Source organism: Pseudomonas fluorescens (assembly GCF_005938625.1).
Lineage (GTDB): Bacteria > Pseudomonadota > Gammaproteobacteria > Pseudomonadales > Pseudomonadaceae > Aquipseudomonas > Aquipseudomonas fluorescens_BD.
Genome location: NZ_VCNJ01000001.1, coordinates 115,343 through 230,685, shown reverse-complemented (window position 1 = coordinate 230,685; position 115,343 = coordinate 115,343). Strand labels below are relative to the sequence as shown.

Sequence of the window (115,343 nt, the reverse complement as noted above, 5' to 3'; positions counted from 1 at the left end):
ACGATATCGGCAAGATTGGCATTCCTGATCGCATCCTGCTCAAACCGGGACGACTCACCCCCGAAGAGTTCGAGATCATGAAGACCCACACCACATTGGGGCGCGACGCCATCCAGCACGCCGAGGATCAGTTGGGAATAAATGTCGACTTCCTTCATCTGGCCAAAGAAATTGCCTACGGCCATCAAGAAAAATGGGATGGCAGTGGCTATCCGCAAGGCGTGGCCACCGATGACATCCCGATCAGCGCCCGATTGATGGCCGTGGCGGATGTCTACGATGCGCTGATCAGTCGTCGCGTGTACAAGCCCGGCATGCCCCACGAGCAGGCGGTGAAAATCATCCGCGAAGGCCGGGGCTCGCATTTTGATCCGGACATCTGTGACGCGTTTCTGGCCAATGCCGAGCAGTTCCGCGAAATTGCCGAGCGCTTCGCCGACAGCGACCAGGACATGGCCAGGCAGTTAGCTCTGCTTGAGCAGATTGCCGACCGTCCCTGAGCCCCGCGCATCCGTTTGCACATCCAGTTGAAAGAGGCTGTTTATGAACAGACTGTTCGAGATGCTCGAGCGCCTGTCTCTGCGCAATAAATTGATCATCGGCTTCGCTGCGCTACTGATATTGATCCTGATACTGGGCGCGCAAAGCCTGCGCACCCAGTATTCGCTCAGAAATGAAATGCAGCAGTTGTACCAACAGGATCTGGTGGGCATCCAGCATGTGCAGGAGGTTCGGGTGCAGTTGCCGCATCTGTTGCTCGCCATGCAACGTGCAATCGCTACCAACAACGCGGACATCCGTATCAGCGCCAGAGCCCAGATGGATGTCGCCCAGGCGCGACTCCATGAAGCGCTGGAGCAGGTACGTCCAACACTGCGCCGACAGAGCAGCATCAGCAGCCTGCTGGAATTCGAACGGGTATTGCAGCGTCTGCAAAAAGATGGCGATGAAGCGTTGGAGTTCGCCGGCAAGGGTTCCTTGGGGCAGGCCTTGATGTTGCTCAACAGTAAGGACTTTCTTGCGCTGGAGCAGGGCGGCGATGGGCTGCTTACGCAGATCGAGAAAAACAAGGAAACCGACATCCACGATACAGCGAAGAACCTGGCTGAGTACGCAGAGCGTAGTACTACGATCACGTACATCTTGCTGCTGGGCGGTTCGACGCTGGCTTTGCTGTTGACCTGGCTGGTCAGTTATTCCATTCGCGTGCCGTTGAATCGAGTACGCGTGGCCGTGGATGAATTGGCGTCGGGCAAGCTGGACGGTCAGATCCCGCACACCGACCTGCGCAATGAAACCGGCGATCTGGCGCGCGCCATTGCCACGCTGCAGGTGGAGGCTTGTCAACTTGAACGCCAGCGTTGGGTGAAAGCTCACGCCTCGCTCCTGCAAGTCGATCTGCAACAGGCCGAGACACCGCAACAATTGGCCCAGGCTTTTTTCAGCCGCATCGCACCCCGTTTGGGCATGTGCCAAGGGGCGCTTTACGTGCTCTATGAAGGCGCATCACGCCTGCGACTGGTCGGCGGTTATGCGGTGGACAGTGAGCACCCGTTGCCCGCCGAGCTTGAGCTCGGTGAGGGATTGCTTGGCCAGTGCGCACTGGATCGCCAACCCCGTCAGCTTGAGGATCTGCCCGAATCGTTCTGGCATGTGCGCGCGCAGTTGGGCGCAGTTGCCGCCAGCCACCTGATGGTGCAGCCGGTGCTGCGTGGCGAGCGCCTGCTCGGGGTTGTGGAAATGGCTGGCTTTCGCTCGCTGGAGGAGAACGAGGTATTGCTCTTGCAAGAAGTTCTGCCCAGGCTGGCCGGTGCGATGGCCATTATGGAACGCAGCGAGGCAGCCCAGGCGCTGCTGCAGGAAACTCGACGCCAGGCTGACGAAATGGGCGCGCAAACCTTGCAGCTGGAACACCAGGCCAGAGAGCTGGAGGCCCAGCAGTCAGCACTGCGCGCCACCGAGGCCTGGTATCGCGGCATCATCGAGGCAGCACCGGACGGCATGCTGGTGCTGGGGGCCGACGGCCGCATCCTGATGACCAACCCGCAAATGGACACCTTGTTTGGCTACGCCCCCGGCGAGCTGATTGGCGCCAGCATCGAGCGTCTGGTACCGCAGGCTGCCCGTGAGCGCCATGTCAAGTTACGCGACGGCTTCATTGCCAGCGGCGGAACCCGGCAGATGGGTGGCGATCTTGACGATCTGAGCGGGGTACGCAAAGACGGCAGTCTGTTCTCCGTGGAAATCGGCCTTTCTCATCTACCGCGTCTGGAGGGTCGTGGTGTCTGCGTGTGCGCCTCGGTGCGCGACGTGAGTGAACGCCGCGCGATGGAAGCCCGGCTGCGAACCGCCAGCGATCGCCTGAACCTGGCACAAGAGGCAGGTGACATCGGGTTGTTCGACGTCGATCTGGTCAGCGGCACAAATTATTGGACGCCCCAGCTCGAAACCCTGTTCGGACTTGAGCCTGGCGGATTCGGTGGCACGTTGGCGCACTGGAAGGCGCTGATGCATCCCGAGGACGTGGCACGCGTCAGCAGCGCGTTCGAGAGCGCCATCCAGAGTGGCAATGACCGCGTCGAGTTCGACTTCCGGATCGTACGCAAAAACGATGGACGGGTGCGCACGCTGAGGTCGCTGAACCGCTTCTCACGCACGCCTGACGGCAAACCATTGCGCGCCACCGGTATCAACATCGACGTCACCGCACTGGCAGAGGCAAGGGCCGCGGCCGAAGAAGCCACGCAGGCCAAGAGCGAGTTCCTCGCCAACATGAGCCATGAAATCCGTACGCCGATGAACGCCATCATCGGTATGAGCCACTTGGCACTGCGTACCGAACTGGACAAACGCCAGCGCAACTACATTGAAAAGGTCCACCGCTCGGCGGAGAACCTGCTGGGGATCATCAACGACATCCTCGACTTCTCCAAGATCGAGGCCGGCCGGATGAGCCTCGAACAGGTGCCGTTCCGCCTGGAAGACGTACTCGACAGCTTCGCTGCCATGATTGGCCTGAAGACCGAGGACAAGGGCCTCGAGTTGTTGTTCCAGATCTCGCCCGACTTGCCCACGGCACTGCTGGGCGATCCCTTGCGGCTGGGGCAGGTGCTGATCAACCTCGGCAACAACGCGGCCAAGTTCACCGAGCACGGCGAGATCGTGGTCGGTCTGGAACAAGTGGCCGCGCACACGGACAGCGTGGAGCTGCATTTCTGGGTGCGCGATACCGGCATCGGCATGACCGTCGAGCAGTGTTCACGCCTGTTCCAGTCGTTCAGTCAGGCGGACACTTCGATCACCCGCAAGTATGGCGGCACCGGTTTGGGATTATCTATTTCCAAGAAACTGGTTGAGCTGATGGCCGGCCGAATCTGGGTTGAGAGCGAGCCGGGAGTCGGCTCCACGTTCCACTTCCAAGTACAACTCGGCGTACAGCAAAATGTTCTGCCGCGTCGCATGTTCAAGGCTGGCGAGCTGTTGGGCATGCGCGTGCTTGTCGTGGATGACAACAACAGTGCCCGTGAAATTCTCTCGGGGATGGCACGCAGCTTTGGCCTGGAAGTGGATGTCGCGCAGAGCGGTAGTCTGGCGCTGCGTATGTTGGCCGACGCCGAGCACAAGGTCCTGCCTTACGATCTGGTCTTGATGGACTGGCGAATGCCCGGCATGGATGGCATGGAAACCGTGAACAGAATGCATTCCGCCAGTCTGCTGCGCACGCCATCGGTCATCATGGTGACGGCTTTTGGCCGCGAAGAAGCCCGCGAAGAAGCCGAACGCCAGGGCATCCAGCTGCCGGTGGTACTGACCAAACCCGTCACGCCGTCATCGTTGCTCGAAGCCATCGGTGTCGTGCTGGGCAGAGACACGCACAGCGACACTCGGGCTGGCGAACGCTCCCAACACAATGCCAGTACCGTCGCCAGTCTCAATGGTGCGCGGCTGCTCCTGGTCGAAGATAACGAACTGAATCAGGAACTGGCCAGCGAACTGCTGGAGAGCGTCGGAATACGCTTGCGACTTGCCACTCACGGCCAAGAGGCCTTGGATATCCTCGGCGAGGATGGCGACTTCGATGGCGTGCTGATGGATTGCCAGATGCCGGTGATGGATGGCTACACGGCCACCCGGCACATTCGCCAGCAACCGCGCTTCAGCAGTCTTCCGGTGATCGCCATGACCGCCAACGCCATGGACGGTGACCGCGAGCGCGCGCTCGAATGCGGCATGAACGACCATATTTCCAAGCCACTGAATGTCGAAACCATGTTCGCCACAATGGCAAAGTGGATCAAACCAAGAGCCGCTCAAGCACCGCTGAACTCAGGTTTTGCCGATGGCTTGCCAGATCATCTTGAGGGCATTGACCTGGCGGCGGGTCTCGCCACTTGCATGGGGCGGCGGGATCTCTACTTACGTCTGCTCTGCAAGTTTCGCGATACTCAGACAAACTTTACCGAGCAATTCCAGGCCGCACGAATCGATCCGGATCCCGCTGCCGCCGGGCGGCTGGCGCACAGTTTGCGCGGTACCGCCGGCAACCTCGGCGCCAAAGCCGTGGCGCAGGCTTGCGCTTTGTTGGAACAGGCCTGCCAGAACGGCGAGCCGGCGACGGTAGTGCAAGCGCTAGCGACGCAGGTCGAACATTGCTTGCGCCCGACCCTGGCGTCTCTGGCCGACCTTAAGGCGGACAAAACGGCCTCCACGGATGGTGACCGGCTGGACGACTCGGCCATCAGCGAGCAACTGAACAGGCTAATTGTTCTTTTGGACGAAGGTGATACGGCGGCTTTGGACGTGCTGGCGGCACTGCGCAACAGGCCTCTCGATCGAGGGTTGGCAGAGCGTCTGACACTCGTCGCGGCGCAGGTGGAACTGTTCGACTTTGATCGCGCCTTGCAGCTTGTGAAAGCCTGCGATGAAAAAAAAGGGGACTGATTTATTTCCAGAAAATAAATCAGTCCCTTTGTTTGCCTTTATTTGCCCACATTCTTTGCAAGAATTCGTCGCCGGCGGCGGACTCAGAAAGCAAGTGATACCCTAACCAGATGTCCCAACCTGCAGCGAGCTTCAGATCCTGGCGCTCGAAGTCGGGACAGATTGTACCGTCCAAGTCGACGACGACTTCGCCCACGCGTTGAAAGCCCCAGACATTAACCAGTTTGCTTTCCAGCGCCTGCCAGTCGGCATCCGACAACTCACCGAATTCGATGAGTAAATGACCATTTGCAGCTTGCAGGAGATTCATAGGTTTGCGCCGGCGAGGGGTATAGGGTCGATTGGGAGCTTGCATTCAAGTAACCGGGCAACGTTAACAAGGAGCATTCATGTGGGCCATTAGCATTGATCGCGATAGCGTGCATGCAGGGGATGATCTGGAAAGTCATAGAACATCAATCGAGCTTGATCCAACGTTAACACTGCGCACATTGTTCGAAGCGATCCGAGGTATGGGTTACTTGCCTGCCATCAGTGGAGGCAAGGCGACGTGGATTATATGTACGTCTGGCAAACACATTGGTGTTTTAGCTCAGCAATGGCTAGAACCCAAATTGACGATCCCCGCCGAGAGCACTCTGAGCCAGTATTTTGCAGATTCCGAACCTCGCCTGCTGTTCAAATATTGGTGCCAGATAGACCCTGACCATGTCTTTTCACAGATCAATGCTGGACTTGAACCACCGTCCCGATTTTAGGATGGGCAGGAGGTTTCCTATTCATCAAGGAGCTGAATTGTCTGCTTGGGGTCAAAAGCGGTCGTCGGCGATATTTCTCGAGCGACTGCTTTCGGCCAAGAACGGACATCCATATGGGTAGATTTCAGCTCGCAGCAGCCTCCAGAACGGTAGTTACACCAGCTTTTCGATAGAAATCGAGGTGGCTTGAATCGTGATATCTCCAAAATCACCTTCAAGGAATAAAACATTATCAACGATGCTTATCCCTTCAAGCTCTCCGAGCCCGCTGTGGTTTTGAACGTAAAGAGCGCCGAGTCTGATAGCCAGCTCCGTGCCGTCCGCGTTCCATGCCATCAGTTTTTTTTTGGTCCCGTCATCCAGTCTCACAACTATCTCAAAATAGCGATGGGCTTGGTCCACTGTGATCGACAAGACACTGCTTTCTTCAAGTGCACGAACATCCATCATGAAGCTTCTTTCGATTAAATCCGCATCCTACTACAGACCAGTTTCGGCGAATGAATGCGCCCGAAACGAATTTCCACTTTTGGTCAATTACAGCCCCTCAACCCTTCAACGACATCGGCCTGTCCCCTCCCGGAGGCAAGCCAAACAACCTGCGCACCCGATTAAGAAACGCCCCATAGGGTCGCCCCAGCACCAGCATCATCACGGCCGCGCCAAGTGTGCCGCGCACCAGGCCTTCTCCCGATGCGCCACTGAAGGCAATGATCGCTGCATAGATCGGCACTTGAAAACTGACCAGGGCGATGCTGTCCCAGAGCAACCTCGACAACCGACCCTGACCGGCGCGCGTCATTACCCAATCGCGCCAGACACCGTAAGGTCGCGCGACTGGAATCATCAGCGCCGCGCCCAGCAGGCGCGCGTGCAGAACCTGATCCCAGGTCATGCCAGCAATGAAGCGTTCATTGATGATGCCGGTGGCAGTGAAAAACAGGATCAGCGCCGTGGTGTCTGCGGTAAATGCAGTCCGACGCATTGGCCGTTGCAGGCGTTGCGGCACCTCAACTCTCCTTTCATGGCTTGAGCATTGATCTTTCCTCAGCTAAACGCCGGCGCTTCTTCGTGCTGTGACAGCGGCTGCACCGCGAGGTGCGGCGATTCGCCGAAGTACTCGATCAGCAGTTCGGTGAGCACGCGGATCTTGCGCGCGGGATGCGGGCCTGGCGCGCGAAGGAGGTATGCACCGGCGGGGGGCGGTGGATGGTTGGTCATGATCGGCACGAGTGCGCCCGAGGCGATGTGTTCGTGGGTGAGGCAATCGGGCAAGTAGGCGACGCCGAGGCCGGCAGTCGCGGCCGCGGCGAGCGCGGTGCCGTTGTCTGCTTTGAAGCGCCCTTGCGGGCGAACCGTGATGACCTTGTCAGCCTCCATGAATTGCCAGGCTTCGGTACCTTGCATGAGCGCCTGATGGGCGTGCAGTTCGTCCGGGGTTTCGGGTGCGCCGTGCGCTTTGATGTAGTCGGGGCTTGCGACGAGCTTGGTGTAGACCGGGCCGATACGCCTTGCGATCAAATTGGAGTCCTGCAGATAACCCACGCGAATGGCGCAATCGTAGCCCTCGGTGATGAGGTCAACGAAGCGATCGCTGTAGCAGGTCTGCATATGCAATTGAGGGTGACGGCGAGCCATTTCCGCCAGCACCGGGGCGAAGTGCGTCGGCCCGAACGACAACGGCACTGCTACGCGCAAGCGACCGCGCAGGGCGCCGGCGGGCAGGATGGTTTCCTTGGCGATGTCGATTTCGCTGCAAACCCGGGCGGCGTAATCGCGGAACGTCGCGCCGGCCTCGGTGAGGGACGCCCCGCGAGTGGAGCGTGCGAGCAGTTGCACGCCGAGTTCCGCCTCAAGCCGGACCAGCCGTCGGCTGACGATTGATTTCGAGACCCCGAGCCGCAGCGCCGCCTGTGAAATGCCCCCGGCATCCGCCACTTCGACGAAGGTTTGCAGTTCTTCGATATCCATTCTCGTGTTCCCCTTGGCGCGACACAGTTCGCCTCGGGATGCTACTACTGCCGCGAACAGGGGAACAGCACAATGGGTTTTCCAGGCACGGCGTCACTCGCGTGTGCTCTGGAATCACAAACCGCACGGGCTCCGGCCGTTTCACCGACGTGCGTTACCCATACAAAAGGACCTGCAAATGGCAAGCGAAGCAATCCGCAACCCTCACACCGATCAACTGCTGACGCCCGAGAACTCAGCATTGATTGTCATCGACTATCAACCGGTTCAGGTGTCCTCGATCCGCTCGATGCCACGGGATGAACTGGTCTTCAACATCACCAGCGTTGCGAAAGCGGCGGTCAATTACAACCTGCCGATCATCCACTCGACCGTGAATGTCGCGACGGGCCGCAACAAACCGCCGATTCAAGAGTTGCAAGCGGTACTCGGCCATCTGCCAACCTATGACCGCACGTCGATCAACAGTTGGGAGGACACCGAGTTCAAACAGGCGGTCAAAGCGCTCGGGCGCAAGAAACTGATCATGACCGCGCTGTGGACCGAAGCCTGCCTGGCCTTTCCGGTACTCGACGCGATTCAGGAAGGCTATGAGGTTTATGTGCCGATTGATGCCGTGGGCGGCACGTCGCTCGCCGCGCATGAGGCGGCGTTGCGCCGAATGGAGCAGGCGGGCGCGAAGCTCATCAGCCGCGTGCAAATGTACTGCGAACTGCAGCGCGACTGGGCGCGAGAGGTGACCGTGCCGGGGTTTATGGGCGTGTTCGAAAACTTCGACGGCATCAACGCTGAAAAGGCGCTCCAGGAGGCTGGCAAAAAGGCCTGATTAGCGGGCCATTGTTAAACGGTGGCGCTGGCAATCGCCCGCGCTGCCTTTATTTGGCTTTTTTCAACGCCTGAAAATAATCTGAACGGCCTCGGAACCTGCTCGCCTAATGATTAGCTTGTGGTCAATCGCACAGGCGCTGTGTCAATCACGGCACACTCCGAGAGGTGGTCAACGTGGCTAAAGACGAAAAGAAAAGCAAAGACAAAGGTGACGCTTCGAAAGCCAGCAAGGATTTGAAAGACAAAAAGTCATCACCTGCGAAGAAATCAGCAGCGGCTTCGGCGCTTTCGAAGTCCTCCGACAAGGACAAGAAAGACAAGAAAAAAGACGCCGAGCCCAAGAAGTCTGCTAAGAAAGCCGATAGCAAGCCTGAGAAGGCCAAGGATTCAAAGAAGGCTGATAAGCCGGCTAAAAAGAAAAAGTGATCTTGAAGGCAATAAAAAACCCGGCATTCGAACCGGGTTTTTTATCGCCTGTAATCAGGACGTTCAGAGCGCCGCTTTTACCTGCAAACCAAACACCAACGCATTATCGATGTCCTGCCCGGAAAACGCGCCGGGCTCGATGATGTACTGCACATTCGGGCGCAGGGTCAGCCAAGGCGTGGCCTGATAACCGTAGCCGAGTTCGATCAATTGCTCGGCGCTGTCCAGGTTCGGGAACGCTGTGCCGTTATTCAATGCGGCGTCCTGCTGCACGTCGCGGCTGCGCGGGTTCGGCACGGCGCGGCCATAACCCAGGGCGACGGTGTCACGCGGGCGACCCTCGAACGGTTTGTACAAAACCACGCCGGTGCCATACCACTTGCTGAACGGCGAGGCCGCTTCGCTGGCCGCCGAGTATTGGCCGAAGGCATGCAGGCTGCGGCCCTCGGACGTCGGCGAGCTCCAGACGGCCTGATCGATCAGCAGGTAATGACCGCCGCGACCGGAGACTTCTTTGTCACTGCCGATGCGTTTTACATCAGAGCTGTCGTAGTAGTAGCCGAGCTTGTATTCGCCGGGCAGGGTGCCTGCGTGTTTGTACACCAGCTCGATCGGCACCACGGTGCCGGTGGTGTGTTTAGGGTCAAGGTGCCAGGCACGGCTGGAGTTGCCGTTGCTTTCCGGGTCGACGTTGAACGCGGCCACGCGCAGTTGCCAGGAGGACGACAGGTCGTATTTCACCCGCACGCCGAGGCGCGCGTTGGGGTAGTTGGTCCAACCGCTGCCGCCGGACATGTTCAGCGGATGGCCGCAGAAACCTGCGTTCATGAAGTTGCACAGAATGCCGCTGTCGAGGCCGCCGAGGTCGTTGCCCATGGCCATGTAACCGAGTTTCACGTTGAGCGCCGGGGTAAACAGGCTGCGCTCGTAACTCAGTTCGGTCAGGCGCGTGTACAGGCCACCGTAGTTTTCCTGGATCGGCAGACGGTTGCCGACGAGGTCTTCCGAGGCGCTGTTGCCGCGGCGGTCGTTGATGGTCAACTGGACCTTGCCGGCATTGTCGACGCCGTACAGTTTGCTCAGGTCGAACTGCACGCCGAGTTTGATGTTCTGCGAGTAGCGCGCCGAGCGGTGCAGGCCGCCGTCGGCGTTGTAGGCCATTTCACCGCTGTAATCGCCGGTGAACTTGATGCCTTGTTCATCCATCTGGTGACGCAAGCCACCCCAGTCACCGGTGAGGGTGCTGCGGGTCAACAGATCGGAATCGTTGTCGGCCAGCGCGGGGAGGGCGGTGGTGCAAGCGAAGCCCAGCAACAGGCCTTTGAACAGGTCGGAACGGGAAAAACCAACAGCCGATAGCATGTAAATCTTCCTGCAGAAAACATGAGCAATAGGGGGAAAGCAACGCGGCACCCGAAGGTGCCGCGCTTTACGTGGACACCGTGATTTACGGCAGGGCGTAAGCCATCACGTAGTCGCCACGATCGGTCGACTGACGCGCACCACCGGCGGTGATGACGATGTATTGCTTGCCGGTTTTCGGCGAAACATAGGTCATCGGGCCGCCCTGACTGCCGACTGGCAGACGTGCTTTCCAGACTTCTTCACCGTTGCCGCTGTTGAATGCGCGCAGGTAGAAGTCCTGGGTGCCGGCGATGAAGATCAAACCACCTTGGGTCGACAGGGTGCCGCCGAGGGTTGGCAGACCGATCTTGATCGGCAGGTGCATGCGGATGCCCAGTGGACCGGTGTCTTCAACGGTGCCGACCGGAACCTGCCAGGCGATTTTCTGGGTCTTCATGTCGATGGCGGTCAGCGTGCCGAACGGCGGCGCCTGGCAAGGAATGCCGGCTACCGACAGGAAGCGGTTTTTGTTCACGGCGTAAGGCGTGCCTTTCAGCGGTACGGCGCCCATGCCGGTGTTCAGCGCTTCACCACCGCCAGCCGCCTGGCCTTTGTTCTGCGACGGAATCATCTGAATCCACAGACCCAGACGCATGTCGTTGACGAAGATAAAGCCGTGCACCGGGTCAGTGGAAATGCTGCCCCAGTTCATGCCGCCCAGCGAACCCGGGAAGCTCAGCGATTTGTCCATGCCCGGCGCGGTGTACAGGCCGTCGTAGCGCATGCCTTTGAAGTCGATGCGGCAGAGCAACTGATCGTACGGAGTAGCGCCCCACATGTCCGATTCGGTCAGGTGCTGAGCACCGATTTCTGGCATGCCCACCGATTTCGGCTGGGTAGGGGAGTACGGTTCGTTGGGGATGTTCGCCGCTTTCACCGGTACTTCTTTAACGTCGGTCAGCGGTTTGCCGGTGGCACGGTCGAGCACGTAGATCTGCCCGGCCTTGGTGCCGATGACCAGCGCCGGAACGGTTTTGCCGTCCTTGGTGAAGTCGATCAGGCTCGGCTGCATCGGCAGGTCGAAGTCCCAGAGATCGTTGTGTACGGTCTGGAACACCCAGCGCTCGTCACCGCTGGTGGCGTCCAGCGCGAGGATCGAAGCACCGTAGGTGTGATCGAGTTTGCTGCGCTCGACACCATAGATGTCGGTCGACGAACTGCCCATCGGCAGGAACACGGTGTTGGTGGCCGGGTCGTAGGACATCGGCGCCCAGCTGTTCGGCGTGCTGCGCACATAAGTGCTGCCGTCGGCCGGTGCGTTTTTATCCTGCGGGTTGCCCGGGTCGAAGGCCCAACGCATGGCGCCGGTGATCACGTCGAAACCACGGATCACGCCGCCGGGCATGTCGGTTTGCACGTTGTCAGCTACGCGACCGCCAACCACCACGGTGGTACCGGCCATCAGTGGCGCGGAGGACAACTGGTAGTAGCTGTCCGGCACGTTACCCAGACCGGACTTCAGATCCACCTGGCCGTTGTTGCCGAAACCCTGGCAGAACTCGCCGGTGTCAGCATCGACCGCGATCAGGCGCGCATCAATGGTGTTGGTCAGCAGACGACGCTGGCAATTGCCGGCCGGCGCAGGCTTGGCTTCGATGATTTTCGAATTGGCCGGCTGAGCGATGGCGGCGGTGGCGTCGAAATAAGCCATGCCACGGCAACGCTGCCAGACTTTCGACTGAGCGTTGATCGCGTTTTTCCACAGTTCTTTACCGGTGTCGGCATCCAGCGCAATCAGGTTGTTGTGCGGGGTGCAGATGAACACCTTGTTGCCGACCTGCAGCGGAGTGAGCTGATCTTCAGCACCATTGCCATCGCTCTCGGCGACGTCACCGGTGTGGTAGGTCCACGCCACTTTCAGCTTGTCGACGTTGCTGCGGTTGATCTGGTCCAGCGCAGCGAAGCGGCTGCCACCTTCGGTATTCCCGTAGTGCGCCCAGTCTTTCTGCGCCTTGTCCGGCTCGACCGGAGTCAGGCCCGGGCCGGTGCCAGTAGCGGCAACGGTAGGGTGAGCGACGAACATGTTGCCGGCCGCCACAACCACGCCGACCGCCAGCACCGCAGCCACGGCGTAAGCGCCGCGACCCGCAACGCCACCGCTGGCACGCTTGAGCAGCGGATAAACCAGCGCCACGACCAGGCCGATCACACTGAACATGAACAGGCGCGAGAACACCGGCCAGAACACCAGCCCGGCATCGCTCACTGCCCAGATCGCAGTCCCGACCAGGAACGCGGCGAACAGCCACGCACCGGCCAGCTTGAAGCGCGCGATCAACAGACCGGAAACGGTCATGACCAAGCCACCCACCAGGAAGTACCACGAGCCTCCCAAGCTGACCAACTTCACGCCGCCCGCAGCCAGCGCCAAGCCGAGCAGGGCGATGACGACGCCCAGCCCGACCAGAATGAATTTTGATATGCCCGAGAGGCGTTGACTCTGCTTCACGTTGAGTGTCCCGTTGAAATGAGGCGCGCATTATATAATTAGGTAACTATCTAGTTAAATCACTAATTCAGTAATAAAGCGTTGCTCGTTGTTGAATAACGCGCCGGAGCCGGAACTGGCGTGCTCAGTGGGTCGAACAGGTTTGCGGAGTGTCGGCGAAAGACGCGGTTATGTCAGGAAAGATGTGGGTTATGACAGCTCTCCCACAGCGCCATGTTCAGTCAACGCTCAGCGGTCAGCCGACGCACGGCATTAAAAGGCAGCTTAGACCACGAAATCTTGCAGCGTCGGTGATCAGTCACGCCCCCTGACGGCTTCTGATCAACTCATAAGCCCGGCGCACCAGCGGGTTCACGGTGTTGGGGCGGATCCACAGGTGATAGGTCACGTCCGGCAACCGTGGCAACCCGTCGGTTTCACCCAGTACGCGCATGTCCGGCCCGAGCATTTCCATACTCCGCGCCGTGACGCCGAGACCCGCGCGTGTCGCCGCTTTGATCCCGATCAGATTGGAAGCCAGATACGCCTGACGCCATGGGATGTTCGCGCGTTCCAGCGCTTCCAGTGCGTAGCGTCGATAGATGCTCGGCTCGTCCACCAGAATCAACGGCAAGGGTTCGCCGGGGTTATGGATGTACTGCGCCGAGCAAATCCACCACACCGGCGAAGTGCGCAGGGCGAAGCCTTCGAGGCTGGCGTCCTGGCGGGTGGAAATGACCATGTCGATCTTGCCGCGGTGCAAGTCTTCCATCAGAAACGGACTGCGACCGACGTCGATCTCAAGCCGCAGGCGCGGGGCCGAGCGGGCGATGTGGCTGAGCATCGGCGGCAGGATGGTATCGGCGATGTCGTGGGGCGAGCCGATGCGCAACACGCCGCTCAGAGTGCTTTCGCGCAGACCATTGAGTGCCTCGTCGTTGAGCAGAAGCATTTGCCGCGCATTGCGCAACAACTGCAATCCAGCCTCGGTGAGTTGTTTTTGCCGCCCGCGCTTCTCGAACAGACTCACGCCGACCAGTTGCTCCAGGCGCTGCATGTGCTGGGTGACCGACGACTGCGTGCGCGCCAGTTGTGCGCCGGCCTCGGCAAAACTGTGGTGATCCACAACAGCAATAAAGGTGCGCAGCAATTCGAGGTCGAGGGTGGATGATGTCGACATGGCCATTCCTGTTGGCTGTTTTATATCAATACGGCAACGCTAAACATTACAGATGTTGATGTGTTTCTGTCGATGGCTTGAATTGACCAATCCAGACTCCCAGTAAACACAGGGCTCAAAGGCTTATACCAAAAGTCGCAATACGCCGAGTTATAACGATATTAGATATTTGAATTTCCGTTACACCTGCGCGGTACATAGGATGCCCTCACACAGATCGGGGTACGCCGATCAACCATCTGGGGGAAGTTCATGTTGCTCAAGCGCACGCCTGTTAAACAATGGTTGCCCGTGGTAATGGGCGCTCTGATCGCGCTGGCCGGCAGTGCGAGTGCCCATGCCGATGCGACGCTGGAGAAGATCGAGCAGCGTCATCAGTTGATGGTCGGCGTGTTGCTGTCCGGTGGCCCGTTCGGCGGGATTGATCCTGCCACGCAGAAGCCGCGAGGCCTGAACGTTGAACTCGCGCAGGAGTTGGGCCGTCGCCTCGGCGCTGAAGTGCAACTGGTGCCGGTCCTGCCCGCCAACCGCGTGCAGTTTCTCCAGCAAGGCAAAGTCGATTTGTTGATTGCCAACATGGAGTGGACCGCCGAGCGCGGCGAGATCCTCGGCTTCGTACCGACGCCGTTCTATCGCGTCGGTGGCACCGCCGCTGTACTCAAGGACAGCAAGATCACCCGCTGGGAAGATCTGAAAAACCAAGCAGTCTGCACCTCGCAGGGCAGCAGTTACGTCAAGCCGCTGACCGATTTGGGCGTGGAGATCAAAGCCTTCAAGAGCTCGTCGGAATCGTTGCTCGCCTTGCGTGGCAACAACTGCGTCGCGGCGGTGCATGACGCCACGCTGATCAATCCGCTGCTCGCCGACTCCGCCGAATGGCAGGGCTATCGAGCAATCAGTCCCGAACTCAACCCCGCACCGTCGGTGATCTGGACCCGTCGCGGCGAAAGCGACACCCAGGCCAGGCTCGATCCGATCATCCAAGACCTGCATCGCAGCGGCTGGCTGATTGAAGCCCAGACCCGCAACCACATCACCCCCGCATCACCTGCGCTGGTGGAACTGCAAAAGCAGTTTCAAGCCAACGGCGCCTGATCGCCCACGTTTTCCACGGTCCATCGTGCTGCGCGATGGCCTTGCAAGGTAGTCGTGCATGAACCGTCATTTCTCCGCAAGAAATCTGCTAACCCTGTGCCTGGCGGGGTGTGCCGGTATGGTCGCCAGCCTCGCCCAGGCCGATGCGACGCTGGACAAGATCGAGCAACGCCACGCCATCAGCGTCGGGGTGATTCTCAGCGGCCCGCCGTTCGGTACGATCGAGCCGAAGACCGGCGAGCACCTGGGCTACAACGTCGAACTGGCCAAGGGCATTGCCAAGGCACTGGGCGTCGAAGCCAAAACCGTCTCCGTGCTGGCACCCAATCGCGTGCAGTTCTTGCAGCAGGGCAAGGTCGATATCCTGATTGCCAACATGCAGTTCACCGATGAGCGCGCCGAGATTCTCGATTACGTGCCCACGCCTTACGAGGAGGTCGGTGGCGCGGCGTTGATTCGAAAGGGTGTGGGCATTACCCAATGGACCGATCTCAAGGGCAAACCGGTGTGCGTGTCGCAGGGCAGCAATTTCATCAAGCCTTTGCAGGAAACCTACGGTGCCGAGATCAAGGCGTTCCGCAGTCAGTCGGAATCGCTGCTGTCGCTGCGCGGCAATGGTTGTGTGGCAGCAGTGCATGTCAGCCCGACCATGCATGCATTATCAAGCGATGCCGAGTGGTCCGGTTATGAAACGCCGCTGCCGAACGATCTGATTCCGTCCAACTCAGTGATCTGGCTACGCAAGGGCGAGCACGATACCCAGGCGAAACTCGATGCCATCGTCCGTGACTGGCACCGCAGTGGCTGGCTGATCGAACTCGGCGAGCGCACCGGCATGGCACCGTCGCAGGCCTTGCGTGACTTGCACGAGCAGTACCGCAATGCAGCGCCGTTGGCGGCGCAACCATGAGCCGGGCATTGTTCGAAGCGTTGCAGCAACTGCTCGGCGCCAACCATGTACAGAGCAGCGAAGACGCGGCGGCGTACCTGACTGACAAACAGGGCCGGTATGTCGGGCAAGTCATTGCCGCTGTACACCCGGCAAGTACCGAGGAAGTCGCGGCGGTAGTGCGTGCCTGCGTGGCACGGGACACCCCCATCGTGGTGCAGGGCGGTAACACCGGTCTGATGGGCGGCGCCACGCCGGACGCCAGCGGTTACGCCGTTCTGTTGCTGCTTGATCGCCTGAATCGGGTGCGCTCGGTGGACACCGATAACGACACCCTGACCGTCGAGAGCGGCTGCATTCTGCAAAACGTTCAGGACGTTGCCCGTCAGGCCGGACGCTTGTTCCCACTGAGTCTGGGCGCCGAAGGCAGTTGCACGATTGGCGGCAATCTGGGCACCAATGCCGGCGGCACTGCCGTGTTGCGCTACGGCAATACCCGCGAACTGACCCTGGGCCTGGAAGTGGTGACCGCTGAGGGCGAAATCTGGAACGGTCTGCGCGGTTTGCGCAAGGACAATACCGGTTACGACCTGCGCGATCTGTTTATTGGCAGCGAAGGCACACTCGGCATTATCACCGCGGCGACGCTGAAGCTGTTCCCGTTACCCAAGGCGCAAGCCACGGCGTTGCTGGCCTTCGACTCCCTCGCTCAAGCGGTGACATTCCTTTCCCATGCACGCGCTGGTTTCGGCGCCAGCCTCACGGCGTTCGAACTGCTCAGCGCCGAGTGTCTGGCGTTGTTACGCGAGCAGTTTCCCGAAGGGCCGCAACCGTTTCTCGGCGTCAGTCTGCCGTGGTTCGCCTTGCTCGAACTGTCGGATAACCACAGCGAAAGCCATGCGCGCGAAGCGTTTGAAGAGGTGCTCGGCGAAGCGTTCGAAAACAGCTTGCTCGCCAACGCATTGATCGCCGAAAGCCTCGCTCAGAGCGAAGCGCTATGGCTGCTGCGGGAAAACATGAGCGAGGCGCAGAAGCGCGCCGGACGCAACATGAAGCACGACATTTCGGTGCCGATCTCCCAAATCGTGGCGTTCGTCGCGCACACCGATGCGTTGTTGCAAACGCATTTCCCCGGCGTGCGTCATTTCACCTTCGGTCATTTGGGCGACGGCAACCTGCATTACAACGTGGCGCACCCGCTGGACTCGACCGTCGAGGCGCACATGGCCAACTACGCCGCATTGGGCGAGCTGGTCCATGACAGCGCCCATGCCCACGGCGGTTCGATCAGCGCCGAACACGGTATCGGTCAGCGCAAACGGGACATGCTTGAACGCTATAAAAGCCCGGTCGAGCTGAACCTGATGCGGCGGATCAAGCAGGCGCTGGACCCGAAAAACCTGCTTAATCCCGGTAAAGTCGTGGAGGTGATTGCGCCATGAACCTGCGCCTGTCCCGACGTGTGCAACGCGTCTCGCTGTCGGCCAATGCCGCCGCCAAATCCCGCGCGACTGAATTGCGTGAGGCCGGTCGCGACATTCTCGACCTGACCACCGGCGAGCCGGATTTCGACACCCCCGAACACATCAAACAAGCCGTCTATGCCGCCATCGCTGCCGGGGCGACCAAGTACACGCCAACCCCCGGCGTGAAAGCCTTGCGCCTGGCGGTGCAGCGCAAACTGCAACGAGAAAACCGTCTCGACTATCCGCTGGCCGACATCGTGATCGCCAACGGCGCCAAGCAGATCATCTTCAACGCGTTCGCCGCGACCCTGGATGACGGCGATGAGGTACTGGTGCCGACACCGTATTGGCCGTCGTTTCCGGACAGTGTGCGGTTCAATGGCGGCGAGCCGGTGTTTATCGCGTGCGGACTTGAGCAGGGCTGCAAGCTCAGCGCCGAGCAACTGCAACAGCACATCGGCGAACGGACCCGCTGGCTGATCCTCAACGGTCCCGGCAATCCGAGTGGCGCGGTGTACAGCGTGGCTGAGCTGCAAGCGATCGCTGCCGTTCTGCGCCGTCATCCGCAGGTGCTGATCCTGTTGGATGAACTCTACGAACACATTCGCTTTGACGGTCAACCGGCACAGAGCCTGCTCAATGTGGCGCCCGATCTGCAAGCGCGTTGTCTGCTGGTCGGCGGCGTCTCGAAAACCTACGCAATGACCGGTTGGCGCATCGGTTTCGGCGCCGGCCCGCAAGTGCTGACCGAGGCCATGGCGGTCGTACAGTCGCAATCGACTTCCGGTGCGTCCTCGGTGGGGCAAGCCGCCGCACTGGCAGCTTTCGACGGAGGCCTGGATTTCTTGCCGGAACAGGTGGCGGCTTATCACTGGCGTCGGGATTTGCTGGTGAACGCCTTGCGCGACATCGACGGCCTGGAAGTGCTTGAGCCGCAGGGCGGTTTCTTTGTGTTTGTCCGCTGCGCCGGTCTGCTCGGGCGTTATCGCCCGGACGGTGTGCGCCTGAACAATGACGCGGATGTCGTCGCGTATTTACTGGATGAGGGTGTCGCGGCTGTGGCGGGCAGTGCTTATGGCTTGTCGCCGTGGTTTCGCCTGTCAATCGCCACCGGGACCGACAACGTGGCTGAAGCCGGGCGCCGCATCGCTCATGCCTGCCGACAATTGCGGGGCGCCACATGAATCACTGGCTGGAAATGTTCGTCCACTGGACCGCCGGTTTCGGTCTCAATTACAGCTTCCTGCTCGACGCCTATCAGCGCGGCACGTTGGCACAGGGCGCATTGACCACGGTGTGGCTGTGCCTGTTGACCATCGTCGGCAGCTTGCTCGCCGGTGTCGGCCTGGCGGCAATGCTGACCTCAGGCAAACCGTGGCTGGCCAGACCGGCACGGGTATTTGTCGAAGTCACCCGCAACACACCGACGCTGGTGCAGCTGTATTGCGCGTTTCTGGTGCTGAACATGTTGTTGACCCAAGCCGTCGGCGCGGCGAATCCGCTGACGCCGTTCGCCTGGGTGGTGATCGTGATCTCACTGCACAAAGGCGCTTTTCATGCCGAGGCGTTGCGCGCCGGCATTGAGGCCGTGCCCGCGGTGACGCTGGAGGCTGCCAGCTCTCTGGCGTTCAACAGCCGTCAGTTGTTGTGGAACGTGCAACTGCCGTTGGCTCTGCGTTTTGCCTTGCCGTCACTGATCAACAACCTGATTGATCTGGTGAAGATGACCGCCGTGGCCTCGGCGATTGCCGTCGGCGATATCACCTACGCGGCGATCATGATCTGGACCCAGAGCGACAACGTGCTGGAGCTGATGATTTTGATCCTGAGCTTTTTCGGCCTGCTGAGTTTTACCGTCAATTGTGTGGGGCGCTACCTCGAAGCGCGCCTGAGGATGCCCGGCTATGGCCATTGAATCATCCGTTGCCGCGCCGCTGACCTGGCCGCGTCGACACCTCGGCAAGTTGCTGCTGGCGGCCGGTACTGTGCTCTGGCTGGTCTACTTCACCCCACAAAGTCCGGTGCTCAAAGCGCTGCTGCAATGGTCGCCGGCGCTGGCCACAGGCTTTGCGCAGAACATTCTGATCAGTCTGGTCGCCATCGGCCTGGGATCGGTGCTGGGGTTGCTGGTGGGCGCCCTGGCCTTGTCGCCATTGCGCTTGCTGCGCCTGCCGGCGCGAATCTGGGTGCAGATTTTCCGCAATGCACCGTGGCTGGTGTTGATCTACTTCACCACTTACGTGTTTCCGTTTGAGATCCACATCGGCAGCACGTATGTGTCGTTCCCGGACTGGGTCAAGGTGACCATCGGCCTGGCCTTGCCGGCCAGCGCCAACGTTGCGGAAATCTTCCGCGGCGCGATTGCTTCGATCCCCAGCACCCAGTGGGAAGCCGCGCGTTCGCTGGCCTTCAGCCGAGGGCAGATCTTTTGCTCGATCATCCTGCCGCAATGCTTCAAGCGCATGTTGCCGCCGTGGATGAACCTGTATGCCGTCATCACCATGGGCACCGCGCTGGCCTCACTGGTTGGCGTACACGACGTGATTGATACCGCGCAAATCGCCAGCAACACGGTAAACATGACCGGTTTTACCGTGGTGATTTACCTGAGTCTGCTGGCGTTGTTCTTCGCCTATTGCTACCCGATTTCCCGTCTCACCCAACGCCTGGAGCGACGTTATGCCTTCTATTGAAACCGTCGCCGAGCCCCTGATCAGCCTGCGCGATCTGCACCTGTCGTTCGGCAGCAACCCGGTGCTCAAGGGCATCGATCTGGATGTCCATCGTGGTCAGGCGGTGTCGATCATCGGCCCGTCCGGCTCCGGCAAATCGACCATTTTGCGTTGCATCACCGGTCTGCTGCAGCCGCAGCGCGGCACGATCCGCGTGGGCAACACCGAGGTGCACACATTGGCTCAGGAGGCCCAGCGCATCGAATTGCGCAAGCAGGTCGGGTTTGTCTTTCAGCAGTACAACCTGTTCCCGCACTTGTCGGTGCTGGAGAACCTGGTGATCGCGCCGCGCAAAGTCCTGGGCCGCAGCCGGATCGAGGCGGAAAAAGAAGCGCGTGCCTTGCTCGCCAAAGTGCGTATGGAGCACAAGGCCGATGCCTTTCCCGGGCAACTTTCCGGTGGTCAGCAGCAGCGCGTGGCGATCGCCCGGGCGTTGGCAATGCGCCCGGAACTGATTCTGTTCGACGAAGTGACCTCGGCCCTCGACCCGGAAACCGTTGGTGAGGTGTTGACGGTGATTCGTGAGCTGACCGAAGAGGGCATGACTTGCGTGCTGGTGACCCACGAGATGCGTTTCGCCGAAGAAATCAGCGACATCGTCTACTTCACCGAAAACGGCGTGATCGTCGAACACGGCAGCGCCGCGAAGATTTTTCAACACCCGGACAGCGAGCGCACGCAAACCTTTTTGCGCCATGCCTTGGGCGATCCGGGGCGCCGTCCTGTCGTCGCCAATGACCCCTATCTGCTGACCAATCTGGGTCGCTACAGCCTGTCCGTCTGACACCGAGGAGCCTGTTCATGAGTACCGAAAACCGTGCCGCCGTCGTTGAGGATTTTCTGCAGAAAATCCGTGTGATCAATCAACGTGGCGTCGACCGCGCCGCGCTGGCAGAAATTGTTGTCCTGCTCGAAGACCTTGCCGAACGGCGTGATCTGTTCAACTTCGAGGCATTTCCCGCGCCGGTGCCGGGGCAGGGCAGCACGGCGTTTCGCTACCGTCTGAATGATGATGGCGACACACCGACGCTGTATCTGAACTCGTTGTTGCCAGGCAAGAGCACCATCCCCCACAACCACGAAACCTGGGCGATCATCAGCGCGGTCGAAGGCGAGGAAATCAATTACGTTTACCGTCGCGATGACGAAGGCCGCGAACCGGGGTTCACCACGTTGCACTTGCAAGAAGAGGTGATCGTGCAGCCCGGCGTCTCAATCGCATTTCTCGGTGAAGACCTGCATGGCATTCGTGTCGAAGGCGAGCAGGCCACCTTGCATTTTCACCTCTACGGTTTGCCGCTGGAGTCGCTGAACGGCCGTTATGGCGTCGAAGCCGATGGGCGCATTCTCAATTACAACGCCTCGCAAATGGCGCCGTCGATCAAGGCCTACGCATGATCGACATCGCGGCCAATGAGCGCTCGCCGGCGCTTCAATAATTTCTTTTTTCGGAAATCCCATGAGCCAGACCGTAACCCCGGAGCGATTGCAGCAGTGGTTGTTCGATGGACAGGAAATCGCCCTGTTCGATGTGCGGGAGCATGGCCAGTATGGCGAAGCTCACTTGTTTTTCGGGGTCAATCTGCCCTATAGCCGATTGGAACTGGAGGTCGGGCGCCTGGCGCCTAACCCTCAGGTGCGACTGGTGATTTATGACCAGAATGGCGGGGATGTGGCGGCACGTTGCGCTCAGCTTTTGCAAACGCTGGGTTACAGCCGCGTGCACGTGCTCGTCGGGGGTGCCAACGGCTGGCAGGCGGCCGGTTATCAATTGTTCGCCGGGGTGCATGTGCCGTCCAAGGCGTTCGGCGAATTGGTCGAGGAGGCTGCGCATACGCCGCATGTCACCGCCACGCAGTTGGCCGAATGGCAGGCGCGGGGTGAGCCGCTGGTGGTGCTGGACGGACGGCCGTTCGACGAATACCGCAAGATGACCATTCCCGGTTCGGTCTGCTGCCCGAATGGTGAGCTGGGTTATCGCGTACAGGATCTGGTGCCGGACGACAGCACGCCGATCGTGGTCAATTGCGCCGGGCGGACCCGCAGCATCATCGGCGCCCAGACCTTGATCAATCTGGGCGTGAAGAACCCGGTTTACGCGCTGGAGAACGGCACGCAAGGCTGGTACCTCGAAGACTTCCAGCTGGAGCACGGCAGCACTCGGCGCTATGCCGATGCGGTGTCTTCGCAGACCTTGCCAAAACAACGTCTCGCCGCCACGCGAGTGGCCGAGCAGGCAGGCGTGAAAACGGTGGTCGCTGCGCGGGTTCGGCAATGGGCGAAGGAGGGCGCACGCAGTCTGTTTCTCTGTGATGTGCGCACTGCCGAGGAATTTGCCGCTGGCAGCCTGCCGGGTGCGCAACACACCCCGGGTGGGCAGTTGATTCAATCGACGGATCTGTACATCGGCGTGCGTCAGGCGCGGTTGGTGTTGCTTGACAGCGATGGTGTGCGCGCGCCGATTGTCGCGAGTTGGCTGCGACAACTGGGCCATGAGGCTTATGTGCTGGCAGGCGGGGTCAACAGTGATCTGGCGTTGCCGGTGCATGAGGCTCCGGCTCATTCGGCGTTGCCCGTCATCACTGCGCAGTCGCTCAATGATGCGCTGAAGGATGACGCGGTAGCGCTGATAGACCTGCGCCCGAGCATGAGCTACCGCAAGGCCCATATTGCCGGCTCGCGCTGGTCAATCCGCTCGCTGTTCGCCAATGACCTCGCTGGCGAGCAGCGCCCTGTGGTGTTGCTGGCCGACGACCCACGGCTGGCCGCTTTCGCCACACAAGCGCTGACGGCCGATCAGCGTGAGCACGTGCGCCTGTTGGAGGGCGGTCTCGCTGCCTGGCGCGCGGCTGGATTCGCCGTGCAGGAGGACGCTAACGCGCCGCCCGATGAGCAATGCATCGACTTTCTGTTTTTCACCCACGATCGGCACTCCGGCAACAAAGACGCCGCCCGTCAGTATCTGGCTTGGGAAATCGGCTTGTTGGCGCAGATGAGCGCGGATGAGATCGCCAGTCTCAAACCCCTGCGTGTGCAACCCGATTGGCGAGTCCGCACGCACCTTGTGCAAGCCGGGCGAAGCGCAAAGGGCACTGGTGCGCGGGGCGTCAACGTACCGGTCAGTCGCTTGAGCACGGTGTTGTTCGACAATCTGGCGCAAATGCGCGACGCCCGTGCCCGCCGAGACAAAGAACGCGTGCTGAGCTACGGCGCGCGGGGTAATCCGACGGCGTTCGCTCTGGAAGATCTGGTCACCGAACTGGAGGGCGGTTACCGCACCCGGCTGTTCGGCACCGGGCTGGCCGCTGTCGCCCAAACCTTCCTGACCTACCTGCGCCCCGGCGATCACCTGCTGATCACTGACGCGGTGTACGCGCCCGTGCGACGTCTGGCCCGCGAACTGCTCGAGCCGTTCGGCATCCAGGTCAACTACTTCGCCCCCGACGGCAGCGACCTGGCGGCGCAACTGCTGCCCCAGACGAAAATGGTCTACACCGAAGTCCCCGGCTCGTTGCGCTATGAACTCGCCGACCTGCCAGCCATCGCCGCGCTATGCAAACCACGAGGCATCCTGCTGGCCGTCGACAACACCTGGGGTTCGGGCTACCTGTATCGACCGCTGAAACTCGGCGCTGACATCTCGATCATGGCGCTGACCAAGTATCTGTGTGGGCACAGCGATGTGGTCATGGGCAGCGTCTGCACACTGCAGGAGGTCTGGCAGCCGTTGGCGTCGATGAGCGACACCTTTGGCATCACCGTCAGCCCTGACGATGCCTATCTGGTGCTGCGCGGTGCGCGAACCTTGGCGCCAAGGCTGGAAGTGCACGAGCGTCAGGCGCTGGAGATTGCCTATTGGCTGCAGGATCAGCCGCAGGTGAAGCGCGTGTTTCACCCGGCGTTGTCTGAACATCCACGGCATGAACTGTGGAAACGCGATTTCAGCGGCAGCAATGGCTTGTTGTCCTTTGAGTTGCGCGCTGCCGATGTGGACGGCGTTGAGCGCTTTATTGATGCGTTGCAGGTGTTCGGACTGGGGGCATCGTGGGGTGGGTATGAAAGCCTGATTACCGTGGCGGATACCCAAGATCGCGTTGGCGCAGCCGAGCGCTTGCTCAATCCGGTGCTGAGGTTGCATGTCGGGCTGGAGGATGTTGCCGCGCTGATCGAGGATTTACGGCGGGGGTTTGCGGCGTTGGGATAACGCGTCGCGACAAGGCCAACGCGCCGGCGGTGCAGAAACTCGGTGCATTGCTCAATTCACCGCAGGTGAAGCAGTTCATTCTTGAGCGTTATCACGGCGATGTGGTGCCGGCGTTCTGACTCAGTCGGGAGCCGGCAGACATGCTGACGGCTCCCGACATCTTCAAGCGTTCTCTTCAACCCGACGCACATCGCCCAGCGAATCACGCTGCATCGATTGCAGGTTCTTCTCGATGGTTTCGCACAGCGCTTCCATCTGAATCTGATGCTCGCTGTGGCGAAACGGGCTTTGCAGATCGGTGCCGATGCGTTCGATGGCCAGCAGCATAAAACCCACTACGGTCGAGGCCAACGGCGTGAACCAGCCCAGGGATTCAACTAGCCCGACGGGCACGATCAGGCAGAACAGCGAGATAAACAGTCGCGGAAAATACACATAAGGGTAGGGCAGCGGTGTATTCGCGATCCGCTCCATGCCGCCCTGACTGTTGGACAAATCCACCAAGGTCGATTCCAGCCGTGCCAGACGAATGCTGTCCAGGCGCCCGGCCTTGTATTCCCTTGCAAGCAAGGTCGCGGAGCCGGTGAGAATATCGTTGGCAAAATTATTGGTCGTGCCACTGCGGGCGAACTCATCGGCGGGAATAAATGCCCGGACCTCCTCGGGACAAGGCTGGCCCTGCAGATGCGCCGCGAGGCAATTTACATAGGCCACATGCCGGCGCAACAGGGTCGACTTGACCGGGTTCACTTCGCTGCCGGAGTCGTCCAGCAGCGTCAGCACCTGCCGAGCGAAGCTGCGTGAATTGTTGATCATCGAACCCCACAACGTGCGTGCTTCCCACCAGCGGTTGTAAGCGCTGCTATTGCGAAAACTGATCAGAACAATCAAGGCCGAACCTAATAACGTCAGGGGCATCAATGGCAGATTCAGCTTGGCATTGAGGAACAGCATGAAGTCGACGGTGACGGCGATGTCCCAGAGCAGCAGCCAGAACAACGCCCAGCCGACATAGCCCAGAGTCTTGATGATCAAACGGTATTTTCTGACGATGGCAGCTTTCAAACGGAAACCTCGTGGCGAGCGGTAGGCGTTAACGCCTTAGCTCGGACGGTGTTTTGGGGGGAAAGGTTCGGTTTTTGCCGTCACCGCCCGGTCGATGGCATCGACGCGGTGTAGACGTACCACTCACTCCGCGAGCGCTTTGCCCCTGGCAATTGAAAACGCTTGCGGCAGGCGCGCACCATTCTTCGCCGCCAGAATCTCCGCCATCACACTGACGGCGATTTCTGCAGGCGTCTTGCTGCCGATGTAGAGGCCGATCGGCCCATGCAGGCGTTCAAGCGAGGCCTCGATTTCACCAAAATGCTCGATCAGGCGTTCGCGGCTTGCTCGTGACGATTGTCCAACAGGCGATCGCCGGCGGCGCGATCATTGGGGGGCTGGCTTTTGATCTGAGTGGCTACAAAGCCACATTCGAGCTCAGTGCTGCGGTGTTGGTCGTCGCGTCTGTGCTGGCCTGGCTGGCGGGGCGCAATGCCACGGAGGTTCATCTTGTGGCGTCGGCAGTTCATTCGGGCGCTGTTCCCGGCGATCCTGAGACCCGATTTGTCTGATCAAGCAGGAAGCTGCTCAGTGCACCAATGACGGCTGGGTCGAGACCGAGACAGTGAAGACCACGACAAACAGCACGACGATTCCCCAGAACAACACCATGATTGTCAGCATGACGACCTTAAGGCCTTGATAAAGCCCGCGCAGCCAATGGCCTTCGGGTTTCGCTTCAGAGCGGGTTCTGAGTACGCCTTTCAAATAGAAGCCGAGGAGCGCCAATAGCGCGCCATCGATTGCCAGTGCAGGCAGACCGGCTACGGGGAAAGTGCTTTCCCACCGATAGAAAGAAGACCGGCTCAGAAAGACCACATAGCAAATCAGGCTGCCGTAGGGCAGTGCTCTCCACCATTTACCGGCCAGCGCCCCGACCATCAGGCACATGATCACCAGGAAAGGGCTGAGGAGAATATGGAGCATCCACTCCAGTACGTTGGGCAAGTAGTCCGGGGAATGGATGCTGCGCCAGAGGTATTCCAACATTGTTCGGGTTCCTGCCGTCCATGAAGTAAGTGCTGCTGCGGTGCTTCCGTGCTGCAGCACGGTATCGGCGTGTTTTTGGGTTACATGAGGGTGTTATGGGAATTGGGCAGGAACGGACGTTCGCGAAGGACCGGTTCTGCCCCGTAACCAAAATCCGTCCCGTGATCGATCAGGTCTATCCGATCGAGAAAGCACGAGAAGCCTACGAACATCTCGCGAGGGGAGCATTTGGGAAAGTAGTGATCAAAGTCGCTTAATAACGTTAAGGCGCCAAATTGGCGCCTTTTTCTGGCCTATTACAGCAGCTTCAACATAAGAGTCTGAGTTGGAGTTGACTGAGCAATATCTCAACCGCATTTCATGAACTCATGATTGCAGCCAGTTTCGGATGGTTTTTCGCGTAATACAGCTCTGACTCAGCGTCATCCTCCAGGAAGTGCCATATCCTTTTTGATCGCATGGAATACATGACGATAATCAGAAATACCCCGAGATAAAGCCACATCAAACTGGTTGCACCGGATCTGGACATGATGGCGCCCGTCATCATGAATGAGACCGAGCTGCCTAGCTGACTGATCACTAACGTGGATGCCATCAGTCGCACGCGTACGCCGGAGGGGATCGACATGACTCTTTTGTCCATTCCAACCATCGTAATGCAAGCACTTGCCGCCCCGGCGAAAAACAGGCAAGCACTCAACTGCCAGATTTCGTCTGCTTGCGCCGCTGCGCAGAGTGCAAAAGTCAATAATGCCCAACATCCGAGATACTTATTGCGCTGATGTTGCCTTTTGCTAATAAGCGGGCTTAAAAATAACAAACCTGCAACGGCTCCACCGGCGAATACCGCATTGAACAAGCCAACGCTACCTTCAGCTAAACCGTGAGTGTGTATGAGTGTTGGCACGAGCATCGGTACGGTCGCTGTGACGGCAAAACCAAGTAGTAATCCGGAAAAGGTCAAAAATTGTTCTGGCGGTAGAACGCATTTGAGTCTAAGCCCCAACAGCATGTCATTAACAAGATCGGATGATGGTTTTCTGCGTTGTAGGGCAGGGGCTGTGCTGACCGGTAACGCCATGCCTAAAACCACAATGACCAATCCCACGATCGACACCAATAGCAGCGAAATTTCCAGTGAAGAAACCGTAATCACAATACCCGCCAACAAAGGCCCCGTAACCCGGCCGACAGTAACAACGATGCGCCGGACGCGAAATGCAGCGTCCGCACGATGTTTATCAACGGTTTCCGAAGGATAGATGCCCAAAAGAGGCTGGATCATTCCAAATGCTGATGCAGCTATCACATCGATCAATATCAGGGCATCAAGCGAATACCAGTTTGCGGCAAAAAAGTATCGCAATACGCTCGCAATCAATACCGCAAAACAGCCGACCTTAAGCGCTGTACTGCGACGCATTGACTCAACACGCGGCGCCAGACACAACATTGAAATGATCGCCGCGAGTGCCAGGGCTGTTTCGTAGGCTGCCAGCTCCAAGAGGCTTCCTCGCTGCACGATAATCAGAGGTAGCGTCGTATTCCAACAGCCGAGGTAGATCCAAAGTAAAAAGTCCAGGCAAAGATACTTTCGAAATGTACTCAATGGGTGATTTCCTTGCACCGCACCTTGTGTTTGGGATGTCATTCGCACGCGCAGAATTATCCGCAATGCAGCTGCGGAAACATCAGTTTAATCCTCGGCTGACATCCGGTGATGTTCCACCAGGAAGTCCACAAACAATCGCACCCGCGCCGGCATCGTCGCGCCCCCGACGAACACCGCATGAATCGGCTCCTGATCCCCGGGGTTCCAGGCTTCCAGCAGCGCAATCAGGTCGCCGCGCTGCAGATCCTCGCTCACGCTGAACTCGCCGATACGGGCAATGCCGGCGCCCATTCGCGCGAACTGTGCCAGCGCTTCACCACTGCTGCATTCGATGTTGCCACTGACCTTCAGGGAAAACGCTTTGCCATCGCGAATGAATGGCCAGTTGGGTTCGGCACGCTTGAAATTGAAGCGCAGGCAGTTGTGCTGTAGCAGGGCTTCCGGTTCCTGCGGGACGCCGTGGCGCTGCAGATACGCCGGCGATGCCACCACGACCTGGCCGGTAGTGCCGATCCTGCGTGCGGTCAGCGGGCTGTCGGGTAGATGGCCAAAACGCACCGCGACGTCGGCTTGCCCGCCAAGAATGTCGACCACTTCGTCGCCGAGGTTGAGGTCGACGACGATGTTCGGGTAACGGGCGCTGAAGGCTGCGACCAACGGAACGATAGCCAAGCGTCCATGGCCAAGGGCGGCACTGACGCGCAATCGCCCCTTGGGCACGCCTTGGTCGGCAATGGCTTCTTCGACCTCGTCCATGTCGGCGAGGATCCGCCGGGCGCCGCGCAGAAACGCTTCGCCCTCGGCGGTGAAGGTGATCGCTCGGGTGGTGCGCAATAGCAGGCGAGTGCCAAGCCGTTGCTCGGTGCGCGCGATGATCCGACTGACGGCCGAGGGTGTCAGGCCCAGCGCACGCGCAGCGGCCGACAGGCTGCCTTCCTGCGCCACGGTGGTGAACACGCTCATTTCACCTGACCTGCCGTTGAAATCCACCACTTGTGCCTCCTACGCAAAGGTGATTGCCAAAAATGCTATCTACCGCCTGAAAAGACAGGATCGTAGCATTGGCGGCATAGATGAGGAGCTTTCGATGCGTATCAATCCACCACTTGTTGCACTCGCCATCGGTGCCTTCGGCATCGGCGTTACAGAATTCGCCCCCATGGGCATGTTGCCGGGAATCGCTGCGGACTTGGGCGTTTCCATTCCCGCTGCCGGTTTGCTGGTCAGTGCTTATGCGCTGGGCGTATTGCTCGGCGCACCGCTGATGACCCTGACCACCGGCAAGATTCCCCGGCGCTATCTGCTGATCGGGCTCATGGCGATTTTCACCCTCGGTAATCTGATGTCAGCGTTGGCCACCGATTACTACAGCCTCATGGTCGCCAGAGTCGTGACCTCACTGAACCACGGTGCCTTCTTTGGCGTTGGCTCCGTCGTCGCCGCTACCTTGGTCGCCCCGGAAAAACGTGCCGGGGCGGTGGCGGCAATGTTCATGGGCCTGACCCTGGCGACCATCGGCGGTGTGCCGCTGGCCGCCTGGTTTGGCGAACTGTTCGGTTGGCGCACCGCGTTCTGGGGGATCACCGGTCTGGGCGTGCTGACCATGGCCGCGTTGTGGTTCGCCTTGCCGAATGTGCCTGCGCCGAAAAGCGTCGGTGTCATGGCGGAAATTCGAGTTTTGGGGCGCGGCCCGGTGCTGGCGGCGCTGGCCCTGACCGTGGTCGGCTCGAGCGCCATGTTCACCGTCTTCACCTACATCGCGCCGATCCTCAGCAGCGAGACCCATGCGTCGACCGCTTACATCACCGCCATGCTGATGCTTTACGGTGTCGGTTTGACGCTGGGCAACATGTGGGGCGGCAAGGCTGCTGACCGCTCGATCGATCGCACCCTGATCGTCTCGCTGAGCGTACTGATTGTCGTGTTGTTGGCGTTCACCGTACTGATGCGCTGGCCGCTGCCGGCCGCCGTGGCCATTCTGATCTGGGGTATTGCCAGCTTCGCCCTCGTGCCGCCGCTGCAGATGCGCGTCATGGAAGCGGCGAAGGATGCGCCCAATCTGGCCTCGGCGGTAAACATCGGCGCCTTCAACTTCGGCAATGCGATTGGCGCAGCGCTGGGTGGTGCGGTGATCAGCAGCGGATTGGGTTATCCGGCGATCTCCCTGGCCGGCGCGGCAATGGCGGGCCTGGGGCTGCTGATGGTGTTGGGGTTTGCGTGGCGTTCCAGAACGATTGAAGCTGCCGTGGTTTGACTGCGCACAGTTTCAACCCCCACCGGTACTGAATGTACCAACCGCTTTGGGCCGTTTTCTGCCAGTCGCGCAAGGTAGCAAACGGCCTGGAGTAACCGTTCCCTTAAGGACGGCTTACGGATATCACTGCCTGAGTGCCTGCCGAGTGAGTGAAATAGCGCTCTGATTCGAACCTCTCAAGTGTGGGGGCCGATGCTGGAGGGGGAGGCGGCTGAACCGCACAAAGGCTTCTGGTCGTAAACTGCTGTCCGCTTCACAAGGTCCAGCGAGGCGGGGACAGTAAACCGGCTTGAATGCCGCGCATCCTCGGATGCGCGGCAGGCTATTGTTTCGACAATCACGGAACCATCGCGAGACGAACCTCGCTTCTACAACGCAAACGTAGCCCCCCGAGTATTCACAAACAGCGAGTAGATCGAGTGACTGCTGGCCATGAACAACCGATTGCCTTCGCGTCCCCCGAAGCACAAATTCGGGCAGCGCTCTGGCAGCGAAATGTGCCCGATGGCCCTGCCCTGCGGATTGAACACGCGCACGCCGTCGAGTTTTTCCAGATCAGCCTTGGGATCGCCATTGCCGCCCCAGCCGCACCACAAGTTGCCCGCTTCGTCGCACTTGATGCCGTCGATGGCGGCATAGTCCAGCCCTTCGATGTGCTTGCGGCGTTCGCCGAGTGTGCCGTCGTCCTTCACGGCTATCGCCCAGATCAAGCGATTGGGTTTGGCGCGACCTTCGACGACGTAGAGGGTTTTTTCATCGGGAGAAAAGCACAGACCGTTGGGGCCGTTGAGGTCATCGATGACCCGCGTGACCTTTTTACTCTCGCCGTCGATGCGGTACACCGCGTGAGGTTGGCTCGGGGTGATCTTGTGGCCTTCATAGTTGTTGCCGGTCTGGAAGGGCGGGTCGGTGAACCAGATCGAGCCGTCACGTTTGCAGACGATGTCGTTGGGCGAGTTGAAGGGCTTGCCGTCGAAACTGTCGGCCAGCACGGTGATCGTGCCATTGGCTTCGGTGCGCGTGATGCGCCGGCCTTCGCTGGTGGTGGTGGAGCCTTCGCAGACAATCAGACGCCCTTGGCGATCCCGGCCCATGCCGTTGGAGAAGTTGGAGTGTTCGCGGTACACGCTGAAGGTGTCGGTGATTTCGTCCCAGCGCATGATGCGATTGTTGGGGATGTCGCTGACCAGCAAATAGCGGCCATCACCGACCCACACCGGCCCTTCGGCCCAGCGCATGCCGGTGGCAAGTTTTTCAACACTGGCGTTGAAAATACGCAGCTCAAGGAAGCTGTCGTCGAGGATGTGAATCAGCGGGTCAGGGTAGCGCTGGCTCAAGGGTTCGGCGGCTTCGGAGAGTCGGGGTAGTGCGACGCTGCCGACGGTAGCGAGCGTGGCGGAAACAGCGAGGGATTTTTTCAGGAAGCTTCGGCGGGTGTTGCCTTTCGCTGGGTCAAGGCTTTCAGGCGTGGCGGACAGGGATGAGTCCATGTAGCGATCTCCGTGGTTTTATTTTTTTTGGGGGAGACGTAGTAATACCTTGTGATAGGACATCGTACAAGTTGTTCATTGCGCGTGGGCCATAGCGCGCCTGTAGCGGTGGAAGCCAGTGAGCATGACCTCCACCGTAAAATTGGCATGCGGGAACGAACAGATCTTAGCCAGCCATCACTTCATCCAATGCCTGCTCAAGCAGGCTGACCGTGCGCTCGATATTCTGCAGTTTCTCCAGCCCGAACAGCCCGAGGCGAAAGGTCTGGAAGTCGGCCGGTTCGTCGCATTGCAGCGGCACGCCGGCAGCGATCTGCAGGCCGTGCTCGGCAAATTTCTTGCCGTTCTTGATATCGGCATCATCGGTGTAGCTCACCACGACGCCGGGGGCTTGAAAGCCTTCTGCGGCGACGCTTTTGAAACCTCTGCCGGTCAACAACGCACGCACCCGATCACCCAGCGCCTGTTGTTCATCGCGAACCTTGTCGAACCCGTACGCTTGCGTCTCTTTCATCACATCGTTGAAGCGGGCGAGGGAATCGCTTGGCATGGTCGCGTGATAGGCATGTCCACCCTGTTCGTAGGCCTGCATGATCTGCAGCCACTTTTTCAGGTCGCAGGCGAAACTGCTGCTTTGCGTGTGTTCGATACGCTCGAGCGCCAAAGCACTGAACATCACCAGGGCGCAGCAAGGGGAGGCGCTCCAGCCTTTCTGCGGTGCGCTGATCAGCAGGTCGACGGCGCATTTGTGCATATCCACCCAGATCGTGCCGGAGGCGATGCAGTCCAGCACGAACAGACCACCCACTGCATGCACAGCGTCACCGACGGCCCGCAGGTACTCGTCAGGCAGGAGAATTCCGGATGAAGTTTCAACGTGGGGCGCGAAGACCACTGTCGGCTTCTGCGCCGCAATGGCTGCCAGCACTTCGTCCAGAGGTGGCGGGGCGTAAGCTGCCTGGCGCCCCGTCTCGACCGGCCGGGCTTTGAGAACTTTAGTGTCCGCCGGGATGTTGCCCATCTCCAGAATCTGGCTCCAGCGATAACTGAACCAGCCGTTGCGTATCACCAGACATTGCTGGCCGGTGGCGAACTGCCGCGCCACCGCTTCCATGCCGAACGTGCCGCTGCCCGGAACCACCGCCACCGCTTCGGCGTTGTAGACCTGTTTCAGGGTTTTGGAAATGTTCTTCATCACGCCTTGAAAGGACTGCGACATGTGGTTCAGCGAGCGGTCGGTGTAGACCACTGAGTACTCGACCAATCCCTCGGGATCGATGCTCGGATAGAGCTTGGACATGGTGACTCCTTTGGCAGAGGGGTAAACATCATTGGCAAGCAAGTGTAGGCAAAGGGCAGGGATCGCTCATTGATTTACGCAAATGAGGTTAGAGTGCTCGGCAATGTCTCAATCGTTGCGTGAACCATGAAGCTGCCGCTGTTTATTTCTCTGGATGGGCCCAAGGGCACCGGCAAAACCACACTGCTGGAGGCTGTTACTGCAGCACTGCGGGCCGACAAGCACAAAGTCATTCGGCTGTGCGAGAGAAAAAGCGACCCATACCGCGGCGAAACCATGGCCCTGGTCAACCAGCTCGCCAGACATCCCTCCCGGGATCTGGAGTGGGCGGTGTGTCAGCGCCTCGCAGATAGCCGTCGCTGGATATCCCGAGAAGTGCTGCCCAAACAGCCGCTGGACAGCATTATCTTGATCGATCGCTGGTATCCGTCGGATGCCGCATTTCGCCATAGCGTGCCGTTTGCCGAGATTCTGCAGTTGAACATGCAGCGAGGTGTGCGCGTGCCGGATCTGCATGTCGGCGTCGTCACTGCGCCGGATATTTCATGGGCGAGGGCAACTGCACGATCGCGTGGACTGGGCGGCACGGTGATCCAGAAACACGCCGAGCACGTCGTGTGTAGCGAGATGTTCGAGCAGGCGGTTGCCGATCATGGCTGGGTGTTGTGCCGTAACGAAGGAACCATCGAAGCCGCAACGACTCAGGTGGTTGCAGAGATCTATAAAGTGCTTGGCTGATTATCGCTGCGCAGGCGCTGGTCTAATTTGAATTTCAGGTTTCTCTGATCTGAGCTAACCGTACTGACGGATCACACGCCACCCATGCTCACAAACCTCTGGTATGTCGTTGTCCCATCGTTGGCGCAGACTGGAGGAACCTTCAGCGGGCCTCACACTGCGGCGAAGGCTCGCCGCTCAATGCATCCACCATCGGCGGATGCTCCTGCACCGCCTGACGCAGATCTTCAGTCACCCGCAATTCCGCCCCGGTTGGCGAGAAGGTCGCTGCCGCTGCAAACGGCGCAGGATTGGCCGGAACCGGTCGCTTGCCACGTCGCCACAGGAAAAAGCCGACCATGCACAGATTCACCAGCGCAAATACCCAGAACAGCCCATTGGCCCCGAACGAGTTCATCACCGGCGAGATCATCATCGGGCTGATCGCCGAGCCCAGCGAGTTGATCAGCAGCAAGCCCTGAATCATTGGCACCAAGGCTTCGGCAGGGGCACGGTCGGCCGCGTGGCTGACGGCAACCGGGTACAGCGCAAACACACCGCCACCGAGCAGAAACAACATCACCGCGAGCATTGTCGAGGACAGCGGCAACAGCACGATCACCAGCGATAACACGGTGCACGCCACCGTCAGAATGGTCAGCACTTGCAAGCGATCCTTGCGATCAGACCAACGTCCGACCGGGTATTGCAAAAGCATCGCACCAAGAATCGTCCAGGCCATCATGCTGCCGACTTCACTGACATTCAGACCGGCGCGTTGCAGATACAGCGGCAGCAAGGTGTAAATCGCCGCGATGGTCACACCCGAGCCGAAACAGCCGACCAGCCCGGTCGGCGTCACGCCCAACAGTTGCCGTGGTTTGAGCGGTTCCACCTGATCGAGCAGCGGCGACACGCGCGGCAGGATCACGATCGGCAGCACCGAAAACGAAGCGAGCATGCCGGCAACCATGAACGGTGCGCTGTCGCTCAACCCGGTGATTTTTCCCAGCGCTGCCTGGCCCAGTACACCGGCGCCGTACAGGACGATCATGTACAACGCGAGCAAGCGCCCGCGAATCTTCGCGTCACCCGCCAGCAGCAGCCAGCTTTCGATCACCAGAAACACACCGACCGTGGCCCAGCCGTTGATTAGACGCAGGGCGAACCAGCCCCAAGTGTCATAGAACAAGCCCTGCAGCAGGATGGTCACGGCGATCAGCGAGGCAAAGCTGCCGTAGGCGCGGATATGGCCGATGCGCAGAATCAAGCGGTCATTGAACACGGCACCCAGGGTCAGACCGATGAAGTAAGCCGATGAAACGATACCGATCATCGTGGTCGAGGCACCGGCAGCGTCCAGTCGAAGGGTGGTCAGCGACGACATGAAACCGTTACCCAGCGCAACAATGAACAGCCCGAGCAGGGGCGCCAGCGCCATGGCCAGCAAACGCGGAGACATAAAAACCTCTAGAGAACGAACAGCGCAACGTGCGCCTCTGCGCATGCGATTGCCAAGCCCAAGTGTGTTGTGGTGCAAATGCCTGCCGATCGGGCAGGGCGGTTGAGTCGGACACACGTCAGCGAGGTGTGGCCAGCCAGTCAGGTACGCGTTTTTGTGACAGTGATGCAGGCAACCACCGATGGGGGCTGCGAGAGAGCGCGGGATTCTAAGGCTTGTGCAGGATTTGCCAAGAGCTGTTTGCTGCGACGTTGGGACGCAGGTGTTGCCTGCTGACGCTCCCTCAGCGCGCTACCAACTGGCACTTCTATAACCGTGAAGAAGAGCTTTTGGCGTCGTTTGAGCAGCAATCTCGGCAGGCTCAGAGAAATTCGGTGCTGATGCTTTTTTATGTGCAAAAGAAGCTGGCCGAAGCAGGCCAAAAAAACGCCAGTGCAATGAATCAATAGTCGGGCAAGAAACCTTCACGCACCGGCATTAACCTCAGCCTTGACGACTGATTTACGATAAGTCAGCAAAACGATGCCCGTGACCACAATCACCCCGCCGAGAATCTGTCCGTTGCTGAGCATTTGGTCCAGTGCAATCCAGCCCATCAGCAGCGTTGCCAATGGCTCGATGTTCATGACCGGCGCATTGCGCGGCATGTCGAGGCGAGGTACCGAAATGAACAGGACGATAAAACCTGTGCCGTACAGCACCACCAGGGTGGCAAGGGCCAGCCATCCGGTCGAGGTGGCGGGCAGGTTCAATCCGCCAGGAAGGGCGCCCGTCAGCCCCGCCAGATTGACGCTGCTGAACACGATGAAAATGGTCAGCAGACTGCGCACCGAGCCGCGTACCTGAGACAGTTTGTGGTCGGTGATCCACAGCGCGCACGCGAACACGCTGGCGGCGCAGAACGCGAGCGCGACGCCCGTCAGCCATTGCGCACTGACCTCTGTCGTGGTCGAGAGCCGCCCGGGGACGTCCAGTACAAACACCAGACCCAGCAGAATCAAACCCATTAAAGTCGCGGTGCGTGCGCTCGGTCGCGGGCCACCCAGCGCCCAGGTGAGCAATGCCAGCAGAATAGGGAATACGTTCGCCACCAGCAGGGCCAGCGCCACCGGCACCCGCGCGACAGCGGAATACAGACACAGACTCTGCGCAGTAATCAGCAACCCCAGCAACAGTTGCCAGCGCCACGCACCCGCCGGCAAGCGCAGGCTTTGTCTTTGCCACAGCACCAGAATCGCGAGCACCAGCAAGGTCCCGCCGGAACGCATCAAAATCGCCAGCAGCACCCCCGCGCCATCATCAAATGCAACTCGCGCCGCCACATGATTGCCGGCAAACGCACAGCCCATGCACAACAGAATGATCACAGCCAGATAACGGGGGTAGGGCGGCGGTACGGTTTGCGTAGCGGTAGGGCGAGGCATGGCAGATCTCAAGAGTAATAGCCGCTCAAGGCGACCCGGTTTTTATTATGTTGTCGTACAACTAACCGGTTTGTACCGTATCCGACGGCGATGGGCAAGAACCCCATGCAGCGTAAATACGGGTCTGCAACACTCTACGGCTGACCTTTAGTGCCTTGAGAAAAAATAGAGATCGTATGACTTTGTGCAGCGCGAAAAATCAGGTCTGGCCAGTCACGGAGGGGCGACCCCCCCTCCGTAACGCCTTAACGTCGCCCGGTCCGCGTACTCACATCCACCCAAACCGCCAACACCAGAATGCTGCCCTTGACGATCATCTGCCAATAGCTGTCGACATCGAGCATCGACATGCCGTTGTCGAGGCTGGTGATGACAAGTGCGCCGAGGAGGGCGCCGTACACCGTTCCGGAGCCGCCGCGCATCGAGGTGCCGCCGATGAAGCACGCGGCGATGGCGTCGAGTTCGCCCATGCTGCCGGCCGAAGGCGAGCCGGCGGCCAGACGCGCGGTATTGACCACGCCGGCGAGGGCGCACATCACGCCCATGATCCCGAAGATCCACAGCTTCACGGCTTGCACATTGATCCCGGACAGGCGCGTCGCTTCCATGTTGCTGCCCACGGCATAGACGCGGCGACCGAACACGGTCTGACTGGTCACGTAGCTGAATACGCCCAGCAAAACCAGCAACAACAAGACCGGCACGGGAATGCCGTCGTAGCTGTTCAGCGTCTGGACGAAACCGGCGAGCACGGCGCCAATCACCAACACGCGGATCACGTCGCGCACCAACGAATGCGCCGCCAAACCATGCAGGGCGCGATTGCGCCGTTGTTTCCAGGTGAGGAACACGGTCAGCGCAAACAGCAGAACGCCGAGGCCAGTGCCGATCGCGTGGGGCAAGTAACCCTGGCCAATGTAAACCAGCTCCGGCGATACCGGCGCGATGGTCGTGCCGCCGGTAATTCCCAGCAAAATCCCGCGAAATGCCAGCATGCCGCCCAGACCGACGATGAACGAGGGGATGCGCAGGTAAGCTGTCATGTAGCCGTTGGCGAGGCCGATCATCAGCCCACACAGGGCGACCAGACTCAGGTTGGCCAGCAGCGGAATGTGGTAGACCATATCGAGAATCGCCGCGAGGCCACCGAGCAGGCCGAGCAATGAGCCGACCGATAAATCGATCTCGCCGCTGATGATCACCAACACCATGCCGCAGGCAAGAATGCCGGTAATCGACATCTGCCGCAGCAGGTTGGAGAGGTTGCGCGGGGTCAGGAATCCGCCCTCGGTCTGCCAACTGAAAAACAGCCAGATCAGTACCACGGCAAACACCAGCGCGAGCATTTTGTAGCGGGTGAACAATTGTTTGACCTGATTCATTTACGCGGATTTCCGATCATTATTGTTATGGCTGCCAGACTGGCTGAGGGCGGCGGCGAGCACTTGCTCCTGGGTGAGTTCATGGTTAATGAAGTCGCCACGCAACTGACCTTCGCCAATCACCAGGACGCGGTCGGAGACGCCGAGCACTTCGGCCAGCTCCGACGAGACCATGATGATCGACACACCTGCTGCGGCCAGCGCGCCCATCAACTTGTAGATTTCGTATTTGGCGCCGACGTCCACGCCTCGGGTCGGCTCATCGAGAATCAGCACCCGGGGTTTGGCCAGCAGCATCTTCGCCAGCACGGCTTTTTGTTGATTGCCACCCGACAGGCTGGTGATCGGCAGGAACGGACTGGCGGTCTTGAGGTGCAGGCGCAAGATTTCCCGATCGATGCAGCCCAGTTCGGCTTCGGCATCGATGCGGGTCAGTTTCGAGTAGTTGTCCAGCACGGCGAGGGTGATGTTCTGGCCGACGCCCAGGTCGGGAATGATGCCTTGGCGCTTGCGGTCTTCCGGCACCAGACAGAGGCCGGCACGGATTGATTTGAGCGGCGTGCGCGTGTCGATGGCTTGCCCGTCCAGCCAGACTTCGCCCTCGTGGCGACCGGGATAAGCGCCGAACAGCGCGGTCACCAGTTCAGTGCGGCCGGCACCGACCAGCCCGGCGATGCCGAGGATCTCGCCGCGCTTGAGGACGAAGGAAATATCGTCGACCCGTTTGCGCTTGGGGTTGTCGACGTCGTAGCAGGTGATGTGCCGGGCCTCGAAAATTACTTCGCCAATGTCGTGTGGCTCGCTGGGGTAGAGGTTGCTCATTTCCCGTCCGACCATCTGCGTGATGATCTGCGCAATGTCCATGTCGGCCATGGCGGTGGCAGCGATGTGTTTGCCGTCGCGGATCACCGAAATGGTGTCGCACACGGCCGCCACTTCATCGAGTTTGTGCGAGATGTAGACGCAGGCCACGCCTTTGGCTTTGAGGTCGCGGATGATGTCCAGCAACACCTCGATTTCCGAACGGCTCAAGGCTGAGGAGGGCTCGTCGAGGATCAGCAAGCGTGCCTTTTTATTGAGGGCCTTGGCGATTTCTACCAGTTGCTGATAGCCGCCGCCGTACTGCGACACCGGCAGCGATACGTTCATATCGGGGACTTTGAGTTCGCGCATCAGGGCTTCGGCGCGGTGGATCATCGCCGGGTAATTCATGCGTCCGCCGGGCAGCGTCAGTTCATGGCCCATGAAAATGTTTTCGGCCACTGACAGGTCAGGCACCAGCGTCAGTTCCTGGTGAATGATGACGATACCGGCGGCCTCCGTTTCACTGATCGACTGCGCCTTTAGCAACTGACCGTCCCAGAGGATTTCACCGTCCCAGGTGCCGTAGGGGTAGACCGCCGAGAGGATCTTCATCAGCGTGGACTTGCCGGCGCCATTCTCGCCGCACAGGCCAACGCACTCGCCGGGCCGGACCTTGATGTCTATGCCGTTGAGCGCTTTGACACCGCCGAAGGTTTTGACGATGCCGTTCATTTGCAGCAGATAGTCGGACATGGACAGGGCTCGTATATCAAAGACTCACACACCACGAAACCTGTGGGAGCGAGCTTGCTCGCGAAAGCGGTGGTTCAGCTGACATCGATACTGAATGTGCTGCCGTCTTCGCGAGCAAGCTCGCTCCCACAAGGGTTTTCGCATCACCGGAGATTTGTGATGGGATCACTTCCCGGCGATTTGCGCCTTGGTGTAGAAGCCGTCCTGTTCGAGCAGGTCGATGTTGTCCTTGGTCAACGGGGTTGGCGTGAGCAGGATGGTGTCGACTTTTTTGCTGCCGTTGTCGTACTGCGAGCTGAAGGCAGGTTTTTCGTTGCGCGCCAGTTGCACCGAGAGCTTGGCCGCTTCGCTGGCGATGAGTTTCAGCGGTTTGTACACGGTCATGGTTTGCGTGCCGGCGATCACGCGTTTGACCGCTGCAAGGTCAGCGTCCTGCCCGGAAATCGGCACTTTTCCGGCCAGTTGCTGTGCCGCCAGTGCCTGAATCGCTCCGCCTGCCGTGGCGTCGTTGGAGGCGACGATGCCGTCGATTTTGTTGTCGTTGCGGGTCAGGGCGTTTTCAACAATGCTCAGCGCCTCGGTCGGGTTCCATTCCTTCACCCACTGTTGGCCGACGATCTTGATATCGCCCTTGTCGATGGCTGGTTGCAGCACTTTCATCTGGCCTTCACGCAGGATCTTGGCGTTGTTGTCGGTGGGCGCACCACCGAGCAAAAAGTAATTACCCTTGGGCGCGGCATTCAGTACGCCGCTGGCCTGCATCTCGCCGACTTTTTCGTTATCGAAGGAAATGTAGGCGTCGACATCAGCGTTGAGAATCAGACGATCATAGGACACAACCTTGATCCCGGCTTTCTTCGCTTCGGCCACCGCGTTGGTCAGCACCGTGGCGTTGAACGGCACGATGACGATGACATCGACGCCCCGGGAAATCAGGTTTTCGATCTGGGAAATCTGCTTTTGCTCGTTGGCATCGGCCGACTGTACGAAGACCTTGGCGTCCATTTTTTCTGCCGCCGCGACGAAGTAGTCACGGTCACGCGACCAGCGTTCCAGTCGCAGGTCATCAATGGAGAAACCGATTTTCGGGTGGGCAGCGTCAGCCATCACCGGCAGAGACAGCAAGGCCAGGGCAGTGGCCAATAGCGTGCGTTTTACGTTCTTCATAGTGGGGCGTCCTTTTATTGTTGTTGGAAAGACACGGCCTGACGATGAGTATCGGGCTGGTAAAACTGTAGAGAATCCGCAGGCGCCGCAGGCACAGATTTGTCGCAGAAATGTCACCGCGTGGATGCGCCCGCAGACTCTCTGTGTGATCAGCGATAGATAAACCGGTTGACGATGTTCTCAAGCATTTCCTGGCGGCCGCTGACGGCTTGTGGGTTCAACTCGTTGGTGAACGCGTGCTCGGCCAACGACTCAAGGTTGAAGTCACCGGCCATCACCGCCTGCCCGAACGGCTGCTGCCAACCGGCGTAGCGTTGATCCTTGAGCCGTTGCAGTTCGTCGTTCTGCACCATGGCCGCAGCGCGCTCCAAAGACAGGGCAAGAACGTCCATGGCACCGACGTGGCCATGGAACAGATCAATCTGATCGAGGCTTTGCCGGCGCACCTTGGAGTCGAAGTTGAAACCGCCATTCTTGAAACCGCCGGCCTTGAGGATTTCGTAGGTGGCCAAGGTCATTTCTTCGACGCTGTTGGGGAATTGATCGGTGTCCCAGCCGTTTTGCGGATCACCCCGGTTGGCGTCGATGCTGCCGAAAATCCCCAGCGAGACGGCGGTCGCAATCTCGTGATGAAAACTGTGGCCGGCGAGGGTCGCGTGGTTGGCCTCGATGTTGACCTTGATTTCGTGCTCCAGCCCGAACTGCTGGAGAAAGCCGAACACGGTGGCGCTGTCGTAATCATATTGGTGCTTGGTCGGCTCCTGCGGTTTCGGTTCGATCAGCAGGTCACCGGTGAAACCGATCTTGTGCTTGTGCTCGACCACCATGCGCATAAAGCGGCCCAATTGTTCGCGTTCACGCTTCAAGTCCGTGTTGAGCAGGGTTTCGTAGCCTTCGCGACCGCCCCACAACACGTAGTTGGCGCCTTTCAAACGATGGGTCGCGTTCATGGCGCTGAACACTTGAGCCGCGGCGCAGGCGAACACTTCCGGGTCCGGGTTGCTCGCAGCACCCGCAGCGAAACGCGGGTTGCTGAAGCAATTGGCGGTGCCCCACAAAAGTTTGATTCCGCTTTGTTCCTGATGTCGCTCCAGGTGATCAACCATCTGCGCGAAGTGGTTGCGGTACTCCTTCAGAGAGCTGCCCTCCGGGGCGACATCGGTGTCATGGAAGCAGTAATAGTCGATGCCCAGTTTGGAGAAGAATTCGAAAGCGGCGGCTGCCTTGCCGATGGCCAGTTCCATAGGGTCACCGGCGTGTTGCCATGGGCGCTTGAACGTCCCCGCACCGAACACATCGGAACCTGGCCAGACGAACGTATGCCAGTAACAGGCGGCCATGCGCAGGTGTTCGCGCATGGGTTTGCCGAGGATCAGTTTGTCGGCGTCGTAGTGACGAAAGGAGAGGGGAGAATCGCTGTCTGGGCCTTCGTAGCGAATCGCATCGACATCGGGGAAATACTGCATGGACCTTGTCCTTGTTGTTCTTGGCGGTGTTTCGATACTAGCAACGGCCCTGTGCCCGCTGATTATGAAAAACATCAACACGGGGTGCGATTTTGCGTATTGAGCTTCGTCGCCCACGGGCCTAGTCTGTGCCAATCGCCTCCGTGACCAGAGGCCCGGAACAAGCATAAAAACAATGAAAACCGTACCGCCTGTTCACCGCATCGCCCTGTTGTTCAACGGCAGCAAGATCTACGACCGCGGCATCATTAGCGGCATCGGCAACTACCTGAGCAGCACCCGCGCTTCCTGGGACCTGTTTCTGGAAGAGGACTTCCTCTGTCGTTTGAAAGGCATCGAGCGCTGGCAGGGTGACGGGATCATTGCCGACTTCGACGACCCGCTGATTGGCGAGGCACTGGCCGATATCCAGATGCCGGTGGTAGCGGTAGGGGGCTCGTACGAGGATAAGCGCGCCTATCCGAAAGCGATTCCGTACGTCGCCACCGATAACAACGCGCTGATGACGCTGGCTTATACGCACTTGATCGAGGCGGGACTGCAACGTTTTGCCTGCTTCAGCCTGCCGGAAGCGCAGGCCAATCGCTGGGCTCAGGAGCGCGAAAAAGCCTTTCGCAAACTGATGAAACGCGACGGCCTGCACGGCGAAATCTATCGCGGCATGGGCACCAGCGCACCGCTGTGGGACAGCGCCGTCGAACAACTGATCGCCTGGCTGCACAGCCTGCCCAAACCCATCGGCATCATCGCCGTCAGCGACGCCCGCGCGCGCCAACTGCTGCAAGCCTGCCTGACCGCCGGGATTGCCGTGCCGGAGCAGGTGGCACTGATTGGCATCGACAATGATCCATTGACCCGCAGCCTGACCCGCGTGCCGCTGAGTTCGGTTATTCAGGGCACGGAAACCATGGGCCGTACCGCCGCGCAATTACTCCATCAGATGCTGCACGGCATGCCGTCGACCGGCACGCAGATCCTGATCCCGCCGGATGCTGTGAACGTGCAGGTGTCGAGTTTGCATCAACCATTGGGCAATCCGTACGTCATGCAGGCGCTGCTGTTTATTCGCCAATACGCTTGCCAAGGCATCAAAACGGCGCAGGTCGCGGCTTATGTCGGTGTGTCGCGTTCGTCCCTTGAAGCGCATTTTCGGGCTGAGCGTGGTTGTAGCGTGCATGACGAGATTTTGCGTTTCAAATTGGCAGCGGCGACCAAAGGCCTGACAAGTAGCGATTCGGTAATTGCCGACGTTGCGCGCAGTTGTGGGTTTAAGTCTGCGCAGTATTTGCACACGGTTTTTCGGCGGGAGTTTGGTTGTACGCCTAGGGAGTATCAGCAGGGGGCGGGAATGCGTTAAACGATGCAGGTGGTTGCGGCAAGGGCGCATAGCCGTAATACATGATTTAACATAATATACATTACACGTAACAATATGTTTCGAGATTAGCCCGGTTGCTGTCGAGATTTTTTAAATATGCGAATAAACAGCTAAATATGAAACGGCCGAAAAATCAGCCCCTTAGTGACATCCGCTCACTGCATCGTCCAGAAAATATTATTTAAATATGCGCATCAGCTTTCGTACCGGATCGGAAATCCTTAAAACGTCAGCGTGGTGAATCGAGCCTGGTGTCCTTCGTTGCCGGAGTTGTTGCAGATCGCCTGCCCAGTAATCGTTTGACTTCTCAAAGGTCTAGCGCCGATCTTGCCGCATCCGTCGCACCTGATCGGTCTGCATTAACAACGCTTCCAAGAATGTCAGCAATCATGACGCTGTGTGAAATCTGAGGCTTTCGGCATGGTGTCAGTGCGCGGATTTCAAGGACAGCCATACCGGTATTGGCCAATGCCTGGTGACGCCGTCGATAATTTCGCTCCTCGCGAGCCATGCACCAAGCATTGTTCTGAAACACCATTTAAGTATGAGTCAGGTGGCAAATGTAGGCGCCTTTTCCGGCTAGCGGCGCTGCTTGATCTGACGGCTTGAGCATTCCTGGATCGGGAAGTCGCCGGGAAGCACTTCAAGCGGTTTTCGGTGCATTCTTGACACAGTAAACAGAATGCCTGGAGCTCATGCTGTACGCTCGAAATGCGGGCCAACATGTATGTGATAAACACGATGAAGTACGGTTTTGCCATTGTGAAAACATACAACTATTTAAGCGGTCTAAACGTGTTTGGAAATGTCGACTAGATTAGCGAGCGCCCGTTTTAAAGGCGTCGCAGCGTATCCCGAGCTGGCAATAACGCAATTGGGGATTGCCGACTTCACCCGTTCCGATTATTCACGGCTGCTTTTCATTAGCGGCCTGTTTAACTACTGTTTTCTCGTAGCACATTCGTTTTGGAGGTGTAACGTTATTGGTCTGGGTGCAACTCAACTAAATAGATGTTTAGTGTAGTTAACGTAATATCGACAAAAATAGAAGATTTTCGCCATCATTACCCTACTCCATAAGTCGATCTGTTTCGCCCCGGCGGGATCAAAAGTCCACCGTTGCCGACAACAAATAAGTTCGCGGTGTCGAAAGCGTCAAACCCGGCTCACTGTCATCCGAAGCGCCTGCCGAACTCCAGTAGCGTTTATCCAGCACGTTCTCGACATTGGCGCGCAGCGTGACGGTTTTCTCATCGACTTTGAATGCATAACGCGTCCCTACGTCGAAGCGCTCCCAGGAGTCGATTTCCTTGTCGTTCGATTGGTCCAGATACTGCGCGCTGGAATAAATCCCGCGTCCGGTCAGCGTCAACCCCTGCACCGTCGGCACGTCCCACTCTGCGCCCAAGTTGACGTTGTATTTCGGCGTCGCCGGCGCGCGATTGCCGTCGAAGGTGCCATTGGTGGTGTTGGTCAGCTCGCTGTCGATGTACATCACGCCACCGAGCAACCGCAAGCCTTTGAGCGGTTCGCCGAACACGCTCAGCTCCACGCCGTCGTTCTGTCGCTTGCCGTTGGGGCCGAAGACTCGGGTCGCCGCGTTGGTCTCGTAAGCCGGCTGCTTGATCCTGAATACTGCTGCCGTCAGCGCATACGAACCGGCGTCGTACTTGGCGCCGACCTCGACCTGACGGCTAATAAATGGCGGGAAGATCTCATCCTCATTCACTGATGTCGAAGGCGCAATCTTGCCCTGACTCAAACCTTCCATGTAGTTGGCATACAGCGACAGCTTGTCAGTCGCCTTGAACAGAATTCCGCCCGATGGCGAGACTTTTTCCTCGTCGTAAGCGGTGTCACCTTTGACGTCATCGCTCCAGTCATTGACCTTCACCCGTTGCCAGCGCGCACCGAGGGTCAACAGAAGCCGATCATCAAAAAAGCCCAAGGTGTCGGACAACGCCACGCCGCTGAAGCGGTTTTCCGTGTAGACCTTGGCGTCATTGCGCGTCGGCGTGCCGGGTTTGGCGGTTTCCATCGGGTCATACAGATTGCTGCGCCCGGCCGCATATCGCGCGCCGCCATTCTCGAAATCCATATAAAAGTAGCTGGCCGCCAGATTGACTTCGTGGCTCACCGGCCCGGTGTGGAACCAGTTGCGCACACCGGCCGTGGCGGTACGGACATTTTCATCGCGGGTGAAATCCCGCGGTTGCACGCTGAAGTCGCCGGCATCGTTGGTCACGGAAACCGCATGTCGAAGGAAATCGTGATTGCTCTTGCGGGCGCCAACGCCGCCGTAGACCATCACCGAATCATTGACATCAAACTCAGCGTTGAGCGTGCCGAAGGTGTCCTCGGTTTTCGCCTGAGTCCACGGTTGCGCGTAGTTGCGATGCACCTTATTGGCGCTCGGAACCTTGGCATTCGCCGCGACCTGCACGCGCTCCTGCGGTGCGTCGGTATCGCGCTCGGTGTGGCCAATATCGGTCGAAAGTCGCAAGCGCTCACCGCGAAAGTCCAGGCCGAGCACCGCCATGTCGCGGTCGACACTCTGGTGATCCCACTCGGTGTCGCCGGACTGTTTGACGCCGTTGAAGCGCAGGCCGAACTGATTGTCCTCACCGAACCGCCGGCCGACATCCACCGCGCCGCCGACCTGATTGTTCGACGCATAATTGGCCGTCAGCGAAGTGATCGGCTGATCGCTTGCACGCTTGGGCACGACGTTGATCCCCCCGCCTACACTGCCCCGCGGCGAAATACCGTTGATGAGTTGGCTCGGGCCTTTGAGAATGTCGACGCGTTCGGCCATTTCCATGTCGATTGTGTAAGTCGGCAGAACCCCATAGAGGCCGTTATAGGCCACGTCACTGTTGAACAGACTGAAACCACGGATGGTGAACTGCTCGTAACGTCCACCGGCCGGGTTGGTCGCGCGCACCGATGGGTCGCTGGCAATCAGATCACCCAGCGTGCGTGCCTGTTGGTTTTTAACGGTTTCGCTGGTGTAGGTGGTCATGCTGAACGGGGTTTCCATGAAGTCTTTCGACCCCAGCAAACCCTGTGAGCCGCGACGCGCCACCTGGCCTCCGGCAAAGACATCGGCACCTGTCGAATCGCTGGCGCCGAGGATCGAAGTCGGTGCAAGTTGCAGGCTGCCAGCCTCCGGCGCAGGCACCAAGGTGTAAGCGTGTTCGCCCAGCGGTTGCAGTTGCAAACCAGAGCCCAGCAACAACCGGGTAAACCCCTCCTCCACGCCAAACTCGCCGGACAAACCATTGCTGTTGCGCCCGCTGACCAGCGCCGGATCGACAGACAGATTGACCCCGGCCAACCCGGCAAACCGCGTCAACGCTGCACTCAGACTACCCGCCGGCACTTGATAACTGCGCCGGGCGTCTTCGGCCCAGCTCGACTGGATCAACACAGGGCTGGCACTCAGGCTCAGCAGCAGGCTCAACTGCAACAACGGACGCAAACGACTTGGGAATACTGCGGGCATTGGAAGACGCTCTCGATTTTGTTCACTTGCCTGGAATGACCAGCGAGGCGAAAAAAAGGGACAGGCTTCAGCCAGTTTTTTCTGAGGGGGGAATATTTCGAGGCGTGAGAGACACCCAGAACCGCGTGCGCGTATGAACGTCGATCGGCAGGCTCGCCGCGAGCAGTGCGAGGATTTGATCAGTATTGTCGAGGCGGAAACTGCCGGTGATGCGCAACGCTTCCAACGCCGGATCCCAGCGCAACAGCCCCGAACGATAGCGACTCAGCTCGCGCAAGAAGTCTCCCAGCGCTTGGTTCTGCGCCATCAACACGCCGTCACGCCAGCCCGGCATCAACGCATCGAATGCTTTGACGGAACCTGCGCCAGACGCTTGCAGGCTGACCTGCTGTCCTTGATTCAACACCAGCGCGGGTCCGTGCAACGGCTGTAACTGCACCGTACCGCTGACCACCGCAACATTGCAGTCACGCTCATTGAGACGCACGCAAACCTCGCTGCGACTGACGATGATTCGCCCGTAAGGCGCGTTGATGGTCAGCGCCGAAGTGCCCGGAACGTTGAGCGCGATCTCGCCACGCACCAGCGTCACTTGCCGTGCCGGCAAATCGACATTCACTGCGCTGGCGGTGTTGAGTTGCAACGAACTGCCATCGGCCAACGGCAAACGCTGGCGCTCCCCGGTGCTGGTGTGCAGATCGGCACGCCAGACGTCCATCGGCAATTGTCGACTGATCAGCCAGGCCGCCGGCACCAGCGTGGCGAGACCGAGTGCACGTTTCAGCGCGGCACGCCGCGCCAGATCCGGACGATCCAGCGTGGCCAGGGCCAACGCCGCCGGCACCGCGGAAAAGCGCTGGCGCAGCAGTTGAATCTTCTGCCAGGCATTTTCATGACGACTGTCACTGCTGCGCCAATGCTGCAGTCGCGCGTGATCGTCATCGGTGGCATCCCCGGATTCGAGCAGCGCCAGCCATTGCGCGGCGGCGCGTGCCACTTCGCGCACTTCTGCGTTGGGCGCTACGCGCATGCTAGATCCAACATCAAGCAATGCTCGTAAGCCTGCGCCATATAACGTTTTATTGTGCGTTCGGAAACTTGCAGGCGCTCGGCGATTTCGCGGTAACCGAGGCCTTCAAGCTGACTCCACAAAAACGCCCGGCGCACCGCTCGCGGCAAGCCATCGAGCAGCTCATCCAGCGCTTGCAGGGTTTCCAGCAGCAGCCAGCGCTGTTCGGGCGACGGCACGCACTCTTCAGGCAATTGCGCGAGGGCTTCGAGGTAGGCTTTTTCCAGACTGCGGCGGGTGTAGAAGTTGCTCAGCAGGCGCTTACCCACGGTCAGCAGATACGCGCGCGGTTCACGCATGTCGGCAATCGGTTGAGCGCTGCACAGCACGCGCAGGAAGGTGTCCTGGCTCAGGTCCGCCGCATCCCAGGCATTGCCCATGCGCCGCCGCAGCCAGGTTTCCAGCCAGCCTCGGTGATCACGATACAGTTCGTGCAGGTGCTGCGGCGATGGCGTCGCTGCTTCAGTCATCTCAAGAGGCCCTGCGCGAAGTAAGAATTCAAATGAGACTGATTCTATTTAACTTCGCTTGGGACACAAAGATCTTTTTGCCGGTTAGCGCAATCACGAGCGTTTCAGCGTCTCGCTCGGCAGCTCTTTGAACAGCGCCCGATAACTGCTGGAAAACCGCCCCAAATGCCAGAACGACCACTGCATCGCCACCTCGGCCACGGTGGTTTCCGTGGGTCGGCGCTTGAGCAGTTCGCGGTGAGCGCTGTTCAACCGGCGCAGGCGCAACCAGTGACTCGGGGTCATCCCGGTGTAGGCCTTGAACGCCTGCTGCAATTGCCGCAACGGCACCCCGGCCACTTGGGAAAGCTCCAGCAGATTGACCGTGTCTTCCGGCGAATCTGCCGCCCACTCTCCAACCCGCTTCATGATCATCCGTTCTTCGGTACGCCGCTGTAAGCCACCGCGATCGAGGCTTGTGTGAGCGTTGTCGAGAATGAACAGACAGTCTTCCAACAGCTGCAGTGTCAGCGCATCTTTATCAAGAAAATCAATAGCGTGCGCAACCTTCGTGAGAGTCGAGCTTAACCACCGACTGAACAAGGCGTTCTGTCCGCAATTGAGTTGCGTCATGAACAACCCCTCGAGTTTCGCCACATCCAGACCGTGCTGGCGGACAAATTCCGGGCCGAACACCACGGCGATTTCCTGGTAATTCTCCGGGGTGATCCAGATGTTGCGGCTGTCTTCGTTGAGCAAGTAAAGCGCGTTGTCGCTGCGATCAAAACAGAACGCCAAGGCACCGGCTGGCGCGCTGAAATTCTGCTCGACGCGGGTGTTCATCTGCTCTTCATAGACCTCGACACCCTGCAGATCCAGATAGCGGATCTGCCCGGCGAAATGGCCCGGCGACATCTGTTGGTAATGCTGGACCCAGCCCGGTGTGGCACGGACTTGCTCGGCCACATCGGCGGTGTTGAACGCTTGAACCTGGAGCGGATTGCACGTTGTCATGGAGTGACCTTGCGCACTCTTTTGGTGCGCTTTGGTGCTGCTTAAAGTGGATAGATGGAACTGCAAGGCTCGCCCAAGATAGTCGTCAACGCGCCACAGGGGAAGGGGCGGAAGATGAAACCCGCCCTCCCCGGCGTCTATAAAACCAATAACGAGGTCTTTATGAATGCCCCTTTCGATCAGCTGTTCACGTGGCTGAAAGATCACAAGATTACCGAAGTCGAATGTGTGGTCAGCGACCTGACCGGCATTGCCCGCGGCAAGATCGCACCGACCAACAAATTCCTGCATGAGCGAGGCATGCGCCTGCCGGAAAGCGTGCTGCTGCAAACGGTAACCGGGGATTTTGTCGACGACGACATCTACTACGACCTGCTTGATCCTGCCGATATAGACATGGTCTGCAAGCCAGTGGCTGACGCGGTCTACGTGATTCCGTGGGCGATCGAACCGACCGCCATCGTCATCCACGACACCTTCGACAAGTTCGGCAACCCGATCGAACTGTCGCCGCGAAACGTGCTGAAGAAAGTCTTGCAGCTCTACACCGACAAAGGCTGGAAGCCGATCGTTGCGCCGGAAATGGAGTTCTACCTGACTCAGCGCTGCGAAGACCCGGACTTGCCGCTCAAAGCACCGCTGGGCCGCTCGGGTCGCGCCGAAAGTGGCCGGCAGTCGTTCTCCATCGATGCTGCCAACGAATTTGATCCACTGTTCGAAGACGTCTACGACTGGTGCGAACTGCAAGGTCTGGACCTCGACACGCTGATCCACGAAGACGGCCCGGCGCAGATGGAAATCAACTTCCGCCACGGCGACGCGCTGGATCTGGCTGACCAGATCACTGTGTTCAAACGCACCATGCGTGAGGCTGCACTCAAGCACAACGTTGCGGCGACGTTCATGGCCAAGCCGATCGGTGATGAGCCGGGCAGCGCCATGCACATCCACCAGAGTGTGGTCGACATCGCCACTGGCAAACCGATTTTCGCCAATGAAGACGGGCAAATGAGCGAACTGTTCCTGCACTACATCGGTGGTTTGCAGAAGTACATTCCGAAAGTGCTGCCGATGTTCGCGCCGAACGTCAATTCGTTCCGCCGTTTCTTGCCGGACACCTCAGCGCCGGTCAACGTCGAATGGGGCGAAGAGAACCGCACCGTCGGTTTGCGTGTACCGACTTCCAGCCCGGAAGCCATGCGCGTGGAAAACCGCTTGCCGGGCGCCGATGCCAACCCGTATCTGGCGATTGCCGCCAGTTTGCTCTGCGGTTACATCGGCATGGTCGAAGGCATAGCGCCGAGCGCTGCGGTCCAGGGCCGTGCGTACGAACGCCGCAATCTGCGCCTGCCGATCACCATCGAAGAAGCGCTGACGCAGATGGAAGAGTGCGAGGCCGTTGCGCAATACCTTGGCGACAAATTCGTCCGTGGTTATGTCGCGGTGAAGCGTGCCGAGCATGAAAACTTCAAACGCGTGATCAGCTCGTGGGAGCGTGAGTTTCTGATGCTCAGTGTTTAACCCAACCCAAAAGATCCCCTGTGTCGATCGTTCCCACGCTCTGCGTGGGAATGCAGCCCGGGACGCTCCGCGTCCCATCCAAAGCCGAACGCGGAGCGTCCGTTGAGGCATTCCCACGCAGAGCGTGGGAACGATCATTATAAGAAGAGGTGTCGAAATGCGTCTGTTGAAATCCGTACTCCCGGTCGCCCTGAGCGTGCTGTTCAGCGCCGTAGCGCAAGCCCAGCCCCAAGTCAGCGTCTACAACTGGACCGACTACATCGGCGAAACCACCCTCGCCGACTTCCAGGCCAAAACCGGGATCAAGGTGATCTACGACGTTTTCGACTCCAACGAAACCCTCGAAGGCAAGCTTCTCGCTGGCCGCACCGGCTACGACGTGGTGGTGCCGTCCAACCACTTCCTCGCCCGTCAGGTGAAGGCCGGCGCGTTCCTCAAACTGGATCGCTCGCAACTGCCGAACTTCAAGAACCTCGACCCGAAACTGCTCGAACTGCTGGAGAAAAACGATCCGGGCAACGAACACTCGGTGCCATACCTGTGGGGCACCAACGGCATCGGCTACAACGTCGACAAGGTCAAACAAGTGCTGGGCATCGACCACATCGATTCCTGGGCCGTGCTGTTCGAACCCGAGAACCTGAAGAAACTCACCCAGTGCGGCGTGTCGATGATGGACTCCGCCGACGAAGTCTTCCCAGCCGTCCTTAATTACATGGGCATGGACCCGCGCAGCGAAAATCCGGAAGACTATAAAAAGGCTGAAGCGAAGCTGCTGAGCATCCGCCCGTACATCACCTATTTCCATTCCTCGAAGTACGTATCGGACCTGGCCAATGGCGATATCTGCGTGGCCTTCGGTTACTCCGGCGACGTGTTCCAGGCCGCCAACCGCGCCAAGGAAGCCAAGAACGGCGTGAACATCGCCTACGCCATTCCGAAAGAAGGCGCCAACCTCTGGTTCGACCTGTTGGCCATCCCCGCCGATGCGAGCAACACCAAAGAAGCCCATGCTTTCATTAATTACCTGCTCGATCCGCAAGTGATCGCCAAGGTCAGCGCCTCGGTCGGTTACGCCAACCCGAACCCGGCCGCCAAGCAGTACATGGATCCGGAGCTGGTCAACAATCCTGAGGTGTATCCGCCTCAAGAAGTCCTCGACAAGCTCTACATCTCTACCACCCCGCCTCAAGCGATCATGCGTCTGATGACCCGCTCCTGGAGCAAAGTGAAGTCGAACAAATGAATCAGTACACCGAAGAACACGCCCGTTCCTATTACGCTGCTTCGGCTCGGGCGACTACACCTTATCCGCAACTGGAAGGTGATCTGAGCGCCGATGTCTGCGTGATCGGCGGCGGGTTCACCGGGGTCAACACGGCTATTGAACTGGCGCAGCGCGGGCTGTCGGTGGTGTTGATCGAAGCCCGGCGTATTGGCTGGGGCGCCAGCGGGCGCAATGGCGGCCAGTTGATTCGCGGCATCGGTCATGAGGTCGAAGGATTCGCCAAGTATGTCGGTCAGGAGGGCGTGCGCTATTTGCAGCGCGCCGGCATCGATTCGGTGGACCTGGTGCGTCAGCGCATCGGCGACAACGGTATCGAATGTGATCTGCGCTGGGGCTTCTGCGACCTGGCCAACACCCCGGCGCAGTACGCTGCGTTCAAGGATGAATTGCTCGACCTCGCCGAACTCGGTTACGCCCACGAAACCCGCCTGATCGGCCCGGAGCAGATCCGCCAGCACGTGGTTAATTCCGACATCTATGCCGGTGGGCTGGTGGACATGGGGTCCGGTCACTTGCACCCGCTGGATCTGGTGCAAGGCGAAGCGCGACTGGCAGCCTCGTTGGGCGTAAGGATTTTCGAGCAGAGCGAAGTGCTGGAAATCATCCACGGCGCGACCGTGCAAGTGCGCTGCGCCCACGGCACGGTGCGCGCCGGCAGCCTGGTGCTCGGCTGCAATGCGCATCTGGACGAGCTCGAACAGCAACTCAGTGGCAAGGTGCTGCCGGCCGGCAGCTACATCATCGCCACTGAGCCATTGTCCGAGGAGCGCGCCGCGCAACTGATCCCGCAGAATCTCGCAGTCTGCGACCAGAAAGTCGGCCTCGATTACTACCGGCTCTCGGCAGACCGACGCTTGCTGTTCGGCGGTGCCTGTCATTATTCCGGGCGCGATCCGGCAGACATCGCCGCTTATATGCGACCGAAGATGCTCAAAGTCTTCCCGCAACTGACGGACGTGCGCATCGATTACCAGTGGGGCGGCAAGATCGGTATCACCGCCAACCGTTTCCCGCAGGTCGGCCGGCTCAAGCAACACCCGAACGTGTTCTACGCGCAGGGCTATTCCGGGCATGGCCTGAACGTCACGCACTGGTGCGCGAAACTGCTCGGCGAGGCGATTCACGCCGGTCACAGCGAGGGCATGGACGTGTTCAGCGGCGTGCCGCACATGACCTTCCCCGGCGGCCCGGCACTGCGATCGCCGCTGTTGGCACTGGGTATGTTCTGGTATCGCTTGCGGGAAATGCTCGGCTGACAGCACAAGCAGCGCTGTCGCGATCTGATCGTTCCCACGCTCTGCGTGGGAATGCCTCAAGGGACGCTCTGCGTCCAGTGACGCGGAGCGTCACGGGCTGCGTTCCCACGCAGAGCGTGGGAACGATCAGGCGCAGGAGGGCTATACACATTTGCTCTATCGCCAAGCACTTCTATATTGATGAGGTGCTTTTGCGTTCCTGACGCTCAGTGCCCAATCAATCGAGGAGGACATGGATGAAGTCGTCAGCCACCGACGAGCCGCGAGCGCCAGGCCAAGCCCCAGTCAAAACACGCCGTTTCGGCATTTCACTGGTCTGGATCGTGCCGATTGTCGCGGTGCTGGTGGGCATCTCGCTGGTGGTGCACAACCTCATGCAGGAAGGCCCGACCATCACCGTGACCTTCAAGACCGGTGACGGTCTCACGGCCAATAAAACCGAAGTCAAATACCGCAATGTAGTGATCGGGCATGTCTCGGATGTCGAACTGGCCGACGATCACAAAAGCGTGAACGCGACGATCAAACTGGCCAAGCAGGCCGAAAGCTTTACCCGTGAAGATTCGCAGTTCTGGGTGGTGCGGCCACGCATCGGCGCCGGCGGCGTCTCGGGCATCGATACCCTGCTGTCCGGCGACTACATCGGTGCCGACATTGGCGAAGCGAATAACCGCGCGAAAACCTTCAAAGGCCTGGAGAACCCGCCGCCCATCACCTATGGCGAACCGGGTAAAACCTTCTCCTTGCACACCTCGGATCTGGGCTCGCTGGACATCGGCTCACCGGTTTACTACCGCAAGATCCCCGTCGGCCAGGTGGTGTCCTATGCGCTGAATCCCGATGGCAAAGGCGTCAACATCGAAGTGTTCATTCATTCACCGAATGACGCCTACGTCACCGAAAACACTCGTTTCTGGAACGCCAGTGGCGTTGATGTCAGCGTCGGCGCCAATGGTTTCGCGGTGAAAACCGAATCACTGTCGACCCTGCTGGTGGGCGGCATCGCCTTCCGCGCACCGGATTACAGCCCCAACGACACGGTCGCGGCGGAAAACAAAGACTTCGAACTGTTCGCCGACCAGACCGCCGCCCTCGCCCCGCCCAACGGCAAGGCGCAGTACCTGAGCCTGCGTTTCGATCAGGCTTTGCGTGGGCTGAAGGTCGATGCACCGGTGGAATTTCTCGGCGTCGAAATCGGTCGGGTGGTCGCGGTCAATCTCGACTTCGATGAAGTCAAACGCACGTTCCCGGTCAACGTCGGCATCGTCATTTACCCGCAGCGCCTGGGCCGAGCGCACGCCAAAATGCTCAAGGCCTTCAACGGCGACGAAAACGACGAAGCCACCGGCGCGCGCCTGCTCGGCACCTTCATCGAAAACGGCCTGCGCGCCCAGGCCCGTAACGGCAACCTGCTCACCGGCCAGTTGTACATCGCGCTGGATTTCTACCCGAAAGCGCCGAAAGTCGCGTTCGACCCAACTGCCCGCCCGGTCAGTATCCCGACGATTCCGGGCAGCCTCGAACAATTGCAGGAAAAACTCGAAGCGATGGTCAACAAGATCAACGCATTGCCAGTCGAGCGTATCGCCAGCAACCTCGACAGCAATCTGGTCGAGCTGCGCAAAGGCCTGACTCAGTTCAACGCGAAGACCTTGCCGGGTGTGCAGAGCACCCTCGCCGACGTCAGCAAGACCTTGCAGTCCGCCAATTCAACGCTGGCCGAAGACTCGCCGCAACGCGAGAAGTTGGGCGAGACCCTCGAAGAACTCGGGCGCATGTCGCGCTCTCTGCGTGAGCTCTCCGACTATCTCGGGCGTCATCCGGAATCGTTGATTCGTGGCCGTCCCGACAACGCGGCACCGCTGGACCTGAAAGGACCGCCACGCAATTGAGCACAGGAGCTGAACCCATGGCATCACCGCTGAAGATTACTGTGCTCGCCGCCGTCATGCTGCTGAGCGCCTGCCGCAGCGACCCGATCAGCTTTCACACCCTGACTCCGGTGCAACCCGGCGCCGGCCACAGCGGTGCCGACATCGCGATCGAGGGCATCACCGTGCCGCCGCAAGTCGACCGTGCGCAAATCGTCATACGCGAAGGCAACAGTGGTCTGGCGATTCTGGAAACCGAATGGTGGGGCGCCAGCCTCGCCGACGAATTGCGCAGTGCGCTGGTTGATCAACTGAGCAACGCGGCCGGTCAGCAAAGAATGTCGGTGCGCGTCGATGTTCAGCGTTTCGATTCGATTCCCGGCCAGTATGGCTTGATCGATGTGAAATGGCGGCTGCGTCCGCTCGGCGCGACTGAAAGCACGCTCCTCACCTGTCGCTCAGTGATGCAAACCCCCTCGGGGCCGAGCATCGATGAACTGGTTGCGGCGCAGCAGAACAACGTCAAACGTCTGGCTGCACTGATCACTCAGGCTGCCGGCAGTGCACGCGGCTGCCCACCCTCCTCCTGAATCTTCGCCACGTAAAAAACTCACGTTAAGACGCACGGCCCTCGTGCGTCGTCGAGTCGCTGCTAATCTGAATAGGAATGACATGTATTAACGGTTTTTTTAACGTTTTTTTCTCATTTGCCTGCCTACATTGCCAGCGACTCAACACTTGCAAATCATTCGCATCACCTACGCCGAAGGTTTGCCCATAACGTCTAAAAGCCCGGAGCCCGCCCGCCATGAGTCCACACCTTCCCACCTTCCTGAAACGCGCCGCACTGGCCACCGCTCTGCTCGGCTGCGCCCCACTGTGGGCCGCCGACGGCGTTGGCCTGCTGGTGTACAACGCCCAGCACGAAAGCCTGACCAAAGCCTGGGTGGCCGGGTTCACCGAAGAAACCGGGATTCCGGTGACGATTCGCAATGGCGATGACACCGAAATGGGCAACCAGATCGTGCAGGAAGGCGCGGCCTCGCCGGCAGACGTGTTCCTCACCGAAAACTCCCCGGCGATGGTGCTGGTCGACAACGCCAAGCTGTTCGCGCCCATCGCGCCGGCGACGCTGGAACAAGTCGATGCGGCGTATCGGCCGGCCCATGGCCAGTGGATCGGCATCGCCGCCCGTTCGACCGTGTTCGTCTACAACCCGGCGAAACTGGCCGAGAAAGACCTGCCCAAATCCCTGCTGGATCTGGCCAAACCGGAGTGGAAAGGCCGTTGGGCTGCCTCGCCGGCCGGCGCGGACTTCCAGGCCATTGTCGCCGCCGTGCTGGAGCAGAAAGGCGAAGCCGCCACCCTCGATTGGCTTAAAGGCATGAAAACCAATGCCACCGTGTACCGCGGCAACAGCGCTGTGCTCAAAGCGGTAAACGCCGGGCAGATCGACAGTGGCGTGATCTACCACTATTACAGCTTCGTCGATCAGTCCAAGACCGGCGAAAACAGCAAGAACACCCAGCTTTACTACTTCAAGCATCAGGACCCGGGCGCGTTTGTCAGTACCTCCGGCGCTGGCGTGCTGGCCTCCAGCAAACACCAGGAAGAGGCGCAGAAGTTCGTCAAATACATCACCGGCAAAGAAGGCCAGGAGATTCTCCACAGCGGCACTTCGTTTGAATACGCGGTTGGCAAAGACGCGCCGTCCAACCCGAAACTGACGCCGCTGAAGGATCTTGATGCGCCAACCGTCGACGCGTCGAAACTCGATAGCAAGAAAGCCGTCGAGCTGATGACCCAGGCGGGAATCCTGTAAGTGCTCCCCGAAACCCTACCCGCGCAGGTCGCAGCGACGGCCTCCGCGAGCCTTAGACTTAAACCCCGCGCCCTCACCGGTCGCGGGGGTTCGTGGGTGGTTGCGCTCGCGATCAGCGTTTCATTGCTGTCACTGTTGCCGATCGCGTTTGTACTCGGTGTGTCATGGGCGACTGGCTGGGCGACTATCGAAGCGTTGGTGTTCCGCCCACGGGTGGCGGAACTGCTGATCAACACCGTGCTGCTGGTGTTGATCACGTTGCCGCTGTGCATTCTGCTCGGCACCGCACTGGCATGGCTGACCGAACGCACCAACCTGCCCGGTCGACGCCTGTGGTCATTGCTGGCCGTGGCGCCGCTGGCGGTGCCGGCGTTCGTTCATAGCTATGCGTGGGTCAGTCTGATTCCATCGATTCACGGATTGCCGGCCGGCGTGCTGGTGTCGGTGATCGCGTATTTTCCGTTTCTTTACTTGCCGATTGCGGCGACCTTGCGCCGACTTGATCCGGCGATTGAAGACGTTGCCGAATCCCTGGGTCTGAAACCCTGGGCGGTGTTTTTCCGGGTGGTGTTGCCACAGTTGCGTCTGGCGATTTGTGGCGGTGCGTTGCTGGTTGGGCTGCACTTGCTGGCCGAGTACGGCCTGTACGCGATGATTCGCTTCGACACCTTCACCACGGCGATTTTCGATCAGTTCAAATCGACCTTCAATGGCCCGGCGGCGAACATGCTCGCGGGTGTTCTGGCGTTGTGTTGTCTGGCCATGCTCACCGTCGAATCCGCCGCCCGGGGCAAGGCGCGCTATGCCCGCGTGGGTTCCGGCAGTGCGCGCGAACAACGCACCGTATTGCTGAGTCGCGGCACCGTCATCCTCGGGCTGAGCCTGCAAGGGCTGACCTGCCTGCTCGCCCTCGGCGTGCCTTTGCTGACGCTGGGCCGCTGGCTGATTGCCGGAGGCGTTGAGGTCTGGGGCGGTGGCGAGCTGTTACCTGCGCTGTTGCAAACGCTGTCGTTCGGCGTGGCCGGGGCACTGTTGACCAGTCTGGCGGCGATTCCGATTGCCTGGCTGTCGATCCGCGCGCCGGGCAAATTGCAGCGCTTGCTTGAAGGCTGCAACTACATCACCAGTTCGCTGCCGGGCATTGTTGTGGCACTCGCGCTGGTCACCGTGACCATCCATTTCGCCCGGCCGATCTACCAGACCACCATCACCGTGCTGCTCGCCTATCTGCTGATGTTCCTGCCCCGCGCATTGGTCAGCCTGCGTGCCGGTTTTGCCCAGGCGCCAGTGGAGCTGGAAAATATTGCGCAAAGCCTCGGTCGTTCGCCGCTGCGGGCCTTGTGGCTGATCACCCTGCGCCTTGCCGCGCCGGGGGCTGCCGCCGGCGCCGCACTGGTGTTTCTGGCGATCACCAATGAACTGACCGCGACCCTGCTGCTCGCACCTAACGGCACGCGCACCCTGGCCACCGGGTTCTGGGCCATGACCAGTGAAATCGATTATGCCGCTGCCGCGCCTTACGCACTGTTGATGGTGCTGTTATCGCTGCCGCTGACCGCCCTCCTCTATCACCAATCCAGGCGCACCGCTGGCCGATGAACGCACTTGAACTGATCTCTCTGAGCAAATCCTTTGGCGCGCAGAAAGCGCTGGATGACATCTGTCTGTCGGTGCCGACCGGCAGCCGCACGGTGATTGTCGGCCCGTCCGGTTCCGGCAAGACCACGCTGCTGCGGATGATTGCCGGTTTCGAATTCCCCGACGCCGGCAGCCTGACCCTCAACGGTCAGGTACTGGTCGACAGCTCTCATGCAGTGCCCGCTTACCAACGGCAAATCGGTTATGTCCCTCAGGATGGTGCGCTGTTTCCGCACATGACGGTCGCCGCCAATATCGGCTTCGGCCTGGCGTTGACCGGTACAGCGCGCACCGAGCGCATCCAGCAACTAATGGACAGCGTTTCGCTCGACGCCAACATGGCCGACCGTTGGCCGCATGAATTGTCCGGCGGCCAGCAGCAACGGGTCTCCCTCGCGCGGGCACTCGCGCAACAACCGCGACTGATGCTGCTCGATGAACCGTTCTCCGCCCTCGACACCGGCCTGCGCAGCGCCATGCGCAAAATGGTCGCGCGTCTGCTGGAGGACGCGGGTGTCACCACGATTCTGGTGACCCACGATCAAGGCGAAGCGCTGTCATTTGCCGATCAGTTGGCGGTGATGCGCGGCGGTCGGCTGGTGCAGTCCGGGCATCCAATGGACCTTTACCGCTATCCCGACGACGAGCAGACCGCACATTTCCTCGGCGAAGCCGTGGTGATGCCGGCGCGAATCGAATCCGGTCTGGCCCACTGCGATCTCGGTCAGGTGCCGGTGAACAGCAACGGTTTTATTGGTAATGCACAGATCATGCTCAGGCCCGAACAATTGCAACTGTCCGGCTCGGCGTCCGGTAGCCAGGGCTGTCCCGCCGTGGTCACCGAACGCGACTTCGCCGGCAACACCTGCACCCTCACCGTCGAACTGCGCTCGCCGATCAATCAGGATCCCGGCCGCTCGCTGTTGGTACGCAGCTCCGGCATGCACGCGCCACCAGCAGGCAGCGACGTGCAGTTATCGGTACTCGGTGCGGCTCACGTCTTCGCGCTTCCCTGATCAGAGATCGAAGCGATCCACCGCACGCCGCCGCTCGTTGTCATCGCGCACATCGTAGTTGGCGGTGGTCTGGATGTTGCTGTGGTGCGCGAGCTTCTGCGCAATCGACAAATCATGCTCCTCGATCACCCGCGTGATAAACGAACGGCGGAAATCGTGAGGCATGATCTTCACCCCGACCTGAGTACCCCGCTGACGGGCGATGTAGTAAATCGCGTGTTTGGTGATGCGCTCGCGGGTGATATGACTGCCGCGACGGATACGGTTGAACAGAAAGGCATCGTCACTCTCGCCTTCCTTGAGTTGCGAACGCCGCAGTTCCAGCCACGCATTGAGTTTGGCGAACGCCCACGCCGGCGCGTACTTGATCAGTTGTTTATTGCCTTTGCCGGTGACGGTCAGACTGCGTTCAGTGAAGTCGACCTGATTCAAGTCCAGGTCCACCGACTCCGATTTACGCATGCCGGTGCCGTACAACAGCGCAATCACTGCCGCATCGCGCAACCCCTGAGGGCGTGGATCAGCGGCGCAGACTTCCATCAGTTCATGAATCAAGGTGCGCTTCAAGTTGCGCCCCTGGGACAAACGCGTACCGGCAATGCCTTTGACCGAACGCATCTTCAATAGATGATCCTGGCTGATCAAACTCATCCGCCAGGCTTCATTCATCACCCCGCGCACGGCATTTACATACAGTGAAGAAGTGTTCGGCGCATAGTTGTCTTCACGCAAAGCAGCGACCAGAGCGACCACGTCTTCAGGTTGTAATGCGTGCCAGGGAATTTCCTCGACATTCATGTCTTCAAAACCGAGACGGTCGGCCGCGTCCTGCAAAACGTAACGCATGGTCAGCTGGCTGGAGGGGGCCAGGCGCGCAAGATACAGGGTCATCGGATTGGTTTGGCGGGTTTGCAGCGGTACAACGGACAAGTCAGTCAAACGTAAAGGCCTTGAGTAAAAACAATTCAAAACAGCAACTAATAACTGCAACATTTCCCCTATAAAGGGGACACTTCCGTAGGACTTTTCTACTAAAAACGACGATAAACGGTAGAAGTCTGAACAGCGGCTGTATGAGTTCTAGATAAACGATTCGCCGACCGGTTTTTCATGTTCCTTTCACAAAAACGGGCATAACCTTAATTCCAACAGATCCCGTGTCGGCGCCGTCCAAACTGCCGCGCGAAGCCACAAAAGTCAACCGAACCCCGACGGTAAGTCGTATCAGCAACTTATTGATGCAGAGGATTTTTTTGCGTCTACGCTGAAATTGGATCCTATTTGATGAGTTGGTTTTCTTCTGATTGTTTGTGATGAGGTGTTCATGAGTCAGGCATTTCTCCCCTTCTCCCGCCCGAGTATTGGCGATGAGGAAATTGCAGCCGTAGAACAAGTATTGCGTTCCGGCTGGATCACTACCGGGCCGAAAAATCAGGCACTCGAAGAACAATTCGCGCAGTACGTTGGCTGTCGCCATGCGGTGGCACTTTCTTCAGCCACCGGCGGCATGCACATCACCCTGTTGGCTCTGGGCATTGGCCCGGGCGACGAAGTCATCACCCCGTCGCAGACCTGGGTGTCGACCGCCAACATGATCTCGCTGCTCGGCGCCACACCGGTGTTCGTCGATGTCGACCGTGACACGCTGATGACCGACGCTGCGCGAATCGAAGCGGCAATCACCCCGCGCACCAAAGCGATCATCCCGGTGCATTACGCTGGCGCTGCTTTCGATCTAGATCCGCTGTACGCGCTGGCCGACAAACACGGCATCGCTGTGATCGAAGACGCCGCCCACGCTGCCGGCACGCGCTACAAGGGCCGTCACGTCGGTTCGCAAGGCACGGCGATATTCTCGTTCCACGCGATCAAAAACATGACCTGTGCCGAAGGCGCGATGTTCGTCAGCGACGACGAGGCTCTGGCCAATCGCGTGCGCATGCTCAAATTTCATGGTTTGGGCGTCGATGCCTACGACCGCTTGACCCACGGTCGCAAGCCGCAGGCACAAGTGATGGAGCCGGGGTTCAAATACAACCTCGCTGACATCAACGCCGCGATTGCGCTGGTACAGCTTGAGCGTCTGGACGCGATCAACGCGCGCCGCACTGAACTGGCCGCCGCCTACCGGCAAAAACTCGAAGGCCTGCCGGTGCAACCGCTGGCCGTACCTGCCTACGCCCAGACCCACGCCTGGCACCTGTTCATCCTGCGTATCGACAGCGAGCGCTGCGGCATGGACCGCGAAGCCTTCATGAAAGGTTTGCAGGACCAAGGCATCGGTACCGGTATCCATTTCATCGCCACCCACCTGCACACCTGGTATCGCCAGCGTGACCCCGATCTGTATCTGCCCAACACCGAATGGAACTCGGCGCGGCTGTGCTCGATTCCGTTGTTCCCCGACATGAGCGATCAAGACCTTGATCGCGTGGTCGGCGCCATCGCCACCCTTATGGACAAACGCCTGTGAAAACCTATCCGATCCGCTGTGTGTCGATCGTCATCCCGGTCTACAACGAACAGGACAGCCTGCCGGAACTGCTGCGCCGCACCGAAGCGGCCTGCCGCATGCTGCGTCACGACTATGAAATCGTCCTCGTCGACGACGGCAGCCGTGATGAATCCGCCAATCTTCTGGAAGAAGCCGCGAGCCGTGAAGACAGCCCGTTCGTGGCGGTCATCCTCAATCGCAACTACGGCCAGCACGCAGCAATCATGGCCGGTTTCGAACAGTGCAAAGGCGATGTGGTGATCACCCTCGACGCCGACTTGCAGAACCCGCCGGAAGAGATTCCGCGCCTGGTCGCCGAAGCCGAGAAAGGTTACGACGTGGTCGGCACCGTGCGCGGCAACCGCCAGGATTCGGCCCTGCGCCGTTATCCATCGAAGCTGATCAACCTCGCCGTGCAGCGCTCCACTGGCGTCGCCATGAGCGACTACGGCTGCATGCTTCGAGCTTACCGCCGCACGATCATCGACGCGATGCTCGCCTGCCGCGAGCGCAGCACCTTCATTCCGATTCTGGCCAACAGCTTCGCCCGCCACACCACCGAAATCGTCGTTGCCCACGCCGAGCGTGAACACGGCGATTCGAAGTACAGCCCGATGCGTTTGATCAACCTGATGTTCGACCTGATCACCTGCATGACCACCACGCCTTTGCGCCTGCTGAGCATCGTCGGTTTCACCATGGCCGGTCTGGGTCTGCTGTTTGCTTTCGCACTGATCGTCATGCGCCTGGCGTTCGGTTCTGGCTGGGCCGGTGACGGCATGTTCGTGCTGTTCGCGGTGTTGTTCGTGTTCACCGGTGGCCAGTTCATCGGTATGGGCCTGCTCGGCGAATACCTGGGGCGCATGTACAGCGACGTGCGCGCCCGTCCGCGTTTCTTCATTGAAAAAGTCTTGCGCAGCCACGCCGCCAACCCGGCGCCTGCAGTCACCGTTGACGGTCTCTCCACTACTACTCCTACTACTACCGGTCAGGTTCTCTCATGAGTGCAAAAACTGTTGTCTTCGCTTATCACGATATTGGTTGCGCCGGCATTCAAGCCCTGCTCGACAGCGGCTACGACATCGCGGCGGTGTTCACTCATGCCGATGACCCGAAAGAGAACGCCTTCTACGCCTCGGTCGCGCAACTGTGCGCACGCAAAGGCATCCCGGTGCACGCGCCGGAAGACGTCAACCATCCGTTGTGGATCGAGCGGATCGCCAAACTCGATCCTGAATACATTTTCTCGTTCTACTACCGCAACCTGCTGAGCGAGCCACTGCTGGCCCTGGCCAAGAAAGGCGCGTTCAATCTGCACGGTTCGCTGTTGCCAAGCTACCGTGGCCGCGCCCCGGCCAACTGGGTGCTGGTCAACGGCGAGACCGAAACCGGCGTCACTTTGCATCGCATGGTCAAACATGCCGATGCCGGTGCCATTGTTGCCCAGCAACGTGTTGCCATTGAACGCAGCGACACCGCGCTCAGCCTGCACGGCAAGTTGCGCACGACAGCCAGCGATCTGCTGCGCGACACGCTGCCGGCAATGCTGCAAGGCAAGGTCAGCGAAACCCCGCAAGACGAATCCAAAGCGACGGTGTTCGGGCGTCGCACGGCGGCGGACGGCAAACTGGTCTGGGCACAGCCTGCCGAGCAACTGTTCAATCTCGTGCGTGCGGTAACCCAACCTTACCCGGGCGCTTTCTGTGCCGTGGGCGAGCACAAACTCATCGTCTGGAGCGCTGAAGTTGCCAAGGGCAACGACGGTCAGGCACCGGGCCGGGTGATCAGCGTCGATCCGCTGCGCATTGCCTGCGGCGAAGACTCGCTGCTGATCCTCTCCGGTCAGCGCAACGACAACGGCCTGTTCCTCAGCGGCCCGCAACTGGCCAATGAACTCGGTCTGGTCGACGGCTCGCTGCTGCGCGGCGCTGAGTCCGGCCGTGCGCCGCGTCGCACCCGCGTGCTGATCCTCGGCGTCAACGGCTTTATCGGCAATCACTTGTCCGAGCGCCTGCTGCGTGATGACCGCTACGAAGTCTATGGTCTGGACATCGGTTCCGATGCCATCGACCGTCTGCGCAGTCACCCGCACTTCCACTACGTCGAAGGCGACATCAGCATTCACTCCGAGTGGATCGAATACCACATCAAGAAGTGCGACGTGGTCCTGCCGCTGGTGGCCATCGCCACGCCGATCGAATACACCCGTAACCCGCTGCGTGTGTTCGAGCTCGACTTCGAGGAAAACCTGAAACTGGTGCGCTACTGCGTCAAGTACAACAAGCGCGTGATCTTCCCGTCGACCTCGGAAGTCTATGGCATGTGCCAGGACAAGCATTTCGACGAAGACACCTCAAACCTGGTGGTCGGCCCGATCAACAAGCAGCGCTGGATCTACTCGGTATCCAAGCAATTGCTGGATCGGGTGATCTGGGCCTACGGCGCCAAGGGTCTGAATTTCACCCTGTTCCGCCCTTTCAACTGGATGGGCCCGCGCCTTGATCGCCTGGACTCGGCACGCATCGGCAGCTCGCGCGCCATCACCCAATTGATCCTCAATCTGGTCGAAGGCACGCCAATTCGCCTGTTCGACGGCGGCGAGCAAAAGCGCTGCTTCACCGACATCGCCGACGGCGTCGAAGCACTGGCGCGGATCATCGATAACGACAACGACGTCTGCAACGGCCAGATCATCAACATCGGCAACCCGGACAACGAAGCAAGCATCCGCCAGTTGGGTGAAGAGTTGCTGCGTCAGTTCGAAGCGCATCCACTGCGTGACAACTTCCCGCCGTTCGCCGGTTTCCGCGACGTGGAAAGCAAGGCGTTCTACGGCGCCGGTTACCAGGACGTCGAACACCGCAAGCCAAGCATCGCCAACGCCAAGCGCCTGCTCGACTGGACGCCAACCGTGGAAATGCGCGAGACCATTGGCAACACGCTCGACTTCTTCTTGCGCGAGGCCATGCTCGAACTCGCGGAGCTCTCTAACAAAGAGGCAGGTTGATGCAGGCCGGTCTACGCATCGACGTCGACACCTATCGCGGCACCCGTGAAGGTGTGCCGCGTCTGCTGGAAATGCTCGACGAGGCGCAGATCAAGGCGACGTTTTTCTTCAGTGTCGGCCCCGACAACATGGGCCGGCATCTGTGGCGCCTGATCCGCCCGCAGTTCCTCTGGAAAATGCTCCGCTCCAATGCTGCCGGCCTGTACGGCTGGGACATTTTGCTGGCCGGCACGGCGTGGCCGGGCAAGCCGATTGGCCGTGACCTCGGGCACCTGATGCGTCAGGCCCGCGATGCCGGTCACGAAGTGGGCCTGCATGCGTGGGATCACCACGGCTGGCAGGCCAATGCCGGGCGCTGGAGCAACGCGCAACTGATCGAGCAGATCCGTCAGGGCGTCGACACCTTGAGCGACATTCTCAGCGAGAAAGTCGAGTGCTCGGCCGCCGCCGGTTGGCGTGCGGACGAGCGCGTGATCGAGGCCAAGCAAGCCTTCGGCTTTCGCTACAACAGCGATTGCCGTGGGCAACGCCTGTTTCGTCCGCTACTGGCCGACGGCACGCCGGGCACGCCGCAGATTCCCGTCGACCTGCCGACCTTCGACGAAGTCGTCGGCCCCATTGTGGCGGCGCGGGACTTCAACGGTTTCATCCTTGACCACTTTCGCCCGCAACAACTCAACGTCTACACCATTCATGCCGAGGTAGAAGGGATTCTGATGGCTGAGGATTTTCGTCAATTGCTGGCCGAGGCACGCCAGCGCAACATCGATTTCAAACCGCTGGGCGATTTGTTGCCCGAGTTCTTCAACACCTTGCCCGTAGGTCGCGTGCAACGCGGCGCCCTCGACGGCCGTGAAGGCTGGCTGGGAGTGCAAGGCGCATGACTAAACGCTGGGCATTGCCGCTTCTGTTGCTGGGCATTTGTCTGCTGGCCTATCTGCTGCCGCTGGGCACGCACGGCTTGTGGATTCCCGACGAGACCCGTTACGCGCAGATCAGTCAGGACATGCTGCTGAGTGGCCACTGGGTGTCGCCGCACTTCATGAGCCTGCGTTATTTCGAGAAGCCGATTGCCGGTTACTGGATGATCGCGCTGGGTCAGGAGTTGTTCGGGCAGAACCTGTTCGGCGTGCGCTTTGCCTCAGCGCTGAGTACCGGGTTGAGCGTGCTGCTGTGCTATCTGGTCGCGCGCCGTTTGTGGAACGAGCCGCGCAAAAGCTTTGTCTGCGCCCTGCTCTACATGAGTTTCACGATTGTTGCCGGTCAGGCTGGGTACGCCAACCTCGATCCGCAATTCACTTTCTGGGTCAACCTGAGTCTGGTGGCGCTGTGGTTTGCTGTCGACAGTCACACCAGCGCTAAACGCATGGCGGCCTGGGCGGTGTTGGGCCTGGCCTGCGGCATGGGTTTCATGACCAAGGGTTTTCTCGCCTGGCTGCTGCCGGTGCTGATTGCGCTGCCGTGGATGCTCTGGCAGAAACGCTGGCGTGAGCTGCTGATGTTCGGCCCGGTGGCGATTGCCGTGGCGATCCTCATCAGCCTGCCTTGGGTGCTCTCGGTGCATGCGCAGGAACCGGACTACTGGCGGTTCTTCTTCTGGCACGAGCACATTCGTCGCTTTGCCGGGGACGATGCGCAACACGACGCGCCGTGGTGGTTCTACCTGCCGCTGCTGGTGGCGTTCAGTCTGCCGTGGGCCGGATTGTTGCCGACGGCGTTCAAGCAAGCCTGGCAAAGCCGCGCTCAGCCCAAAGTCGTATTCCTGCTGCTGTGGCTGCTGATGCCGCTGCTGTTTTTCAGCCTGAGCAACGGCAAATTGCCGACTTACATCCTGCCGTGCCTGCTGCCGATGGCGTTGCTGCTCGGTAATGCACTGGCTGACCGCTTGCGTCTTGAGCAAGGTCGTGCGCTGAGCATCAATGGTCTGCTCAATCTGTTGCTAGGCGTCGTCACGCTGATCGCGCTGGTGTACCTGCAACTGACCAAACCGGTCTACGACCACGAACTGCACAGCCTGGTGCTGGTGTTCATCGCGTTGATTGCCTGGATCATCGCCAACCTGCTGCAAGCCTTTGTGCCGCTGCAATGCTGGGCAGCACCGGCACTCGGTAGCCTGTTGCTGATCGCGGTTTTGCCAGCGGCGCTGCCGAAATCGGTGGTCGCCAACAAGATGCCGGATCAGTTCATCAAGCATCACGTCACCGAACTGGCGCAGACCACGCACCTGCTGAGCAACGATCTGGGGGCCGCTTCGGCGCTGGCCTGGCGCCTGAAAACCCCGCAAGTAGCGTTGTACAACACGATAGGCGAATTGAAATATGGCCTTGCCTATCCTGATGGCATTCAACAGCGGGTCGATCCCGAACACGTACAACAGTGGATGCGCGAGGCGCGCCGCAGCGGCTCGGTCGGCGTGGTAATGCGCGTCAAGGGGCAGGACGAACTGGACGAAATCGACAGATTGCCAAAGGACGGTATTCGTTACGAACAGGGCAACCTGGTGATCATGATTCTGCCAAAGGAGGCGTCATGAGCCTGTTGCTGCTGTTGGCCGCGTGCCTGCTGACCTGTCTCGGTCAGATTGCGCAGAAATACGCCGTGGAGAGCTGGCGCGGCGTCGAGTCGAGTTGGGCCGACAAACTGCGTTCGCCGTGGTTGTGGCTGGCCCTGCTCGCCCTCGGCGGCGGACTGTTGGTCTGGCTGCTGGTGTTGCAGCGTCTGGAAGTCGGCATCGCCTACCCGATGCTCAGTCTCAACTTCGTACTGATCACGCTGATCGCGCGCTTCGTCTTTCGTGAACCCATCGACCGCCAGCATTGGCTCGGCGTGGCATTGGTGATCGGCGGCGTGGTGTTGCTGGGGCAACAGTCATGAATCAACGTCGCGGCATCACTTTCGCCCTCGGCAGCGTATTTCTCGTCAGTGCTGCGCAACTGGGCATGCGCTGGAGCATGACCCGTCTGCCCGCACCGGAACAATGGCTGCACATCGACAGCCTCGATTTGCGCGCGCTGGCCGTGGTCATCGCGGCGATTTTTGCCTACGCGCTGTCGATGCTCTGCTGGCTCGCCGCCCTGCGCGATCTGCCGCTGGGCCGGGCTTACTCGCTGCTGAGCATCAGTTACGCGCTGGTGTACTTGCTGGCGGCCAGCCTGCCGCTGTTCAACGAATCCTTCAGTTTCACTAAATCACTGGGCGTGGCGCTGGTCATGCTCGGGGTCATCACCATCAACACTCGTCCGGCTCGTGCGCCCGAATTCAGGAGTGCTCCATGAAAATCACAGTATTTGGCAGCGGTTACGTCGGTCTGGTGCAAGCGGCTGTGTTGGCCGAAGTCGGCCATGATGTCGTGTGCATGGACGTCGACCAGAAGAAAGTCGACCTGTTGCGCCAGGGTCACGTCAGCATTTTCGAACCGGGGCTGGCCAGCCTGGTGCGCGAAGGTCTCGACTCGAAACGCCTGCAATTCACCACCGATGAAAAACTCGCCGTGCAGCACGCTCGGGTGGCGTTCATTGCGGTGGGTACGCCGTCGCGTGAGGACGGTTCGGCAGATCTGCGTTACGTGCTTTCGGTCGGTGACGCGATTGCCCGCCATCGTGAGCAGCCGTTGATCATCGTCGAGAAATCCACGGTGCCGGTGGGCACGGGCGACACCTTGCGCACGCACATCGAAAAAGCCTTGATCAAGGTCGGCCGCCTGCTGCAATTCGATATCGTCTCCAACCCGGAATTTCTCAAGGAAGGCTCAGCGGTTGCCGACTGCCGGCGTCCGGACCGTATCGTCATCGGCTGCGACGGCGATGACGTGCGCGACGTGATGCGCGATCTGTACTCGCCGTTCAACCGCAACCATGACCGCATCATGTTCATGGACCTGCGCAGCGCCGAGCTGACCAAGTACGCCGCCAACTGCATGCTGGCGACCAAGATTAGCTTCATCAACCAGATTGCCGAACTCGCCGAACACCTGGGCGCCGATATCGAATCAGTGCGCCAGGGCATCGGTGCCGACACGCGCATCGGTTACCACTTCATCTACCCAGGCTGCGGCTATGGCGGTTCGTGCTTTCCGAAAGACATGCGAGCGCTCATCCACAGCGCCGAAGAGGCGCACTGCTCCAGTGATTTGCTGCAAGCCGTCGAGGCGATCAACCAGCGGCAGAAACACAAACTGTTCGAACGTATCAATGCGTTCTACAAGGGTGACCTGCGCGGCAAAACCTTCGCCCTCTGGGGGCTGGCGTTCAAACCCAACACCGATGACATGCGCGACGCGCCGAGCCGGGTCCTGCTGGAGGAACTGTGGGCCGCCGGTGCCAGTGTGCGCGCCTTCGACCCGGAGGCTATGCAGGAAACCCAAAACCTTTACCCGGACGAATCGAAACTGATGCTGATGGGCACGCCGGAATCGGTATTGCCCGGCGCCGATGCGTTGATCATCTGCACCGAGTGGCAGCAGTTCAAGGCACCGGATTTTGATCTGATCAAACAGCGCCTCAACACCCCGGTGATCTTCGACGGCCGCAACCTGTACGACGCCGAGCGTCTGGCACGCAACGGTTTCCATTACTTCCCGATGGGCCGTGGCGAATCGCGCAAGTTGCCGATTCCGCTGCAACAGTGGCCACACGCGTCCGACGTCGCTTGATCACGTTATCGCCTGAAATCCGCCGGCAGTCCCTGATCGCAGGGTTGCTGGCGTTTTTATTGTTCATGGCGGGGGTCCACGGGCAGGCTCCGATCGGTTTCGACTCGCGATTCGTGTTGTTCGCGCAGGAAATGCTGCGCCATGGGCCGACGGTGTTTCCAACCACCTATGGTCAGCCGTACGCGGATTACTCAGCGGTTTCGACGCTGTTCATCTGGCTGCTGTCGTTGCCGTTTGGTGCGGTAAATGCGTTTACCGCGTGGGCGCCGAGTGCCGTCGCCGGTGCGCTGATCGTGACGCTGATGTATCGACTGCTGGCGCCGTACTCGCGGCGCTGGGCGTTGATCAGTATTGCGTTGCTGGTGCTCACCAGCGGTTTCGTCACTGAAGTGCGTGCGGTGTCGCAGGACTTGATGCTCGCAGCGGTGGCCTTTGCGGTGTTCTATCTCGGTTATGCCCATGATCATTTTGCCGGCACGCGTCACTGGCTGCTGATTTTCGCTTTGCTGTTGCTCGGCTTCGGTATTCGCGGGCCAATTGGTCTGGTGGTGCCGACCGGCGTGCTGTGCAGTTATTACTTGCTCAACCGTGAGTGGTCACGGTTGCTGGTGTTCGGTGTGCTGGCTTCGGCGTTGCTGGTCGCGTGCGTCGGGCTGTTGTTGTGGCTGGCGCAGGTCAGCGGGGGTCCGGCGTTCATGCAGGACGTGATCCGCATGCAGTTCATGGGTCGCATGGACGGTAGCGAAGGCGTCAGCGGTTCGCTGTATTACTTCACCAGTTCGCTCGGCAACTATGCGTTGGCCTATCCGTTGGCATTGCTGGTGCTGGCGGCGGCGTGGCTGAGCAGACCGCAGCAGCGTGGCCCAGCGCTGCGCCTGGTGCAGTACTGCGCGGCGGCGGGCCTGATTGTGATGGTCGGCCTGTCGATTCCGCAGGCGAAGAAGGCGCGGTATCTGCTGCCGATGCTACCCATGGCGGCGATCATTGCGGGGTATCCGTTTCAGGTGATGCACGGGCGGGTGTTCCGCTATTTGCGCGGCTCGATCATGGGCTTGTGGCTGGTCACGCCGGGCTTGCTGCTGGTGGTTTTGCTGGTCGCCCAACGGCGCTTTCCCGAGCAGTTGGGTGAAGTTTCTATTGTTTTGCTCGCGTTGGGCATTCTGCAACTGCTGGCGTTGTCGCGATTGTTGGTCTCGCGTTGGCGCGCCGAAGTGCTGGCATTGTGTGCCGTATTGGCGCTGTGGACGGTGTATGCGGCGGTCTTCGAACCGGTGGAGCGGCGGTTGTACGACACCCAGGCGTTCAGTCGCGCGGTGTCCGCCCAGGTGCAGCAAAACCCGGCGCCACTGGTACTGCATGGCATGGGCAAGGACGCGAAAGCGATCAAGTTCATGGTCAATATCGGGCAGGACCTGCAACCGCAGTTCAGCGACTCGTTCCTGCAACTGGAGGCGATCAAAGGTCCGGCGTGGCTGATGATGGATCGCAGTGATCTGCCATCCCTCAAGGGCACGCCACTGGAAAGCGCGCAGCCGGTGTTGAGTGGGCGTTTCGACAAAAACGACTATGTATTGCTGTGGTTGAAACCTTAACCTGTCGAGCTCTTGACCGACAGGATGCGCCTCAACATGACCTTCGACGTACGCCGCGCCAGCCTTGCTGACGCGGTAGCCCTCCCCGCGATCGAGCGTTCGGCAGCGCAATTGTTTCGTCTTGATCCGCCGTTGGCGTGGCTGGCTGATGCCGAAGTGCCTGATGCTGCCCAGCATCTGCAGGCCATCGAACAGGCATACGTGTGGGTTGCTGAAAATAGCGATGGGCAACTGACTGGATTTGTTCGTGCTGTAGACATCGATCAGCACATGCACATTGAGGAGCTATCCGTCAGTCAGGCTTTTCAGGGACAAGGCATTGGTCGCGCACTGGTTGCGGCAGTCATCGAACAAGCGCGGGCGATGCGGTTGAACTCAGTGACGCTCACCACCTTTCGCGATCTGCCGTGGAATGCGCCGTTTTATCAGAGGTTGGGGTTTGTCGAGTTGGCGAATGTACAAGCCGATCGCCATTTACGCGATGCGCTGCAAGCCGAAGCCCACCATGGCTTTCCCGCAGAGCGGCGCTGCGCGATGCGCCTGCCCCTTTCCTGAAGACAACACAAATCCCCTGTAGGCCTTCGCCTGCTCGCGATAGCGGAGTGTCAGTCAACATTGATTTCTCTGACCCAACGCTATCGCGAGCAGGCTCACTCCTACAGGGGGGTTGTGTTATGGCAGCTTGACCGGTGGTGATTGCCCGGTAAGGATGACGCACGCCCGCCAGGCATTTGAAATAAGGACATTGACCCTTCGTGGCCACCTACTCGCGCCTCATCCGCCGGTTGATGATCAGCTCGCTGACCGTTGTTATCAGCCGCGCGCTGATCAGCCCGCTGCTGACGCTGTTCCTCAGCAACAAGCTCGGCCTCAACCCGCAAGACGTCGGCCTGCTGCTGGGCATTGCGGTGTTCAGCGCCACGTTGTTGTCGTTGTACGGCGGCTACATCATCGATCGGCTGGACAAGCGCCAGTTACTGATCCTGACCATGCTCTCCAGCGGTATCGGTCTGATCCTGCTGACCTTCGCGCAGAATCTGTATCTGGTCACCCTGGTGCTGATCATCAGCGAAACGGCGTCGGCGCTGTTCCTCATCTGCTCCAAAGCCATCCTCAGTGAAAACCTGCCGGTGGGCCAGCGGGTCAAGGCGTTTTCCCTGAACTACACGCTGACCAACATCGGTTACGCCGTCGGCCCGATAATCGGCGTGGTGATTGCCGGCGTTCAGCCGTCAGCGCCGTTTATCGTCGCGGGCGCGATTGCCATCGGCAGCATCTTTCTGCTGTTCGGTGCCGTGCGCGAAGTGAATCCGGTCGCCGCGGTCGCTCAGCCACAAAGTTTTCTGAAAACCCTGATCATCCTGAAAAACGACCGCACGATGATCCTGTTTACCCTGGGTTGCCTGCTCAGCACGCTGGTGCACGGGCGTTTCACCCTGTACCTGTCGCAATACCTGCTGGTCACCCACACCCAGCAGCAGACGCTGGATACCATGGCCGCCCTGCTCGCTTGCAACGCAATCACGGTGATTGTGTTGCAATACCAGATCGGCCGATTGCTCACCCGTGAACACCTGCGCTACTGGATTGCCGGCGGCACCGCGTTGTTCATCGTCGGGCTGATCGGCTTCAGTCTGGCCGACAGCCTGATCGGCTGGTGCGTGGCGATGTTCATCTTCACCTTGGGCGAGATGATCATTTATCCGGCCGACTTTTTGTTTGTCGACACCCTCGCCCCGGAAGAACTGCGCGGCAGCTATTACGGCGCGCAGAACCTCGCAGCCCTGGGCGGTGCGGCCAGTCCGGTCATGTGCGGATTTTTGCTGATGCACACGCCGGCCCCCAGCATGTTCTATGCCTTGAGCGCACTGGCGGCTGTGGGCGGCTACATGTGCTTCGTCAGTGGCCGTCGCGTCGTTTAAATTCAAAATTAATGCACTAAACCTGCATTAATATGAATTTGTCAGCATCGATTTTGCCCGGCACACTGTGCACGTTCCTCCCCCAATGTTGGAACAACTTCGAGGGCTTTCCGGATATGCCGGACAAGTCCTTTTTTTTGCCTCGAATTTGCTGCAAGGACTGGATTCACATGCTCGCTCGCTGGTTGCCCGCCGCCATCAATACCCGCCCGACCGAATGGAGCCGCGCCGCCATCGGCATGGCCTTGGGCACGCTGTTCAGTGTGTGGTTGTGCGCGCAGGTGTTTGGCCATGAAGTCGCCTATCACCTGATCGGCCCGCTGGGCGCATCGGCGGTGTTGCTGTTTGCCGTGTCCTCCGGCGCGCTCGCCCAGCCGTGGTCGATTCTCGGCGGCTACTTGTGTGCCGGCGTCGTCGCGTTGCTGGTGGCCCATGTGCTCGGCCGAACCCTTGGCAGCGCGTGTGTGGCGGCAGGCATGGCGCTGATTTTGATGTGCTGGCTGCGTTGCCTGCATCCACCGGCCGGGGCGTTAGCGCTGACGCTGGTTCTGGCTGATCCGGCGACCATCGCCATGGACTGGAAAGCCATGGAGCCGGTGATGCTCGGCGCGGCGTGCATGCTGCTCAGTGCCGTGGCCTACAACAACCTGACACGCATTTGTTACCCGAAACGTCCGGCTGAACCGGCGCCGATCGTTGCGCCCGTCGACAGTCAGGCCATTACCACTGAAGACCTCAAACTTGCTTTGGCCGACATGGAAGCCTTCATCGACATCACTCCCGAAGATCTGGAACAGTTGATCCACGCCAGTGAACTGCACGCCAAGCGCCGCAGCATTACCCAAACCTTCAGCTGATCCCCTGTGTAGGAGCTGCCGCAGGCTGCGATCTTTTGATCTTGTTTTTAAAGGTCAAAAGATCGCAGCCTTCGGCAGCTCCTACATGAGCCCGCGTACATTTTCGATTAAGGTAAAAACGCAGACAGGCCCTGCACATATCCCCGTTGTACACGGCAAATTTGCACTGTTACGATCCGGTAACGCTCGCGCGCGAGCTTCTCGAATAAAGACAATAAAAGCAGGGAGTTACTGATGACAGCTCAGGCTTCATCCCAGCGGACACCGTCCATGGATGCCACGCAAAACGAAGTGCTGGCCGAAGTTCGCAACCACATCGGTCACCTGATCCTCAACCGCCCCGCCGGCCTCAATGCCATCACCCTCGACATGGTGCGTTTGCTGCAACAGCAGCTCGACGCCTGGGCGACTGACGCCAATGTCCACGCCGTTGTGCTGCGCGGTGCCGGTGAAAAAGCCTTCTGCGCCGGTGGCGACATTCGCTCGCTGTACGACAGTTTCAAAAGCGGCGACACCCTGCACGAAGATTTTTTCGTTGAGGAATACGCTCTCGACCTGACCATTCATCACTACCGCAAACCGGTGCTGGCGCTGATGGATGGTTTTGTCCTCGGCGGCGGCATGGGCCTGGTGCAAGGCGCCGACCTGCGCGTGGTCACCGAGAAGAGCCGACTGGCGATGCCGGAAGTCGCCATCGGTTATTTCCCGGATGTCGGTGGCAGTTATTTCCTGCCGCGCATTCCCGGTGAGCTGGGGATTTATCTGGGGGTCAGCGGCGTACAGATCCGTGCCGCCGATGCGCTGTATTGCGGCCTCGCCGACTGGTACCTGGACAGCAGCAAACTGACGCTGCTCGACGAAAGACTCGATCAGATGGAATGGCAGGATACTCCGCTCAAGGCGCTGCAAAACCTGCTGGCCAAACACGCCGTGCAAACCCTGCCCGATGCGCCGCTCGAAGCCTTGCGCCCGGCCATCGACCATTTCTTTGCCCTGCCGGATGTGCCGAGCATGGTTGAGCAGTTACGCGCGGTGACCGTCGCCGACAGCCGTGAGTGGGCGACCGCCACCGCTGACCTGCTGCAAACCCGCTCGCCGCTGGCCATGGCCGTGACGCTGGAGATGCTGCGTCGTGGCCGCCACTTGAGTCTGGAACATTGCTTCGCCCTGGAGCTGCATCTGGATCGCCAGTGGTTCGAGCGCGGCGACCTGATCGAAGGCGTGCGCGCCCTGCTGATTGATAAAGACAAGACACCGCGCTGGAACCCGCCGACCCTCGCTGCACTGGACGCTGCGCATGTCGCGAGTTTCTTCCAAGGCTTTGATGAGAGCGGGAGCTGAGCCATGCACGATCTCGAACTGACTGAAGAACAAGTGATGATCCGCGACATGGCCCGGGACTTCGCCCGTGGCGAAATCGCGCCGCACGCGCAGGCCTGGGAAAAGGCTGGCTGGATCGACGACGCGCTCGTCGCGAAAATGGGTGAACTCGGTTTGCTTGGCATGGTGGTGCCTGAGGAATGGGGCGGCACTTACGTCGATTACGTCGCCTACGCTTTGGCCGTGGAGGAGATTTCCGCCGGTGACGGCGCGACCGGCGCCTTCATGAGCATCCACAACTCGGTGGGCTGCGGCCCGGTGCTCAATTACGGCAGCGAAGCACAGAAACAAACCTGGCTGGCGGATCTGGCCAGCGGGCAAACCATCGGCTGCTTCTGCCTGACCGAACCTCAGGCCGGCTCCGAAGCGCACAACCTGCGCACTCGCGCCGAACTGCGTGACGGTCAATGGGTGATCAACGGCGCCAAGCAATTTGTCAGCAACGGCAAACGGGCGAAGCTGGCGATTGTGTTTGCGGTGACCGATCCGGATCTGGGCAAGAAAGGTATTTCGGCGTTTCTGGTGCCGACCGATACCGCCGGTTTTATCGTTGATCGTACTGAGCACAAGATGGGCATTCGTGCCTCCGATACCTGTGCGGTGACGCTGAACAACTGCAGCATTCCTGAGGCCAATCTGCTCGGCGAGCGCGGCAAAGGGCTGGCGATTGCCCTGTCCAACCTTGAAGGCGGACGCATCGGTATCGCCGCGCAAGCACTGGGGATCGCCCGCGCGGCGTTTGAGGCGGCGCTGGTGTATTCGCGTGATCGCATCCAGTTCGGCAAACCGATCAATGAGCACCAGAGCATCGCCAACCTGCTGGCTGACATGCACATGCAAATCAACGCCGCGCGGCTGATGATCCTGCATGCGGCGCGGCTGCGCACGGCGGGTAAACCGTGTTTGTCCGAGGCTTCGCAGGCCAAGCTGTTTGCTTCGGAAATGGCCGAGAAGGTCTGCTCTTCAGCGATTCAGATTCATGGCGGGTATGGGTATCTGGAGGATTATCCGGTCGAGAAGTACTACCGTGATGCACGGATTACCCAGATCTATGAAGGGTCGAGCGAGATTCAGCGGATGGTGATTGCGCGGGAGTTGAAGAACTATCAGTTGTAATGGTGTTGGCCCCTTTCCCTCACCCCAGCCCTCCCGAAACGTCGGACCGCCCAGAGGGAGAGGGAGCCGACCGAGATGCCTGGCGTTATCCATCGACCTGAAAGATCGTCGATTATGGATTCGCTAAAGCAGGATCAGATCGGCGTACATTCCAGGCATCCCCCAATCAGTCCCCTCTTCCTCCGGGAGAGGGTTAGGGTGAGGGGCTTTTGATTTTGATGTATATCAAGCCATAAAAGCTTCGCGAGCAAGCTCGCTCCCACAGGGATCTCCAGTGAACACAAAGGCTGTGTTTGCCGACAAACCAATGTGGGAGCGAGCCTGCTCGCGAAGGCGTTAGTCAGGCCCGCGCATTACTTGCCTTGGAATGCCGCCTCACGCTTGGCAATAAACGCCGCCATCCCTTCCTTCTGATCCTGCGTGGCAAACGCCGCGTGGAACACCCGACGCTCGAAGCGCACGCCCTCAGTCAGGTTCACTTCAAAGGCACGATTCACACTTTCCTTGACCATCATCGCAATCGGCAGCGACTTGCTGGCGATCACTGCCGCCACCTTCAGCGCCTCATCAAGCAACTCATCACTCGGCACGATCCGCGCGACAATCCCGCAACGCTCAGCTTCCACCGCATCAATCAAACGCCCACTCAGGCACATTTCCATGGCTTTCGCCTTGCCCACGGCGCGAGTCAGGCGCTGGGTGCCGCCCATGCCCGGCAACACACCGAGATTGATTTCCGGTTGACCGAATCTGGCGTTGTCGCCAGCCAGAATGAAGTCGCACATCAACGCCAACTCACAGCCACCACCGAGGGCGAAACCGTTAACGGCGGCGATGATCGGCTTACGGCGGTTAGCCACGCGATCGCTGTCGCTGAACAGGTCGTCCATGTAGATCTGCGGATAGGTCAGTTCGGCCATTTCCTTGATATCGGCACCGGCGGCAAAGGCTTTTTTCGAGCCAGTGAGGACGATGCAACCGATGTTCGCATCCGCTTCCAGTGCATCAAGGGCCTGGTTCACTTCGCTGACCAGTTGCGCATTCAGGGCGTTCAGCGCCTGCGGGCGATTGAGGGTGATCAGGCCAACGCGGCCGTGGGTTTCGAGCAGAATGGTTTCGTAAGTCATAAACAAACTCCTTCTTAAAGATTGCGCGAAATGACCATGCGCTGAATGTCGCTGGTGCCTTCGTAGATCTGGCAGACGCGCACGTCGCGGTAGATACGTTCCAGCGGGAAGTCGTTGAGGTAACCGTAACCACCGAGGGTTTGCAACGCCATCGAACAGACCTTCTCGGCCATTTCCGAAGCGAACAGTTTGGCCATCGACGCCTCGACCAAGGCCGGTTGACCGCTGTCGCGCAGGGCCGCCGCGTAATGCACCATCTGCCGGGCAACTGCAATTTGCGTGGCCATGTCGGCCAAGCGGAATGCCACGGCCTGATGCTCGATGATCGGCTTGCCGAAGGTGTCGCGCTCGCGGGCGTAATCACGTGCTGCTTCGAACGCCGCGCGGGCCATGCCCACCGATTGCGATGCGATGCCGACGCGGCCGCCTTCAAGGTTGGCCAGGGCAATCTTGTAGCCCTCGCCCTCCTCGCCCAAACGGTTGGCCACCGGCACTTTGACGTCTTCGAAGAGAATCTGGCAGGTGTCGGACGCGTGTTGACCGAGCTTGTCTTCGACGCGAGCAACTTTGTAGCCCGGCGAATCGGTCGGCACGATAAACGCAGTGATGCCGCGTTTGCCGGCACTCGGATCGGTCACGGCAAACACAATCACGATCCCGGCGTTTTGCCCTGAAGTGATGAACTGTTTGCAGCCGTTCAGCACGTAGTGATCACCTTCCAGCCGTGCCCGGGTTTTCAGGCTGCTGGCGTCGGAACCGGCCTGCGGTTCGGTCAATGCAAAGGCACCGAGCATCGCGCCGCTGGCCAGCGGCTTGAGAAAGCGTTCGCGCTGATCGTCGTTGCCGAACTTGAGGATCGGCACGCAACCCACCGAGTTGTGCACGCTCATGATCGTCGAGCAGGCGCCATCGCCAGCAGCGATTTCTTCAAGGGCCATGGCGTACGCCAGATAACCGGTGTCGCAACCACCCCACTGGTCCGGCACGAGCATGCCGAAGAAGCCCAGCTCAGCCATTTGAGCGATGGCTTCCTTGGGGAAACGGTGCTCGCGATCCCACTCGGCGGCGAACGGCTTCAAGCGTTCCTCGGCGAACTGTCGGGCCATGTCGCGGATCTGGGTTTGGTCTTCGTTGGGAATCATGGTGAATCCTTAAATCCGGGTTACACACGTTCCCCTGTAGGAGCTGCCGCAGGCTGCGATCTTTTGATCTTGATTTAAAAACAAGATCAAAAGATCGCAGCCTCGTTGCACTCGTCAGCTCCTACAGGATTAGTGTGTTTAGTAAAGGCATTCCACAGCCATGGCCGTGGCTTCGCCGCCGCCGATGCAGATCGCCGCGATACCGCGTTTCTGCTTTCTCTGGCGCAATGCCGAGAGCAACGTGACCAGAATCCGCGCACCGGACGCGCCGATCGGATGGCCCAGCGCACAGGCACCGCCATGCACATTCAGCTTGTCATGGGGGATTTCCAGGTGCGTCATTGCCGCCATGCCAACCACGGCAAACGCCTCGTTGACCTCAAACAGATCAACATCACCCAGCGACCAACCGGTTTTCTTGATCAACTTTTTGATCGCCCCAATCGGTGCCACCGGGAACAGACCCGGAGTGTCGGCGAACGCCGCGTGGCCATGGATCACCGCCAACGGTTTCAACCCGAGTTTCTGCGCTTGCGACTGACGCATCAGCACCAGCGCCGCTGCACCGTCAGAGATCGAGCTGGAGTTCGCCGCCGTCACCGTGCCGCCTTCGCGGAACGCCGGTTTCAGCGAGGCAACTTTGTCCAGTTTGGCTTTCGGTGGCTGTTCGTCGTTGCTGATCAGCACCTGCTCTTTGCCGACGGTCACGGTCAGCGGGACGATTTCGTCCTTGAAGCTGCCGTCCTTGATCGCCTGCTGCGCGCGGGTGGTCGAGGCGATGGCAAACGCATCCTGCGCTTCACGGCTGAAGTGGTTGGTCTCGGCACAATCCTCGGCGAAGGTGCCCATCAAACGGCCCTTGTCGTAGGCATCTTCGAGACCGTCGAGGAACATTGAGTCAAGCACGCGGCCATGGCCCATGCGGTAACCGGCACGGGCACGATCCAGCAGATACGGCGAGTTGGACATGCTTTCCATGCCGCCGGCAATCACCACGTCGGCACTGCCAGCCACCAGCATGTCGTGAGCCAGAATCGTGGTTTCCATGCCCGAACCGCACATCTTGTTGATGGTGGTGCAACGGGTCGATTTATCCAGCCCGGCGCCCAATGCCGCTTGGCGTGCAGGCGCCTGGCCGAGGCCCGCAGGCAGTACGCAACCGAACAACACTTCATCGACCGCATCGCTGCCGACACCAGAGCGCTCAACCGCAGCCTTGATCGCCGCAGCGCCGAGTTGCGGCGCGGTGAGGCTTTTCAGTTCGCCCTGAAAGCCGCCCATGGGCGTGCGTACGGCGCTGACGATAACAATCGGATCGTTGGAAATAGACATGACAAATCCTCCTTACTTGGCGGCCATGCGCAAGGCACCGTCGAGACGGATCACCTCGCCGTTGAGCATGCTGTTTTCGATGATATGCCGAACCAGTGCGGCGTACTCGGCGGGCTTGCCCAGACGCGGCGGGAACGGCACGCCGGCGGCCAGCGATTCGCGGACTTCCGGGGTCATGCCGGCCATCATCGGCGTTTCAAAAATGCCCGGTGCGATGGTCATCACACGGATGCCGAAACGCGCCAGTTCACGGGCGGCGGGCAGAGTCAGGCTAGCGATAGCGCCTTTCGAGGCGGAGTACGCCGCTTGGCCAATCTGACCGTCAAACGCCGCGACCGATGCGGTGTTGATGATCACGCCGCGCTCGCCGTCAGCGTTCGCCTCGGATTCAGCAATCGCCGCAGCGGCCAGACGCAGCATGTTGAAACTACCAATCAGGTTGACGTTGATCACCTGAGCAAAACTGCTCAGCGCATGTGGGCCGTTCTTGCCGAGGATCTTCTCGCCACGAACGATGCCGGCGCAGTTGACCAGACCATTGAGGCTGCCAAAGGCTTTGACGGTCGCCTGCACGGCAGCTTCGGCGGCGGCTTCGTTGCTGATATCGGCAACCACGCTTTGCGCGCCCAGACGCTGAGCCTGCGCGGCGACTGCTTCGGCATTCATGTCCACCAGCATCACTTTGGCGCCGGCACTGAGCAGCAATTCAGCGGTGGCGGCACCGAGGCCGGAGGCGCCGCCGGTGACGATAAAAACCTTGTTCTCGATCTGCATGACTGTAGTTCCTGATTCAAGCTGAAACGTTATGCGCCGCAGCCTCTTGAGCCTTGGCGATTTCCTGGTTGCGCAAGATAAAGCGCTGCAATTTGCCACTCGGGGTCTTGGGCAATTCGCTGACAAATTCGATTTCACGCGGGTATGAATGCGCGGCCAGACGCTTGCGCACGTGTTGGCGCAGTTCTTCGGCCAGCTCAGGCGCGGCGCGGTATTGCGCACTCAGTACGACAAAAGCTTTGACCAGTTCGGTGCGCTCCGGATCCGGTTTGCCGACCACCGCCGCCTCGACGACCGCCGGGTGTTCGATCAGCGCGCTTTCCACGTCGAAGGGGCCGACGCGGTAGCCCGATGTGGTGATCACGTCATCGCTGCGGCCGACGAAACTGATGCTGCCGTCCGGGTTCCATTCCACGGTGTCGCCGCTCAAGTAGTAATCGCCGACGAAGGCCTTGGTCGGCGCGCCTTCGTAGCCACCGAACCAGCACATCGGCGATTGCGGCCGGTCGATGGCAAGAATGCCGGGCTGGCCGACACCGAGTTCTTTGTACTGCTCATTGAGCACAACAATCCGGTGGCCAGGCGAGGCGAAACCGGCGGCGCCGACGTGCACCGCGTGATCGAGGCCGTGGTGGTTACACAACACCATGCCCAGTTCGGTCTGACCGTAATGGTCGTGGATGACCACGCCGAGGTTGTCGGCGAACCAGCGGATCACTTCCGGGTTCAGCGGTTCACCGGCACTGCTGACGATGCGCAATTTGCCTTTTATCGACTTGGCGAATTCGTCACCGCCAGCAATCAGCAAGCGGTATGCGGTTGGCGAACCGGTGAGGTTGGTGATGCCGTATTTGTTGATCACCCGGCAGGTGCTTTCGAGAGTGAACGGGCCATCGTAGAAGGTGATCGGGTGGCCCATCGACAAAGGCCCGGTCACGCCGAAATAGATGCCGTAAGCCCAGCCCGGATCGGCGACGTTCCAGAACGCATCTTCCGGGCGCAGATCGACGGCATCACGGGTGTAGCTCTGGAAGGCAACGATGGCTTTGAGCGGCACCGACAGCGCTTTCGACGGGCCGGTGGTGCCCGAGGTGAACATCAGCAAGAACGGGTCTTCGCCGGTCAGCAATACCGGTTCGCAGACGTTGGAATGGTTGGCCAGTTCGGCCCAGAAACTGAAGTCGCCACGGACGATGCCCTGGCCTTTCGCGCCGCCGACGGTAACGAGCGTTGGGCAATCGGCGACTTCAGCGAGTTTCGGCCGGTTGACGGCGTCGGTCACCACGACTTTGGCGCCGGAACTGTTCAGGCGATGTTCGAGGGCTTTCGGGCCGAACGCGGTGAACAGCGGTTGATACACCGCGCCGATGCGCCAGGTGGCCAACACAGTGATGAGCAATTCGACGTTGCGCGGCAGCAGCCCGGCGACCTTGTCACCTTTCTGCACGCCTTGGGCGAGAAGGAAATTGGCGAAACGCGCGGCTTTGTCCTGCAACTCGCTGAACGTGTACGTTGCGCTGGAGCCATCGCGCCCTTCCCAGAACAGCGCAATGCGCCCCGGCAAGGCATGCCGGTCGCAGCATTCGACGCAGGCGTTGAGCGCCGCAAGCGTACCGCTGAGTGCGGCATCCACGGTGTGCTGATAGTTGAACTGTGTGGTGGCAGACAAGTAATCGCGCATTGCCAGAATCCCTCTGTTTTTTATTAGGCTGGGAAGCGTAAACAACAGAGGGATAGTCGCGCTGTGCGGGGCTTGGGGCAATGGTCAAAGCTATCAATGTGGCTGACTGGTTTGGCCATGACCGCTACCACACTGATCGTTCCCACGCTCTGCGTGGGAATGCAGCCTTGGACGCTCTGCGTCAGCTCCAGAGCTGGAACGCGGAGCGTCCCTTGAGGCATTCCCACGCAGAGCGTGGGAATGATCAAGCGGCGGATGTGTTGGGTCAGACAACCTCATTCAGGATCAACGTGCGATAGTGCCCCGGATTCGACCCCGACCACTTGCGAAACGCCTTGTAAAACGAACTCGCATCGGCAAACCCTAATCGCGCGGCAATCTCGACAAAACTGATCGAAGGCTCAGCCAGCCAGACAATCGCCAACTCCTTGCGCACACTGTCCTTGAGGCCTTGATAGGTCTGCCCTTCCTCCGCCAGTCGCCGGCGCAACGTCGAGGCCGACATGCACAATTGCTGCGCCAAGGCCTCGGTTTCCGGCCATTGTTCAGCGGGCAGTTGCCGTAGATCCTGCTTGATCCGACTGGCAAGACTCTCCGGATCGCGGTACTTCACCAGAATATTGGCCGGGGCGTGGGCGAGAAAGCGTTTCAGCTCCTCGGCCGTGCGCTTGATCGGCAGCTCGAGGCAATCCGCCGAGAAGATCATCCGCGTACGAGGCCGGTCGAAACGCAGGTTTTCCGAAAACATCACCCGATAGTCATCGGTGAAATCCGGCTCGGGGCAGCGCAGTTCAATGGCCAGAATCGGAATTCGCCGCCCCGCCAGCCAGCAGGCCACACCGTGGACGATCATCCAATAAGTGAAATAGGTGAAGGCGCGGCGCGGTTCGGGGTCATCTTCCAGCAGGACGATTTCCGCCAGACTTTGCTGGTGCACCAGTTGCGCGGGCATGCGTTCAAGCATCAATGACAGAAAGCTCAGGCCCGTGCTCAAACCCGCTGCCAGTGTCGGTTGCGCAATGGCGCTGCGGCAGAGGAATTCCAGGCTGCCGGACTTGAGTTTGCGCGGGTCCATGCCAAAGAACTCGTCGTCGCCACGGCGCGCCAATAACCGCCAGAGTTTCGCGTACTGCGAGGCCGGCACCCGGCCGTGCTCGGTTTGCAGCAGCAGCGGATCAATCCCGACCTTGTTCAAGACTTCTTCCGTGGCCACGCCCGGGGCACAACTTTGCAGCAGCGCTTCACGCACCAGTTGCACGGCGATGGTGTCTTTTTCCGACATGGAGCGCGCTGAACCTTGTTGTTTTTGAATGGCAGGCATATTACCGCAGGACACGAATTCAACACGAATCCCCTGTAGGAGTGAGCCTGCTCGCGATGGCGTCGTGTCATTTAGCGCTGAATGTTCTGACACACCGCTATCGCGAGCAGGCTCACTCCTACAGGGATCAATGCGAGGCAAAAATTGAGGTCGTTCAGCAACTGTTCAGGTTTATGTCAATCAATGTCATGTGAGAATGACTTTCATTATGTTACAACTTGTAACCTCTTCGAATGACTTATTGGACACCGAATGCTCGTTCCCTTCCTGATCATGCTGCGCGAAGGCATTGAAGCCGCGCTGATCGTTGGCATCATCGCCAGCTACCTGCAACAGACTGGCCGTGGTCAATGGATGCCCGCCGTGTGGATCGGCGTGTTTCTCGCCGCCGCCCTCGCCCTGCTGGTCGGTGGTGGCCTGGAACTGGTCAGCGCAGAATTCCCGCAAAAGCAACAGGAGCTGTTCGAAGGCATCGTCGGTCTGGTCGCGGTGGGCATTCTCAGCTCGATGGTGTTCTGGATGCGCAAAGTCGCGCGCTCGATCAAGCATTCGCTGCAAGCCTCGCTGGATCACGCGCTGACTTCTTCAAAGCATCAGGTCATTGCGCTGATTGCCATGGTGTTTTTCGCTGTCGCCCGTGAAGGCCTGGAAACGGTGTTCTTCCTGCTCGCAGTGTTCCAGCAAAGCGAAGGCCCGGGCGCGCCGATCGGTGCCCTGCTCGGGCTGATTCTGGCAATCATCGTCGGCTTCCTGATCTACAGCGGCAGCATGCGCCTCAACCTTTCGGCGTTCTTCAAGTGGACCGGCCTGTTCATTCTGGTGGTGGCCGCCGGGATTCTCGCCAACTCCGTGCAGGCCCTGCATGAAGCCGGGCTGTGGAATCACCTGCAAACGGTGCTGTTCGACTTCAGCGCGACGCTGCCGATGGATGGCCCGCTGGGCTCGGTGCTGGCCGGCATGTTCGGTTATCAGGATGCGCCGACCATCAGCACCCTCGGTGCTTATCTGATCTATCTGCTGGTGGCGCTGGTGATGTTTTTTTACCCGGCTCCCGCGCCGAAGCCTTCCGCACAATCGTCTTCCGTTTCCAGCCAATAAGGGCATTCATGTCAAAGCCTAATACTCCTCAGGCCTCCCCTCCCCGCGCCTTGCGTTGGGCGGTGGCCGGCTCGGTGGTGGTGATGATCGCCGCCGGCGGTCTGTTTTATTACGCCTCGAAAATGGCTGCGGCCAAGCGTCAGCACAATCACGATGAAGTGGTCGTGAACATTCATCCGGGCAGTTGCGAGCCAAACGCGCTGACGGTGCCGGCCGGTCGCGCCAGTTTCCGCATCGTCAACCGCTCCGATCGTGCCGTGGAATGGGAAATCCTTGACGGCGTACTCGTCGTCGAAGAACGCGAAAACATCGCGCCGGGCCTGAGCCAGGTGATCAACGCCAATCTGCAACCGGGCGATTACGCGATCACCTGCGGATTGCTGAGCAACCCGCGCGGCACCTTGCACGTGACGCCGACGGCAGCCTCTGACGCAGCGGCCAAAGCCAAGCCTTCGATGGTCGCCTTCGTCGGGCCGCTGTCGGAATTCCGCGTGTACCTGGCCAGCCAGAGCAGCGCGCTGATAAAAGCCGTGACCGCGCTCAACCAAGCCATTGAAAGCGGCGATTTGAGTCAGGCTCAGGCGCTGTACCTGCCGGCACGCTCGGCGTATCAACATCTGGCCCCGGCTGCGCAGCGTCTGGCAGAACTGGACAACAGCATCAACGCCCGCGCCGATTACTTCGAAAAACGCGAGCAGGATCCAGCCTTCGTCGGCTTCCATCGCCTCGAATTCGGCCTGTTCCAGCAGCGCAAACTCGACGATCTGGCACCGGTCGCCCAGCGCCTGCTCAGCGATGTCACCACGCTCAAACAACAACTGCTCGCGCAGAGCCTGCCGCCGGAGCAACTGGTCAACATCGTCGTGCGCAACCTCAACACCTTGGCCGATGTGCGTGCTGCCAGCGGAGAAGAGGAGCGTTATAGCCACAGCGACCTCAACGGTTTCGCCGCCAATGCGCAAACCGCGCACAAAGTCGTCGACCTCCTGCGACCAATGCTGAGCAAATCGGCTGCCGAGCTGCTGCCGAAAATCGACCAGGCACTGGCGGATTTCGACACAGAACTCGACACCTACAAGATCAAGGACGGCTACGCCAGCTACGACTCCGTCAGCGGCGCACAACGCAAGCAGATCGCCGACAAGGCCCAGGCTCTGGCCGACGCACTGGATGGCATCGATCCCGCCCTCGGCCTCTCCGGCCTGTAAGCAGAAGACGAATTCGCGATGAAAGATTCAGAAAACTTCAATCTGCAACGTCGCCGTGTCCTGATGGGCATGGGCGCCGCCGGTGTCGCCCTCGCCGGTTCCGCCCTGAGCTGCCCGGCCATGGCCGCCGCACCTGCGCAAGTCACCGAAGCACCGAGCAGCGACAAGACCGAAGACCGCCACGATTTCCACGGCGTACACCAGACCGGCATTGTCACCCCGCGCCCGGCGTCGGGCATGCTGGTTTCCTTCGATGTGTTGGCCAGTGACCGCGAAGACCTTGAGCGACTGTTCCGCACCCTCAACGAGCGCATCGCGTTTCTGATGAAGGGTGGCCCGGTCGCGCAGATCGACCCGAAACTGCCGCCACCGGATTCCGGCATCCTCGGCCCGAACGTCACGCCGGACAACCTGACCATTACCGTTTCTGTCGGCGAATCGCTGTTCGACGAGCGCTTCGGTCTGGCCGAGGCCAAGCCCAAGCGTCTGATACGCATGGTCGGTTTTCCCAACGATGCGCTGGAAGCCGATTGCTGCCATGGCGACCTGAGTTTGCAGTTCTGCTCGAACACCGCCGACACCAACATTCACGCCCTGCGCGACATCGTCAAAAACCTCCCCGACCTGCTGCTGGTGCGCTGGAAACAGGAAGGCAGCGTGCCGCCGCAAGCCCCGGCGAAACCCGGTGTGCCAGCGCAATCGGCGCGCAACTTCCTCGGCTTCCGTGATGGCTCGGCCAACCCCGATTCCAACGACAGCAAAGCCATGGATCGTCTGGTCTGGGTACAACCGGGCAGCGACGAGCCAGCCTGGGCCGCCCACGGTAGTTATCAGGCTGTGCGGATCATCCGCAATTTCGTCGAGCGCTGGGACCGCACACCGTTGCAGGAGCAGGAAAGCATCCTTGGCCGGGTCAAAACCACCGGTGCACCGATGGGTGGCCAGCATGAAAGCGAAGTCCCGGATTACAGCAAGGACCCGGCGGGCAAGCTGACCAAACTCGACGCGCACATTCGTCTGGCTAATCCGCGTACGGCTGAAACCCAGGCCAACCTGATCCTGCGCCGGCCGTTCAACTACTCCAACGGCGTGAACAAGAACGGCCAGCTCGACATGGGCCTGCTGTTCATCTGCTATCAGGCCGATCTGGAAAAAGGCTTCATCACCGTGCAGACCCGCCTCAACGGCGAACCGCTGGAGGAATACCTCAAGCCGGTCGGCGGCGGTTACTTCTTCACCCTGCCGGGTGTCACGGGCGACAAGGACTTCATCGGTCGCTCGTTGCTCAACGCCACACAACCGAAAACCGCTGCATAAAACAACATCCCAACACTGGAGCCGCCCCCATGAAAAAGACGCCACTCGCGCTATTGCTGACCCTTGGTTTGCTCAACACCCCGCTGTCGGCGTTCGCCGCGACAGCACCGCTGGATCTGGTCGGGCCGGTGTCGGACTACAAGATTTACGTCACCGAGCAACTGGATGAGCTGGGCAGCCACACCCAGCAGTTCACCGACGCGGTGAAAAAAGGTGACCTGGCCGCCGCGCAAAAGCTCTACGCCCCGACTCGCGTTTACTACGAGTCGATCGAGCCGATTGCCGAGCTGTTCAGTGACCTCGATGCGTCCATCGACTCGCGCGTCGACGACCACGAGAAAGGCGTGAAGGCCGACGACTTCACCGGTTTCCACCGCATCGAATACACGCTGTTCTCGGAGAAAAGCACCCAGGGCCTGAACGAGCTGGCCGACAAGCTCAACAGCGACGTCAAAGACCTGCAGACCCGCGTCGCCGGCCTGACCTTCCCGCCGGAGAAAGTCGTCGGCGGTGCCGCTGCGCTGCTGGAAGAAGTGGCCGCGACCAAGATCTCCGGTGAAGAAGATCGCTACAGCCACACCGACCTGTATGACTTCCAGGGCAACATCGACGGCGCGAAGAAAATCGTCGACCTGTTCCGTCCGCAGATCGAGAAGCAGGACAAGGCGTTTGTCGCGAAGGTCGACAAGAACTTTGCCACGGTCGACAAGATTCTGGCCAAGTACAAGACCAAGGAGGGTGGTTTCGAGACGTATGACAAGGTGAAGGATAACGACCGCAAGGCGCTGGTCGGGCCGGTGAATACGCTGGCTGAGGACTTGTCTACGTTGCGTGGCAAGTTGGGTCTGAATTAAGTTTTTTAGCGTCTGGTCTGGCCCCTTCGCGAGCAAGCTCGCTCCCACATTTGGAATGCATTTCCCTGTGGGAGCGAGCTTGCTCGCGAAGGCTTTATCAGCCGCGCTAGATAATTTCGATTTTAGAGAATCCGGTAGAGCAACCGCTCAATCCGCACCCGACTCACGCGCTTGAGAAACTTGGCCACCCCGGCCGGGTATTCCGGCAGCGTCTCCAGACTCTGGAAATTCTCGATCCGCGTGGTATGGCGGAAAATCTCTTCCAGTTCCTTCGCCCGCGGCTCCAGCCACTCCCCTTTCGGATCATCGATCAACAACGCATTTTCCAGATCGAGGCGGAACGCCCGTGGATTAAGGTTGTTGCCGGTCAGCAACGTATAGCGCTGATCAACCCACATGCCCTTGAGGTGATAGGTGTTGTCGCCATCACGCCACAGGTGCAGGTTCAACTGGCCGCTGTCGATGTTGCGCTGATGGCGCTTGGCAAAGCGGCGCAAGCTGATCTCGTACAGATACGGCAACGCTGCGATCACCTTGAACGGCTCGCTCGGCGGAATGTAAAAGTCGTTGGCGGTCTTGTCGCCGACCACAATGTCGATCTTCACGCCACGGGCCAATGCGCGGTTGATCTCGCGGATCACGCCCAGCGGCAAGTTGAAGTACGGCGTGCAGATGGTCAGCTGTTTTTGCGCGCTGGCAATCAGTTCGAGAATCGCCCGGTTCAACGGGTTGTTCTTGCCGACGCCGAGCAACGGGGTAACGGACAGACCGTCTCTGGCAGTGCTGCCAGTGGCCGTGTCGTACGTTGCATATTTGAGGCGGCTACGCAGATCGCCGATATCGTTGCGCAGGCTACGCGTGGTCGGCAGGTTGGGCAGGTCGAGGCGATGCACCGCTTTCGATTCGATCAGGCCGTGCTTGACCAAATGATGCATCGAGTCGGCCAGTTCAGCGCTTTGCAGGACGTGATAACGGTCGAAACGGTACTTGTCGAACTTGTGCAGGTAGACGTTGTTCAGGCTCGCGCCGCTGTAGACCACACAGTCGTCGATCACGAAGCCTTTCAAATGCAGCACACCAAACAACTCGCGAGTCTGCACCGGCACGCCGTACACCGGCACTTCGCTCTGGTGCGTGCGGGTCATTTCCTGATACCACGCCGAGTTGCCCGGCTGCTTGCCGGCGCCGATCAGTCCGCGCTGCGCGCGCAACCAGTCGACCACCACGGCGATTTCCAGCTCGGGACGCTTGAGCTTGGCGGCGTGGAGAGCATCGAGGATTTCCTGACCGGCTTCGTCTTGCTGCAGATACAGCGCAACGATGTAGATGCGCTGCGTCGCCGTGGCGATTTTCTCCAGCAGGCAACGACGAAACTCGGCGGCGCCGGACAGAATGGTCACAGCCTCGGCGGTCAGCGGGAAGCTGCGCAGTTTAGGCAGCAAGGAACGTTTGAAAAGCAACGGCATAGGGCTCGCAATGGGTCGAATCCGAAGAACCCGAGAGCTTACACCATCACATCCTTCGGGTCTTGTTAGTGCCCGTAATGAGATCAAGATCGCAGCCTTCGGCAGCTCCTACACGGGCCAATGTAGGAGCTGCCGAAGGCTGCGATCTTTTGATTTTAAAAAGCCATTGCCAAAGGAGAACAATCGTTCTACTGTTCGTCACATGAACGAAATCACTAGCAACGACACACGCGACATCATTCTGGATGTCACCGAAAAGTTGATCTACAAAAGTGGCATCGCTGCCACCAGCATGGATCTTCTGGTGAAAACCGCCGGCGTCTCCAGAAAAAGTATCTACCGTTACTTTGCCGACAAGGACGCCTTGACCGTCGCCGCTCTGCAACGCCGTGACGTGCGCTGGATGCATTGGTACCGAAGCGCTGTCGATCAGGCCGAGACCCCGGCCGATCGCCTGCTCAACCTGTTTACGGTGCTTAAAAGCTGGTTCGCCTCGGAAGGCTTTCGCGGCTGCGCGTTCATCAACACCAGCGGTGAAACCGGCGACCCGCAGGACCCGGTGCGGCTGGTCGCCAAAGAACACAAACAGAAGCTGCTCGACTACGTGTGCGAGCTGTGTACCGAACATGGTGCCGAGGATCCGCAACTGCTGGCCAGGCAGATGCTGATCCTGATTGACGGCGCCATTACCGTAGCGCTTGTGATGGGTGATCACAGTGCCGCCGATAATGCGCAATGCATGGCGCGAAAGTTATTGGACCTGTAACGCCTTAATAAGCCGGACTTGTTGTTCAATTATTAATTAGATCGGGAGACTGAACATGTCTACTGCAGCCCAGGTACGTCCGCCATTACCGCCCTTCAACCGTGAATCGGCGATCGAGAAAGTTCGTTTGGCCGAGGATGGCTGGAACTCCCGCGACCCGGAGCGGGTATCGCTGGCCTACACCCTCGACACCAAATGGCGTAACCGCGCCGAATTCGCCAACAACCGCGAAGAAGCCAAGGCCTTTCTGACCCGTAAATGGGCGAAAGAACTGGATTACCGTTTGATCAAGGAGCTGTGGGCTTATTCGGATACCCGCATTGCCGTGCGCTATGCCTATGAATGGCACGATGATTCGGGCAACTGGTTCCGCTCTTACGGCAATGAAAACTGGGAATTCGACGAGCAAGGCCTGATGTTCCAGCGCTATGCGTGCATCAACGATATGCCAATCAAAGAGAGTGAGCGCAAGTTCCATTGGCCGCTGGGCCGGCGCCCGGATGATCATCCGAGCTTGTCCGACCTCGGCCTGTAAGCCAACACAGCTCCAAATGTAGGAGTGAGCCTGCTCGCGATAGCGGTGTGTCAGTCAACATATAAGTTGAATGTTCACACGCCTTCGCGAGCAAGCTCGCTCCCACAGGTTTTGCATAGGGTTCAAGCGACGGCGGCGGTCTTCTCGGCCTCCAGTTCGCGAACGAGCGGCAACACTCGCTCGCCGAAATACTCGACCTCTTCCTGAAAGTGCAAAAACCCCGCCAGCACCAGATCCACCCCCACCGCTTTCAGCGCCACGATCCGTTCGGCAATCTGCAGCGGCGTGCCAATCAGATTGGTCTTGAAGCCATCGTTGTACTGCACCAGATCCTCAAACGTCGATTTTGCCCAGTTGCCCTCACCCTCTGGCGATGCCCGGCCCGCCTGTTTCGCTGCATCGCCAAAGGCGTTTACCGCTTCCGGATCGGCCTGATCGATGATCTGCGCAAGTACCGCCCGCGCCTCCTCTTCGGTATCGCGGGCGATGACAAACGCGTTCACGCCAACCTTCACCGAATGATTGTTCGCCGCTGCTTTGGCACGAATATCGTCAACCTGCGCCTTGATTCCCTCAACGCTGTTGCCATTGGTGAAATACCAGTCCGAGACCCGCGCGGCCATGTCACGCGCCGCACGGGAACTGCCGCCCTGAAAGATCTCCGGACGGCCCAGCGGTTTCGGTTTCAGGCTGTAATTGTCGAAGCGGTAGAAGTCGCCGCGAAAGGTGAAGTTGTCTTGGCTCCAGACACCCCGCAATGAGCGGATAAACTCTTCGGAACGACGATAACGCTCGTCGTGCTCCAGCCAATGCTCGCCGATGGCCTGAAACTCGCCTTTGAACCAGCCGCTGACGATGTTCACCGCGATGCGCCCGTTGGTGAGTTGATCGATCGTCGCCAGTTGCTTGGCCGCCAGCGCCGGTTGCCACGGCCCGGGCAGGATCGCGGCGATTACCTTGAGTTTACTGGTGGCCGCGAGTAACGCGTGGCTGAACGCGACCGACTCATGCTGGAACTCGGCGCCATAACCGGCGGTGAAACGGATCTGCGTCAGCGCATATTCGAACCCGGCCGCCTCGGCGATCTGCGCGAGTTTGCGGTTGTAGTCGATGCCCCAATCGGTGCGCTGTTCGATCTTGCTGACCACCAGCCCACCGCTGACGTTCGGCACCCAGTAGGCAAATTTAACGGCTTGCTGACTCATTGGCGTGTCCTCGGGACATTTGCGGAGATGGGAGTGGTAGAGCAGCAAGCGTGCCAGGGTTGGAATGCCTGGTTTTGTTGAGCTTCCCGGCTATCAAGATGTTTTTTTAAGGGGGATTTGTTGGCTGGATGTTGAGTGGACAACAGTAAGTTTTGCATTGGCTGGGATGCCGCCTTCGCGAGCAAGCTCGCTCCCACAGGGGATTTGTAGTGAATATTGATTTTGTGAACACCCCAAAAAACTGTGGGAGCGAGCTTGCTCGCGAAGGCGTCAGACGGGTCGCCGCAAAAGTTGGATACAGGTAACATGACCGCCCTCCCCGCAGCCAAATCTGCGCCCTGCCGAATAAGCCGACTCCATGCCTTTCGAACTCAGCGTTGACCTCACCACCCTGGCCATTCTGGCCTTTGTCGCTTTCATTGCCGGCTTCATCGACGCCATCGCCGGCGGTGGCGGTCTGTTGACCACGCCTGCCCTGCTGACGGCTGGCCTGCCGCCGCATCTGGTGCTCGGCACCAACAAATTGAGTTCGACCTTCGGTTCGGCCACCGCCAGTTTCACCTTCTACAAACGCAAATTGTTTCACCCGCGCCAATGGACACACGCCATCGTCGGCACACTGGTCGGCGCACTGACCGGCGCCGTCGTCGCTCATTACCTGCCGGCCGAATGGCTGAACAAGATGCTCCCGGTGATCGTCTTCGCCTGCGGTCTTTACCTGTTGTTCGGCGGCACGCCAAAAGCACCGCTGGACAGCGATGCGCCGATCAAAAAGAAATGGCAATCGACCCAAGGCTTCAGCCTCGGTTTCTACGACGGCGTGGCGGGTCCGGGCACAGGCGCGTTCTGGACAGTCAGCAGTCTGCTGCTTTACCCGATTGACCTGGTCAAGGCCAGCGGCGTGGCGCGCAGCATGAACTTCGTCAGCAACATTGCGGCGCTGTCGGTGTTCGTGTTTTCCGGGCAGGTGGACTGGATCATCGGCCTGAGCATGGGTCTGTCGGTGATGGTCGGCGCGTTCTTTGGCGCGCGCACCGCGATCAGCGGCGGCGCCAAGTTCATTCGCCCGGTGTTCATCACCGTGGTCCTGGGTTTGACCGTGCGCCTAGCCTGGCAGCACTGGTTCAGCGTGGCCTAAGCGCCGCGCCACGTAGACGTCGATCAGGTAACGGGCAATCGACTTGGACGCCGGCAACGGCGGCAGGTCGTGCACGTTGAACCACTGGGCGTCTTCGATCTCGTCTTCCTGACAGACAATCTCGCCACCGGCGTATTCGGCATGGAAGCCGAGCATCATCGAATGCGGGAACGGCCAGCACTGGCTACCCAGATACTGAATGTTCTGCACCTCAATCTGCACTTCTTCACGCACTTCACGAATCAGGCAATCCTCGGCCGACTCGCCAGGTTCCGCGAACCCTGCCAGCGTGCTGTAAACCCCGGTGACGAAACGCGGTGAACGCGCCAACAGAATCTCGTCGCCCCGGGTGATCAGCACGATCATGCTCGGCGAAATGCGCGGGTAACTGCGCAGGTCGCACGGCTGGCAATACATCGCCCGCTCACGCGGCACTTGCGTCATCGCTTGCCCGCAATTGCCGCAGAAGCGATGTTCGCGCGCCCAGGTGCCGATCTGCGCGGCGTAACCGAGCACTTTGTAGATGGTGTGATCGCCATCGAGCATGAACGCCCGCAGACCTTTCCAATTGCAACCCGGCACCTCACTGGCGCGGTGCAACTCCAACAGGTACACCGGCTCGCCATCGAGATGGCCAATGCCGTGCTCGGCGAGAACTGACAAGTCCTGACGCTTGAGCCATTCGCGCGGGAACAACGCGCCGTTGTCATCGAACAGAAAGCCTTCCGGGCTGCGCGCCACGGCCCAGCCGCCTGGTTGATCGGTGTCGAGTACTGCAGTGGTCCAGCGAGCTATCATGGTTTCTCAGTCCAGAAATTCGGGTTTCTGTTTGCTCATGTGGGCGGCCATGGCCACGCGCAAGTCGGTGGATTGCAACATGGCGGCGTTCCAGGTGGCAACGTATTCGAGACCATCGTCGATACGATGGTCGCGCATGTAGCTGATCATTTCCTTGGTGCCGGTAATCGCGATCGGCGACTTCGATGCGACCTCGCGAGCGATGTCCAACACGCCTTCAAGCAGCGCGTCCTTGTCGTTGTAGACGCGATTGACCAAGCCGATGCTGCGCGCTTCTTCGGCGCCGAAGGTGCGACCGGTGTAAGCCAGTTCACGCAGCATGCCGTCACCGATGATCCGTGGCAACCGTTGCAAAGTGCCAACATCGGCGGCCATGCCGATGTCGATTTCCTTGATCGAGAATTGTGCGTCCTCGGCGGCGTAGCGCATGTCACAGGCGGCGATCAGGTCGATGGCGCCGCCCAGGCAATAGCCCTGAATGGCCGCGAGCACCGGTTTGCGGCAGTTATCGACGGCATTGAACGAAGCTTGCAGGGTGAGGATCTTGCGGCGCAGCAGGCGCGCGTTGCGGCCGACGTCCTTGCCCAGTTCATTGGCGACGCCGGCGAGCATCATCAGGTCGATGCCGGAGGAAAAATGTTTACCGTTGCCGCTGAGCACCACCACGCGCACTTCGTCGGTGTCGTCGATCCACTGGAAGATCTCGACGATCTCGCTCCAGAACGCCGCGTTCATCGAATTGATCTTTTCCGGGCGATTGATCTGCACATGGGCGATGTTGTCGGCCAGTTCGACGCTGAAGGCGGAGTATTGAGTCATGGCAGTGATCCTTTACCGGGCAGAAAATGAGGCCCGAACTATAACAAGGCATCACGGCGGCGGTTCGGCCAAATGCGGGACTGTCCTGAGTTTTACTTCGCCTGTGCCGGCCTCTTCGCGAGCAGGTCGAATCGTCGCACCGTCGCTCCCACATTTTGAAATGCATTCCCCTGTGGGAGCGAGCTTGCTCGCGAAGAGGCCAGATCAATCACGAAACATCATCGAGCCAAACGCCGCAACCCAAACAACATCCCCCCCGCCCCTAACAACATCGCCGCCAGAAACAGCGGATAGGAAATCCACCACGGCGTCCCCGCCGTCATCATGCTGAACTCCGACATCCCGCCAATGCTCGCAATCAGGTTCAACGGCAGAAACACCACGTTGATCAACGTCAGCTTGCGCAGCAGGTTGTTCATGCTGTTGTTCATCAGGTTGCCACGCGCATCGATCAGCCCGGAAAACACTGTTGAGTAGATTTCCGCCTGCTTGTAGCACTGGTTGTTCTCGATGATCAGGTCGTCGATCAGGCCGAGCGCTTCGCTGCCGAAATGCTGCTTCTCGGCATGATTGCGCAGGCGCGTCAGGACCGCGCCGTTGCTGTGCAGCGCGTTGATGTAATAGATCAGGCTTTCGCTGAGGTTGAACATCTGCACCAAGTGCTGGTTCTGCATCGAGGCGTTGAATTTCTGCTGCAACTCACGGGCGACCAGTTTGATCACCTTAAGGTGCCCGAGGTAGTGGTGGATGTTGTTGAACAGCAGGTCGAGCAACACATCCAGCGGCGTATTCAACGGCTGACGGGTGCCGAGGCCGTGCAGCGGCGTGTCGTCGGTGGCGATCACCAGCAATTGTCCCGGCGCAAACAGCAATCCGCACGACGACACTTCAAACGCCAGACTGCCACCGCCGGAATAGTTTTCCGGACGTTTCCAGATCAGGAACAGATGGTCGGGATGGAACTCGATGCGTGACACCTCGTCCGGGTCCAGCGCTGACGCCAATGCGTGTTCATCGACCTTGAAATGACTGTGCAGCAAGTCGCGCTCGGCGGCATCGGGGTTGCTGAACAGCATGACCTCGGCGTCCAGCCGCTCGACCCGCTGCAAAGCGCCGTGGCTCAGTGTAAAGCTGTTGATCATCGGCGGATCACCAGGCCTGACCGCGACGCTTGAGTTCCAGGCGGCGCACGAATTCTTCCAGCACCAGTGAATACAGATCGTCGTGCAGATAGGCGTCTTCGATGCCGGCGTCGAGGTTGGGGTTGTCGTTGACTTCGATCACCACCACTTTGTCGCCGGCCTGCTTCAGATCGACACCGTAGAGGCCGTCGCCGATCAGGTTGGCGGTCTTCACCGCCAGTTCCACTACAGCGCGTGGCGCCTCGTGGATCGCCATCGTCCGGCATTCGCCGTTGACGTCCTGGCCTTTGGCCTTGTGGTTGTAGATCTGCCAATGGCCCTTGGACATGAAGTATTGGCAGGCGAAGATCGGTTTGCGATTGAGCACGCCGATGCGCCAGTCGTACTCGGTGTAGAAAAACTCCTGCGCCAGCAGCAACACCGAGTGTTCAAACAACTCTGCAGTCGCCTCAAGCAAGGCCTGCTGGCTTTCGACCTTGATCACGCCACGGGAAAAACAGCCGTCGGGAATCTTCAGGACCAGCGGAAAGCCAAGCCGCTCGCCGACCCGTTCGAAGTCTTCGGGTCGCTCCTTGTAGAGAATCTCGGTGGCGGGCATACCCAATTGATGGCTGTTGAGCAGATCGGTCAGGTAGACCTTGTTGGTGCAGCGCAAAATCGACGTCGGGTCATCCATCACCACCAGTCCTTCACTCTCGGCTTTCTTGGCGAAGCGATAAGTGTAGTTAGCGACACTTGTGGTTTCGCGGATCAGCAAGCCGTCGTACTCGGCGAGACGTGCGTAATCCTTGCGCTCAATCAGTTCAACATCGATGCCCATGGTTTTACCAACCCGGACGAAATTCGCCAGTGCCTTGGCGTTGGACGGCGGCAACGCCTCCTGCGGATCGTGCAGAATCGCCAGGTCGTAGCGCGCCACTTGCGGCGAGCGCGGTACACGCCAGACTTTACGGCTGAAACCGTCCAGCGCGTTGGCAAACTGATCTTCCTGATCATCGCGCAACTTGTGCAAGGCGCCGGACTTTATACCTTCGATGTGCCAACCGTTAGTTCGGCGAAACTCAACTAACAGAATCGGACAGGGAAATACTTCAAACAATTGTCGGGCCAGATCCTGTAATGGTTCGATATGGGTCCGACCGAAATACAGGGTCAGGGTAAAACCTTCGGTATCACTGTAGAGATGATGAATAAGGGCTTTCTCGAGGGTCTTATCGAGATCATCCAGCGCCAGACCGTACAGTGATTTTTTCGTCAGTTCGCTGATGGTACGCACCGAGGGAATCACCTTGTGCCCCCGTGCTTCGGCGAGCAGCGAGCAGTAGTAGCCGTGGCCCAGGTACTTGTAACTGCGGCACAGATTGATCACCTGTACGCGTTTGCCCGGCTCGCTGTCACGGCTGCGCTCGAGGTATTCCTGCGCCGTCAGGATGTCTTCGCTGGGGAAATATGAAGCCCAGTCTTCCTTGCGCTCGACAATTATCAACACTTGGCTGGATGCCTTAATCGCCGAACTTAAATAAGTTGCCGCCGGCAAACTTTGCTCGGATACTTCGCGCCAATGACCCTGTACCGCTGACATAGAGATTGATCCGTTGGAGAACAAGACCTTTTCTATTAAGCACGAAGTTTTTTGAAAGTCTCGTTTCGTTACGCAACTTTTACGGTGGTCATATGAAGGCTGTTTTTCGTTTGGCGGTAGTTGAAGACTTGCCGGCGCTGCTGGCACTGGAAATGCAATGTTTCACCACGGACCGGCTCACCAGTCGCAGCTTTCAGTGGATGATCACCCGTGCTCACGGACAGTTGCTGGTGGCAGAGTGCGACGGCCAACTGCTGGGTTACGCGCTGGTGTTGTTCCATCGCGGCACTTCGCTCGCCCGGCTGTACTCCATCGCCATCGCCGTCGAGGCGCGCGGTACGGGCCTGGGCAAGGCATTGCTGCAGCGCATTGAAGCGATGGCGCTGGAGCACGACTGCGCGTACCTGCGCCTGGAGGTGCGCCTCGACAACCCTGCGGCCGTTGCCTTGTATGAGCGTAATGGCTACCGGCGTTTTGCGCTGATTCACGATTACTACGAAGATCACGCCGACGCGCTGCGCCTGGAGAAACGCATTCTCCAGCACCGCGATTCGCGCAGCATCAAAGTGCCCTATTACCGGCAAACCACCGATTTCACCTGTGGCCCGGCCTGCCTGTTAATGGCCATGGGTGCACTGCAATCGGAACGTTTATTGGAGCGGCGTGAAGAGTTGCAGATCTGGCGTGAAGCGACCACGGTGTTCATGACCTCCGGCCACGGCGGATGCAGTCCACAGGGATTGGCGTTGGCGGCGTGGCGTCGAGGCTACAAGGTGGGTTTGCAACTGAGCCTGGCCGGGCCATTGTTTCTCGACGGTGTGCGTGATGCGCATAAAAAAGACGTCATGCGCCTTGTCCACGATGAGTTCACGGCGCAATTGCAGGAGACCGATGTCGAGTGTGTGATCGGCGCTTCAATGGATCTGCCGCGATTGCTGGATGCCGGTGGGCAACCGCTGGTGTTGATCAGCAGCTATCGGCTGACCCGCTCCAAGTCGCCGCACTGGGTAATCGTGACCGACTGCGACGAGGATTTCGTTTACCTGCATGACCCGGATGTCGATCACAGCCAGCATCGGCAGCCCATGGATTGCCAGCATGTGCCGGTGAGCCATGGGGAGTTCGAGAAAATGTGTCGTTTCGGTCGGGGTAAATTGCGTGCGGCGGTGGTGCTGTATTCCCGCGAAACGTAAGCCTCCGCATGTAGGAGCTGCCGCAGGCTGCGATCTTTTGATTCTGAAAAACAAGATCAAAAGATCGCAGCCTCGTTGCACTCGACAGCTCCTACAGGGGGATCGTCTTTAAAGCGCGGGCTTAAGGCCGATTTTGTACAGTGAACCTTTCTCTTCATCGGTCAGCACATAGAGATAGCCATCCGGACCTTGCCGCACATCGCGAATCCGCTGCTTGAGTTCGCCCAGCAAGCGCTCCTCGTGCACCACTTTGTCACCATCGAACTGCAAGCGGATCAGTTCCTGAGTCACCAGCGCGCCGATAAACGCGTTGTGTTGCCACGGTTTAAAACGATCGGCGTCGTAAAACGCCATACCGGTAACGCCCGGAGATTTCTCCCAGACATGGTGCGGCGCGACAGTGCCTTCGGCCGTTTTGCCCTGGGCTTCCGGAATCGGCTGCATCGAGTAATTGATGCCATGGGTCGCCAGCGGCCAACCGTAATTCTTGCCGCGCTCGATGATGTTCACCTCATCGCCGCCACGCGGGCCGTGTTCGTTTTCCCAGAGCGTACCGGTCCAGGGGTTGAGCGCCGCGCCCTGTGGGTTACGCACGCCGTAAGCCCAGATCTCCGGCCGAACGCCGGACTGGCCGACAAAGGGATTGTCTTCCGGCACCTTGCCGTCCGGGTAGATGCGCACGACCTTGCCTTGCAGCTTGTCGAGATCCTGCGCCGTCGGCCGGTCGTTGTTCTCGCCCAAAGTAATGAACAAATAACCGTCGCGATCAAACACCAGCCGTGAGCCGAAGTGATTGCCGACCGAAAGCTTCGGTTCCTGGCGGAAGATCACTTTGAAATCCTTCAGCGTCTTCAAGTCATCCGAGAGCCGGCCACGCCCCACAGCGGTGCCGGCCTTGTCGCCGGCACCACCGCCTTCGGCATACGACAGATAAACCAGGCGATCCTGTTTGAAGTCCGGCGACAGCGCCACATCCAGCAACCCGCCCTGCCCCTTGGCCCAGACCTGCGGCACGCCGGAGACAGGCGCCGACAGTGTGCCGTCGGCCGCCACCACGCGCAGATTGCCGGGCCGCTCGGTGACCAGCATGCCCTGGCGATCCGGCAGAAACGCCAGTGCCCATGGATGCTCAAGACCTGCGGTGATGGTCGTGACTTCGAGGGTGCCCTGTTCGCTTTGCAGCTCTTTGGGAGCGGCGGCAAAGGCCGGGGCACTGAGCAGCGCACCGGCACACAGTGTGGCTAGAAGGGTTTTACGCAACATGCACGATTCCTTTTGTTCGTTTGTGGGGGCCGGCAGGACTTCAGTCCTGCCGCTCAACGGTTGCTGTCTCCGCTGCGCGAAGGTGGGTTGGGAATGAACGTGGGCGGCGTGCTCGGCACCGAGCGGATCGGCTGGCCGTTGCCGATGCCACGGTTTTCGACAGTGGGCTGGCGCGGCGTCGGTACCGTGTTCGGCCCCCGAATGGGGGGAGCGCTGGGCTGGGTGCCCTGCATGCTGTTGGGGTTGGCCCGGCGGATGGGGCTGTTGTAGGGGTTGTTGCTGTTGCCGGTCGGGCTTTGCGCCAGCAAGACGTCGGCATGAACCAGACCGCCACTGAGGGTCAGGACGACGATGCCAAGCAGAATTCGGTTCATGACGCTGCCTCTCGATGGGCTTGGGATAGAGCCTTCGAGTCCACGCTACGCTCAGGGTTCGGATTTGTTAACCCGCAAGCCTTAAACAACATGTAACACGGCTTGACCGAGTCACTGGAAACCCGCGCAATCCGGGGAAACTTTCAGTCACAGCCGCAGGTCATCCGATCATCACTCGGAGAACTCACCATGGCTCGGGCAATCTGGAAAGGCGCGATCAGTTTCGGACTGGTGCACATCCCTGTCGCGCTGGTATCGGCGACCTCGTCGCAGGGCGTCGACTTCGATTGGCTCGACAGCCGTAGCATGGACCCAGTGGGTTATAAACGGGTCAACAAGGTCACCGGCAAGGAAGTCACCAAAGAGCACATCGTCAAAGGTGTGGCCTATGAAAAGGGCCGCTATGTGGTGCTCAGCGAAGAGGAAATCCGCTCGGCGCACCCTGTCTCAACGCAGACCATCGATATATTCTCTTTTGTCGACGCCGAACAGATTCCTCTGCAAAACATCGACACGCCCTACTACCTGGCGCCGGACAAGCGCGGCGGCAAGGTCTACGCGTTGCTGCGCGAAACCCTTAGCAATACCAACAAAGTTGCCCTCGCCCGCGTGGTTTTGCATACGCGGCAATACCTCGCGGCGTTGATGCCTCTCGAATCTGCTTTGGTGCTGGTGAAGTTGCGCTGGCCGCAGGAAGTTCGCAGCCTCGATACGCTGGAACTGGGCAGCGAAGTGACCAAACCGCAGTTGGCCAAGGGTGAACTGGACATGGCCAAACGGCTGGTTCAGGACATGAGCGCGGACTGGAAACCCGAAGACTACAAGGATGAATTTGAAGACAAGATCATGGCCCTGGTCGAGAAAAAGGCCCATGAAGGCAAGATCGAGGATGTTGAAACGGTGGGTGGCGAGGAAGAGCGCAAGACGGCCGATGTTATCGATTTGACCGAGTTGCTGAAGCGCAGTCTGGGCGGGAAAGCAGTGGCGAAACCGAAGGCGAAAGCAGAGAAACCGGCAAAAGCTGCGCCAGCGAAGAAAACCAAAAAGGCTTCCTGATAGTGATTGGTTGTTCTTGAGACAGCCATCGCGAGCAGGCTCACTCCTACAGGGGAGCGCATTTCAAATGTAGGAGTGAGCCTGCTCGCGATGGCGTCAGCAGCGTCTGCTTTGAATTCAGATCAGAATGAAGATCGCCAGCAAACCACCGAAGATCGCCCACTTCTCCATGTAATAGCGTTTGCGATTACGTTTTTTCAGCTCTTTACCACGCAGACGAATCTTGTAGATCCGGGTAAACAACCGGTTGATCCCACCGGTACGGTCGCCAGCATCATTCGGCGCGCCCGCCGCTGACATGACGGTACGGCTGAACCAACTGTTGAACGCGGCCGCCCAGCGGTACTTCATCGGCCGCTCAATGTCGCAGAACAGGATGATGCGGTTCTTGTCGGTGGTGTTTTCGGCGTAATGAATAAACGTCTCGTCAAACATCACCGCTTCGCCGTCACGCCAGTGGTAGCTCTCACCGTCGACGTTGATATAGCAGCCAGCGTCGTTCGGCGTGTCCAGGCCCAAGTGATAGCGATAGGAGCCTGCATACGGATCGCGGTGACGCACCAGCTTCGAACCCGGTGGCAGCTCGGCAAACATCGCGGCCTTGATCGAGCCGATGCTCTGCACCAGTTCGGTGGTACGCGGGCACAGTTTCATCGCCGACGGATGGCTTTCGCCGTACCACTTCAGATAGAAACGCTTCCAGCCGCTTTTGAAGAACGAGTTGAAACCGACATCGTCGTACTGGTTAGAGCGCTTGATCTCGCCGGCACGCAGCAGATTCTGGCCTTCTTCGCGGATTTCTTCCCAGTGCGCCTGCAACGGGCTCAAGTCAGGAAACTCGCTCGGATCCAGGTACGGCTTGTTCGGCTTTTTCGAAAACAGATAAAGGAAGCAGTTGATCGGCGCAAGAAACGTCGAATGGTCACTCAGTTGTCGACCGAGCTTGTGACGCACACGCCCACGCAGATGAACGTATGCAATGGAAATGACATAAATAGCAGCAATGATGAGTTTCACGGAAATCGTCACACGTCAGAAGTGAACAAACTGCGCGCCGTGCAGCCTGAGGCTCAGCGTCTTATGCAGTGGTCTGAATACACATGGCACGTCCTTGGCCCGCGCCGTAACCGGACGCTCGGTGAAAGGTGGCATTTTAGCCACAGTTTGTAACCGATAGTGAATCTTCAACTGTGAAAAACTGTCCCGTGATCATGCCAATCGGCGATCGTGGCGTGATCGCCCTATCGTTTAAAGAGCCAGACCAGTACAATCGCCGCCAAACTTTACGCGCCCCCCTTGGTTGATGACGGGACTCTCCCGCCTCAGCGCACTTTGACTCGGGCCAAGCGCTGCAGCCGCACCCTCGCTTTTTAAGAATGCTTCGCAGGAAAAACCCTTGATTTCTACAGCTAACATCACGATGCAGTTCGGCGCCAAGCCGCTCTTCGAAAACGTTTCGGTCAAATTCGGTGCGGGCAACCGCTACGGCCTGATCGGCGCCAACGGTTGCGGCAAGTCGACCTTCATGAAAATCCTCGGCGGCGACCTCGATCCGTCCGGCGGTCAGGTCATGCTCGAGCCGAACGTGCGTCTGGGTAAATTGCGCCAGGACCAGTTCGCCTACGAAGAATTCACCGTGATCGATACGGTGATCATGGGTCACGAAGAGCTGTGGAAGGTCAAGGCCGAGCGCGACCGCATCTACTCGCTGCCGGAAATGAGCGAAGAAGACGGCATGGCCGTGGCCGAGCTGGAAACCGAATTCGCCGAGATGGACGGCTACACCGCCGAATCCCGCGCCGGTGAATTACTGCTGGGCCTGGGTATCGGCATCGAGCAGCACTTCGGCCCGATGAGCGAAGTCTCGCCAGGCTGGAAACTGCGCGTATTGCTGGCGCAGGCGCTGTTCTCCGACCCGGAAGTGCTGTTGCTCGATGAACCGACCAACCACCTGGACATCAACACCATTCGCTGGCTGGAAAACGTTCTGACCCAGCGTAACAGCCTGATGATCATCATCTCTCACGACCGTCACTTCCTGAACAGCGTGTGCACGCACATGGCTGACCTGGATTACGGCGAGCTGCGCCTGTTCCCGGGCAACTACGACGAGTACATGACCGTGGCGACCCAGTCCCGCGAGCAACTGCTGTCGGACAACGCCAAGAAGAAAGCACAGATTTCCGAGCTGCAATCGTTCGTCAGCCGCTTCTCGGCCAACGCCTCGAAAGCCAAGCAGGCCACTTCCCGCGCCAAGGCGATCGACAAGATCCAGCTGGCCGAGGTCAAGCCTTCGAGCCGCGTGAGCCCGTTCATCCGCTTCGATCAGAACAAGAAGCTGCACCGCCAGGCGGTCATCGTCGAGAAAATGGCCAAAGGCTTCGACGGCAAACCACTGTTCAAAGACTTCAGCTTCCAGGTTGAAGCCGGCGAGCGCGTGGCGATCATCGGCCCGAACGGTATCGGCAAAACCACCCTGCTGCGCACCCTGGTCAACGAACTGACCCCGGACGCCGGCAGCATCAAGTGGACCGACGCCGCCGAACTGGGCTACTACGCTCAGGACCACGCGCACGACTTCGAAGACGACGTAACGCTTTTCGACTGGATGGGTCAGTGGACTCAGGGCGAGCAGATGATTCGCGGTACTTTGGGCCGCATGCTGTTTTCCAACGACGAGATCCTCAAGTCGGTCAAAGTGATTTCCGGTGGTGAGCAAGGTCGCATGCTGTTCGGCAAGCTGATCCTGCAAAAGCCGAACGTGCTGATCATGGACGAACCAACCAACCACTTGGACATGGAATCGATCGAGGCGCTGAACCTGGCGCTGGAAAACTACCCGGGCACGCTGATCTTCGTCAGCCACGACCGTGAGTTCGTATCGTCCCTGGCCACGCGCATCATCGAGCTGAGCCCGGATGGCGTGACCGACTTCAGCGGCACTTACGATGACTACCTGCGTAGTCAGGGTGTGGTGTTCTAAACAGCAGCTTCAAGTGTTGAGCTGCTAGCTTCAAGCTAAAGCCCTGTCCATGTGACGGGGCTTTTTGCATTCAGCGTGCTGATCGTTCCCACGCTCTGCGTGGGAATGCATCCCGTGACGCTCCGCGTCACACGAGCCGGACGCGGAGCGTCCGTGGCGGCGTTCCCACGCAGAGCGTGGGAACGATCGGCGGGGTAAAAGATAGTTAGCCTGCTTTCTTTTATCTGACACCCAAGCCATGATGCGAACTCTCCCACCGCCGCCCGCGAACGAGTCCTCATGTCTGCGCAGCAACTGCCACCGCAAAGCTCCATGGCGATCACCCTGCAGATCGTCTCCATCGTGTTCTATACCTTTATTGCCTTCCTCTGCATCGGTTTGCCGATTGCGGTGTTGCCCGGTTATGTACATGAGCAGCTGGGTTTCAGCGCAGTCATTGCCGGGCTGGTGATTGGCTCGCAGTACCTGGCCACCCTGCTCAGCCGGCCGATGGCCGGGCGCATGTCGGATACGGTCGGGACCAAACGGGCGATCATTTATGGCTTGTGGGGGATTGTCCTCAGCGGCTTGCTGACGCTGCTCTCCACGCTGTTGCAGAGTTTCCCGCTGGCCAGCCTGATCATTCTGATCATCGGGCGCTTGCTGCTCGGCGTCGCCCAAGGGCTGATCGGCGTCGGCACCATCAGTTGGTGCATGGGCCAGGTCGGTGTCGAACACACGGCGAAATCCATCGGCTGGAACGGCATCGCTTCCTATGGCGCGATCGCCATTGGTGCGCCGCTGGGCGTGGTGATGGTCGCCGATTACGGCTTCACCAGCCTCGGCATCGCGCTGGCCGTGCTGGCGGCCGGTGCGCTGGTGCTGATCCGCAACAAACCTTCGGTGCCGGTGATCCGTGGCGAGCGCCTGCCGTTCTGGGCGGTGTTCGGGCGGATTGCCCCGTATGGCGCCAGCCTGACCCTGGCCTCGATCGGCTACGGCACGCTGACCACCTTCATCACCCTGTATTACCTCAATCGCGGCTGGACCGGCGCGGCGTATTGCCTGACGGTGTTTGGCGTTTGCTTCATCCTGTCGCGGCTGATGTTTATCTCGGCGATCAGTCGGTTTGGCGGTTTCAGGTCTGCTATCGCGTGTATGACCATCGAGACCATGGGGCTGGTGCTGTTGTGGCTGGCGCCGTCTACCGCTTTCGCCTTGATCGGCGCGGGTCTGTCGGGGTTTGGCCTGTCGCTGGTGTACCCGGCGCTGGGGGTCGAGGCGATCAAGCAGGTGCCGAGTTCCAGTCGCGGCTCGGGCCTGGGTGCTTATGCGGTGTTCTTTGATCTGGCGCTGGCGATTGCCGGGCCGCTGATGGGCGCGGTGGCGTTGAATCTGGGGTATTCGTGGATTTTCTTCAGTGCGGCGCTGTTGTCGGTGATCGGGCTGGGGTTGACCTTGCTACTGATGCGCCGTGCAACTTCCTGAACAATCGACGCAAAACCAATGTGGGAGCGAGCTTGCTCGCGAAGGCGGGGAGTCAGTCAGCACATGTATTGACTGACACTACGCCTTCGCGAGCAAGCTCGCTCCCACAGGGTTCTATGGCTGGCTATTGATCTGCGGTTTGCATCCCCGCCCGGGTCGGTTGACCCAGTGCATGAGAGAAGAACCGCCCGGCCTCGGAGATCAGGTTGCGATGGATGTCCTCGCGATCCACGCCATCGGCATCGGTGCACAACGCCGGCATGGCACGGATCTGTTCTTCGTTGCACGGCGCCATGAACACGAAGTGCCCTGCCCCGGCCAGCAATTTGAAATCCGGTGCCGTCGGCAGTTTGCGCGCCAGCGCCGCCGCGTTCTTGTCGAAAGCCACCAGTTTGTCGCCATCGCCGCTGTAGAGCAGCACCGGCACATGCACGTCCGCCAAGGTGTGGCGGCCGAATTTCAAACTCAACGGCGCCATCAACAGTAAGGCGTGCACCCGTGGGTCAGCCACCGGCTGCAAGTCATCGCGATCGACGATCAATTCACCCTGAGTGTTGCAGGCATCACGGTCATCCGGACGCTCCTGACAGTAACGACGCAGACGATCCAGATCAGGTTGCGCGCCCGAAAGAATCAACGCGGTCTCGCCACCCGCTGAGTAGCCGATCACGCCGACCTGATCGGCGTTGACGTAAGGCGCGAGCATGCGGTCGCCGAGGGTGGCGGTAATCGCTTCGGAAATCTGGATCGGCCGCCCGTAGAGATTGCTCAGGGTGCCGAGACGGCTGTGGTCTTTGGAGTTGTCGCCGGGATGGATCACCGCGACCACGACAAAGCCTTTGCGCGCCAGCGAGGTGGCGAGGTCGTGCAAGGCCAGCGGCGTGCCGGTGTTGCCGTGCGAAAGCATCAGCATCGGAAAGCGGCCAATGGCGACTTTGGTGTCTTCGCCGGCCTCCACCGAATAGCCTTCGAGCAGGCTCATGTGTTCGCGATCGCTGGACGGATAGAAGGCGATGGCGCGCATCGGTTGCAGGTCGAGCGGATCGAGGAAGGTCATCTCGTGATAACCGACGCTCCACACCGGATGTCGCCCAGGCGCAGCCTGCACTGAATTCAGGCTGCCAAGCAGGCAAATCAGTAACGCTGCACAAAGACGCATCATGGGATGCCCCACCCTGTTGTTACTCAATCGACAGATCCGTTGCATTGCGGGCCAGAAATGCCGGGGATTCGGCGTTTCGGTACGACACTGCACTCAGACGCTGATCGTGTGACTGCATAACCCGGGCCAGATTATGTAACAGTCAGAAACAAAAAACTCCGTAACTGGCCCTTGCAGAACCAGAATACAGAGTTTTTTGAGCGTTACCTGAACATCAGCTGTTCTTTACGCAAGCCTTACGCGGCGGCGAACAGTTGCTCGCTGATTTTCGCTTGAGCGGCGGTCATCGCGGTGTTGCGCACTTCGTCGCCATACGCCAGGCCTTCAGCACGAACGATTTCGATGTCGGTGATGCCGAGGAAGCCCAGTACCAGCTTCAGATATTCTTCGTGAGCGATGCCGCTGGCCTGACCGGCGTGGATGCCGCCGGAGGTCGACACGATCACCACTTTCTTGCCACCGCACAGGCCTTCAGGGCCGGCTTCGGTGTAACGGAAAGTCTGACCGGCAACGGCCACGCGGTCGATCCACGCTTTGAGTTGGGTCGGCACGGTGAAGTTGTACATCGGTGCAGCAATCACCACGGCGTCGGCAGCGATGAACTCGGCCAGGGTCGAAGCGCTCAGTTCGGCTTCGTGCTGTTGCGCGGCGTTGCGCAATTCAGCGGTGGTACCGGCGGCAACCAGAGTGGTCGACGAGAAGTGGCTGATGGCGTCGGCGGCCAGATCGCGGTAGGTCACCACGGCACTTGGCTCGGCGGCCTGCCAGGCTTTGACGACTTGGCCACTCAGCTGACGGGAAGCCGAGTTGTCGCCCAGAATGCTCGAATCGATATGCAGCAGTTTCATGTGGAATCTCCTGGAAGGAATCGCCGGTGGCGACGGAATGGAGACAATCCTACGGAAGAAACCAATGGATGATTAGCCGCCGACAATGCGATAGTTCGTCCCACTGATAGAACAGTTGGACAGCCATGCAAGATCTCAACGATCTCTACTATTTCGCCAAAGTGGTCGAGGCCGGCGGTTTCGCCGCCGCTGGCCGCTTGTTGGGCATTCCCAAATCGCGCTTGTCACGGCGCATTGCCGAGCTGGAAGAACGTCTCGGCGCGCGACTGTTGCAACGCACCACGCGTCAATTGAACCTCACGGCAGTTGGTGAACGGTATCTACGTCACTGCCAGGCGATGCTGCTGGAAGCGGAAATGGCCGATGAAGCGGTCGCCAGCATGTCCAGTGAACCGCGAGGGCGTCTGCGGGTGTCCTGCCCGACCGGACTGGCGCGGGAAATGTTGCCGTGGGTCATCAGTGAATTTCTCGGCAAATTCCCGCAGGTGCAATTGGAGGTGGTGCTGCTCAATCGCCGGGTCGATCTGGTCGCCGAAGGCTTCGATGTGGCGCTGCGCGTGCGTGAGCTGGGCGACGAAGACCCGTTGCTGGTCACCCGCCGCCTGCGCCAGGCGCAAATGGTCGTGGTCGCCAGTCCGGCGTTTATGCACGGGCTGGCGATCAATCACCCGCAGGACCTGAAGAACCTGCCGGTGCTGGGCGCGCTTGAAGCTGATCGCATGGTGCACGTGCGTTTACTCGATCAACAGGGCAACCCTTTCGAGTTGAACATGGAAGCGCGATTGGGCATCGATGATTTTGTTGTGCGCAAAACCTGCGTGCTGGCCGGTCAGGGCTTTACCCTGCTGCCGATGATGTATTGCGAAGCGGAACTGCAAAGCGGCGCGCTGGTGCAATTGCTGCCTGAATGGTCGCTGCCCGGTGGCTGGCTGCAAGCGGTGTATCCGCACCGACGCGGGGTGATGCCGGCGGTGCGCGCATGGATCGATCACTTGGTCGAGTCGTTCAATGCCTGTGGGGAGCGGTTGATATGAGCAAGGGAAAAATGAGCGAGGCCGACGTGGCGGCGTTCTGTCTGGCATTGCCCGGTGCACGGGAAGATTACAAATGGGGCGGCGTGCGGGTGTTCTCGATTGCGGGCAACAAGATGTTTGCCTTGCAGGGGCTGCGTGGGGATTCGCTGGCGTTCAAGGTCGACAAGGATCTGTTCCTCGGTCATTGCGACCGCCCGGGGATTCATCCGGCGCCGTATCTGGCGCGGGCGCAGTGGATCATCATGCACCCGCCCTACCCGTTGGCTGCTGAGGAGTTGCGCGGGTTGTTGCAGCGTTCGCATCAGTTGGTGGTGAGCAAGTTGCCGAAAAAGACCCAAATCGGTTTATTGCTGTAAACCCCATTTCCTTGTGTAGGGAAGGCTGCGATCTTTTGACTTTGATCTTTAAAAAAGCAAGATCAAAAGATCGCAGCCTTCGGCAGCTCCTACAGGGGACTGGAGGTACGGTTTAGAACGGGGTCAGCAGGTTCGAGCCGAGAAACAGCTGGTCGATCCAGAACACCTGGTGCAGCAGCACAATCACCCAAAACAGGATCTGAAACGACACCTTGCGCGTCTTGTGCCGGAAAACCTGCTGGGCGATCAACGCGCCCGGCCAGCCGCCGGCCAGTTCCACCGCGTGCAGGATGTTTTCCGGCGTGCGCCAGGCATCCGTCTGCGCCTTGCGCTTGTCGGCCCAGTACATGAAAAACGCCAGCACGCTGACGATCCCGTAAGCGGCCAACGGCACCAACGAAATCCCGCGCAGCCACATCGATACAGAGCCGAACAGCGGCAGCGCGCAGACGATCAGCAGTACCAGCAGTTTCAGTTTTAGATTCTGAATGTTGTTGCCGCCCGAAGGTCGCCCTTCGGGCCGGCGTGCGCGGGAATCACTCATGGCCTGGCCGCCGCCCAGTCAACCCAGCCAAACTGCCAGGTCGCCAGAATCAGCAGGCCAAACACAATCCGATACCAGGCAAACGCCGCATAGCTGTGGCTGGCAATGAACTTGAGCAAGCCACGCACGGCAATCATGGCGAAGATGAACGCAGTGACGAAACCGATGGCGAACACCGGAAAGTCCGCCGGAACGAACAAATGGCGGTACTTGTAGCCCGAGTAAACCGCCGCACCGACCATGGTCGGCATGGCCAGAAAGAACGAGAACTCGGTGGCGGTCTTGCGCGACAGGCCGAACAACAGGCCGCCGATAATCGTCGAGCCGGAACGCGAAGTACCGGGAATCATCGCCAGACACTGAGCGAAACCGACCTTCAGCGCGTCCTTCCAGGTGATCTCGTCGACCGTTTCGGCGTGCACTTCATGCTGACGCTTTTCCGCCCACAACATGATGATGCCGCCCACCACCAGTGCTGTCGCAACGGTAATCGGGTTGAACAGGTATTCGTGGATCAGGTCGGCAAAGATCACGCCCAGCACCACAGCGGGCAGAAACGCGATCAGCAGGTTGGCGGTAAAACGCCGTGCGCTCGGCTGCGTTGGCAAGCCGATGACCACATCGAGAATCTTGCGTCGAAACTCCCAGACCACCGCGAGGATCGCGCCGAGCTGGATGATGATATTGAACGCCATGGCCCGTTCGCCGCCGAAATCGAGCAAGTCGGCAACAATGATCTGGTGTCCGGTACTGGAAATGGGCAAAAACTCCGTCAGCCCTTCTACAACTCCTAGTATCAGTGCCTGCAAGGCCGTCCAAAGATCCATCAATCCCCCAAAGAGCGATGCGCGTCGGCATGCCCCGATAGTATTTTTCTAGCGTTCACTGCGATCAGCGTAGCTGGTTATGGCTGTACCGATTCCGCACGCACAGGATCCACACGAAACGGTCAAAATTCCGTGAAATATCAATTTGGATTCAGGTTTTCACGCGCGGGGCCGAAATCCTAACAGACAAGCCTTAATAGCGCTGCCGCGTTATACGACTTGGGTCGCGTATGCCCGCTCACAAAATCGTGGTTGGATGCTGGCGGTCGTTTATTACAAGAAAAAGAATCCGGAGTGACAGCGTTATGAACAGCTTGCGCAGTGTGTCGATCAGCCGACGCTTGTGGCTCATCTTGATTGTGGCGGTGGTCATGTTGCTGACCTTGGGCGTGTTGATGCTCAAGCAGATTCACGACGACCTCTATCACGCCAAAGCCCAGAAAACCCAGCACGTGGTGCAGACGGCCAGCGGCCTGCTGACCTACTACCACGACCTCGAAACCGCCGGCACGCTGACTAAAGAGGCCGCGCAGAAACAGGCGCTCACAGCGATTCGCGGTTTGCGTTACGACCAGAGCGATTACTTCTGGATCAACGACCTCACACCTGTGATGGTCATGCACCCGACCAACCCGAAACTCGAAGGCCAGGACCTCTCGGCGATCCGTGATCCGGACGGCTTTGCGGTGTTCAACGAAATGGTCGCCATCGCCAAAGCCAAAGGCGCCGGCATGGTCGATTACCGGTGGCCGAAACCGGGTGCCAGTGAGCCGGTGGCCAAGACTTCTTACGTGAAACTGTTCGAACCGTGGGGCTGGGTGCTCGGCTCCGGGGTTTACGTCGATGATGTGCAGGCGGAATTCCAGGGTCAGGTGATCAAGGCTACGGTCATCGGCCTGGCGATTGCCGTGATCATGGCGTTGTTGGTGATCCTCATCGCGCGCAGCATCGTCCGTCCGCTACAGGAAACCGTGAACGCCATGGCCAACATCGCCAGTGGCGAAAGCGATCTGACCCGCAGCCTCGATACTCATGGCAAGGATGAAGTCACCGAGCTTGCGCATCACTTCAACGCCTTCACCGCCAAACTGCGTCGCGTTATCGGTGATTTGCAGGTGTCGGCCAGCGCCTTGGGCCAGTCGTCCAGCGAACTGGGCAACGACGCCTCGCAGGCGCAGAAACGCAGTCAACAGCAATCGCAGCAAATGGAACTGGTGGCCACGGCGATCAACGAAGTGACCTATGGCGTGCAGGACGTGGCGAAGAACGCCGAACACGCCGCCGCCGAAATGCGTGACGCCGAAGCGCAGGCGCAACAGGGCCAGATCAATATCGACGGCAGTTTGCAGCAGATCGACAAGCTGTCCGGGACCATCGATCAAGCGGTTGAAGTGATTCGCACCCTCGCGGCTGAAAGCACCCAGATCGGCAGCGTACTGGAAGTGATCCGTTCGATTGCCGAGCAAACCAACCTGCTCGCGCTCAATGCCGCCATTGAAGCGGCCCGCGCCGGTGAACAAGGACGCGGTTTCGCCGTGGTGGCGGATGAAGTACGCCTGCTGGCGCAGCGCACACAGAAATCGACAGCGGAAATCCAGTCGATGATCGAGCGCCTGCAGAACCATTCCGAGGCGGCCGTGAAGGTGATCGGCGACAGCAGCAAAGCGTCGCAATTGACCATCGAACAAGCCGGGCTGGCCGGGGCGAGTCTGAATGCCATTGGCCAGGCACTGCGCAATCTCAATGGTCTGAACGCGTCGATTGCCAGCGCTACATTGCAGCAGGCGCACGTGGTCGAGGACATCAATCAGAACGTCACCCAGGCGGCTGGCCTCTCGCACAGCACGGCGATCGCGGCCGAACAGTCGAGTGCCGCCAGCGTACGCCTCGGCCAATTGAGCGAACAACTCAACGGCCTTCTGCGCCAGTTCCGCGTCTGACCCGTGTAACTCTGGGGAGCCCACCCCTCACCCCAGCCCTCTCCCCGAGGAGAGGGGGCCGACCGAGGTGTCTCAAGCTATACGTCGACCTGAAAAATCGAGTCGATTATGGATTCAACACAGAAAGATCAGGTCGGCGTATCTCGAACATCCAACTCGGTCAGTCCCCTCTCCCTTCGGGAGAGGGTTAGGGTGAGGGGCTTTTGATCTACAGCGGTCATCAGAACCTAGCCCAATGCAGTACAATCCGCCCCTTCTCAATTTCCCCCAAGGAACCCGCCATGTCCGGGCTTGAACTGTTTGCCGCCGCCCTCGGCGTGATCGCCGTCTGGCTGACGGTCAAACAGAATCCGTGGTGCTGGCCGATCGGGCTGGTCATGGTCTTGCTCTATAGCTGGATCTTCTTCGAAGTGAAGCTGTATTCGGACATGTTGCTGCAAGTGATCTACGCCGCGCTGCAAGTCTATGGCTGGTGGCAATGGACCCGCGCCGGGACGATGCATGACGGCCGCGAGGTCACCCGCCTCGATCACCGTTCGCTGTTGCTCGGCTTGGGTATTGGTGCCGTCGGCAGTGTCTTGCTCGGCGCGGCGATGGCACATTGGACCGACGCCGCGCAACCGTGGCTGGATGCGGCGCTGACCGGTTTCAGTCTGGTCGCGCAACTGTGGATGGCGCAGAAGCGCCTGCAATGCTGGGCGCTGTGGTTCGTGCTCGATGTGATCTTCGTCGGCCTGTTCATCTATAAGGGGCTGTACCTCACCGCTGCGCTGTACGCTCTGTTCACCCTGCTGGCGATTCAAGGCTTTCGCGAATGGCGCGCCGACCCGGCGTTGCGCACATGAAGGTCGTGGTCCTGACCGGCCCGGAATCCACCGGCAAGAGCTGGCTGGCGGCGGGCCTGCAACAGCGCTTTGGCGGCTTGCGCGTGGATGAGTACGTGCGCCGGTTTATCGAACTCAATCCCCGTGACACCTGTCTGGCCGACATCCCTGAAATCGCTCGCGGTCAACTGCAATGGGAAGATCAAGCGCGGGCGCAACAGCCGTCCCTGCTGATTCTCGACACCCATTTGTTGAGCAATATTCTCTGGAGCCAGACGCTGTTCGGCGATTGCCCGGCCTGGCTGGAATCCGAATTGTTGGCGCGGCATTACGACCTGCACCTGTTGCTGTCCCCGGAACAGATTGACTGGACCGATGATGGTCAACGTTGCCAACCGGATCTGGACGAGCGACTGGCGTTTTACCGAGCCACGCAAAACTGGCTGGAAAACCACCACCAGCGTTTACAGGTCATCGAGGGCAATTGGGCCGAGCGCCAGACGCAGGCCTTCGCCGCCGTCGAGCAACTGCTGACTGAGTGACCCGCTCGACGGGTGCCCTTCCCCGATATTTTCCCCTGGTTTGGGGGCAAAGTGTCCGTTCTTGAAACAGTCGTCCAAGCGCAAAGTGGCCGTTTCAGCACTGTTCATCGCTTTGTCATCCGGGTTGTTACGCGGCTGATACACACCGCTGCAAACCCTTGTTTCAGAGCTTTGTTCAGCCAATGGACAGGTCAGCGCAACCCTGCGTGTATCAGCCATGAAACAGCCGGTGTATCAGGCCTGCGCATCTATTTCCCAAGCAATTGAAATTCAAACACATTTCAAAAGCGGCACAGCTTTCGCTCTCTCCTTCACAACGCTGACCAAGGGCAGCCCACTGAAGAAGGAATTGCAGCCGTGGGGAATATCAAAAAAGCCTTTACTTGCCTCCTGCTGATTGGATCAGCCGCCAGTACGTTCGTGAGTTTCAACGTACAGGCAGAAGGCAACGGTGTGATTGTGCTCAATCGCGATGTCCAGCCGATTCCTATCGGTCGCAGCGGCGGCAAAGACCCCTACCCGACGACCG

The 115,343-nt window shown here is 59.5% G+C and carries 100 protein-coding genes and 4 pseudogenes (2 of these 104 running past the window's edge); 60 read left to right on the top strand and 44 right to left on the bottom strand.

All coding sequences use genetic code 11. The features are described from left to right. Both FGA82_RS00990 and FGA82_RS00985 read left to right on the top strand, forming a co-directional pair. Positions 1–500, top strand: partial view of a response regulator gene (locus FGA82_RS00990; RefSeq protein WP_141125698.1) — the 3' portion only. The gene continues 658 nt to the left of window position 1, outside the view; 500 of the gene's 1,158 nt are visible here — the last part of the coding sequence; its start codon lies off the left edge, out of view; it ends in the stop codon at positions 498–500. Between the two features lie 43 nt (positions 501–543). Next, complete coding sequence (locus FGA82_RS00985; RefSeq protein ID WP_141125697.1) at positions 544–4,941, top strand: response regulator; 4,398 nt, start codon at positions 544–546, stop codon at positions 4,939–4,941. Between the two features lie 19 nt (positions 4,942–4,960). Here the strand turns inward: FGA82_RS00985 and FGA82_RS00980 are convergent, their stop codons facing one another. Then, complete coding sequence (locus tag FGA82_RS00980) at positions 4,961–5,251, bottom strand: hypothetical protein (RefSeq protein WP_141125696.1); 291 nt, start codon at positions 5,249–5,251, stop codon at positions 4,961–4,963. A gap of 79 nt (positions 5,252–5,330) precedes the next feature. Between FGA82_RS00980 and FGA82_RS00975 the strand changes: the two genes are divergently transcribed. Next, positions 5,331–5,699 (top strand): hypothetical protein, encoded by a 369-nt coding sequence (locus FGA82_RS00975; protein WP_141125695.1) that lies wholly within the window; start codon positions 5,331–5,333, stop codon positions 5,697–5,699. 153 nt (positions 5,700–5,852) lie between these two features. Here FGA82_RS00975 and FGA82_RS00970 read toward each other — a convergent pair whose 3' ends face one another. From FGA82_RS00970 to FGA82_RS00960, 3 genes are all read right to left on the bottom strand, one after another. Continuing rightward, positions 5,853–6,149 (bottom strand): hypothetical protein, encoded by a 297-nt coding sequence (locus FGA82_RS00970; RefSeq protein WP_249384200.1) that lies wholly within the window; start codon positions 6,147–6,149, stop codon positions 5,853–5,855. A gap of 97 nt (positions 6,150–6,246) precedes the next feature. Next, complete coding sequence (alaE, locus tag FGA82_RS00965) at positions 6,247–6,708, bottom strand: L-alanine exporter AlaE (protein WP_141125694.1); 462 nt, start codon at positions 6,706–6,708, stop codon at positions 6,247–6,249. Between the two features lie 38 nt (positions 6,709–6,746). Further along, positions 6,747–7,670 (bottom strand): LysR family transcriptional regulator, encoded by a 924-nt coding sequence (locus FGA82_RS00960; RefSeq protein ID WP_141125693.1) that lies wholly within the window; start codon positions 7,668–7,670, stop codon positions 6,747–6,749. 178 nt (positions 7,671–7,848) lie between these two features. On the opposite strand from FGA82_RS00960, the gene FGA82_RS00955 reads away from it, so the two are divergent. Both FGA82_RS00955 and FGA82_RS00950 read left to right on the top strand, forming a co-directional pair. Next, positions 7,849–8,496 carry a hydrolase gene (locus tag FGA82_RS00955; protein ID WP_141125692.1) on the top strand — a complete coding sequence of 216 codons (648 nt, stop codon included), beginning with the start codon at positions 7,849–7,851 and terminating at the stop codon, positions 8,494–8,496. Between the two features lie 176 nt (positions 8,497–8,672). After that, on the top strand, positions 8,673–8,924 hold the full coding sequence (locus FGA82_RS00950; protein WP_123594637.1) for a hypothetical protein: 252 nt from the start codon (positions 8,673–8,675) through the stop codon (positions 8,922–8,924). Between the two features lie 63 nt (positions 8,925–8,987). On the opposite strand, the gene FGA82_RS00945 is transcribed toward FGA82_RS00950, so the two are convergent. From FGA82_RS00945 to FGA82_RS00935, 3 genes are all read right to left on the bottom strand, one after another. Then, positions 8,988–10,286: a carbohydrate porin gene (locus FGA82_RS00945; RefSeq protein ID WP_141125691.1), complete on the bottom strand. Its 1,299-nt coding sequence runs from the start codon at positions 10,284–10,286 to the stop codon at positions 8,988–8,990. Between the two features lie 85 nt (positions 10,287–10,371). After that, complete coding sequence (locus FGA82_RS00940) at positions 10,372–12,777, bottom strand: glucose/quinate/shikimate family membrane-bound PQQ-dependent dehydrogenase (RefSeq protein WP_141125690.1); 2,406 nt, start codon at positions 12,775–12,777, stop codon at positions 10,372–10,374. Between the two features lie 298 nt (positions 12,778–13,075). Then, positions 13,076–13,936, bottom strand: coding sequence for a LysR substrate-binding domain-containing protein (locus FGA82_RS00935; protein WP_141125689.1), 861 nt, complete (start codon positions 13,934–13,936; stop codon positions 13,076–13,078). Positions 13,937–14,188: 252 nt separating this feature from the next. On the opposite strand from FGA82_RS00935, the gene FGA82_RS00930 reads away from it, so the two are divergent. From FGA82_RS00930 to FGA82_RS00885, 10 genes and pseudogenes are all read left to right on the top strand, one after another. Continuing rightward, complete coding sequence (locus FGA82_RS00930; protein ID WP_141125688.1) at positions 14,189–15,031, top strand: transporter substrate-binding domain-containing protein; 843 nt, start codon at positions 14,189–14,191, stop codon at positions 15,029–15,031. A gap of 58 nt (positions 15,032–15,089) precedes the next feature. Beyond that, a complete protein-coding gene (locus tag FGA82_RS00925) occupies positions 15,090–15,941 on the top strand; it encodes a transporter substrate-binding domain-containing protein (RefSeq protein WP_141125687.1) in 852 nt (283 codons plus the stop codon). Continuing rightward, positions 15,938–17,362 (top strand): FAD-binding oxidoreductase, encoded by a 1,425-nt coding sequence (locus FGA82_RS00920; protein WP_141125686.1) that lies wholly within the window; start codon positions 15,938–15,940, stop codon positions 17,360–17,362. The genes FGA82_RS00925 and FGA82_RS00920 overlap by 4 nt, the downstream gene beginning before the upstream one ends. Next, positions 17,359–18,570, top strand: coding sequence for an aminotransferase class I/II-fold pyridoxal phosphate-dependent enzyme (locus FGA82_RS00915; protein ID WP_141125685.1), 1,212 nt, complete (start codon positions 17,359–17,361; stop codon positions 18,568–18,570). Before FGA82_RS00920 ends, FGA82_RS00915 begins: the two co-directional genes overlap by 4 nt. Further along, positions 18,567–19,301, top strand: a complete 735-nt coding sequence (locus FGA82_RS00910; protein WP_064389953.1) for an amino acid ABC transporter permease — start codon at positions 18,567–18,569, stop codon at positions 19,299–19,301. Before FGA82_RS00915 ends, FGA82_RS00910 begins: the two co-directional genes overlap by 4 nt. After that, positions 19,291–20,079, top strand: a complete 789-nt coding sequence (locus tag FGA82_RS00905) for an amino acid ABC transporter permease (RefSeq protein WP_141125684.1) — start codon at positions 19,291–19,293, stop codon at positions 20,077–20,079. The genes FGA82_RS00910 and FGA82_RS00905 overlap by 11 nt, the downstream gene beginning before the upstream one ends. Further along, positions 20,066–20,902, top strand: coding sequence for an amino acid ABC transporter ATP-binding protein (locus FGA82_RS00900; protein ID WP_141125683.1), 837 nt, complete (start codon positions 20,066–20,068; stop codon positions 20,900–20,902). Before FGA82_RS00905 ends, FGA82_RS00900 begins: the two co-directional genes overlap by 14 nt. Positions 20,903–20,919: 17 nt before the next feature. Continuing rightward, entirely contained in the window at positions 20,920–21,516 is a 597-nt protein-coding gene (locus tag FGA82_RS00895; RefSeq protein ID WP_141125682.1) for a cysteine dioxygenase, read from the top strand. Positions 21,517–21,577: 61 nt separating this feature from the next. Then, the gene (gene metC, locus FGA82_RS00890) at positions 21,578–24,322 is read left to right on the top strand and encodes a cystathionine beta-lyase (RefSeq protein ID WP_141125681.1); all 2,745 of its coding nucleotides are present in this window, start codon (positions 21,578–21,580) and stop codon (positions 24,320–24,322) included. A 26-nt stretch (positions 24,323–24,348) separates the two neighbouring features. After that, positions 24,349–24,441, top strand: a pseudogene (locus tag FGA82_RS00885) (MetQ/NlpA family ABC transporter substrate-binding protein); the annotation flags it as partial. A 43-nt stretch (positions 24,442–24,484) separates the two neighbouring features. Here FGA82_RS00885 and FGA82_RS00880 read toward each other — a convergent pair. Continuing rightward, the gene (locus FGA82_RS00880; RefSeq protein ID WP_141125680.1) at positions 24,485–25,387 is read right to left on the bottom strand and encodes a bestrophin family protein; all 903 of its coding nucleotides are present in this window, start codon (positions 25,385–25,387) and stop codon (positions 24,485–24,487) included. 123 nt (positions 25,388–25,510) lie between these two features. Next, a pseudogene (locus tag FGA82_RS00875) lies at positions 25,511–25,714 on the bottom strand (XdhC family protein); the annotation flags it as partial. On the opposite strand from FGA82_RS00875, the pseudogene FGA82_RS00870 reads away from it, so the two are divergent. After that, positions 25,708–25,938, top strand: a pseudogene (locus tag FGA82_RS00870) (MFS transporter); the annotation flags it as partial. The pseudogenes FGA82_RS00875 and FGA82_RS00870 overlap by 7 nt on opposite strands. A 16-nt stretch (positions 25,939–25,954) precedes the next feature. Here the strand turns inward: FGA82_RS00870 and FGA82_RS00865 are convergent. Further along, on the bottom strand, positions 25,955–26,416 hold the full coding sequence (locus tag FGA82_RS00865; RefSeq protein WP_141125679.1) for a hypothetical protein: 462 nt from the start codon (positions 26,414–26,416) through the stop codon (positions 25,955–25,957). Between the two features lie 149 nt (positions 26,417–26,565). Here FGA82_RS00865 and FGA82_RS00860 point away from each other — a divergent pair. Beyond that, positions 26,566–26,673, top strand: a pseudogene (locus tag FGA82_RS00860) (zinc-binding dehydrogenase); the annotation flags it as partial. Between the two features lie 101 nt (positions 26,674–26,774). On the opposite strand, the gene FGA82_RS00855 reads toward FGA82_RS00860, so the two are convergent. Both FGA82_RS00855 and FGA82_RS00850 read right to left on the bottom strand, forming a co-directional pair. Then, positions 26,775–28,070: an MFS transporter gene (locus FGA82_RS00855; RefSeq protein ID WP_349305992.1), complete on the bottom strand. Its 1,296-nt coding sequence runs from the start codon at positions 28,068–28,070 to the stop codon at positions 26,775–26,777. Between the two features lie 45 nt (positions 28,071–28,115). Then, positions 28,116–29,021: a LysR family transcriptional regulator gene (locus tag FGA82_RS00850; RefSeq protein ID WP_141125753.1), complete on the bottom strand. Its 906-nt coding sequence runs from the start codon at positions 29,019–29,021 to the stop codon at positions 28,116–28,118. Between the two features lie 97 nt (positions 29,022–29,118). Between FGA82_RS00850 and FGA82_RS00845 the strand changes: the two genes are divergently transcribed. Next, positions 29,119–30,285 (top strand): MFS transporter, encoded by a 1,167-nt coding sequence (locus tag FGA82_RS00845; RefSeq protein WP_141125676.1) that lies wholly within the window; start codon positions 29,119–29,121, stop codon positions 30,283–30,285. A gap of 368 nt (positions 30,286–30,653) precedes the next feature. On the opposite strand, the gene FGA82_RS00840 is transcribed toward FGA82_RS00845, so the two are convergent. Then, positions 30,654–31,775 (bottom strand): SMP-30/gluconolactonase/LRE family protein, encoded by a 1,122-nt coding sequence (locus tag FGA82_RS00840; protein ID WP_141125675.1) that lies wholly within the window; start codon positions 31,773–31,775, stop codon positions 30,654–30,656. Positions 31,776–31,941: 166 nt separating this feature from the next. Further along, positions 31,942–33,075 carry an aminotransferase class V-fold PLP-dependent enzyme gene (locus FGA82_RS00835; protein WP_141125674.1) on the bottom strand — a complete coding sequence of 378 codons (1,134 nt, stop codon included), beginning with the start codon at positions 33,073–33,075 and terminating at the stop codon, positions 31,942–31,944. Positions 33,076–33,201: 126 nt separating this feature from the next. On the opposite strand from FGA82_RS00835, the gene FGA82_RS00830 reads away from it, so the two are divergent. After that, positions 33,202–33,813 carry a dTMP kinase gene (locus FGA82_RS00830; RefSeq protein WP_141125673.1) on the top strand — a complete coding sequence of 204 codons (612 nt, stop codon included), beginning with the start codon at positions 33,202–33,204 and terminating at the stop codon, positions 33,811–33,813. Positions 33,814–33,955: 142 nt separating this feature from the next. Here FGA82_RS00830 and FGA82_RS00825 read toward each other — a convergent pair whose 3' ends face one another. From FGA82_RS00825 to xylA, 6 genes are all read right to left on the bottom strand, one after another. Continuing rightward, positions 33,956–35,299, bottom strand: coding sequence for an MFS transporter (locus FGA82_RS00825; RefSeq protein ID WP_141125672.1), 1,344 nt, complete (start codon positions 35,297–35,299; stop codon positions 33,956–33,958). Between the two features lie 419 nt (positions 35,300–35,718). Beyond that, entirely contained in the window at positions 35,719–36,678 is a 960-nt protein-coding gene (locus tag FGA82_RS00815; protein WP_141125670.1) for an EamA family transporter, read from the bottom strand. Positions 36,679–36,923: 245 nt separating this feature from the next. After that, on the bottom strand, positions 36,924–38,060 hold the full coding sequence (locus FGA82_RS00810; RefSeq protein WP_141125669.1) for a sugar ABC transporter permease: 1,137 nt from the start codon (positions 38,058–38,060) through the stop codon (positions 36,924–36,926). Beyond that, a complete protein-coding gene (gene xylG, locus FGA82_RS00805) occupies positions 38,061–39,617 on the bottom strand; it encodes a D-xylose ABC transporter ATP-binding protein (RefSeq protein ID WP_141125668.1) in 1,557 nt (518 codons plus the stop codon). Positions 39,618–39,782: 165 nt separating this feature from the next. Further along, positions 39,783–40,784 carry a D-xylose ABC transporter substrate-binding protein gene (xylF, locus tag FGA82_RS00800; RefSeq protein ID WP_064118124.1) on the bottom strand — a complete coding sequence of 334 codons (1,002 nt, stop codon included), beginning with the start codon at positions 40,782–40,784 and terminating at the stop codon, positions 39,783–39,785. 149 nt (positions 40,785–40,933) lie between these two features. Next, positions 40,934–42,250 (bottom strand): xylose isomerase, encoded by a 1,317-nt coding sequence (xylA, locus tag FGA82_RS00795; protein WP_141125667.1) that lies wholly within the window; start codon positions 42,248–42,250, stop codon positions 40,934–40,936. A gap of 175 nt (positions 42,251–42,425) precedes the next feature. Here xylA and FGA82_RS00790 point away from each other — a divergent pair, with 175 nt between their 5' ends. Continuing rightward, a complete protein-coding gene (locus FGA82_RS00790; protein WP_141125666.1) occupies positions 42,426–43,607 on the top strand; it encodes a XylR family transcriptional regulator in 1,182 nt (393 codons plus the stop codon). A 1,126-nt stretch (positions 43,608–44,733) separates the two neighbouring features. On the opposite strand, the gene FGA82_RS00785 is transcribed toward FGA82_RS00790, so the two are convergent. The 4 genes from FGA82_RS00785 to FGA82_RS00770 all read right to left on the bottom strand — a co-directional run bounded on the left by FGA82_RS00785 (position 44,734) and on the right by FGA82_RS00770 (position 49,665). Beyond that, positions 44,734–47,133: a TonB-dependent receptor gene (locus tag FGA82_RS00785; RefSeq protein ID WP_141125665.1), complete on the bottom strand. Its 2,400-nt coding sequence runs from the start codon at positions 47,131–47,133 to the stop codon at positions 44,734–44,736. Positions 47,134–47,200: 67 nt separating this feature from the next. Beyond that, entirely contained in the window at positions 47,201–48,163 is a 963-nt protein-coding gene (locus FGA82_RS00780) for a FecR domain-containing protein (protein ID WP_141125664.1), read from the bottom strand. After that, on the bottom strand, positions 48,154–48,672 hold the full coding sequence (locus FGA82_RS00775; RefSeq protein WP_141125663.1) for a sigma-70 family RNA polymerase sigma factor: 519 nt from the start codon (positions 48,670–48,672) through the stop codon (positions 48,154–48,156). The genes FGA82_RS00780 and FGA82_RS00775 overlap by 10 nt, the downstream gene beginning before the upstream one ends. Before the next feature lie 93 nt (positions 48,673–48,765). Next, positions 48,766–49,665: a helix-turn-helix domain-containing protein gene (locus FGA82_RS00770; RefSeq protein WP_141125662.1), complete on the bottom strand. Its 900-nt coding sequence runs from the start codon at positions 49,663–49,665 to the stop codon at positions 48,766–48,768. A gap of 162 nt (positions 49,666–49,827) precedes the next feature. Here FGA82_RS00770 and FGA82_RS00765 point away from each other — a divergent pair, with 162 nt between their 5' ends. The 8 genes from FGA82_RS00765 to FGA82_RS00730 all read left to right on the top strand — a co-directional run bounded on the left by FGA82_RS00765 (position 49,828) and on the right by FGA82_RS00730 (position 60,077). Next, complete coding sequence (locus tag FGA82_RS00765) at positions 49,828–51,186, top strand: glutamine synthetase family protein (protein ID WP_042704900.1); 1,359 nt, start codon at positions 49,828–49,830, stop codon at positions 51,184–51,186. Between the two features lie 157 nt (positions 51,187–51,343). After that, on the top strand, positions 51,344–52,432 hold the full coding sequence (locus tag FGA82_RS00760; protein ID WP_141125661.1) for a polyamine ABC transporter substrate-binding protein: 1,089 nt from the start codon (positions 51,344–51,346) through the stop codon (positions 52,430–52,432). Then, positions 52,429–53,730 (top strand): NAD(P)/FAD-dependent oxidoreductase, encoded by a 1,302-nt coding sequence (locus tag FGA82_RS00755; RefSeq protein ID WP_141125660.1) that lies wholly within the window; start codon positions 52,429–52,431, stop codon positions 53,728–53,730. Before FGA82_RS00760 ends, FGA82_RS00755 begins: the two co-directional genes overlap by 4 nt. Positions 53,731–53,966: 236 nt before the next feature. Further along, positions 53,967–55,622 carry an intermembrane transport protein PqiB gene (locus FGA82_RS00750; RefSeq protein ID WP_141125659.1) on the top strand — a complete coding sequence of 552 codons (1,656 nt, stop codon included), beginning with the start codon at positions 53,967–53,969 and terminating at the stop codon, positions 55,620–55,622. Positions 55,623–55,639: 17 nt separating this feature from the next. Next, on the top strand, positions 55,640–56,191 hold the full coding sequence (locus tag FGA82_RS00745; protein ID WP_141125658.1) for a PqiC family protein: 552 nt from the start codon (positions 55,640–55,642) through the stop codon (positions 56,189–56,191). A gap of 218 nt (positions 56,192–56,409) precedes the next feature. Further along, positions 56,410–57,423 carry an iron ABC transporter substrate-binding protein gene (locus FGA82_RS00740; RefSeq protein ID WP_141125657.1) on the top strand — a complete coding sequence of 338 codons (1,014 nt, stop codon included), beginning with the start codon at positions 56,410–56,412 and terminating at the stop codon, positions 57,421–57,423. Next, complete coding sequence (locus tag FGA82_RS00735) at positions 57,424–59,022, top strand: ABC transporter permease (protein WP_141125656.1); 1,599 nt, start codon at positions 57,424–57,426, stop codon at positions 59,020–59,022. Continuing rightward, positions 59,019–60,077, top strand: coding sequence for an ABC transporter ATP-binding protein (locus FGA82_RS00730; RefSeq protein WP_141125655.1), 1,059 nt, complete (start codon positions 59,019–59,021; stop codon positions 60,075–60,077). The genes FGA82_RS00735 and FGA82_RS00730 overlap by 4 nt, the downstream gene beginning before the upstream one ends. Here the strand turns inward: FGA82_RS00730 and FGA82_RS00725 are convergent, their stop codons facing one another. Then, on the bottom strand, positions 60,078–60,968 hold the full coding sequence (locus FGA82_RS00725; protein WP_141125752.1) for a site-specific integrase: 891 nt from the start codon (positions 60,966–60,968) through the stop codon (positions 60,078–60,080). Between the two features lie 433 nt (positions 60,969–61,401). On the opposite strand from FGA82_RS00725, the gene arnB reads away from it, so the two are divergent. From arnB to FGA82_RS00655, 14 genes are all read left to right on the top strand, one after another. Next, on the top strand, positions 61,402–62,550 hold the full coding sequence (gene arnB / locus FGA82_RS00720) for a UDP-4-amino-4-deoxy-L-arabinose aminotransferase (protein WP_141125654.1): 1,149 nt from the start codon (positions 61,402–61,404) through the stop codon (positions 62,548–62,550). Continuing rightward, positions 62,547–63,575, top strand: coding sequence for an undecaprenyl-phosphate 4-deoxy-4-formamido-L-arabinose transferase (arnC, locus tag FGA82_RS00715; protein ID WP_141125653.1), 1,029 nt, complete (start codon positions 62,547–62,549; stop codon positions 63,573–63,575). Before arnB ends, arnC begins: the two co-directional genes overlap by 4 nt. Beyond that, positions 63,572–65,578 (top strand): bifunctional UDP-4-amino-4-deoxy-L-arabinose formyltransferase/UDP-glucuronic acid oxidase ArnA, encoded by a 2,007-nt coding sequence (gene arnA / locus FGA82_RS00710; protein WP_141125652.1) that lies wholly within the window; start codon positions 63,572–63,574, stop codon positions 65,576–65,578. The genes arnC and arnA overlap by 4 nt, the downstream gene beginning before the upstream one ends. Continuing rightward, the gene (gene arnD, locus FGA82_RS00705; RefSeq protein ID WP_141125651.1) at positions 65,578–66,462 is read left to right on the top strand and encodes a 4-deoxy-4-formamido-L-arabinose-phosphoundecaprenol deformylase; all 885 of its coding nucleotides are present in this window, start codon (positions 65,578–65,580) and stop codon (positions 66,460–66,462) included. The genes arnA and arnD overlap by 1 nt, the downstream gene beginning before the upstream one ends. Continuing rightward, the gene (arnT, locus tag FGA82_RS00700) at positions 66,459–68,111 is read left to right on the top strand and encodes a lipid IV(A) 4-amino-4-deoxy-L-arabinosyltransferase (RefSeq protein ID WP_141125650.1); all 1,653 of its coding nucleotides are present in this window, start codon (positions 66,459–66,461) and stop codon (positions 68,109–68,111) included. The genes arnD and arnT overlap by 4 nt, the downstream gene beginning before the upstream one ends. After that, positions 68,108–68,452: a 4-amino-4-deoxy-L-arabinose-phosphoundecaprenol flippase subunit ArnE gene (gene arnE / locus FGA82_RS00695; protein WP_141125649.1), complete on the top strand. Its 345-nt coding sequence runs from the start codon at positions 68,108–68,110 to the stop codon at positions 68,450–68,452. Before arnT ends, arnE begins: the two co-directional genes overlap by 4 nt. Next, positions 68,449–68,853 carry a 4-amino-4-deoxy-L-arabinose-phosphoundecaprenol flippase subunit ArnF gene (gene arnF, locus FGA82_RS00690; protein WP_141125648.1) on the top strand — a complete coding sequence of 135 codons (405 nt, stop codon included), beginning with the start codon at positions 68,449–68,451 and terminating at the stop codon, positions 68,851–68,853. Before arnE ends, arnF begins: the two co-directional genes overlap by 4 nt. Continuing rightward, the gene (locus FGA82_RS00685) at positions 68,850–70,229 is read left to right on the top strand and encodes a UDP-glucose dehydrogenase family protein (protein ID WP_141125647.1); all 1,380 of its coding nucleotides are present in this window, start codon (positions 68,850–68,852) and stop codon (positions 70,227–70,229) included. The genes arnF and FGA82_RS00685 overlap by 4 nt, the downstream gene beginning before the upstream one ends. Beyond that, positions 70,226–71,821 carry an ArnT family glycosyltransferase gene (locus FGA82_RS00680; RefSeq protein WP_141125646.1) on the top strand — a complete coding sequence of 532 codons (1,596 nt, stop codon included), beginning with the start codon at positions 70,226–70,228 and terminating at the stop codon, positions 71,819–71,821. The genes FGA82_RS00685 and FGA82_RS00680 overlap by 4 nt, the downstream gene beginning before the upstream one ends. A gap of 36 nt (positions 71,822–71,857) precedes the next feature. Beyond that, positions 71,858–72,376 carry a GNAT family N-acetyltransferase gene (locus tag FGA82_RS00675; RefSeq protein ID WP_141125645.1) on the top strand — a complete coding sequence of 173 codons (519 nt, stop codon included), beginning with the start codon at positions 71,858–71,860 and terminating at the stop codon, positions 72,374–72,376. Positions 72,377–72,576: 200 nt separating this feature from the next. Then, positions 72,577–73,743, top strand: coding sequence for an MFS transporter (locus FGA82_RS00670; RefSeq protein WP_141125644.1), 1,167 nt, complete (start codon positions 72,577–72,579; stop codon positions 73,741–73,743). A gap of 170 nt (positions 73,744–73,913) precedes the next feature. Further along, the gene (locus tag FGA82_RS00665; protein WP_141125643.1) at positions 73,914–74,600 is read left to right on the top strand and encodes an HPP family protein; all 687 of its coding nucleotides are present in this window, start codon (positions 73,914–73,916) and stop codon (positions 74,598–74,600) included. Between the two features lie 234 nt (positions 74,601–74,834). Beyond that, positions 74,835–75,941 (top strand): enoyl-CoA hydratase/isomerase family protein, encoded by a 1,107-nt coding sequence (locus FGA82_RS00660; RefSeq protein ID WP_141125642.1) that lies wholly within the window; start codon positions 74,835–74,837, stop codon positions 75,939–75,941. 3 nt (positions 75,942–75,944) lie between these two features. Then, the gene (locus FGA82_RS00655; RefSeq protein ID WP_003224706.1) at positions 75,945–77,096 is read left to right on the top strand and encodes an acyl-CoA dehydrogenase family protein; all 1,152 of its coding nucleotides are present in this window, start codon (positions 75,945–75,947) and stop codon (positions 77,094–77,096) included. A 353-nt stretch (positions 77,097–77,449) separates the two neighbouring features. Here the strand turns inward: FGA82_RS00655 and FGA82_RS00650 are convergent, their stop codons facing one another. The 6 genes from FGA82_RS00650 to FGA82_RS00620 form a co-directional block, all read right to left on the bottom strand. Then, positions 77,450–78,223, bottom strand: a complete 774-nt coding sequence (locus tag FGA82_RS00650; protein ID WP_141125641.1) for an enoyl-CoA hydratase — start codon at positions 78,221–78,223, stop codon at positions 77,450–77,452. Positions 78,224–78,237: 14 nt separating this feature from the next. Continuing rightward, positions 78,238–79,365 (bottom strand): acyl-CoA dehydrogenase, encoded by a 1,128-nt coding sequence (locus tag FGA82_RS00645; RefSeq protein WP_141125640.1) that lies wholly within the window; start codon positions 79,363–79,365, stop codon positions 78,238–78,240. A gap of 138 nt (positions 79,366–79,503) precedes the next feature. Further along, positions 79,504–80,697: an acetyl-CoA C-acyltransferase gene (locus FGA82_RS00640; RefSeq protein WP_141125639.1), complete on the bottom strand. Its 1,194-nt coding sequence runs from the start codon at positions 80,695–80,697 to the stop codon at positions 79,504–79,506. Positions 80,698–80,709: 12 nt separating this feature from the next. Next, complete coding sequence (locus tag FGA82_RS00635; RefSeq protein ID WP_141125638.1) at positions 80,710–81,471, bottom strand: SDR family NAD(P)-dependent oxidoreductase; 762 nt, start codon at positions 81,469–81,471, stop codon at positions 80,710–80,712. A gap of 16 nt (positions 81,472–81,487) precedes the next feature. Further along, entirely contained in the window at positions 81,488–83,152 is a 1,665-nt protein-coding gene (locus FGA82_RS00630; protein WP_141125637.1) for an AMP-binding protein, read from the bottom strand. Between the two features lie 265 nt (positions 83,153–83,417). Further along, positions 83,418–84,434 carry an AraC family transcriptional regulator gene (locus FGA82_RS00620; RefSeq protein ID WP_141125636.1) on the bottom strand — a complete coding sequence of 339 codons (1,017 nt, stop codon included), beginning with the start codon at positions 84,432–84,434 and terminating at the stop codon, positions 83,418–83,420. Between the two features lie 291 nt (positions 84,435–84,725). Between FGA82_RS00620 and efeU the strand changes: the two genes are divergently transcribed. The 4 genes from efeU to efeO (FGA82_RS00595) are packed head-to-tail and all read left to right on the top strand — an operon-like array spanning position 84,726 to position 88,950. Then, positions 84,726–85,571: an iron uptake transporter permease EfeU gene (gene efeU / locus FGA82_RS00610; protein ID WP_108224687.1), complete on the top strand. Its 846-nt coding sequence runs from the start codon at positions 84,726–84,728 to the stop codon at positions 85,569–85,571. 8 nt (positions 85,572–85,579) lie between these two features. After that, complete coding sequence (gene efeO / locus FGA82_RS00605) at positions 85,580–86,779, top strand: iron uptake system protein EfeO (protein ID WP_141125635.1); 1,200 nt, start codon at positions 85,580–85,582, stop codon at positions 86,777–86,779. An 18-nt stretch (positions 86,780–86,797) separates the two neighbouring features. Beyond that, on the top strand, positions 86,798–88,096 hold the full coding sequence (gene efeB / locus FGA82_RS00600; protein ID WP_141125634.1) for an iron uptake transporter deferrochelatase/peroxidase subunit: 1,299 nt from the start codon (positions 86,798–86,800) through the stop codon (positions 88,094–88,096). Positions 88,097–88,125: 29 nt separating this feature from the next. Next, positions 88,126–88,950: an iron uptake system protein EfeO gene (gene efeO, locus FGA82_RS00595; RefSeq protein ID WP_141125633.1), complete on the top strand. Its 825-nt coding sequence runs from the start codon at positions 88,126–88,128 to the stop codon at positions 88,948–88,950. A 122-nt stretch (positions 88,951–89,072) separates the two neighbouring features. On the opposite strand, the gene pssA is transcribed toward efeO (FGA82_RS00595), so the two are convergent. After that, on the bottom strand, positions 89,073–90,416 hold the full coding sequence (gene pssA, locus FGA82_RS00590) for a CDP-diacylglycerol--serine O-phosphatidyltransferase (RefSeq protein ID WP_141125632.1): 1,344 nt from the start codon (positions 90,414–90,416) through the stop codon (positions 89,073–89,075). A gap of 202 nt (positions 90,417–90,618) precedes the next feature. On the opposite strand from pssA, the gene FGA82_RS00585 reads away from it, so the two are divergent. Together FGA82_RS00585 and FGA82_RS00580 are read left to right on the top strand one after the other, a co-directional pair. Further along, a complete protein-coding gene (locus tag FGA82_RS00585; protein ID WP_141125631.1) occupies positions 90,619–91,182 on the top strand; it encodes a TetR/AcrR family transcriptional regulator in 564 nt (187 codons plus the stop codon). A gap of 55 nt (positions 91,183–91,237) precedes the next feature. Continuing rightward, positions 91,238–91,717, top strand: coding sequence for a DUF1348 family protein (locus FGA82_RS00580; protein WP_038361256.1), 480 nt, complete (start codon positions 91,238–91,240; stop codon positions 91,715–91,717). A 122-nt stretch (positions 91,718–91,839) separates the two neighbouring features. Here FGA82_RS00580 and sfnG read toward each other — a convergent pair whose 3' ends face one another. Continuing rightward, complete coding sequence (sfnG, locus tag FGA82_RS00570) at positions 91,840–92,922, bottom strand: dimethylsulfone monooxygenase SfnG (protein ID WP_141125629.1); 1,083 nt, start codon at positions 92,920–92,922, stop codon at positions 91,840–91,842. A gap of 358 nt (positions 92,923–93,280) precedes the next feature. On the opposite strand from sfnG, the gene FGA82_RS00565 reads away from it, so the two are divergent. Beyond that, positions 93,281–94,060 (top strand): TSUP family transporter, encoded by a 780-nt coding sequence (locus FGA82_RS00565; protein WP_141125628.1) that lies wholly within the window; start codon positions 93,281–93,283, stop codon positions 94,058–94,060. Here FGA82_RS00565 and nudC read toward each other — a convergent pair. The 4 genes from nudC to FGA82_RS00545 form a co-directional block, all read right to left on the bottom strand. Further along, the gene (gene nudC / locus FGA82_RS00560; RefSeq protein WP_141125627.1) at positions 94,028–94,858 is read right to left on the bottom strand and encodes an NAD(+) diphosphatase; all 831 of its coding nucleotides are present in this window, start codon (positions 94,856–94,858) and stop codon (positions 94,028–94,030) included. The genes FGA82_RS00565 and nudC overlap by 33 nt on opposite strands. A 6-nt stretch (positions 94,859–94,864) precedes the next feature. Continuing rightward, the gene (locus tag FGA82_RS00555; RefSeq protein ID WP_141125626.1) at positions 94,865–95,677 is read right to left on the bottom strand and encodes a crotonase/enoyl-CoA hydratase family protein; all 813 of its coding nucleotides are present in this window, start codon (positions 95,675–95,677) and stop codon (positions 94,865–94,867) included. 218 nt (positions 95,678–95,895) lie between these two features. Beyond that, entirely contained in the window at positions 95,896–96,819 is a 924-nt protein-coding gene (locus tag FGA82_RS00550; protein ID WP_141125625.1) for a magnesium transporter CorA family protein, read from the bottom strand. A gap of 7 nt (positions 96,820–96,826) precedes the next feature. Next, positions 96,827–98,401, bottom strand: a complete 1,575-nt coding sequence (locus FGA82_RS00545; RefSeq protein ID WP_141125624.1) for a RimK family protein — start codon at positions 98,399–98,401, stop codon at positions 96,827–96,829. 92 nt (positions 98,402–98,493) lie between these two features. On the opposite strand from FGA82_RS00545, the gene FGA82_RS00540 reads away from it, so the two are divergent. Further along, the gene (locus FGA82_RS00540) at positions 98,494–99,594 is read left to right on the top strand and encodes a GNAT family N-acetyltransferase/peptidase C39 family protein (protein ID WP_141125623.1); all 1,101 of its coding nucleotides are present in this window, start codon (positions 98,494–98,496) and stop codon (positions 99,592–99,594) included. A gap of 108 nt (positions 99,595–99,702) precedes the next feature. On the opposite strand, the gene FGA82_RS00535 is transcribed toward FGA82_RS00540, so the two are convergent. After that, complete coding sequence (locus tag FGA82_RS00535; RefSeq protein ID WP_141125622.1) at positions 99,703–100,857, bottom strand: PQQ-dependent sugar dehydrogenase; 1,155 nt, start codon at positions 100,855–100,857, stop codon at positions 99,703–99,705. 53 nt (positions 100,858–100,910) lie between these two features. Beyond that, positions 100,911–101,231 (bottom strand): hypothetical protein, encoded by a 321-nt coding sequence (locus tag FGA82_RS00530; RefSeq protein WP_007914772.1) that lies wholly within the window; start codon positions 101,229–101,231, stop codon positions 100,911–100,913. A 189-nt stretch (positions 101,232–101,420) separates the two neighbouring features. Between FGA82_RS00530 and FGA82_RS00525 the strand changes: the two genes are divergently transcribed. Continuing rightward, positions 101,421–102,287, top strand: coding sequence for a Ku protein (locus tag FGA82_RS00525; RefSeq protein ID WP_141125621.1), 867 nt, complete (start codon positions 101,421–101,423; stop codon positions 102,285–102,287). A 117-nt stretch (positions 102,288–102,404) separates the two neighbouring features. Here FGA82_RS00525 and lpxO read toward each other — a convergent pair whose 3' ends face one another. After that, the gene (lpxO, locus tag FGA82_RS00520) at positions 102,405–103,304 is read right to left on the bottom strand and encodes a lipid A hydroxylase LpxO (RefSeq protein WP_095118800.1); all 900 of its coding nucleotides are present in this window, start codon (positions 103,302–103,304) and stop codon (positions 102,405–102,407) included. A gap of 379 nt (positions 103,305–103,683) precedes the next feature. Here lpxO and FGA82_RS00515 point away from each other — a divergent pair, with 379 nt between their 5' ends. After that, positions 103,684–105,270, top strand: a complete 1,587-nt coding sequence (locus FGA82_RS00515; protein WP_007914779.1) for an ABC-F family ATPase — start codon at positions 103,684–103,686, stop codon at positions 105,268–105,270. Between the two features lie 279 nt (positions 105,271–105,549). Beyond that, the gene (locus FGA82_RS00510) at positions 105,550–106,737 is read left to right on the top strand and encodes an MFS transporter (protein WP_141125620.1); all 1,188 of its coding nucleotides are present in this window, start codon (positions 105,550–105,552) and stop codon (positions 106,735–106,737) included. 124 nt (positions 106,738–106,861) lie between these two features. Here FGA82_RS00510 and FGA82_RS00500 read toward each other — a convergent pair whose 3' ends face one another. Together FGA82_RS00500 and FGA82_RS00495 are read right to left on the bottom strand one after the other, a co-directional pair. Further along, positions 106,862–107,899, bottom strand: a complete 1,038-nt coding sequence (locus FGA82_RS00500) for an alpha/beta hydrolase family protein (RefSeq protein WP_064118184.1) — start codon at positions 107,897–107,899, stop codon at positions 106,862–106,864. Between the two features lie 236 nt (positions 107,900–108,135). Continuing rightward, positions 108,136–108,747 carry an FMN-dependent NADH-azoreductase gene (locus FGA82_RS00495; RefSeq protein ID WP_141125618.1) on the bottom strand — a complete coding sequence of 204 codons (612 nt, stop codon included), beginning with the start codon at positions 108,745–108,747 and terminating at the stop codon, positions 108,136–108,138. A 125-nt stretch (positions 108,748–108,872) separates the two neighbouring features. On the opposite strand from FGA82_RS00495, the gene FGA82_RS00490 reads away from it, so the two are divergent. Both FGA82_RS00490 and FGA82_RS00485 read left to right on the top strand, forming a co-directional pair. After that, on the top strand, positions 108,873–109,781 hold the full coding sequence (locus FGA82_RS00490; protein ID WP_141125617.1) for a LysR substrate-binding domain-containing protein: 909 nt from the start codon (positions 108,873–108,875) through the stop codon (positions 109,779–109,781). Further along, positions 109,778–110,137, top strand: a complete 360-nt coding sequence (locus FGA82_RS00485; protein ID WP_038361199.1) for an MmcQ/YjbR family DNA-binding protein — start codon at positions 109,778–109,780, stop codon at positions 110,135–110,137. Before FGA82_RS00490 ends, FGA82_RS00485 begins: the two co-directional genes overlap by 4 nt. A gap of 112 nt (positions 110,138–110,249) precedes the next feature. Here FGA82_RS00485 and FGA82_RS00480 read toward each other — a convergent pair whose 3' ends face one another. Next, positions 110,250–110,681: a DUF1294 domain-containing protein gene (locus FGA82_RS00480; RefSeq protein ID WP_141125616.1), complete on the bottom strand. Its 432-nt coding sequence runs from the start codon at positions 110,679–110,681 to the stop codon at positions 110,250–110,252. Further along, positions 110,678–111,508: an undecaprenyl-diphosphate phosphatase gene (locus FGA82_RS00475; protein ID WP_141125615.1), complete on the bottom strand. Its 831-nt coding sequence runs from the start codon at positions 111,506–111,508 to the stop codon at positions 110,678–110,680. The genes FGA82_RS00480 and FGA82_RS00475 overlap by 4 nt, the downstream gene beginning before the upstream one ends. 305 nt (positions 111,509–111,813) lie before the next feature. On the opposite strand from FGA82_RS00475, the gene FGA82_RS00470 reads away from it, so the two are divergent. From FGA82_RS00470 to FGA82_RS00455, 5 genes are all read left to right on the top strand, one after another. Next, positions 111,814–113,448, top strand: a complete 1,635-nt coding sequence (locus tag FGA82_RS00470) for a methyl-accepting chemotaxis protein (protein WP_141125614.1) — start codon at positions 111,814–111,816, stop codon at positions 113,446–113,448. Positions 113,449–113,729: 281 nt separating this feature from the next. Beyond that, positions 113,730–114,293: a nicotinamide riboside transporter PnuC gene (gene pnuC / locus FGA82_RS00465; RefSeq protein ID WP_141125613.1), complete on the top strand. Its 564-nt coding sequence runs from the start codon at positions 113,730–113,732 to the stop codon at positions 114,291–114,293. After that, on the top strand, positions 114,290–114,814 hold the full coding sequence (locus FGA82_RS00460; RefSeq protein ID WP_141125751.1) for an AAA family ATPase: 525 nt from the start codon (positions 114,290–114,292) through the stop codon (positions 114,812–114,814). The genes pnuC and FGA82_RS00460 overlap by 4 nt, the downstream gene beginning before the upstream one ends. Before the next feature lie 217 nt (positions 114,815–115,031). Continuing rightward, complete coding sequence (locus FGA82_RS32040) at positions 115,032–115,211, top strand: hypothetical protein (RefSeq protein ID WP_171057221.1); 180 nt, start codon at positions 115,032–115,034, stop codon at positions 115,209–115,211. After that, positions 115,172–115,343, top strand: partial view of a hypothetical protein gene (locus FGA82_RS00455; RefSeq protein WP_141125612.1) — the 5' end (the start) only. Its footprint extends 278 nt past the window's final position; only the first 172 of its 450 coding nucleotides appear in the window; its start codon is at positions 115,172–115,174; its stop codon lies beyond the right edge, outside the window. The genes FGA82_RS32040 and FGA82_RS00455 overlap by 40 nt, the downstream gene beginning before the upstream one ends.

Coding starts and splice junctions, on each gene's coding strand:
- FGA82_RS00815 (WP_141125670.1), bottom strand. CDS start 36,678: ATGCCTCGCCCTACCGCTACGCAAACCGTACCGCCGCCCTACCCCCGT.
- FGA82_RS00755 (WP_141125660.1), top strand. CDS start 52,429: ATGAATCAGTACACCGAAGAACACGCCCGTTCCTATTACGCTGCTTCG.
- FGA82_RS00980 (WP_141125696.1), bottom strand. CDS start 5,251: ATGAATCTCCTGCAAGCTGCAAATGGTCATTTACTCATCGAATTCGGT.
- FGA82_RS00630 (WP_141125637.1), bottom strand. CDS start 83,152: ATGCGCGATTACTTGTCTGCCACCACACAGTTCAACTATCAGCACACC.
- FGA82_RS00775 (WP_141125663.1), bottom strand. CDS start 48,672: ATGACTGAAGCAGCGACGCCATCGCCGCAGCACCTGCACGAACTGTAT.
- FGA82_RS00935 (WP_141125689.1), bottom strand. CDS start 13,936: ATGTCGACATCATCCACCCTCGACCTCGAATTGCTGCGCACCTTTATT.
- FGA82_RS00535 (WP_141125622.1), bottom strand. CDS start 100,857: ATGTTGCGTAAAACCCTTCTAGCCACACTGTGTGCCGGTGCGCTGCTC.
- efeB (WP_141125634.1), top strand. CDS start 86,798: ATGAAAGATTCAGAAAACTTCAATCTGCAACGTCGCCGTGTCCTGATG.
- FGA82_RS00540 (WP_141125623.1), top strand. CDS start 98,494: ATGAAGGCTGTTTTTCGTTTGGCGGTAGTTGAAGACTTGCCGGCGCTG.
- FGA82_RS00580 (WP_038361256.1), top strand. CDS start 91,238: ATGTCTACTGCAGCCCAGGTACGTCCGCCATTACCGCCCTTCAACCGT.
- efeO (WP_141125633.1), top strand. CDS start 88,126: ATGAAAAAGACGCCACTCGCGCTATTGCTGACCCTTGGTTTGCTCAAC.
- FGA82_RS00865 (WP_141125679.1), bottom strand. CDS start 26,416: ATGTTGGAATACCTCTGGCGCAGCATCCATTCCCCGGACTACTTGCCC.
- FGA82_RS00460 (WP_141125751.1), top strand. CDS start 114,290: ATGAAGGTCGTGGTCCTGACCGGCCCGGAATCCACCGGCAAGAGCTGG.
- pssA (WP_141125632.1), bottom strand. CDS start 90,416: ATGCCGTTGCTTTTCAAACGTTCCTTGCTGCCTAAACTGCGCAGCTTC.
- FGA82_RS00565 (WP_141125628.1), top strand. CDS start 93,281: ATGCCTTTCGAACTCAGCGTTGACCTCACCACCCTGGCCATTCTGGCC.
- arnD (WP_141125651.1), top strand. CDS start 65,578: ATGCAGGCCGGTCTACGCATCGACGTCGACACCTATCGCGGCACCCGT.
- FGA82_RS00845 (WP_141125676.1), top strand. CDS start 29,119: ATGCGTATCAATCCACCACTTGTTGCACTCGCCATCGGTGCCTTCGGC.
- arnA (WP_141125652.1), top strand. CDS start 63,572: ATGAGTGCAAAAACTGTTGTCTTCGCTTATCACGATATTGGTTGCGCC.
- xylG (WP_141125668.1), bottom strand. CDS start 39,617: ATGTCCGACTATCTGCTGCAAATGAACGGCATCGTCAAAACCTTCGGC.
- arnB (WP_141125654.1), top strand. CDS start 61,402: ATGAGTCAGGCATTTCTCCCCTTCTCCCGCCCGAGTATTGGCGATGAG.
- FGA82_RS32040 (WP_171057221.1), top strand. CDS start 115,032: ATGAAACAGCCGGTGTATCAGGCCTGCGCATCTATTTCCCAAGCAATT.
- FGA82_RS00790 (WP_141125666.1), top strand. CDS start 42,426: ATGAAAACCGTACCGCCTGTTCACCGCATCGCCCTGTTGTTCAACGGC.
- FGA82_RS00970 (WP_249384200.1), bottom strand. CDS start 6,149: ATGATGGATGTTCGTGCACTTGAAGAAAGCAGTGTCTTGTCGATCACA.
- FGA82_RS00495 (WP_141125618.1), bottom strand. CDS start 108,747: ATGAAACTGCTGCATATCGATTCGAGCATTCTGGGCGACAACTCGGCT.
- FGA82_RS00835 (WP_141125674.1), bottom strand. CDS start 33,075: ATGTCCAAGCTCTATCCGAGCATCGATCCCGAGGGATTGGTCGAGTAC.
- FGA82_RS00685 (WP_141125647.1), top strand. CDS start 68,850: ATGAAAATCACAGTATTTGGCAGCGGTTACGTCGGTCTGGTGCAAGCG.
- FGA82_RS00555 (WP_141125626.1), bottom strand. CDS start 95,677: ATGACTCAATACTCCGCCTTCAGCGTCGAACTGGCCGACAACATCGCC.
- FGA82_RS00645 (WP_141125640.1), bottom strand. CDS start 79,365: ATGATTCCCAACGAAGACCAAACCCAGATCCGCGACATGGCCCGACAG.
- FGA82_RS00635 (WP_141125638.1), bottom strand. CDS start 81,471: ATGCAGATCGAGAACAAGGTTTTTATCGTCACCGGCGGCGCCTCCGGC.
- FGA82_RS00490 (WP_141125617.1), top strand. CDS start 108,873: ATGCAAGATCTCAACGATCTCTACTATTTCGCCAAAGTGGTCGAGGCC.
- FGA82_RS00830 (WP_141125673.1), top strand. CDS start 33,202: ATGAAGCTGCCGCTGTTTATTTCTCTGGATGGGCCCAAGGGCACCGGC.
- pnuC (WP_141125613.1), top strand. CDS start 113,730: ATGTCCGGGCTTGAACTGTTTGCCGCCGCCCTCGGCGTGATCGCCGTC.
- FGA82_RS00475 (WP_141125615.1), bottom strand. CDS start 111,508: ATGGATCTTTGGACGGCCTTGCAGGCACTGATACTAGGAGTTGTAGAA.
- FGA82_RS00770 (WP_141125662.1), bottom strand. CDS start 49,665: ATGACAACGTGCAATCCGCTCCAGGTTCAAGCGTTCAACACCGCCGAT.
- FGA82_RS00780 (WP_141125664.1), bottom strand. CDS start 48,163: ATGCGCGTAGCGCCCAACGCAGAAGTGCGCGAAGTGGCACGCGCCGCC.
- FGA82_RS00660 (WP_141125642.1), top strand. CDS start 74,835: ATGACAGCTCAGGCTTCATCCCAGCGGACACCGTCCATGGATGCCACG.
- FGA82_RS00585 (WP_141125631.1), top strand. CDS start 90,619: ATGAACGAAATCACTAGCAACGACACACGCGACATCATTCTGGATGTC.
- FGA82_RS00740 (WP_141125657.1), top strand. CDS start 56,410: ATGAGTCCACACCTTCCCACCTTCCTGAAACGCGCCGCACTGGCCACC.
- FGA82_RS00665 (WP_141125643.1), top strand. CDS start 73,914: ATGCTCGCTCGCTGGTTGCCCGCCGCCATCAATACCCGCCCGACCGAA.
- FGA82_RS00675 (WP_141125645.1), top strand. CDS start 71,858: ATGACCTTCGACGTACGCCGCGCCAGCCTTGCTGACGCGGTAGCCCTC.
- FGA82_RS00985 (WP_141125697.1), top strand. CDS start 544: ATGAACAGACTGTTCGAGATGCTCGAGCGCCTGTCTCTGCGCAATAAA.
- FGA82_RS00900 (WP_141125683.1), top strand. CDS start 20,066: ATGCCTTCTATTGAAACCGTCGCCGAGCCCCTGATCAGCCTGCGCGAT.
- FGA82_RS00765 (WP_042704900.1), top strand. CDS start 49,828: ATGAATGCCCCTTTCGATCAGCTGTTCACGTGGCTGAAAGATCACAAG.
- FGA82_RS00655 (WP_003224706.1), top strand. CDS start 75,945: ATGCACGATCTCGAACTGACTGAAGAACAAGTGATGATCCGCGACATG.
- FGA82_RS00725 (WP_141125752.1), bottom strand. CDS start 60,968: ATGACCCTGTATCTTGCGCGCCTGGCCCCCTCCAGCCAGCTGACCATG.
- FGA82_RS00910 (WP_064389953.1), top strand. CDS start 18,567: ATGAATCACTGGCTGGAAATGTTCGTCCACTGGACCGCCGGTTTCGGT.
- efeO (WP_141125635.1), top strand. CDS start 85,580: ATGTCAAAGCCTAATACTCCTCAGGCCTCCCCTCCCCGCGCCTTGCGT.
- FGA82_RS00810 (WP_141125669.1), bottom strand. CDS start 38,060: ATGAATCAGGTCAAACAATTGTTCACCCGCTACAAAATGCTCGCGCTG.
- FGA82_RS00930 (WP_141125688.1), top strand. CDS start 14,189: ATGTTGCTCAAGCGCACGCCTGTTAAACAATGGTTGCCCGTGGTAATG.
- FGA82_RS00955 (WP_141125692.1), top strand. CDS start 7,849: ATGGCAAGCGAAGCAATCCGCAACCCTCACACCGATCAACTGCTGACG.
- FGA82_RS00550 (WP_141125625.1), bottom strand. CDS start 96,819: ATGATCAACAGCTTTACACTGAGCCACGGCGCTTTGCAGCGGGTCGAG.
- FGA82_RS00855 (WP_349305992.1), bottom strand. CDS start 28,070: ATGACATCCCAAACACAAGGTGCGGTGCAAGGAAATCACCCATTGAGT.
- FGA82_RS00510 (WP_141125620.1), top strand. CDS start 105,550: ATGTCTGCGCAGCAACTGCCACCGCAAAGCTCCATGGCGATCACCCTG.
- arnT (WP_141125650.1), top strand. CDS start 66,459: ATGACTAAACGCTGGGCATTGCCGCTTCTGTTGCTGGGCATTTGTCTG.
- FGA82_RS00915 (WP_141125685.1), top strand. CDS start 17,359: ATGAACCTGCGCCTGTCCCGACGTGTGCAACGCGTCTCGCTGTCGGCC.
- FGA82_RS00640 (WP_141125639.1), bottom strand. CDS start 80,697: ATGTCTATTTCCAACGATCCGATTGTTATCGTCAGCGCCGTACGCACG.
- FGA82_RS00525 (WP_141125621.1), top strand. CDS start 101,421: ATGGCTCGGGCAATCTGGAAAGGCGCGATCAGTTTCGGACTGGTGCAC.
- FGA82_RS00785 (WP_141125665.1), bottom strand. CDS start 47,133: ATGCCCGCAGTATTCCCAAGTCGTTTGCGTCCGTTGTTGCAGTTGAGC.
- FGA82_RS00920 (WP_141125686.1), top strand. CDS start 15,938: ATGAGCCGGGCATTGTTCGAAGCGTTGCAGCAACTGCTCGGCGCCAAC.
- FGA82_RS00975 (WP_141125695.1), top strand. CDS start 5,331: ATGTGGGCCATTAGCATTGATCGCGATAGCGTGCATGCAGGGGATGAT.
- FGA82_RS00945 (WP_141125691.1), bottom strand. CDS start 10,286: ATGCTATCGGCTGTTGGTTTTTCCCGTTCCGACCTGTTCAAAGGCCTG.
- FGA82_RS00485 (WP_038361199.1), top strand. CDS start 109,778: ATGAGCAAGGGAAAAATGAGCGAGGCCGACGTGGCGGCGTTCTGTCTG.
- metC (WP_141125681.1), top strand. CDS start 21,578: ATGAGCCAGACCGTAACCCCGGAGCGATTGCAGCAGTGGTTGTTCGAT.
- FGA82_RS00960 (WP_141125693.1), bottom strand. CDS start 7,670: ATGGATATCGAAGAACTGCAAACCTTCGTCGAAGTGGCGGATGCCGGG.
- FGA82_RS00825 (WP_141125672.1), bottom strand. CDS start 35,299: ATGCGCAGAGGCGCACGTTGCGCTGTTCGTTCTCTAGAGGTTTTTATG.
- xylA (WP_141125667.1), bottom strand. CDS start 42,250: ATGCAGTATTTCCCCGATGTCGATGCGATTCGCTACGAAGGCCCAGAC.
- xylF (WP_064118124.1), bottom strand. CDS start 40,784: ATGAAGAACGTAAAACGCACGCTATTGGCCACTGCCCTGGCCTTGCTG.
- nudC (WP_141125627.1), bottom strand. CDS start 94,858: ATGATAGCTCGCTGGACCACTGCAGTACTCGACACCGATCAACCAGGC.
- FGA82_RS00480 (WP_141125616.1), bottom strand. CDS start 110,681: ATGAGTGATTCCCGCGCACGCCGGCCCGAAGGGCGACCTTCGGGCGGC.
- FGA82_RS00750 (WP_141125659.1), top strand. CDS start 53,967: ATGAAGTCGTCAGCCACCGACGAGCCGCGAGCGCCAGGCCAAGCCCCA.
- FGA82_RS00470 (WP_141125614.1), top strand. CDS start 111,814: ATGAACAGCTTGCGCAGTGTGTCGATCAGCCGACGCTTGTGGCTCATC.
- arnE (WP_141125649.1), top strand. CDS start 68,108: ATGAGCCTGTTGCTGCTGTTGGCCGCGTGCCTGCTGACCTGTCTCGGT.
- FGA82_RS00545 (WP_141125624.1), bottom strand. CDS start 98,401: ATGTCAGCGGTACAGGGTCATTGGCGCGAAGTATCCGAGCAAAGTTTG.
- FGA82_RS00500 (WP_064118184.1), bottom strand. CDS start 107,899: ATGATGCGTCTTTGTGCAGCGTTACTGATTTGCCTGCTTGGCAGCCTG.
- FGA82_RS00730 (WP_141125655.1), top strand. CDS start 59,019: ATGAACGCACTTGAACTGATCTCTCTGAGCAAATCCTTTGGCGCGCAG.
- FGA82_RS00650 (WP_141125641.1), bottom strand. CDS start 78,223: ATGACTTACGAAACCATTCTGCTCGAAACCCACGGCCGCGTTGGCCTG.
- FGA82_RS00620 (WP_141125636.1), bottom strand. CDS start 84,434: ATGTCGGAAAAAGACACCATCGCCGTGCAACTGGTGCGTGAAGCGCTG.
- FGA82_RS00745 (WP_141125658.1), top strand. CDS start 55,640: ATGGCATCACCGCTGAAGATTACTGTGCTCGCCGCCGTCATGCTGCTG.
- FGA82_RS00530 (WP_007914772.1), bottom strand. CDS start 101,231: ATGAACCGAATTCTGCTTGGCATCGTCGTCCTGACCCTCAGTGGCGGT.
- FGA82_RS00925 (WP_141125687.1), top strand. CDS start 15,090: ATGAACCGTCATTTCTCCGCAAGAAATCTGCTAACCCTGTGCCTGGCG.
- FGA82_RS00895 (WP_141125682.1), top strand. CDS start 20,920: ATGAGTACCGAAAACCGTGCCGCCGTCGTTGAGGATTTTCTGCAGAAA.
- arnF (WP_141125648.1), top strand. CDS start 68,449: ATGAATCAACGTCGCGGCATCACTTTCGCCCTCGGCAGCGTATTTCTC.
- efeU (WP_108224687.1), top strand. CDS start 84,726: ATGCTCGTTCCCTTCCTGATCATGCTGCGCGAAGGCATTGAAGCCGCG.
- FGA82_RS00840 (WP_141125675.1), bottom strand. CDS start 31,775: ATGGACTCATCCCTGTCCGCCACGCCTGAAAGCCTTGACCCAGCGAAA.
- FGA82_RS00760 (WP_141125661.1), top strand. CDS start 51,344: ATGCGTCTGTTGAAATCCGTACTCCCGGTCGCCCTGAGCGTGCTGTTC.
- FGA82_RS00905 (WP_141125684.1), top strand. CDS start 19,291: ATGGCCATTGAATCATCCGTTGCCGCGCCGCTGACCTGGCCGCGTCGA.
- sfnG (WP_141125629.1), bottom strand. CDS start 92,922: ATGAGTCAGCAAGCCGTTAAATTTGCCTACTGGGTGCCGAACGTCAGC.